96 protein-coding genes, 1 tRNA gene, 1 other RNA gene and 1 pseudogene (1 of these 99 running past the window's edge) are annotated in these 90,861 nt (G+C 66.7%); 45 read left to right on the forward strand and 54 right to left on the reverse strand.

Annotation, left to right across the window (positions count from 1 at the left end; all coding sequences use genetic code 11):
* Positions 1-28, reverse strand: partial view of a trypsin-like serine peptidase gene (locus tag AC5Y4C_RS12510; RefSeq protein ID WP_499961437.1) — the beginning only. It extends 950 nt beyond the left edge of the window; the window shows 28 of its 978 coding nt (coding positions 1-28); it begins with the start codon at positions 26-28; the stop codon falls past the left edge of the window.
* 251 nt (positions 29-279) lie between these two features.
* Here AC5Y4C_RS12510 and AC5Y4C_RS12515 point away from each other — a divergent pair, with 251 nt between their 5' ends.
* Positions 280-876, forward strand: a complete 597-nt coding sequence (locus AC5Y4C_RS12515) for a DUF305 domain-containing protein (RefSeq protein WP_499907349.1) — start codon at positions 280-282, stop codon at positions 874-876.
* Positions 877-1,016: 140 nt separating this feature from the next.
* The gene (locus tag AC5Y4C_RS12520) at positions 1,017-2,021 is read left to right on the forward strand and encodes an iron-containing redox enzyme family protein (protein ID WP_499961435.1); all 1,005 of its coding nucleotides are present in this window, start codon (positions 1,017-1,019) and stop codon (positions 2,019-2,021) included.
* Here the strand turns inward: AC5Y4C_RS12520 and AC5Y4C_RS12525 are convergent.
* Positions 2,001-2,219 carry a CDGSH iron-sulfur domain-containing protein gene (locus AC5Y4C_RS12525; RefSeq protein ID WP_499907353.1) on the reverse strand — a complete coding sequence of 73 codons (219 nt, stop codon included), beginning with the start codon at positions 2,217-2,219 and terminating at the stop codon, positions 2,001-2,003. The genes AC5Y4C_RS12520 and AC5Y4C_RS12525 overlap by 21 nt on opposite strands.
* Positions 2,216-2,911 carry a HemK2/MTQ2 family protein methyltransferase gene (locus tag AC5Y4C_RS12530; RefSeq protein ID WP_499961433.1) on the reverse strand — a complete coding sequence of 232 codons (696 nt, stop codon included), beginning with the start codon at positions 2,909-2,911 and terminating at the stop codon, positions 2,216-2,218. The genes AC5Y4C_RS12525 and AC5Y4C_RS12530 overlap by 4 nt, the downstream gene beginning before the upstream one ends.
* Before the next feature lie 288 nt (positions 2,912-3,199).
* On the opposite strand from AC5Y4C_RS12530, the gene AC5Y4C_RS12535 reads away from it, so the two are divergent.
* Complete coding sequence (locus AC5Y4C_RS12535; RefSeq protein ID WP_499907357.1) at positions 3,200-3,745, forward strand: phosphodiesterase; 546 nt, start codon at positions 3,200-3,202, stop codon at positions 3,743-3,745.
* Positions 3,746-3,748: 3 nt separating this feature from the next.
* Here AC5Y4C_RS12535 and AC5Y4C_RS12540 read toward each other — a convergent pair whose 3' ends face one another.
* The 5 genes from AC5Y4C_RS12540 to AC5Y4C_RS12560 all read right to left on the reverse strand — a co-directional run bounded on the left by AC5Y4C_RS12540 (position 3,749) and on the right by AC5Y4C_RS12560 (position 7,044).
* Positions 3,749-3,880 carry a hypothetical protein gene (locus AC5Y4C_RS12540; protein WP_499907359.1) on the reverse strand — a complete coding sequence of 44 codons (132 nt, stop codon included), beginning with the start codon at positions 3,878-3,880 and terminating at the stop codon, positions 3,749-3,751.
* 70 nt (positions 3,881-3,950) lie between these two features.
* Positions 3,951-4,535, reverse strand: coding sequence for a hemerythrin domain-containing protein (locus AC5Y4C_RS12545; protein ID WP_499907361.1), 585 nt, complete (start codon positions 4,533-4,535; stop codon positions 3,951-3,953).
* A gap of 5 nt (positions 4,536-4,540) precedes the next feature.
* Positions 4,541-5,434: a manganese catalase family protein gene (locus AC5Y4C_RS12550; protein ID WP_499961431.1), complete on the reverse strand. Its 894-nt coding sequence runs from the start codon at positions 5,432-5,434 to the stop codon at positions 4,541-4,543.
* 118 nt (positions 5,435-5,552) lie between these two features.
* Positions 5,553-6,542, reverse strand: coding sequence for an LLM class F420-dependent oxidoreductase (locus tag AC5Y4C_RS12555; RefSeq protein ID WP_499961429.1), 990 nt, complete (start codon positions 6,540-6,542; stop codon positions 5,553-5,555).
* A 37-nt stretch (positions 6,543-6,579) separates the two neighbouring features.
* Positions 6,580-7,044 (reverse strand): GatB/YqeY domain-containing protein, encoded by a 465-nt coding sequence (locus tag AC5Y4C_RS12560; RefSeq protein WP_499961427.1) that lies wholly within the window; start codon positions 7,042-7,044, stop codon positions 6,580-6,582.
* Between the two features lie 63 nt (positions 7,045-7,107).
* On the opposite strand from AC5Y4C_RS12560, the gene AC5Y4C_RS12565 reads away from it, so the two are divergent.
* From AC5Y4C_RS12565 to AC5Y4C_RS12585, 5 genes are read left to right on the forward strand one after another with little or no spacing between them, the layout of a single operon-like run.
* On the forward strand, positions 7,108-8,280 hold the full coding sequence (locus AC5Y4C_RS12565) for a DUF7847 domain-containing protein (protein ID WP_500008446.1): 1,173 nt from the start codon (positions 7,108-7,110) through the stop codon (positions 8,278-8,280).
* Between the two features lie 2 nt (positions 8,281-8,282).
* Complete coding sequence (locus AC5Y4C_RS12570; protein ID WP_499961743.1) at positions 8,283-8,936, forward strand: DUF4129 domain-containing protein; 654 nt, start codon at positions 8,283-8,285, stop codon at positions 8,934-8,936.
* Positions 8,918-10,078: a DUF4350 domain-containing protein gene (locus AC5Y4C_RS12575; protein WP_499961421.1), complete on the forward strand. Its 1,161-nt coding sequence runs from the start codon at positions 8,918-8,920 to the stop codon at positions 10,076-10,078. The genes AC5Y4C_RS12570 and AC5Y4C_RS12575 overlap by 19 nt, the downstream gene beginning before the upstream one ends.
* Complete coding sequence (locus AC5Y4C_RS12580) at positions 10,075-11,052, forward strand: AAA family ATPase (RefSeq protein ID WP_499907374.1); 978 nt, start codon at positions 10,075-10,077, stop codon at positions 11,050-11,052. Before AC5Y4C_RS12575 ends, AC5Y4C_RS12580 begins: the two co-directional genes overlap by 4 nt.
* Positions 11,052-12,374: a DUF58 domain-containing protein gene (locus tag AC5Y4C_RS12585; protein WP_499961419.1), complete on the forward strand. Its 1,323-nt coding sequence runs from the start codon at positions 11,052-11,054 to the stop codon at positions 12,372-12,374. The genes AC5Y4C_RS12580 and AC5Y4C_RS12585 overlap by 1 nt, the downstream gene beginning before the upstream one ends.
* Positions 12,375-12,404: 30 nt before the next feature.
* Here AC5Y4C_RS12585 and AC5Y4C_RS12590 read toward each other — a convergent pair whose 3' ends face one another.
* A complete protein-coding gene (locus AC5Y4C_RS12590) occupies positions 12,405-13,397 on the reverse strand; it encodes a stage II sporulation protein M (RefSeq protein WP_499961417.1) in 993 nt (330 codons plus the stop codon).
* Positions 13,398-13,443: 46 nt separating this feature from the next.
* Between AC5Y4C_RS12590 and AC5Y4C_RS12595 the strand changes: the two genes are divergently transcribed.
* The gene (locus AC5Y4C_RS12595; protein WP_499961415.1) at positions 13,444-14,304 is read left to right on the forward strand and encodes an RDD family protein; all 861 of its coding nucleotides are present in this window, start codon (positions 13,444-13,446) and stop codon (positions 14,302-14,304) included.
* A 2-nt stretch (positions 14,305-14,306) separates the two neighbouring features.
* Here AC5Y4C_RS12595 and AC5Y4C_RS12600 read toward each other — a convergent pair whose 3' ends face one another.
* On the reverse strand, positions 14,307-15,632 hold the full coding sequence (locus tag AC5Y4C_RS12600) for a carotenoid oxygenase family protein (protein WP_499961413.1): 1,326 nt from the start codon (positions 15,630-15,632) through the stop codon (positions 14,307-14,309).
* Between the two features lie 59 nt (positions 15,633-15,691).
* On the opposite strand from AC5Y4C_RS12600, the gene AC5Y4C_RS12605 reads away from it, so the two are divergent.
* From AC5Y4C_RS12605 to AC5Y4C_RS12615, 3 genes are all read left to right on the forward strand, one after another.
* Positions 15,692-16,210 carry a PadR family transcriptional regulator gene (locus tag AC5Y4C_RS12605; RefSeq protein WP_499961411.1) on the forward strand — a complete coding sequence of 173 codons (519 nt, stop codon included), beginning with the start codon at positions 15,692-15,694 and terminating at the stop codon, positions 16,208-16,210.
* Positions 16,211-16,294: 84 nt separating this feature from the next.
* Positions 16,295-17,080: a PadR family transcriptional regulator gene (locus AC5Y4C_RS12610; protein ID WP_499961409.1), complete on the forward strand. Its 786-nt coding sequence runs from the start codon at positions 16,295-16,297 to the stop codon at positions 17,078-17,080.
* 40 nt (positions 17,081-17,120) lie between these two features.
* A complete protein-coding gene (locus AC5Y4C_RS12615; protein WP_499961408.1) occupies positions 17,121-18,005 on the forward strand; it encodes an oxidoreductase in 885 nt (294 codons plus the stop codon).
* Positions 18,006-18,019: 14 nt separating this feature from the next.
* On the opposite strand, the gene glpK is transcribed toward AC5Y4C_RS12615, so the two are convergent.
* Positions 18,020-19,573, reverse strand: a complete 1,554-nt coding sequence (gene glpK, locus AC5Y4C_RS12620) for a glycerol kinase GlpK (RefSeq protein ID WP_499961741.1) — start codon at positions 19,571-19,573, stop codon at positions 18,020-18,022.
* A gap of 17 nt (positions 19,574-19,590) precedes the next feature.
* On the opposite strand from glpK, the gene AC5Y4C_RS12625 reads away from it, so the two are divergent.
* Positions 19,591-20,349 carry a class I SAM-dependent methyltransferase gene (locus AC5Y4C_RS12625; protein WP_499961406.1) on the forward strand — a complete coding sequence of 253 codons (759 nt, stop codon included), beginning with the start codon at positions 19,591-19,593 and terminating at the stop codon, positions 20,347-20,349.
* A gap of 9 nt (positions 20,350-20,358) precedes the next feature.
* Here the strand turns inward: AC5Y4C_RS12625 and AC5Y4C_RS12630 are convergent, their stop codons facing one another.
* Genes AC5Y4C_RS12630 through AC5Y4C_RS12640 form a run of 3 tightly spaced genes read right to left on the reverse strand, consistent with a single transcriptional unit; the run spans position 20,359 to position 22,898 of the window.
* Positions 20,359-20,853 (reverse strand): YegP family protein, encoded by a 495-nt coding sequence (locus AC5Y4C_RS12630; RefSeq protein ID WP_499961404.1) that lies wholly within the window; start codon positions 20,851-20,853, stop codon positions 20,359-20,361.
* Positions 20,854-20,889: 36 nt separating this feature from the next.
* Positions 20,890-22,062 carry an acyltransferase family protein gene (locus AC5Y4C_RS12635; protein ID WP_499961403.1) on the reverse strand — a complete coding sequence of 391 codons (1,173 nt, stop codon included), beginning with the start codon at positions 22,060-22,062 and terminating at the stop codon, positions 20,890-20,892.
* 32 nt (positions 22,063-22,094) lie between these two features.
* A complete protein-coding gene (locus AC5Y4C_RS12640; protein WP_499961401.1) occupies positions 22,095-22,898 on the reverse strand; it encodes an MBL fold metallo-hydrolase in 804 nt (267 codons plus the stop codon).
* A 96-nt stretch (positions 22,899-22,994) separates the two neighbouring features.
* Here AC5Y4C_RS12640 and AC5Y4C_RS12645 point away from each other — a divergent pair, with 96 nt between their 5' ends.
* The gene (locus tag AC5Y4C_RS12645) at positions 22,995-24,470 is read left to right on the forward strand and encodes a glutamate-cysteine ligase family protein (RefSeq protein ID WP_499961400.1); all 1,476 of its coding nucleotides are present in this window, start codon (positions 22,995-22,997) and stop codon (positions 24,468-24,470) included.
* Between the two features lie 10 nt (positions 24,471-24,480).
* Positions 24,481-25,155, forward strand: a complete 675-nt coding sequence (locus AC5Y4C_RS12650; RefSeq protein WP_499907400.1) for a methyltransferase domain-containing protein — start codon at positions 24,481-24,483, stop codon at positions 25,153-25,155.
* Here AC5Y4C_RS12650 and egtE read toward each other — a convergent pair.
* The 12 genes from egtE to AC5Y4C_RS12710 all read right to left on the reverse strand — a co-directional run bounded on the left by egtE (position 25,133) and on the right by AC5Y4C_RS12710 (position 37,196).
* Positions 25,133-26,257, reverse strand: coding sequence for an ergothioneine biosynthesis PLP-dependent enzyme EgtE (gene egtE / locus AC5Y4C_RS12655; protein ID WP_499961398.1), 1,125 nt, complete (start codon positions 26,255-26,257; stop codon positions 25,133-25,135). The two genes, AC5Y4C_RS12650 and egtE, sit on opposite strands and share 23 nt — an antisense overlap.
* The gene (gene egtD / locus AC5Y4C_RS12660) at positions 26,254-27,219 is read right to left on the reverse strand and encodes an L-histidine N(alpha)-methyltransferase (protein WP_499961397.1); all 966 of its coding nucleotides are present in this window, start codon (positions 27,217-27,219) and stop codon (positions 26,254-26,256) included. The genes egtE and egtD overlap by 4 nt, the downstream gene beginning before the upstream one ends.
* On the reverse strand, positions 27,216-27,911 hold the full coding sequence (gene egtC, locus AC5Y4C_RS12665) for an ergothioneine biosynthesis protein EgtC (protein WP_499961395.1): 696 nt from the start codon (positions 27,909-27,911) through the stop codon (positions 27,216-27,218). The genes egtD and egtC overlap by 4 nt, the downstream gene beginning before the upstream one ends.
* Positions 27,911-29,182 carry an ergothioneine biosynthesis protein EgtB gene (gene egtB / locus AC5Y4C_RS12670; RefSeq protein WP_499961739.1) on the reverse strand — a complete coding sequence of 424 codons (1,272 nt, stop codon included), beginning with the start codon at positions 29,180-29,182 and terminating at the stop codon, positions 27,911-27,913. Before egtB ends, egtC begins: the two co-directional genes overlap by 1 nt.
* Positions 29,182-30,453: an ergothioneine biosynthesis glutamate--cysteine ligase EgtA gene (egtA, locus tag AC5Y4C_RS12675; RefSeq protein WP_499961394.1), complete on the reverse strand. Its 1,272-nt coding sequence runs from the start codon at positions 30,451-30,453 to the stop codon at positions 29,182-29,184. Before egtA ends, egtB begins: the two co-directional genes overlap by 1 nt.
* Before the next feature lie 75 nt (positions 30,454-30,528).
* Positions 30,529-31,194 carry a sensor domain-containing protein gene (locus AC5Y4C_RS12680; RefSeq protein ID WP_499907410.1) on the reverse strand — a complete coding sequence of 222 codons (666 nt, stop codon included), beginning with the start codon at positions 31,192-31,194 and terminating at the stop codon, positions 30,529-30,531.
* Positions 31,172-31,600: an organic hydroperoxide resistance protein gene (locus AC5Y4C_RS12685; RefSeq protein WP_499907412.1), complete on the reverse strand. Its 429-nt coding sequence runs from the start codon at positions 31,598-31,600 to the stop codon at positions 31,172-31,174. The genes AC5Y4C_RS12680 and AC5Y4C_RS12685 overlap by 23 nt, the downstream gene beginning before the upstream one ends.
* A 58-nt stretch (positions 31,601-31,658) precedes the next feature.
* On the reverse strand, positions 31,659-33,119 hold the full coding sequence (locus AC5Y4C_RS12690; protein WP_499961392.1) for a catalase: 1,461 nt from the start codon (positions 33,117-33,119) through the stop codon (positions 31,659-31,661).
* Positions 33,120-33,258: 139 nt separating this feature from the next.
* Positions 33,259-33,627, reverse strand: coding sequence for a hypothetical protein (locus tag AC5Y4C_RS12695; protein WP_499907416.1), 369 nt, complete (start codon positions 33,625-33,627; stop codon positions 33,259-33,261).
* Positions 33,628-33,730: 103 nt separating this feature from the next.
* Positions 33,731-34,834, reverse strand: a complete 1,104-nt coding sequence (locus AC5Y4C_RS12700) for a DUF4185 domain-containing protein (RefSeq protein WP_499961737.1) — start codon at positions 34,832-34,834, stop codon at positions 33,731-33,733.
* A gap of 64 nt (positions 34,835-34,898) precedes the next feature.
* Positions 34,899-35,930: an aspartate-semialdehyde dehydrogenase gene (locus AC5Y4C_RS12705; protein WP_499961390.1), complete on the reverse strand. Its 1,032-nt coding sequence runs from the start codon at positions 35,928-35,930 to the stop codon at positions 34,899-34,901.
* On the reverse strand, positions 35,931-37,196 hold the full coding sequence (locus AC5Y4C_RS12710) for an aspartate kinase (RefSeq protein ID WP_499910667.1): 1,266 nt from the start codon (positions 37,194-37,196) through the stop codon (positions 35,931-35,933). It lies immediately after the preceding gene.
* Between the two features lie 81 nt (positions 37,197-37,277).
* Here AC5Y4C_RS12710 and AC5Y4C_RS12715 point away from each other — a divergent pair, with 81 nt between their 5' ends.
* Positions 37,278-37,868: a nitroreductase family protein gene (locus tag AC5Y4C_RS12715; protein WP_499910669.1), complete on the forward strand. Its 591-nt coding sequence runs from the start codon at positions 37,278-37,280 to the stop codon at positions 37,866-37,868.
* 169 nt (positions 37,869-38,037) lie between these two features.
* Positions 38,038-39,861: a 2-isopropylmalate synthase gene (leuA, locus tag AC5Y4C_RS12720; protein WP_499961388.1), complete on the forward strand. Its 1,824-nt coding sequence runs from the start codon at positions 38,038-38,040 to the stop codon at positions 39,859-39,861.
* Between the two features lie 59 nt (positions 39,862-39,920).
* Here the strand turns inward: leuA and AC5Y4C_RS12725 are convergent, their stop codons facing one another.
* Together AC5Y4C_RS12725 and AC5Y4C_RS12730 are read right to left on the reverse strand one after the other, a co-directional pair.
* Complete coding sequence (locus AC5Y4C_RS12725; protein WP_499951907.1) at positions 39,921-40,256, reverse strand: hypothetical protein; 336 nt, start codon at positions 40,254-40,256, stop codon at positions 39,921-39,923.
* 156 nt (positions 40,257-40,412) lie between these two features.
* Positions 40,413-41,420, reverse strand: a complete 1,008-nt coding sequence (locus AC5Y4C_RS12730) for a DEDDh family exonuclease (protein WP_499951908.1) — start codon at positions 41,418-41,420, stop codon at positions 40,413-40,415.
* A gap of 89 nt (positions 41,421-41,509) precedes the next feature.
* Here AC5Y4C_RS12730 and AC5Y4C_RS12735 point away from each other — a divergent pair, with 89 nt between their 5' ends.
* Together AC5Y4C_RS12735 and AC5Y4C_RS12740 are read left to right on the forward strand one after the other, a co-directional pair.
* Complete coding sequence (locus AC5Y4C_RS12735) at positions 41,510-42,742, forward strand: MurT ligase domain-containing protein (protein WP_499951909.1); 1,233 nt, start codon at positions 41,510-41,512, stop codon at positions 42,740-42,742.
* A complete protein-coding gene (locus AC5Y4C_RS12740) occupies positions 42,735-43,439 on the forward strand; it encodes a type 1 glutamine amidotransferase (protein WP_499951911.1) in 705 nt (234 codons plus the stop codon). Before AC5Y4C_RS12735 ends, AC5Y4C_RS12740 begins: the two co-directional genes overlap by 8 nt.
* Here the strand turns inward: AC5Y4C_RS12740 and AC5Y4C_RS12745 are convergent.
* From AC5Y4C_RS12745 to AC5Y4C_RS12755, 3 genes are all read right to left on the reverse strand, one after another.
* The gene (locus AC5Y4C_RS12745; RefSeq protein WP_499951912.1) at positions 43,425-44,330 is read right to left on the reverse strand and encodes a type IV toxin-antitoxin system AbiEi family antitoxin; all 906 of its coding nucleotides are present in this window, start codon (positions 44,328-44,330) and stop codon (positions 43,425-43,427) included. The genes AC5Y4C_RS12740 and AC5Y4C_RS12745 overlap by 15 nt on opposite strands.
* 140 nt (positions 44,331-44,470) lie before the next feature.
* Positions 44,471-45,070, reverse strand: a complete 600-nt coding sequence (gene recR / locus AC5Y4C_RS12750) for a recombination mediator RecR (protein WP_499951913.1) — start codon at positions 45,068-45,070, stop codon at positions 44,471-44,473.
* Position 45,071: 1 nt separating this feature from the next.
* Entirely contained in the window at positions 45,072-45,386 is a 315-nt protein-coding gene (locus tag AC5Y4C_RS12755) for a YbaB/EbfC family nucleoid-associated protein (protein ID WP_499910686.1), read from the reverse strand.
* Positions 45,387-45,474: 88 nt separating this feature from the next.
* Between AC5Y4C_RS12755 and AC5Y4C_RS12760 the strand changes: the two genes are divergently transcribed.
* Entirely contained in the window at positions 45,475-46,233 is a 759-nt protein-coding gene (locus tag AC5Y4C_RS12760; protein ID WP_499951914.1) for an Rv3717 family N-acetylmuramoyl-L-alanine amidase, read from the forward strand.
* Here AC5Y4C_RS12760 and AC5Y4C_RS12765 read toward each other — a convergent pair.
* Entirely contained in the window at positions 46,230-46,688 is a 459-nt protein-coding gene (locus AC5Y4C_RS12765) for an SRPBCC family protein (RefSeq protein ID WP_499951916.1), read from the reverse strand. The genes AC5Y4C_RS12760 and AC5Y4C_RS12765 overlap by 4 nt on opposite strands.
* Positions 46,689-46,756: 68 nt before the next feature.
* Here AC5Y4C_RS12765 and AC5Y4C_RS12770 point away from each other — a divergent pair, with 68 nt between their 5' ends.
* Complete coding sequence (locus AC5Y4C_RS12770) at positions 46,757-48,112, forward strand: FAD-binding oxidoreductase (protein WP_499951917.1); 1,356 nt, start codon at positions 46,757-46,759, stop codon at positions 48,110-48,112.
* Positions 48,109-49,425, forward strand: a complete 1,317-nt coding sequence (locus tag AC5Y4C_RS12775; RefSeq protein WP_499910695.1) for a class I SAM-dependent methyltransferase — start codon at positions 48,109-48,111, stop codon at positions 49,423-49,425. The genes AC5Y4C_RS12770 and AC5Y4C_RS12775 overlap by 4 nt, the downstream gene beginning before the upstream one ends.
* On the opposite strand, the gene AC5Y4C_RS12780 is transcribed toward AC5Y4C_RS12775, so the two are convergent.
* The 3 genes from AC5Y4C_RS12780 to ffs form a co-directional block, all read right to left on the reverse strand.
* A complete protein-coding gene (locus tag AC5Y4C_RS12780) occupies positions 49,422-51,206 on the reverse strand; it encodes a DNA polymerase III subunits gamma/tau (RefSeq protein WP_499951918.1) in 1,785 nt (594 codons plus the stop codon). The genes AC5Y4C_RS12775 and AC5Y4C_RS12780 overlap by 4 nt on opposite strands.
* A gap of 84 nt (positions 51,207-51,290) precedes the next feature.
* On the reverse strand, positions 51,291-52,535 hold the full coding sequence (locus tag AC5Y4C_RS12785; protein ID WP_499961736.1) for an aspartate aminotransferase type Ic: 1,245 nt from the start codon (positions 52,533-52,535) through the stop codon (positions 51,291-51,293).
* 82 nt (positions 52,536-52,617) lie between these two features.
* Positions 52,618-52,712: signal recognition particle sRNA small type (gene ffs, locus AC5Y4C_RS12790), an RNA gene on the reverse strand.
* 67 nt (positions 52,713-52,779) lie between these two features.
* Here ffs and AC5Y4C_RS12795 point away from each other — a divergent pair.
* From AC5Y4C_RS12795 to AC5Y4C_RS12810, 4 genes are all read left to right on the forward strand, one after another.
* Positions 52,780-52,865: transfer RNA gene (locus tag AC5Y4C_RS12795), tRNA-Ser, on the forward strand.
* Between the two features lie 90 nt (positions 52,866-52,955).
* Positions 52,956-53,816, forward strand: coding sequence for a lipid uptake coordinator LucA (gene lucA / locus AC5Y4C_RS12800; protein WP_499961375.1), 861 nt, complete (start codon positions 52,956-52,958; stop codon positions 53,814-53,816).
* 86 nt (positions 53,817-53,902) lie between these two features.
* Positions 53,903-54,973, forward strand: coding sequence for a S1C family serine protease (locus AC5Y4C_RS12805; RefSeq protein ID WP_499961372.1), 1,071 nt, complete (start codon positions 53,903-53,905; stop codon positions 54,971-54,973).
* A gap of 221 nt (positions 54,974-55,194) precedes the next feature.
* Positions 55,195-55,587, forward strand: a complete 393-nt coding sequence (locus AC5Y4C_RS12810) for a DUF4189 domain-containing protein (protein WP_499910710.1) — start codon at positions 55,195-55,197, stop codon at positions 55,585-55,587.
* 2 nt (positions 55,588-55,589) lie between these two features.
* Here AC5Y4C_RS12810 and AC5Y4C_RS12815 read toward each other — a convergent pair whose 3' ends face one another.
* From AC5Y4C_RS12815 to AC5Y4C_RS12830, 4 genes are all read right to left on the reverse strand, one after another.
* Positions 55,590-56,828: a sensor histidine kinase gene (locus AC5Y4C_RS12815; RefSeq protein ID WP_499910713.1), complete on the reverse strand. Its 1,239-nt coding sequence runs from the start codon at positions 56,826-56,828 to the stop codon at positions 55,590-55,592.
* Positions 56,825-57,859, reverse strand: a complete 1,035-nt coding sequence (gene ligD / locus AC5Y4C_RS12820; protein WP_499951919.1) for a non-homologous end-joining DNA ligase — start codon at positions 57,857-57,859, stop codon at positions 56,825-56,827. Before ligD ends, AC5Y4C_RS12815 begins: the two co-directional genes overlap by 4 nt.
* A complete protein-coding gene (locus tag AC5Y4C_RS12825; RefSeq protein ID WP_499951921.1) occupies positions 57,859-58,896 on the reverse strand; it encodes an ATP-dependent DNA ligase in 1,038 nt (345 codons plus the stop codon). The genes ligD and AC5Y4C_RS12825 overlap by 1 nt, the downstream gene beginning before the upstream one ends.
* 196 nt (positions 58,897-59,092) lie before the next feature.
* On the reverse strand, positions 59,093-60,415 hold the full coding sequence (locus AC5Y4C_RS12830) for an MFS transporter (RefSeq protein ID WP_499951922.1): 1,323 nt from the start codon (positions 60,413-60,415) through the stop codon (positions 59,093-59,095).
* A gap of 181 nt (positions 60,416-60,596) precedes the next feature.
* On the opposite strand from AC5Y4C_RS12830, the gene AC5Y4C_RS12835 reads away from it, so the two are divergent.
* On the forward strand, positions 60,597-61,766 hold the full coding sequence (locus AC5Y4C_RS12835; RefSeq protein ID WP_499951923.1) for an LLM class flavin-dependent oxidoreductase: 1,170 nt from the start codon (positions 60,597-60,599) through the stop codon (positions 61,764-61,766).
* A gap of 30 nt (positions 61,767-61,796) precedes the next feature.
* Positions 61,797-62,873: an ATP-dependent DNA ligase gene (locus tag AC5Y4C_RS12840; protein ID WP_499951925.1), complete on the forward strand. Its 1,077-nt coding sequence runs from the start codon at positions 61,797-61,799 to the stop codon at positions 62,871-62,873.
* A gap of 36 nt (positions 62,874-62,909) precedes the next feature.
* Here AC5Y4C_RS12840 and AC5Y4C_RS12845 read toward each other — a convergent pair whose 3' ends face one another.
* Positions 62,910-63,500 (reverse strand): TetR/AcrR family transcriptional regulator, encoded by a 591-nt coding sequence (locus AC5Y4C_RS12845; RefSeq protein WP_499951926.1) that lies wholly within the window; start codon positions 63,498-63,500, stop codon positions 62,910-62,912.
* A 123-nt stretch (positions 63,501-63,623) separates the two neighbouring features.
* Here AC5Y4C_RS12845 and AC5Y4C_RS12850 point away from each other — a divergent pair, with 123 nt between their 5' ends.
* Both AC5Y4C_RS12850 and gluQRS read left to right on the forward strand, forming a co-directional pair.
* Positions 63,624-64,253, forward strand: coding sequence for a VOC family protein (locus tag AC5Y4C_RS12850; protein WP_499947995.1), 630 nt, complete (start codon positions 63,624-63,626; stop codon positions 64,251-64,253).
* Positions 64,254-64,264: 11 nt separating this feature from the next.
* The gene (gene gluQRS / locus AC5Y4C_RS12855; protein ID WP_499952052.1) at positions 64,265-65,164 is read left to right on the forward strand and encodes a tRNA glutamyl-Q(34) synthetase GluQRS; all 900 of its coding nucleotides are present in this window, start codon (positions 64,265-64,267) and stop codon (positions 65,162-65,164) included.
* On the opposite strand, the gene tgt is transcribed toward gluQRS, so the two are convergent.
* Positions 65,134-66,348: a tRNA guanosine(34) transglycosylase Tgt gene (gene tgt, locus AC5Y4C_RS12860; protein WP_499910730.1), complete on the reverse strand. Its 1,215-nt coding sequence runs from the start codon at positions 66,346-66,348 to the stop codon at positions 65,134-65,136. The genes gluQRS and tgt overlap by 31 nt on opposite strands.
* Positions 66,349-66,453: 105 nt before the next feature.
* Between tgt and AC5Y4C_RS12865 the strand changes: the two genes are divergently transcribed.
* Entirely contained in the window at positions 66,454-66,900 is a 447-nt protein-coding gene (locus AC5Y4C_RS12865; protein WP_499951928.1) for a lipoprotein LpqH, read from the forward strand.
* A gap of 143 nt (positions 66,901-67,043) precedes the next feature.
* Positions 67,044-67,511 carry a lipoprotein LpqH gene (locus tag AC5Y4C_RS12870; RefSeq protein WP_499910734.1) on the forward strand — a complete coding sequence of 156 codons (468 nt, stop codon included), beginning with the start codon at positions 67,044-67,046 and terminating at the stop codon, positions 67,509-67,511.
* Between the two features lie 89 nt (positions 67,512-67,600).
* Here AC5Y4C_RS12870 and AC5Y4C_RS12875 read toward each other — a convergent pair whose 3' ends face one another.
* Positions 67,601-68,083, reverse strand: a complete 483-nt coding sequence (locus tag AC5Y4C_RS12875; RefSeq protein WP_499951929.1) for an NUDIX hydrolase — start codon at positions 68,081-68,083, stop codon at positions 67,601-67,603.
* A 13-nt stretch (positions 68,084-68,096) separates the two neighbouring features.
* Positions 68,097-69,458 carry a WS/DGAT/MGAT family O-acyltransferase gene (locus AC5Y4C_RS12880; protein ID WP_499951930.1) on the reverse strand — a complete coding sequence of 454 codons (1,362 nt, stop codon included), beginning with the start codon at positions 69,456-69,458 and terminating at the stop codon, positions 68,097-68,099.
* Between the two features lie 110 nt (positions 69,459-69,568).
* Here AC5Y4C_RS12880 and AC5Y4C_RS12885 point away from each other — a divergent pair, with 110 nt between their 5' ends.
* Positions 69,569-70,549 (forward strand): NAD-dependent epimerase/dehydratase family protein, encoded by a 981-nt coding sequence (locus AC5Y4C_RS12885; RefSeq protein WP_499951932.1) that lies wholly within the window; start codon positions 69,569-69,571, stop codon positions 70,547-70,549.
* A gap of 3 nt (positions 70,550-70,552) precedes the next feature.
* Here the strand turns inward: AC5Y4C_RS12885 and AC5Y4C_RS12890 are convergent, their stop codons facing one another.
* Positions 70,553-70,780, reverse strand: a complete 228-nt coding sequence (locus AC5Y4C_RS12890) for a hypothetical protein (protein ID WP_499910742.1) — start codon at positions 70,778-70,780, stop codon at positions 70,553-70,555.
* A gap of 143 nt (positions 70,781-70,923) precedes the next feature.
* On the opposite strand from AC5Y4C_RS12890, the gene AC5Y4C_RS12895 reads away from it, so the two are divergent.
* On the forward strand, positions 70,924-71,259 hold the full coding sequence (locus AC5Y4C_RS12895) for a DUF732 domain-containing protein (RefSeq protein WP_499910745.1): 336 nt from the start codon (positions 70,924-70,926) through the stop codon (positions 71,257-71,259).
* A 63-nt stretch (positions 71,260-71,322) separates the two neighbouring features.
* Here AC5Y4C_RS12895 and AC5Y4C_RS12900 read toward each other — a convergent pair whose 3' ends face one another.
* Positions 71,323-71,751, reverse strand: coding sequence for a hypothetical protein (locus tag AC5Y4C_RS12900; protein ID WP_499951934.1), 429 nt, complete (start codon positions 71,749-71,751; stop codon positions 71,323-71,325).
* A gap of 37 nt (positions 71,752-71,788) precedes the next feature.
* Positions 71,789-72,298 (reverse strand): DUF2231 domain-containing protein, encoded by a 510-nt coding sequence (locus AC5Y4C_RS12905; protein WP_499951935.1) that lies wholly within the window; start codon positions 72,296-72,298, stop codon positions 71,789-71,791.
* A 115-nt stretch (positions 72,299-72,413) separates the two neighbouring features.
* On the opposite strand from AC5Y4C_RS12905, the gene AC5Y4C_RS12910 reads away from it, so the two are divergent.
* Positions 72,414-73,115 (forward strand): helix-turn-helix transcriptional regulator, encoded by a 702-nt coding sequence (locus AC5Y4C_RS12910; protein ID WP_499947843.1) that lies wholly within the window; start codon positions 72,414-72,416, stop codon positions 73,113-73,115.
* Position 73,116: 1 nt separating this feature from the next.
* On the opposite strand, the gene AC5Y4C_RS12915 is transcribed toward AC5Y4C_RS12910, so the two are convergent.
* Positions 73,117-73,596, reverse strand: coding sequence for a hemerythrin domain-containing protein (locus AC5Y4C_RS12915; RefSeq protein ID WP_499910759.1), 480 nt, complete (start codon positions 73,594-73,596; stop codon positions 73,117-73,119).
* Positions 73,593-74,522 carry a Rieske (2Fe-2S) protein gene (locus AC5Y4C_RS12920; protein WP_499951937.1) on the reverse strand — a complete coding sequence of 310 codons (930 nt, stop codon included), beginning with the start codon at positions 74,520-74,522 and terminating at the stop codon, positions 73,593-73,595. Before AC5Y4C_RS12920 ends, AC5Y4C_RS12915 begins: the two co-directional genes overlap by 4 nt.
* Positions 74,523-74,716: 194 nt before the next feature.
* Here AC5Y4C_RS12920 and AC5Y4C_RS12925 point away from each other — a divergent pair, with 194 nt between their 5' ends.
* A complete protein-coding gene (locus AC5Y4C_RS12925) occupies positions 74,717-76,606 on the forward strand; it encodes a glycosyltransferase (protein WP_499961360.1) in 1,890 nt (629 codons plus the stop codon).
* Between the two features lie 7 nt (positions 76,607-76,613).
* Here AC5Y4C_RS12925 and AC5Y4C_RS12930 read toward each other — a convergent pair whose 3' ends face one another.
* Complete coding sequence (locus AC5Y4C_RS12930; RefSeq protein ID WP_499952054.1) at positions 76,614-77,480, reverse strand: class I SAM-dependent methyltransferase; 867 nt, start codon at positions 77,478-77,480, stop codon at positions 76,614-76,616.
* A 44-nt stretch (positions 77,481-77,524) separates the two neighbouring features.
* On the opposite strand from AC5Y4C_RS12930, the gene AC5Y4C_RS12935 reads away from it, so the two are divergent.
* The 5 genes from AC5Y4C_RS12935 (at position 77,525) to AC5Y4C_RS12955 (ending at position 84,124) form a co-directional block, all read left to right on the forward strand.
* Positions 77,525-78,598 carry a phosphotransferase family protein gene (locus AC5Y4C_RS12935; protein ID WP_499951939.1) on the forward strand — a complete coding sequence of 358 codons (1,074 nt, stop codon included), beginning with the start codon at positions 77,525-77,527 and terminating at the stop codon, positions 78,596-78,598.
* A gap of 71 nt (positions 78,599-78,669) precedes the next feature.
* Positions 78,670-81,138: a transglycosylase/D,D-transpeptidase PonA2 gene (ponA2, locus tag AC5Y4C_RS12940; protein ID WP_499951941.1), complete on the forward strand. Its 2,469-nt coding sequence runs from the start codon at positions 78,670-78,672 to the stop codon at positions 81,136-81,138.
* A gap of 130 nt (positions 81,139-81,268) precedes the next feature.
* Positions 81,269-81,658, forward strand: a complete 390-nt coding sequence (lpqS, locus tag AC5Y4C_RS12945) for a putative copper homeostasis (lipo)protein LpqS (RefSeq protein WP_499951942.1) — start codon at positions 81,269-81,271, stop codon at positions 81,656-81,658.
* Positions 81,659-81,761: 103 nt separating this feature from the next.
* On the forward strand, positions 81,762-82,871 hold the full coding sequence (locus AC5Y4C_RS12950; protein ID WP_499951943.1) for a PLP-dependent cysteine synthase family protein: 1,110 nt from the start codon (positions 81,762-81,764) through the stop codon (positions 82,869-82,871).
* Complete coding sequence (locus AC5Y4C_RS12955; protein WP_499952056.1) at positions 82,868-84,124, forward strand: MFS transporter; 1,257 nt, start codon at positions 82,868-82,870, stop codon at positions 84,122-84,124. Before AC5Y4C_RS12950 ends, AC5Y4C_RS12955 begins: the two co-directional genes overlap by 4 nt.
* 303 nt (positions 84,125-84,427) lie before the next feature.
* Here the strand turns inward: AC5Y4C_RS12955 and AC5Y4C_RS12960 are convergent, their stop codons facing one another.
* From AC5Y4C_RS12960 to AC5Y4C_RS12980, 5 genes are read right to left on the reverse strand one after another with little or no spacing between them, the layout of a single operon-like run.
* On the reverse strand, positions 84,428-85,039 hold the full coding sequence (locus AC5Y4C_RS12960) for a maleylpyruvate isomerase family mycothiol-dependent enzyme (protein ID WP_499952057.1): 612 nt from the start codon (positions 85,037-85,039) through the stop codon (positions 84,428-84,430).
* 19 nt (positions 85,040-85,058) lie between these two features.
* Positions 85,059-85,553: an SRPBCC family protein gene (locus AC5Y4C_RS12965; protein WP_499951945.1), complete on the reverse strand. Its 495-nt coding sequence runs from the start codon at positions 85,551-85,553 to the stop codon at positions 85,059-85,061.
* 5 nt (positions 85,554-85,558) lie between these two features.
* Positions 85,559-85,921: an ArsR/SmtB family transcription factor gene (locus AC5Y4C_RS12970; RefSeq protein WP_499952059.1), complete on the reverse strand. Its 363-nt coding sequence runs from the start codon at positions 85,919-85,921 to the stop codon at positions 85,559-85,561.
* A 34-nt stretch (positions 85,922-85,955) separates the two neighbouring features.
* Complete coding sequence (locus AC5Y4C_RS12975) at positions 85,956-86,138, reverse strand: DUF8730 family Cys-rich protein (protein WP_499951947.1); 183 nt, start codon at positions 86,136-86,138, stop codon at positions 85,956-85,958.
* A gap of 24 nt (positions 86,139-86,162) precedes the next feature.
* The gene (locus AC5Y4C_RS12980) at positions 86,163-87,542 is read right to left on the reverse strand and encodes a rhodanese-like domain-containing protein (protein WP_499951949.1); all 1,380 of its coding nucleotides are present in this window, start codon (positions 87,540-87,542) and stop codon (positions 86,163-86,165) included.
* 288 nt (positions 87,543-87,830) lie between these two features.
* Here AC5Y4C_RS12980 and AC5Y4C_RS12985 point away from each other — a divergent pair, with 288 nt between their 5' ends.
* The 4 genes and pseudogenes from AC5Y4C_RS12985 to AC5Y4C_RS13000 all read left to right on the forward strand — a co-directional run bounded on the left by AC5Y4C_RS12985 (position 87,831) and on the right by AC5Y4C_RS13000 (position 90,826).
* Positions 87,831-88,706: a sulfite exporter TauE/SafE family protein gene (locus AC5Y4C_RS12985; protein ID WP_499951953.1), complete on the forward strand. Its 876-nt coding sequence runs from the start codon at positions 87,831-87,833 to the stop codon at positions 88,704-88,706.
* A 54-nt stretch (positions 88,707-88,760) separates the two neighbouring features.
* The gene (locus AC5Y4C_RS12990) at positions 88,761-89,030 is read left to right on the forward strand and encodes a metal-sensitive transcriptional regulator (protein ID WP_499952061.1); all 270 of its coding nucleotides are present in this window, start codon (positions 88,761-88,763) and stop codon (positions 89,028-89,030) included.
* A gap of 77 nt (positions 89,031-89,107) precedes the next feature.
* A complete protein-coding gene (locus AC5Y4C_RS12995) occupies positions 89,108-89,431 on the forward strand; it encodes a rhodanese-like domain-containing protein (protein ID WP_499951955.1) in 324 nt (107 codons plus the stop codon).
* Positions 89,432-89,624: 193 nt separating this feature from the next.
* A pseudogene (locus tag AC5Y4C_RS13000) lies at positions 89,625-90,826 on the forward strand (IS481 family transposase).
* Positions 90,827-90,861 lie beyond the last annotated feature (35 nt).

Below are 90,861 nucleotides of genomic sequence, written 5' to 3' on the forward strand. Positions count from 1 at the left end.
GCTGATTGTGTTTCTGCGGCGCGGTCATAGGTCCCTCATCTCGGTGCTGTGTGACAGCTACGACGCATGAAAGGTAGGTCGTCGACGTCCGGAGGGCATGCGTAGTGGACTACCTGTATTGCAGGCCGTAACGGCGGCTACCGCGAATTGACGTGAATTGCAATGACATTCGCGGACCTTCTCCACTGTGCTTGACACCTGCCGACACCCCGCGGTCGTCTAGCAATACCCCCATGGGGTATACATGACGTAAGGCGGACGAGACGAGAGGATCAGGTGATGAAGCGAGAGTTGCTGGCTGTCACCGCGGCGGTGCTGGCCGCAGTGACCACCTTGACTGCATGTGGCAAGACCGGGACGGACGCCAGCGGCACCAGTAGCCCAGTGTCGACCACCACAACCGCAGCGCCGCAGTCACACAACGAAGCCGACGTGATGTTTGCGCAGCACATGATTCCGCACCACCAGCAGGCCGTCGAGATGAGCGATGTGCTGCTGGCCAAGCAAGACATCGACCCGCGGGTGGTGGCGTTGGCCAAGCAGATCAAGGCCGCGCAAGGACCCGAAATCCAGCAGATGCAGTCGTGGCTGAGCGGTTGGGGCCAACCATCGACGATGCCGATGCCCATGCCCGGTCATGAAATGAGCGGCATGGTCTCCGAACAAGACATGGCCGCACTGAAAAGCGCTCGAGGCGTCGAAGCCAGCAAGCTCTATCTCACGCACATGATCGCGCATCACCAAGGCGCAATTGTTATGGCGCAGAACGAGATCAAGACAGGACAGTATGCACCTGCGGTCGCGATGGCGCGGGCGATCGTCGACACCCAGCAGAAGGAGATCGAGCAGATGCAGGCCATTGCGGCCTCGTTGTAAAACGCAAGGTCGTGATCTACGTGTTGGGTGTGCCGGTGACGTTGCGCAGCTTGGGCTTGAGCGTGACAGATCCTCTGGGCCTTGATCGCTGCCGCCGCCGCATAGTTTGAACGACTCGCCGGTACGGGTAGAAAAGCCTCATGACCCTCGCATCGACCTCGGTCGAGGCTGCGCTGCCCACTGCGGCAGGGCCGTTGTCGGCGGCGATCATCGACATGCTGACCGGCGGCACACCTGCCTCGACCCTCCCGGTTGCCGACGCCGATCCCTACGGCATCGACCTGCAGCTGGCGCTGTACCTCTGCTACGAGCTGCACTACCGCGGGTTCGCGGACGTCGATCCGGAATGGGAGTGGAACCCAGACCTGTTGCGGCTGCGGGCTGCGCTCGAACAGAGCTTCATCGCTGCGGTGCGCGACGAGGTGGGCGAGATCGCGCCCGGCGACACCGCGGCCAGCGAGATGGACGCGTTGACGGAGGAGCCGACGGACGGCAACGGCCCGTCGTACTACCTACGCGACCACGGCACCTGGGAACAGATGCGCGAATACTTCGTGCACCGTTCGCTGTATCACCTCAAGGAGGCGGACCCGCACGCGTTCGCCATACCCCGGCTGACCGGTCAGGCCAAGGCCTCTTTCGTGGCGGTGGAGTTCGACGAGTACGGCGCCGGCCACGGGCAGCGGCTCCACCAGCAGCTGTTCGCCGATCTCATGGCGGCCGCAGGGCTGGACAACCGCTACCTCGCCTACCTCGAGCACGTGCCCGCTCAGGCGCTGGCCGTGGTGAACCTGATGTCGTATTTCGGCCTGCACCGGTCCATGCGGGGCGCGGCCATCGGCCACTTCGCGGCCACCGAGATCACGTCGTCGCCGGGGTCTCGCCGCCTGGTCGAAGCACTGGAGCGGGTGGGTGCGCCGGAGCCGTGCGCCGCGTTCTACCGCGAACACGTGGAAGCCGACGCGGTGCACGAGCAAGTGGTGCGCACCGATGTGGTGGGGAAACTCATCGCCGACGATCCGCGGCTGGAGCGCGACGTGATCTTCGGCATGCGGGCACTGGACGCGGTGGAGAACCGGCTGGCCGATCACGTGATGGCCAGCTGGACGGCGGGCCGCAGTTCGCTAAGCCGGCCGCTGAGCTGACGCCGCTGCGCGCCGGCGCTTGCGATGGCTGGTGTCGCACAGCGGATACGTCTTGCTGCGCCGGCACATACATATCGCGACCATGAACCGATCGGAATCCACGACGCTGCCGTCGGGCATCTCGATGTGCACCGGGCCTTCCACCAGCATCGGTCCTGCGGGCACTATCCGGACAAGCCGCCGCTGCGGGCAGCTCATGTCTTGTCCGCCCGGATGACCGCCAGCAGTTCCTCGCGACGTCCCGCGCGCAACCGCCCGGTGTTCTCCAGCCACTCCGCCCGTGCCGACAACACCGGACCGAACGGAATCCATTGCCACAGAACCACTTCCGCGTCCAAGCCGCTGGACCGCAGCGCCGACAACGATTCTTCGACACCCGCGAACTCCGACTGCACCAGCAGCATCGAGCCACCGTCGGCCAGCAGCTCGGGCGCTGCCGCGCACAACGGATCGAGCACCAGCCGGCCGTCATCGCCGGCGTCCCAGGCCCAGGCCGGTCCGACTACCGGCGAGATCATCTCGTCGTCGCTGTCCGGTGTCACCGGAACATACGGGGGATTCGACACGACGACGTCAAAAGGGCCGTGCCGCAACGCATCCGGCAACGAGCCCTGCTTCACGTCGACCGCGACGCCGGCGGCTACCGCGTTCGCGCGCGAACACTGCACTGCGCGCGGGCAGATGTCGAACGCGGTGACCTCAGCGGCACCCAGCCGTGCCGCCGCGACCGCCAGCACACCGCTGCCCGTGCAGAAGTCCAGCACCCGCCGGCCCGGCGCCAGGGAGGCGCGCTGCAGCGCATCGACGAGCAACCGCGAATCGTGTTGGGGCGCGTACACACCGACGTCTGTGACGATCGTCTCGCACGGGTCGGGAAATGTGATCGTCACCGGATGCCCTCATCCCACGCTCGGAAATACACGGTCATGCTGGCCTTTCGACGGAGCTGTCGCGATACGCGAACGATCGAGTTACTAATGCCCTGGACAATCCGTACTCAAACCCGGGTTTGCCTGTCCCGGGCTTCGGGCATCCCGCGAGGCGTGAAGGCTTCAGACATCGTTGCGTTGCCATTGCAGCTCGGTTCTGCCATCCGGCGTCGTCGGGTGTTCCATCCGGTCGGAGTGATGGCGAACGGCTCGTTGGAGCGGCTTTCGCCACCGGGGCAAGGATTGCCTGTGGACGCAGGCGACGTGGTGGGCCGGATTTCCAAGGGCATCGGGCTGCCTGGCGCGCTGCCCGATGTCATCGGCCTTGCGATCCGCATTCCCCCGCAGCCGTTCGCCGCCACGCCGTGGGACATCCTGCTGGCATCCGCGGGTTCAGGTCGTCTCACCCGGTTCGCGTTGCGTCCGGCGGCGTCGTGGACGGCGTCGATGTCGAGCCTGATGCCGTTGCGCTTCGAGGGCCGTTACTGGTGGATTCGGGCGAAGATGACCTCGCAGTTCGACGCCAGCGGGGTGTCGCTTGACGACGTCGCCGACCACATCGACCGCGGCGGCGGCATCGAGTACGAACTCGACCAGGCCGCCGGCACCGGCGACTTCGAGCCGCTGGCGCGGGTGCGGTTCCACGAAGTGATTTCGGCCGGCCCGTCGAACGAGATCGCCTTCGACCCGACCATCCACAGCGCACCCGGGGTCAAGCTGGCACCGGAATGGCTGACCGACATCCGCCAGCGCGCCTACGAGCGCAGCCGCGAAGGCCGGCCCGACGCTGGCTGACCGTCATTTGTCAGACGAGCCGTCCTCGGTGAGTTCGGGCGCGTTCTCCCGCGTCGCCATGCCGCCCTCGCGGCCATGATCGGCCGGCCCCGGCGGGGTGGTGTCCTTCTTCTCGCCGCTTCGCTCTTCGCCCATGATCCCTCCCGTCGCATACTTGCACGCTTCGGCCGCCGCCCCACACTGGGCGGCGGCCGTCGCGCGGTCCTCACGGCTTCGGCGGCTCCGGCGGATACTTCTCGGTGCGCCCGGTAGCCGCGTCGACGACGCGGTCGACAACCGCAGCCGCGGTACCCATCGTCTTCTGCACCATCGAATCCGACGGCGTGTTGGGATGCGGGCGGGTTGGCGCAATCTTGTAGGCCTGCTCCAACTTGTCGCCCAGCGACTGCCGTTCCTGTTCGCTCATCGTGCTCTCGAACCGCGGCCACACCGCGGTCTGCTCGTAGTCGATGTGCTCGCGCGCCGCGGCGACGAACGCGTCCAGCGCGTCGTGGTAGTCAGCTTCACCGGGCTTGCCGTCGACCAGGCGTTGCAACAGCTTCTTGCCGTCCTCCTCCTGGCCGATCGCCTTGTCGGCGAGCTCGTCGCCGTCGTCGAGTGCCTTTCGGACAGCGGGCCAGAAGAACTGCTCTTCGATCGCCTCGTGCCGCGACTCGGCGACGATCAGGTTCTCGACCATCTCCTGTAGCCCGCTCTCCCACGCACCCACACCACGCGGCGCGTCGGCGAGCGTCTCCAGCATCCCCAGCACGCTTTCATGCTGCTGGCGCAACAGTGTCAGTGCATCCATGGCGGTCAGCTCGCCGGAGTGTGCTGCTCGTGCGTGAACGGCTTTTGCTCCTGCACCGCGGGTGTGCCCTCCGGATTCTGTTGCGGCCCTTTGTTTTCCCGCTCAGAAGTGCCCAACCACTCCGACTCCGGGTTCTTCACGTAGCGCCATTCCATGCCCTGCGGCCATGGCCCCTGCCCTTCGTTCCACGGGCCGCGAACGTCGCCGTCACCGTTTGACATGTTGAACGCGACGTTCTGGAAGCGGTCGTCACCGGGCAACTGCCCCGGGGGGAAATTCACCGGCAACTCGTTGAGCGCCGCGGTGAACTGCTGATAGTGGGTGACCTCGCGGGTCATCAGGAACGTCAGCGTGTCTTGCACACCCGGGTCGTCGGTGAACTGCTTGAGGTACTCGTAGACGATCTTGGCCCGGGACTCGGCGGCGATGTTGCTGCGCAAGTCGACGGTCGGGTCTCCGTTGGCGTTGACGAAGGTGCCCTGCCACGGCGTGCCGGCGGAGTCTTTGACGTCCGGACCGCCGCCCGTGAGCGCGAAGAACAGCGGCGTCACCGCTACGGAGTGGATGATGTCGTCACGCCCGTCGCGGCTGGCCACGGCCGGCATCCAATCGCAGCGCTCGTTGGCGATTTTCAGGTCGTCGTTGAGGCCGTCCAGAAGCATCGTGATCATCGACCCCACCATTTCCAGGTGGCTGAATTCCTCGGTCGCGATGTCCATGAAGAGGTCGTACATTTTCGGATTTTTCCGGCGCAGCACGAACGCCTGCGTGAAGTACTGCATGGCGGCCTTCAGTTCGCCGTTGGCGCCACCGAACTGCTCCAGCAGCATCGTCGCGAAGCGTGGATCCGGCTTGTCGACGCGTACCTCGAATTGAAGGTCTTTGTTGTGAACGAACATGAATCGGTCTCCTCAGAAATTCGCTGGGGCTGTAAAGGGCCGCATTCCCGAGGTGCCGATCAGCCAAACAGATTGTCGGACAATATTTTTAGATGATCAAGTGCCGCATTACTTCTGGCTATTGCGGCGCGGCTTCTCGTAACCTCGCCAGCAAAGGCTCGGCCGCTTCGGAAAGGAACCGGTCCTGCGTCTCGCCGCCGATCTGAACCAGCGCGATGTCGGTGAAGCCGGCCTCCCAGTACTCGCGCACCGCCTCGACGATCGCGTCGAGATCGGGTCCGCACGGGATGTTCTCCGCGACGTCGTCCGGCCTGACGAATTGCGTGGCAGCGGCAAAGCCCGCTGTCGTCGGCAGATCCGCATTGACGTGCCAACCGCCGGCGAACCAACGGAATTGGTCATGCGCGCGCTTGATGGCGGTGTCGCGGTCGGGGTCCCAGCTCACCGGGATCTGACCGATCACCCGCCCGCCACCCGGCAGCCCTGTCGCGCGCCGCACATCGTGCCACGCCTGAACCAGCTCCTTGCCGGGCTCGACGGCGATCAGGTGGTCGCCCAGGGGCGCGAACGTGTGTACCGACTTGTCGCCGGACACCGCGATCCCGATGGACACCGGTGTCTCCGGCAGGTCCCACAAGCGCGCGGAATCGACGGTGTAGTACTCGCCTTTCCAGCTCACCAGTTCACCGCCGAACAATTCTCGGATGATCTGGACCGCTTCCTTGAGCATTTCCTGGCGACGCTCCACCTCCGGCCAGCCGCGGCCGACGACGTGCTCGTTGAGGTTTTCGCCGCTGCCCAGGCCCAAGATGAACCGGCCGTCGGCGAGGATCTGCAACGTCGCGGCTTTCTGTGCGACGACGGCCGGGTGGTAGCGCATCGTCGGGCATGTCACGTACGTCGCCAATTCGACTCGCTCGGTGGCGTGTGCCACCGCACCGAGGACTGCCCATGCGTAGGGGGCGTGGCCCTGAGAACTCAGCCACGGGAAATAGTGGTCGCTGGCCACCTCGAAGTCGAAGCCGACCCTTTCAGCCGAAATCCCATAGCGCACAAGGTCTTTCGGGCCGCTTTGTTCAGTCATAAGCGTGTAGCCGAAGCGCGTCATACGACGACGGATACCCCGCTGCGATCGGGCGAAACGGCTACAGCCGCTCCTTGACGGCGGCAGCCAGCCGGGCGCCGTCGGCCTTTCCCGCCGCGATCGCGGTCGCCGCTTTCATCACCTGTCCCATCTGCCTGCGCGTCGGTCGCTCGCCGATCTCTTCGGCCACTTGCGCGATAGCGGTGTCGGCGACGTCGGCCAGCTCCGCTTCGGTCAGCGGCGTCGGGAGGTACTCGTCGATCACTCGGGCTTCGGCGTGCTCGTTGGCGGCAAGCTCACCGCGGCCGTTCTGGGTGTAGATCTCCGCGGCCTCTCCGCGTTTGCGCGACTCCCTGGCCAAGATCTTGAGCACCTCGTCGTCGGTCAGCTCGCGCGATTGCTTCCCGGACACCTCCTCGTTGCGGATCGCGGACAGCAGCATCCGCAACGTCGCTGTGCGCAGGTGATCCTGCGCCTTCATCGACGCCGTGAGGTCGGCCTGAAGCCGGGATTTCAATTCCGCCATAGGCGCCGACGCTACGCCAGCGGGCCGGGGCGTTCGTTGCGGATTGTCATCGCTCTGGTCAGGATGGTCCGCATGACCAACGACGACGGAGGTTTTCGTGCGAGCACGACGCCACCGCCGCCGGGATACCGGGGATATCCGGGTTATCCGACCTACCCGCCGCCCGGGTACGGACCGCCGCCCGGGTACGGCCCGGGGTATGCCCCGCCTGGCTATCCGGCATATGGGCCGACGTTCGCGCCGTATGCCGGATATCCCCCACCGGCGTTGAAACCAGGCGTCATCCCGCTGCGGCCACTCGGACTCAGCGACATCTTCAACGCCGCCTTCGCCTACATCCGGGTCAACCCGAAAGCCACACTCGGATTGACGACGGTGGTGGTGGTGGTCACGCAGATCATCGTGTTGATCCTCACGGTGCTGGTTCCCCTGGTCTTCTACGGCCAGACCGACACGTCGCGCCTGGAGGGCGAGTCGCCGTCGGGAATCGTCGGCATGCTGCTCGCCGTGATCGCCGCCGGCGGCGCCAGCGCACTGTCGAGCATCGTGTTGAGCGGCATGCTCACCGTGGTCGTGGGCCGGGCCGTGTTCGGTGCGCACATCACCGTCGCAGAAACCTGGCAGCGGGTGCGCGGCCGGCTGCTGGCGCTGCTCGCTCTGGCCACGCTCGAGGGGCTGGGCGCTGGAGTGCTGGTGGTCGCGGCCGTGCTGCTCGTCGTGGCGGCGGCCGCGATCAGCCCCGTCATAGGAGTCCTTTTCGGGGTCGTCGTCGTGGTCGCGGCGATCGCGCTGATCGCTTACCTCTGGACCATGTTGACCTTCGCACCGGTGCTGATCGTGCTCGAGCGGCTGTCGGTGTTCGCGGCGATCAGCAGGTCCTTCTCGTTGGTGCGCAGGTCGTTTTGGCGAGTGCTGGGGATCCGCGTGCTGGGTGTGGTGGTGGCCGGGCTGGTCTCCACCGCGGTGGCGGTCCCGTTCACGATCGGCGGAGAAATCCTCGCGTTCACTGCCGACTCGGTGGGCGTGGCGCTGATCGCGGCGGTGCTCTCTGCGGTCGGCAGCGCGGTAGGCCAGATCATCACCGCGCCATTCACGGCGGGGATCGTGGTGCTGCTCTACACCGATCGGCGAATTCGCGCAGAGGCATTCGACCTGGTGTTGCAGACCGGCGCGGCCGGCGACGTCGCCGCTTCTCCCGACGCCACCGACAACCTGTGGCTGATCCGGCACACCTGACCATGGCCGCTGTTCTGATCGACCGCGACGCTGCCCATGATGCGGCGCAGCGTGAGCTGTCCAAGCCGATCTACCCGAAAGAGAACTTCACCGAGCGGCTCAACGAGTGGATCAACGACGTCATGTACCGCGTCATGTCCAAAGGGGCCGAGGTTCCGGGCGGCTGGTTCACCATCGCGGTGGTGCTCACCGCTCTGGTGGTTGGCATCGTCGTCGCCGTGCGTATTGGGCGCCGCACCATGCACACCAACCGCAGCCGCGACTTCGCGTTGTTCAACGCTGCCGAGCGCAGTGCCGCGGAGCATCGCGCGACTGCGGAACGCTATGCCGCAGAGGCTGTTTGGGCGCCGGCCATTCGTCATCGCCTGCGCGCGATCGCCCGTCACCTCGAAGAGACGGGAGTCCTCGACGCCGTGCCCGGGCGCACCGCCAACGAGCTGGCTCGTGATGCGGCCCGGATGTTTCCAGAGCTGCAATCCGAATTAGCCGAGGCGGCAGCGTCTTTCAACGACGTCACATACGGCGAGCGCTCCGGAACCGAAACCGCCTACCGCCAGATCGCCACACTGGACGAGCACCTTCTCTCCCGCAGGTTCACGGCATCTCAGGGCAGCACTTCGCCTCGACCCGCTCAGTCATGGACGCCAGTGCAGTGAGCGCATCTCCGCCGTCGTTGCGGCCCGTCCGCTCGCGCGACATGCGCACATTCGCGTGGGTGCTGGTGGCGCTCCTGGTGATCGTCGCCGTCGCGGCTGTCAGCACCTATCTCACCGCGCCTCGGCCCGGCGGCCGGATGGATGCCGGGTCCACCAGCCCCGACGGCGCCCACGCGCTGGTGGCGCTGCTGCGTGCGCAGGGAGTGGACGTCGTCGTGGCCAACGATGTGACCGACGTCGAACGGGCCGCGCGACCCGACTCGCTGCTGCTGGTCGCCGAAACCTACTTCCTGGTCGACGACGATCTCACCGCGCGGCTGGCGAAAACACCCGGGGACCGGCTGCTGGTGGAGCCGGTGTCGAGCATACGCAAGGCGCTGGCGCCGAAGATGCGCACCGCGCGGGGGTCCACCATGGGCGGCCCTCCGAATTGCGCTCTGCCAGAAGCTATTCGGGCCGGAGATGTCCAATTCGGCGTCAGCGACACCTATGCGGCCGTCGGCGGCGCCGATGTGACCAGGTGCTACGACGGCGCCGTGGCGCGCTACCGCGACGGGGGCAGAACTGTCACGGTCGTCGGCAGCGCCGACTTCATGACCAATGCCGGTCTGCTGAAGCAAGGCAACGCCGCGCTCGCAATGAACCTGGCTGGTACCCGGTCACGGCTGATTTGGTATGCGCCGCAACGCCTTCAGGGTGACCGCAGCAGCGGCGGCTCAGACATCGTCGACCTGATTCCCGACAACGTCAGGTGGCTCGTCTGGCAGCTGGCGGTCGTCGTGGCGCTGGCGGCACTGTGGCGGGGCCGGCGCCTGGGTCCCCTTGTGCCGGAGAAACTTCCGGTGGTGGTACGCGCGTCGGAAACCGTCGAAGGCCGCGGGCGGCTGTACCGCTCGCGGCGTGCCCGCGACCGCGCGGCCGAGGCACTGCGCACCGCCACGCTGCAGCGCACGCTGCCCAGGCTCGGGCTGGCCGTCAATGCTTCCGCACCTGCCGTCGTCGCGGCGGTGGCGGCGCGATGTGACAAGCCGCCAGAGGCGCTGCATCACATATTGTTCGGACGTCCACCGGCGTCCGACGACGAGTTGGTGCAGCTCGCTCACCAGCTCGACGACATCGAAAGGCAGGTCGCGCACTCGTGACTCAGCAAGCTCAGGCTCCCGACGACACGTCGCAGGAGGCGCGCGCCAAACTGATCGCGCTGCGCGGCGAGATCGCCAAGGCGGTCGTCGGCCAGGACTCCGTGGTCTCCGGGCTGGTGATCGCGCTGCTGTGCCGCGGCCACGTGTTGCTGGAGGGCGTGCCCGGCGTGGCCAAGACACTGCTGGTACGCGCCACGGCGGCGGCACTGGACCTGGAGTTCAAGCGGGTGCAGTTCACGCCCGACCTGATGCCCGGCGACGTCACCGGTTCGCTGGTGTACGACGCACGCACCGCGGTGTTCGAGTTCCGTCCCGGCCCCGTCTTCACCAACCTGTTGCTGGCCGACGAAATCAACCGCACGCCGCCCAAGACACAGGCGGCACTGCTGGAGGCCATGGAGGAGCGCCAGGTCAGCGTCGAAGGGCAGGCCCGGCCGCTGCCCGACCCGTTCATCGTCGCCGCCACCCAGAACCCGATCGAGTACGAGGGCACCTACCAGCTGCCGGAGGCCCAGCTCGACCGGTTCTTGCTCAAGTTGAACGTGGCGTTGCCGCCGCGCGAGCAGGAGATCCAGATTCTCGACCGGCACGCGCGCGGTTTCGATCCGCGCGACCTGTCGGCCGTGCGGCCGGTCGCGACCGCCGCTGACCTCAAGGCCGGCCGCGACGCCGTGCGCCGGGTGCTGGTGGCCGACGAGGTGCTCGGCTACATCGTCGACGTCGTGCGGGCCACCCGCCAGTCGCCGGCGCTGCAACTGGGGGTGTCACCGCGCGGAGCGACGGCGCTGCTGGCGACCGCCCGGGCGTGGGCATGGCTGTCCGGCCGCAACTATGTCACTCCCGACGACGTCAAGGCGATGGCGCGGCCGGTGCTGCGGCACCGCATCGGGCTGCGGCCCGAAGCCGAGCTCGAGGGCGCCAACGCGGACGGAGTGCTCGACGGCATTCTGTCGTCGGTGCCGGTGCCGCGCTAGTGGTCGTCACCGGCCGTACCGCGCTGCTGGCGCTGCTGTTCGTTCTGCCGGTGGCGTTATCTCCTTGGCCCGCAACGCTTTTCTGGCTCGCGCTGCTGGTGGTGCTCGGGCTTGTTGGTGTCGACGTGTTGTTGGCGGCCAGCACCGGGGCGTTGCGGTTCAGCCGCCACGGCGACGTCACCGCGCGCCTGGGTCAGTCCGCCGACGTGGTGCTGGTTGTGGTCAACGGCGGCCGCCGCCGCTTCAAGGGCCACCTGCGCGACGCGTGGGCGCCCAGTGCCAGAGTTGAGCCGCGCACACATACCGTCGACATCCCTGCGGGACAACAGGAGTCGTTCGTCACCCGGCTGCGGCCCACACGCCGCGGCGACCAGCACGCCGCGGCGGTGACCGCGCGGTCGATCGGGCCGCTCGGGTTGGCGGGGCGGCAGGGCTCGGCGGCGGTGCCGTGGCAGGTGCGGATCCTGCCGCCGTTTCTGTCGCGCAAGCACCTGCCGTCGCGGCTGGCCAAGCTGCGCGAGATCGACGGGCTGCTGCCGGTGCTGATCCGCGGGCATGGCACCGAATTCGATTCGCTGCGCGAATATGTGATCGGCGACGACGTCCGGTCCATCGACTGGCGGGCCACCGCACGCCGCGCCGATGTGGTGGTGCGGACCTGGCGGCCCGAACGCGACCGCCGCGTCGTGCTGGTGCTCGACACCGGGCGCACGTCGGCCGGCCGAGTGGGCGTCGACCCCAGCGCCGGTGACCCCCGCGGCTGGCCCCGCCTCGACTGGTCGATGGACGCCGCGCTGCTGCTGGCCGCGCTGGCGTCGCGCGCCGGCGACCACGTCGACTTCATTGCCCACGACCGGGTGTTGCGGGCCAGCGTGCAGAACGCATCACGCACCGAGGTGCTGGCGCAGCTGGTCAACGCGATGGCTCCGCTGCAGCCCGCGCTCGTCGAATCCGATGCGACCGCGATGGTGGCGGCGGTGCAGCGGCGGGTTCGGCGTCGTGCGCTGGTGGTGCTGCTCACCGACCTCAACGCCTCCGCACTGGACGAGGGCCTGATGCCGGTGCTGCCCCAGTTGTCGGCCAAGCATCAGGTGATCGTCGCCGCAGTCGCCGACCCGCGCGTCGACCTGCTGGCCGCGGGCCGTTCGGACGCTGCCGCGGTGTACGACGCGGCCGCGGCGCAACGGTCGCGCAACGACCGACGCGCGATCGCGTCGCGGCTGCGCCGCAGCGGCGTCGACGTGGTGGACGCACCGCCGGAGGAGCTGGCGCCGGCGTTGGCGGATCGCTATCTGGCGATGAAGGCCGCCGGCAAGCTCTGACCTCACGCCGAGTGTGAGGTTGTGTCACGCCTAGCGCACGAGGTCGACGTCGGGCGCGTCGGCCAGGTCCCCTGACTCCCCTGCGGCGACCGCCTTACGGCCGAAGTGCACGACATAGGCCAGGAATGCGACCTCGGCGAGTGCGCCGATCGCGATCCGCACGAACGTCGGCAGCGGCGACGGCGTCACCATCGCTTCGATCAGACCCGAAACCAGCAGCACCGCGGCCAACCCCACCGCGACGGCCACCACGGCCCGGCCCTGCTCGGCGAGTACCTGGGTGCGCGGCCGGTTTCCCGGCGCGATCACCGACCAGCCCAGCCGCATGCCGACGGCGCCGGCCAAAAACACCGCGGTCAGCTCCAGCAAGCCATGGGGCGTCAGCAGCCCGAGCAGGATGTCGCCCTTGCCGGCGTGGAACATCAAGCCGCCGATCACGCCGACGTTGGCGGCGTTCTGGAACAGCACGTACGGGATCGGCAGGCCCAGCACGATCGAGTAGGCGATGCACTGTGCGGCGACCCACGAGTTGTTCAGCCACACCTGAAGCGCGAACGATGCCGCGGGATGTTCGCTGTAGTACGAGGAGAAGTCGTGGTTGACCAGCTGGTCGATCTCTTCGGGCGTGCCGACGGCCGCCTGGACCTCCGGACTGCCGGCCACCCAGGCGCCCATCACCACCGCGACGACGAAGAACGCAACGGCCGTCGCCAACCACCACCGCCATGCGCGGTACGCCACGACCGGGAAAGAGACCGTCCAGAACCGGACGAACTCACTCCACACCGGCGCATGGGCGCCCGTCACCGCAGAACGCGCCCGCGCCACCAAGCTCGACAACCGGCCCACGAGAACCGAATCCACGGACGCCGAGCGCACCATCGACAAGTGCGTCGACACCCGTTGGTAGAGGTCGACGAGCTCGTCGATCTCGGCGCCGGAAAGCTGGCGGCGGCGCTTGACCAGTTGGTCCAGCCGGTCCCAGGTCGGCCGGTGTGCCAGAACAAACGCGTCGACGTCCACGCCGGCGAGTCTATGGGCCCTCGGGCGGCCGGTAGCCTTCCGCGGTATGGCGCATGTGGTGACCGGGGACGCGGTGGTGGTCGAGGTACAGATCGCGCAACTGCCGGTGCGCGCGGTCAGCGCGCTGATCGACCTGAGCGTGATCGTCGTGCTCTACACCATCGGTTTGACGCTGGCTGCGATGTCGATCAGCCAGTTCGACGACGCGCTGGTGGCCGCGCTGCTGATTTTCTTCATGGTGCTGGCGATGGTCGGCTACCCGGTGATCTTCGAGACGGCCAGCCGGGGCCGGTCACTGGGCAAGATGGCGATGGGGCTGCGTGTGGTGTCCGACGACGGCGGCCCGGAACGCTTCCGGCAGGCGCTGTTTCGCGCACTCGCGGCAGTGGTGGAGATCTGGATGCTGGGTGGCGGTCCTGCGGTGATCTGCAGCCTGCTGTCGTCGAAGGGCAAGCGCATCGGCGACGTGTTCGCGGGCACCGTGGTGATCAGCGAGCGCGGACCCAAGCTCGAGCCGCCGCCGGCGATGCCGCCCGCGCTGGCGTGGTGGGCGGCGTCGTTGCAGTTGTCGGGGCTCCGGCCGCAGACGGCACAGCTGGCTCGCCAATTCCTTTCTCGCGCACCGCAATTGGACCCGCAGATGCGCGACCAGATGGCCTACCGGATCGCCGCCGACGTGGCTGCGCAGGTGTCACCGCCGCCACCACCGGGCGTGCCGCCGCAGTACATGCTCGCCGCCGTGCTGGCCGAACGGCATCGCCGGGAGTTGATGCGAATGCGGCAACCGCCACCCGCCGCTTCCCCGCAGCCGCCCGGTGCCGCAGCGCCTGCATCGCCGCCGGTGACGTCCCCTCCCTCGGCAGCAAACCTCCCATCCGAGCCCGGAGGCTTCGCGCCCCCGAGGTGATTTCAGTCGCTCAGCCAGTTGCCGTGGAAGCCGTGTGGGACCCGCTGCGGAAGCCGCACGCGCGCAACGGGTTCACCGGCGAAATCCGACGCGTCGACGATCACCAGGTCGCTGCCGCCCCGAGCGGGGTCGTATACGTAGGACAGGTACCAACCGTCCAATTCGCCGGCGCCTGACGGCACGTACACCGCTTCCCCCGGCTCGCCGGCGAACCGATGCTCTTCGGCCGCACCGGTTCTCAGGTCGTAGCGAACCAGGTTGCGGTCGCCGACCGTGACCGCGTAGCGCGCGGGCAGACCGGCCAGCCGGTCGTCGATGCGGGGGAATTCCACACCGCGATCGTCGAGCTGACGTTCCTCGACGGTGCCCGCGTCCAGATCGATCCTCCACTGCCACATCACACCGTCGACCTCGAAGCCACCGTTGTGGCGCCACAGCTCGGGATACCGGACCGCTTGCAGCACAACGCAATTGCCGTCGTCGTAGGAATTGGCGACGTGGAAGACGTAGCACGGCGCGATCTCGAACCATCGGATCGGGCCGAACGGGTCGTCGCGGCGCAGCACACCGAGCCGGGCTCCGTAGTCGTCGTCCCAGCGGTAAGGCATGTCGGCCTCGCCCTTGAGTGCGATGTCGAGGTTGAACACGATCGGCAGATCCATGAAGATCACGTGCTCGGCCGTCAGCGCGAAGTCGTGCGTCATCGTCAGCGCGGGTACCTCCACGGGCCGGTTGACAGTCAATTCGCCGTTTGCGTCGGCGCGGTGATACGTGACGTGTGGCGCGAAGATGTTGCCGTAGCCGAAGAAGTGCAACTCACCTGTGGTCGGGCAGATCTTGGGGTGGGCGGTCATCGAGTCGGCGAGCTTGCCGCCGAAGTCGTAGGCGCCCAACGTCTCGAGGTCATTGGTGATCTCATACGGCAGCGACGACTCGACGAGCGCGAGCGTCCTCCCGGCGTGCCTGACGACGTGGGTGTTGGCAACGCTGGAATGCAAGTTGCGGGTGCCGTCGGCGTTGTAGACCGGGAACGGGTTGTCGAAGCTTTCGGTGCGCACCCAACGGTTGCGGTACCAGGCGGCGCAGCCGTTCTCCAATCGCACGCCGTGGATCATGCCGTCGCCGGTGAACCAGTGCTGCGTGGCTTGGCGCGGGTTAGGGCCGTTGCGCAGATACCAGCCGTTGAGCGCCTCGGGGATCGCACCCTCGACGGGCAGGTCGAAAGCGGTCAGTTCGTCGGCCACCGGGGCGTAGTTACCGCGGCGGAAGAACGGGACGACGGTTTCTGCGGCGGACGAGAGGAGCGAAAGGTCATCTGCTTGCGTCATGGTTTCCGACTATGACATTCCACTACTGACATGTCAATAGTGGAATGTAGGATGCTCTTGTGAGTCTGCGACATGCTGCACTCGGGCTACTGGCCCGGGGCCCCGCCAGCGGATACGACCTGCTCAAAGTGTTCGAAGCGTCGATGGCCAACGTGTGGCCGGCCACCCAGAGCCAGCTCTACGGGGAGCTGAACAAGCTCGCTGACGCTGGACTGCTCGAAGTCACCGCGGTCGGGCCGCGCGGACGCAAGGTGTACGCGATCACCGACGCCGGACGCGCCGAATTGCAGCGCTGGCTGGCGTCCCCCCAGGACGACCCGGTCTTCCGCAGCGCGCAACTTCTTCGAATCTTCCTGCTCGACGAACTGCCGCGAGAGCAGGCGCGCAAATATCTGACGGCGGTGCGTGAGCACGCCGACCGTGAGCACCAGCGCTATGAGCAGATCCGCGACACCTACGACTGGTCGGGTAGTGACCAGGCGTTCTTTGCCCGGGCAGCGCTGGAGAACGGCTTGCGCTCCACCCGCATGGAATCGGAGTGGGCCAGCTGGGTGCTCGAGGAACTCGACAAACGCTGAGACGTTGCATCCCGATAGTTTTCGATATATCGTCGAGGCATCGGATGCGCATCCGGCGCGTCCCCCACGAGAAACGAGAGCAAAATGACTCAGCCATTCGAGGGCCACGACGGCCCCCACACCGAAGGATTCGGCTTCGGCCACTTCGACCCGTACGACCGCCGCGCCATGCACCAGGCCCGGCGCGACGCCCGCCGCGAACTCAAGGGCTTTCTGAAAAATCAGGCGTTCGCGCGCGCCGGCGGCTTCGGCTTCGGCCACGGCGGCCCGGCCGGCTTGGGCCACGGCGGCCCGGCCGGCTTGGGCCACGGCGGCCCGGCCGGCTTCGGACAGGGAGGATTCGGGCCCGGCGCATTCGGACCCGGTGCGTTTGGCTTCGGCCCCGGATTCGGCACGGGCGGTCCGCGGGGCAGGCAGCGCGGCCGTGGGCGCGGACGTCGTGGCGACGTCCGTGCCGCGATCTTGGCGCTGCTGGCCGAGCGGCCGATGCACGGCTACGAGATGATCCAGGAGATCGGCGCGCGCAGCAACGGGCTGTGGCGCCCCAGCCCCGGATCCGTCTACCCCACGCTGCAACTGCTCGTCGACGAAGGCCTGATCGTCGCGGCCGAATCAGGCGGCAGCAAGCGGCGTTTCGAGCTGACCGACGAGGGCCGAGAAGCAGCGACCGCCACCCAGACGCCGCCGTGGGAGGAGATCGCCGAAGGCGCCGACCCGAACGTGATGGACCTGCGGGCCGCGTTCGGTCAACTGGGCGCCGCGGTGTTCCAGGGCGCCCACGCCGCCACGGCCGAGCAGCAGAAGCGCATCATCGAAATCGTCAACGCTGCTCGCCGCGACATCTACGGCGTGCTGGGCGAAACCGACTAGCGGCCAACGCGACAGCGCTGCACGGCTCTAGTGTGGAGCCGTGCAGCGCTTCCCACTCGGTTCCTACAATGTCAGCCGCATCGGCTTCGGCGCGATGCAACTACCCGGCCCCGGCGTATTCGGACCGCCCCGCGACCGCGAGCAGGCGCTCGCAGTGTTGCGCCGGGCCGTCGAGCTGGGCGTCGACCACATCGACACCGCGCAGTTCTACGGCCCGAATGTGGCCAATGAATTGATCCGCGAAGCCCTCTACCCGTACCCGGACAACCTGGCGCTGGTCAGCAAGGTCGGCGGCCGGCGCGACGAGCACGGCAACTGGCTACCTGCCCAGCAACCGGACGAGCTTCGGGCCGGCATCGAAGAAAACCTGCGCACCCTCGGTGTCGACCGCCTGGCCGCGGTGAATCTGCGTGTCCATGACGAGGATTCGGATCCGAATCAGCCCGGCCGCCTCGACCGCGAGCTGTTCGACCGACAGCTGACCACGATGATCCAGGCGCGCGACGAGGGGCTGATCGGCGGAATCGGGCTCAGCAGCGTCACCGTCGACCACCTGCGCATCGCATTGGACCGCACCGAGATCGTCTGCGTGCAGAACGCCTACAACCTCGTCGACCGCACGTCACAACCGGTGCTCGACGAATGTGCCGAGCGAGGAATCGCATTCGTGCCGTTCTTCCCGCTCGGCTCGAGCTTCGCCGCGAACAACCCGGTGCTGGGCCATCCCGTCGTTCAGCGCATCGCCGGTGAACTGGGTCGCACCCCGGCACAGGTTGCGCTGGCCTGGACGCTGGCGGTGTCGCCGAATGTGCTTCTGATTCCAGGCACTTCGTCGATCCAGCACCTCGAGGAGAACATGGCGGTAGCCGAAATCGACCTCGAACCCAGCGATTTCGGTGCGCTTACCGGCGCTGGGCGCACGTAAACGCACCGAAATCGCTAGACCTCGACCCAGTCGAGAGTGCGCTCGACGGCCTTGCGCCACCCCGCGTAGGCTGCTTCCCTCTGGTCCTCGCTCCACTGCGGCGTCCATCGCTTGTCCTCGCGCCAATTCGCTTTCAGCTCAGCAGGATTCGACCAGAAGCCAACGGCCAGCCCCGCGGCATACGCGGCGCCCAACGCGGTGGTCTCGGCGACCACCGGCCGCACCACGTCGACACCCAGCACGTCGGCTTGGATCTGCATGCACAGTTCGTTGGCCGTGATGCCGCCGTCCACCTTCAGCTCTTCGAGATGCACGCCGGAATCGGCCTCCATCGCGTCCGCGACATCGCGGCTCTGATAGCAGATCGCTTCCAGCGTGGCGCGAGCCAGATGTGCGTTCGAGTTGTACCGCGACAGCCCGACGATCGCGCCGCGCGCGTCCGAACGCCAGTACGGCGCGAACAACCCGGAGAACGCGGGCACGAAGTACACCCCGCCGTTGTCCTCGACCTGTCGCGCCAACGACTCGCTCTGCGCGGCTCCGCTGATGATGCCGAGCTGGTCGCGCAGCCACTGCACGGCAGAGCCGGTGACGGCGATCGAACCCTCAAGGGCGTAAACGGGTTTCGCGTCACCGAACTGGTAGCACACTGTGGTCAGCAACCCGTTGTTCGAGCGCACGATCGACTCGCCGGTGTTGAGCAGAAGGAAATTGCCGGTGCCGTAGGTGTTTTTCGCGTCACCCTGCTCCAGGCAGACCTGTCCGACCATCGCGGCCTGCTGATCGCCCAGGATGCCGCTGATCGGCACCTCGTTGTCCAGCGGCCCGGACGGATGCGTCATGCCATAGGGGTCGGGCGACGACGACGGGCGGATCTCGGGCAGCATCTCCCGGGAAATTCCGAAGATCGCCAGCAGTTCGTCGTCCCAGTCCAGCGTCTCCAGGTTCATCAGCATCGTGCGGCTGGCGTTGGTGACGTCGGTGACGTGCACGCCGCCGCGCGGACCGCCGGTCAGGTTCCACACCACCCAGCTGTCGGTAGTGCCGAATGCCGCGTCGCCGTTTTCGGCCGCTTCGCGCACTCCATCGACGTTCTCCAGGATCCACTGCAGCTTGCCGCCGGAGAAGTACGTCGCCGGCGGCAAGCCCGCCTTGCGGCGGATGACGTCACCGCGGCCGTCGCGATCCAGCGCCGAGGCGATCTTGTCGGTGCGGGTGTCCTGCCAGACGATCGCGTTGTAGTACGGCCGCCCGGTCCTGCGATTCCACACCACGGTCGTCTCACGCTGGTTGGTCACCCCCAGCGCCGCGAGGTCCGCGTCGGACAGGTTCGTCTTGTTCAGCGCCGACATTAGCACCGACTGCGTGCGCTCCCAGATCTCGACAGGGTTGTGCTCCACCCAGCCGGCCTTCGGCAGAATCTGCTCGTGCTCGAGCTGGTGTCGGCCCACCTCCGAGCCGGACTGGTCGAAGATCATGCAGCGCGTGCTGGTGGTGCCCTGGTCGATCGAGGCGACGAAGTCGGCCAATTCGGATGCTCCTGTCGGGTCGAAGCGAACGCGTCCAATGGTCAATGATGGCAACTATGGGAAGCGTTGAGATCACCGAAGCCGACATCGAAGCGATGCCTCGCGGTGGACCCGACGCGTCGTGGCTGGATCGCCGGTTGGAGACCGGATGCGCCGAGTACCTCGACCGCGACGACGTCGACGAGCGCATCAAGCGCAGCATCGTTCGGTCGTTGGAGTGGGTGGGCGACGTGTTCAAGAACCACGAACGATTCGCCTACCTTGCGCTCGATGAAGTCGCTGATGTGGCTGACCCGAAGATTCTGGAACTCGGCGCAGGGCACGGCGGGTTGTCACGCAAGCTGCTCGAGCAGCATCCCACCGCCCGGGTGACCGTCACCGACCTCGACGCGACGTCGGTTCTCGACATCGCATCGGGCGAACTCGGCAGCCATCCCCGCGCGGTCGTCCGGGTGGAGGACGCCACCGAAATCGACGCCCCCGACGGGTATTTCGACCTTGCGGTGATGGCGTTGACGTTCCATCACCTGCCGCCTGCGCTGGCCGCTCGGGTGATCGCCGAAGGCACGCGGGTCGCCGGCAAGCTGTTGATCATCGACCTGCCACGCCCACCGTCGCTTCTGCACATCGGGAAGCTGGCGACGATGGTGCCGTTCCTCGCGATCCCATTCGCCCACGACGGATTCATCAGCTCGATGCGCGCCTACAGCCCGTCGGCCTTGCGGACGCTGGCACAGTACGCCGACCCGGGGATCACCGTGGAATTGCGCAAGCAGCCGTTCGGCCCGCAAGTGCTGGTCGCCAGCCGCGCCTGACCTCAGCGCCTAATTGGCTTGGGTCAGGTCTTCGACGGTCGCGTAGCGCGCAGTCGTCTTCACCGCCTGAATAGCCCGACCGACCCCTGCCTTGGTTTCATACCCGCGGCTGTCGACGATGACCTCGCCGTCGGGCGCCTTGAGCTGAAACCGGAACCTGCCCGCGTCGTCCCTGCTGATTTCGAACTTGCTCGTGAGGCCGTCGGTGAACGCTGCCACCTGGCGGTGCCGCCCCGCCTCAGCCGGTTGCTCCTCGGCCCGCTTCTTCTGGTCCGTGTACAACTCCATCACGATGACGGCCACCGCCGCGAGCACCAGCACCAGCAGGAACAGCAACGGGTAGGCGACCACGGCGCTGATACCGCCGATCGTCAGCGGCACCGCGATGGCTACCGCGGCCCACGGATGCCGATCACTCCAGTCGATGACCTTCGCGGGCAGCGCGAACGCCGCCGCAGCGCGCGGATGCCGGTCCGGCCAATCGGCGACTCGCGGAGACCACATATCCAACTTCCTTGCGGAGATCTGAGAAGTTCAAGCCTAAGGCACCGCGTTCGCCGCAGTGCGGAAGTGACGCACGTCGACCTTCGGCCGGGTGAGGCGGTGCAGCAGCCAGGCCGGCGGAATCGTCAACGCCAGCGTGACCGCGAACAGCCCCCACACCGAGCCGGTGTAGATGTGCCAGCGCAGTACCGACACCATCGCGATCTCCATCACGATCACATGGAGCAGGAAGATCTCGTAGGAGACTTCGCCGAGCCACACCATCGGCCTGCTGCCGAGCACACGCGCGTACCAGCCCCGTTCCCCGAGCGCCAACGGCGCCACCACAAGCGTGGCGACGATTCCGTACAACACCGTCTTGGCCACGGATTCCGACATGTCCGGCTCAGCCGTCGCGGCCCCCGCAATGGGCGTGGACATGATCAGATAGCTGATTGCCGCCAGTGGCAGCGTGACGGCTGCGTAGCTGCGAATTCCCATGGCACTCAACGCTGTTAGCACCATGCCGCCGACGAACCAGACGAGGTAATGCGGCAACCACAGGCCGGCCGACTTCGGCAACACGTCGGTGGTGCCCATCACCACCAGCCAGGCCGGGCTCAGCGCCGCCAGAACCGCCAGCGCGGCAAGAAGCACGCCGGGCCGCCAGCGCCGCCGGCACAGCACCGTGAACACCACAAAGGCCAGCATCGGTAGCGCGATGTAGAACGCGACCTCCACGGCCAAGCTCCACATCTGCGTCAGCCCCTGGTGCAGATAGCGGGTCAGGTAGTCGTCGCTGTAGATCTGTGTGAGCGTCAGGTGCCGCAATAGGCCCGTCCAGGTGTGCCCGGGATTCGGGCCCGCCGTGCGGAAGTGGTAGACGACGTACGCGACGACGACCGTCACCAGGTAGGGCGGCATGATCCGCCGCACCCGGTTGCGGGCATAGCGGTGCAGCGCCGGGCCGGCCCCTCCTGTCCTAGCGGCTTGCACCCACGGCCCGAACAGCAGATAACCAGACAGCACGAAGAAGATCGCGACGCCGATCTCCAGGCGCGCGGCTACCAGCCCCACGTAGCCGTGGCTGTACTTGCCGGTGGCATAGGCCGCGTGCGTGCCCATGACCAGCAATGCGGCAACCGCGCGCACACCGGTCAGCGAGGCGACCCGGTCGACGGTCGAAACCTGCTCCAGGCCGCCTTGGTCGACTTCGATCGTCGGCGGCATCGCGGCTTCACCCTAGCCGCGCATCTGAACCGTCAAATAGTGATCGACGCACCGCGCTCGAGTTCGACGATCCGCTCGGCCATGCCCCGCTGCCTCATCGCTTCCTTGAAGTCGTCGAGTCCGGACGCGAAGACGCCGTAGTCGTCGAAATGCACCGGGATCACCTTGGGCAGCCCGACGGCCTCGACCGCACCGGCGCCCTGGCGGCCATCCATCGTCACGGTGAGCCCGAACGGCAGCTTGCGCCCGGCGGGCAGACGGGTGCCGCCCAGATGCAGGACACCGGCGTCGATCGCCGAGAACCGCAGCGGAATCTCGCTGAGCTCGTCGATCAGCAGCGTGTCACCCGAGATGTACAGCCGCCGCGTCGCGCCGTCGTTGTCGACGAACTCCAGCATCGACCCCATGACCGGCGGCAGCATCCGGTTCAGCGGCACCGGCGCGTGCCGGCCTGGCAGCGCGGTGACGGTGACGCTCGCATCTCCTTTGGTAAGCGTGTGCGTGTTCCAGGTGGACAGCCCGGTCGCCGCGCGAAACCCCCGGTGCTGCAGCCGTTTTGCGGCGTGGTGGGTGGTCACGACCGGCAGCTGTTTATCCAGACTTCGTTCGGCGACACGGTCCCAGTGGTCGCCGTGCATGTGGGACAGCACCACGGCGTCGAGTGGCGGCAGTTCGTCGACCTTGCGCGCCGGGTCGTGAAGGCGTTTGGACACCAGCCCGTAACCCAGGTAAGCGTGCTGGCCGCGGTGCAGGAAGTTGGGGTCGGTCAACAACGTGATACCACCGAACGTGATCAGCGTGGTGGCGTTGCCGACGAAGGTGACGCTGACGTCCATGACATGCGGGCTACCCGCGCCGCCGCCGATCAACCCTGCGGTCCGGCGGCCGATCGGTCGTTGACACGGCTCGCAGCGTCGCGTTGCATCGGCGATGTGGGCGAGGAAGTCAAGGCCACCACGTTCAGCGGTGCCCAACGCCGGGACTACCGGCGCAAGGTCCAGCTGTCGCTCGACGTGTTCGAGACCATGCTCGCGCAGTCGAGCTTCGAATGCGAACGGCCACTGACCGGCATGGAAATCGAGTGCAATCTCGTCGACGAGCAGTACCGCCCCGCGATGGCGAACCGCGAGGTGTTGCAAGCCATCGCCGATCCGGCGTTCCAGACCGAATTAGGCGCCTACAACATCGAATTCAACGTTCCGCCGCGGCCGCTGCCCGGCACGTCGGCGCTGGAGCTCGAGTCCGACGTGCGCGCCAGCCTCAATGCCGCCGAGACCAAGGCCAATCAGCACGGTGCGCACATCGTGATGATCGGCATCCTGCCCACGCTGATGCCCGAGCATCTGACCGGACAGTGGATGAGCGAGTCGAGGCGGTATCGGGCGCTGCAGGAATCGGTGTTCATGGCCCGCGGTGAAGACATCGTCATCGACATCTCCGGTCCCGAACGCCTGAGCCTCCAAATGACTTCCATCGCACCGGAATCCGCGTGTACCAGCATGCAACTGCATCTGCAGGTGTCACCCGCCGACTTCGCCAACAACTGGAATGCCGCACAGGTGCTGGCGGCGCCGCAGCTGGCGCTCGGAGCCAACTCCCCGTATTTCCTGGGCCATCAACTTTGGGCCGAGACCCGCATCGAGTTGTTCCTGCAAGCCATCGACACCCGGCCCGACGAACTCAAGGCGCAGGGCGTCCGGCCGCGAGTCTGGTTCGGAGAGCGGTGGATAACCTCGATCTTCGACTTGTTCGAGGAGAACGTTCGCTACTTCCCGTCGCTGCTGCCTGAAATCTCCGACGAGGACCCGGTCGCCGAGCTGGCGGCCGGGCGAGCACCGCAGCTGCACGAGCTGACACTGCACAACGGCACGATCTACCGGTGGAATCGGCCGGTGTACGCCGTCGTCGACGGGCGCCCGCATCTGCGGGTGGAGAACCGTGTGCTGCCGGCGGGTCCAACGGTCATCGACATGATGGCCAACGCGGCGTTCTACTACGGCGCGCTGCGAGCTTTGTCGGAGGACGACCGGCCGTTGTGGACGCAGATGAGTTTCGCTGCCGCACAAGAGAATTTCGGCAACGCGGCCCGGTTCGGTATGGCCACGCGACTGTACTGGCCCGGCATGGGCACCGTCAGCGCCGACGAACTCGTGCTGCGGCGGCTGCTGCCGTTGGCCGACGAGGGCCTGCGCCGGTGGGGCGTGGCGGCGACGGTCCGCGATCGCTATCTTGGCGTCATCGAGGGCCGCGCCAAAGCCGGCGTCAACGGCGCCGCGTGGCAGGTGCAGACGGTCAACGCGTTGCAGGAAGAACACGGGCTGACCCGTCCGCGAGCGCTCTGCGAGATGCTGCGGCGCTACACCGAGCGCATGCACAGCAACGAGCCGGTACACACGTGGGAGCTGTAGGTTGAACCTCATGCCGGATCAGCTGATGAATTGGGACGAGATCTATCGGGAGCAGGGCTTCTTCGAAGGACCGCCGCCCTGGAACATCGGTGAGCCACAGCCAGAGATCGCCACACTCATCCGCGAGGGCAGGTTCCGCAGCCCGGTCCTCGACGCCGGCTGCGGTCTGGCCGAAGCGTCACTCGCGCTGGCGGAGCAAGGCCACACCGTCGTCGGCATCGACTTGACACCCACCGCAGTGGCCGCGGCCACCAAGGCAGCGCAGGAGCGCGGGCTGAGAACCGCGACGTTCGTCCAGGACGACATCACGTCGTTCACCGGCTACGACGGCCGATTCAACACCATCCTCGACAGCACGCTGTTCCACTCACTGCCAGTGGAAAGCCGCGACGATTACCTGCGCGCCGTCCACCGCGCGGCTGCGCCCGGTGCGACGTACTTCGTTTTGGTGTTCGCCACCGGTGCATTTCCCCAGGGCACCGATTTGCCGTTGCCGAATGTGGTCACCGAAGACGAACTGCGCGAAGCAATTTCAAGGTACTGGCAGATCGACGAGATCCGCCCGGCGTTCATTCATGCCAATATGCCGCAGCTTCCCGATGCGGCGCCGCCGCAGTTCGACCTCGACGAGAAGGGCCGGCAGAAGATGCCGGCGTTTCTGCTCACCGCTCACAAAGCGAACTGACCGCGTCCGCGAAGGTCGTCAACTCCCGTTCTGTGACGTCGACGTGCGGCGACAGCCGCAAAACCGGAGTGGCCAATTCCAGCGGTGCCCGCTGCGGTCCGGCGACAGTCGTCACGATCCCGTGGCGCGCGATCAACTCGGCACGCACCTGCCCCACGTCGACTCCGTCGGTCGGCGCCAGGGTCGTGATCGCCGTCGGCGCGTCGACCGGTTCGACCACCTGCCAGCCCGCTAGGTCGCCGAGCACGGTGCGGGTCAGATGCCCCGCCGCCGCCAGTCCTTCACGTACCTGGGCAGGACCGTACTGGACGTGTTCGGACACGGCGACCGAAAAGCCCACGCGTGCAGCAATACTGGCCTCGCCCATCTCGAGGCGGCGCAGCGGTGAGATGTCGGTTGCCCACTGCGGCGGCGGTATTCGGGGGCGCAGCGTCGCCGCCCGGTCAGGGTGCACAGCCACGACGCCGACTCCGCGCGGACCGGCCAACCACTTGCGTGACGTCGCGTAGATGACGTCGGCATCCACCGCGCAGTCGACGTGGCCGAGCCCTTGCGCTGCGTCGATCACCAGCGGCACGCCGAATTCCCGGCACGCCTCGGCGATCTTGTGTGCCGGCTGCACGATGCCGCGGTGGCTGGGCACCACGGTCAAATGCATCAGCGACGGCGCATCGGCCGCCAGTCTGCGGGCCAGCTCGTCGACCGCGACGACGCCCAGCGAGTCGACCGGCGCCAGCGTCACCTCGAAGCCGTTCGCGGCCATCACCGCGAGGTTGGGCCCGAATTCTCCTGGGACGCAGGTGATCACCCGGCGCTCGTCGGGCCAGGCGCTGAGCACAAGGTCCAGCGCATGGGCCGCGCCGGTGGTGAACACCACGTCGGCGGCGGTAAAGCCCGTCAAGGCGCCGACGGCCGCGCGCCCGGCCGTCAACGTGTCTTCGGCTTGCTGCGCGGCGACGTACCCGCCGACCTCGGCCTCGCGACGCGCATGCGCCGCCGCCGCGTCGATCGCCGCGAAGCTCTGCCGCGAGCAGGCCGCACTGTCCACATGCACACCGTTGACCGCCGGCCGGGCCTCGCGCCAGCGCTCTGCCAAGCTCATTTCACCGCGAGCGACAAGCCGAAGTCACCCGCCGGATCGGTCCACCAATGGGCCAATTGAAGTCCAGCGGCAGCAAGTTCGGCGCTCACCCCGTCCCGCCGGAACTTGCACGACACCTCGGTCAGCATCTCCTCTGCCGCCGCGAAGCGAACGGTGAGATCCAACGCCCCGACCTTAACGGTCTGCGTCACCGTCGATCTCAGCCACATTTCGATCCGCTCCTGCGCGGAGTTCCAGCGGGCGGCGTGTTCGAACGCGTCCAGGTCGAAGTGCGCGTCGAGCTCCCGGTTCACCACCGCCAGCACGTTGCGGTTGAACGCCGCGGTGACTCCCGCACTGTCGTCGTAAGCCCGCACCAGCCGGTCAGGGTCTTTCACGAGGTCGGTGCCAAGCAGCAGACTGTCACCTGGGTGCATCACCCCGGCCAACGTCGCCAGAAAGTGCGCGCGCGGACCCGGCGTCAGGTTGCCGATGGTGGACCCGAGGAATGCGATCAATCGCGTTCCGCCACAGGGTATTTCGGTAAGGTGCTGTTCGAAGTCGCCGCATACCGCTGCCACCTCGATGCCCGGATATTCGGCCAGGATCGCGGTGCCTGCCGTCTGCAACACGCCCGCGTCGACGTCGAACGGGATGAACCGACGCAGCGTGCCCTGCCGACGCAGGGCGTCGAGCAACATGCGGGTCTTCTCCGACGTCCCACTGCCGAGTTCGACGAGTGTGTCGGCACCGCTGAGTTCTGCGATCGCTGCCGCCCGCGCCCGCAGGATCGTCGCCTCCGTGCGGGTCGGGTAGTACTCCGGCAGCCGGGTGATCTGGTCGAACAACTGGCTTCCGGTGTGGTCGTAGAACCACTTCGGCGGCAACGTCTTCGGCGTCTGCGTCAACCCCTGCAGGACGTCGCGGCGCAACGCCCGGTTGGCGGAGTCTGCCTCGAGGTGGTTGGCCAGCATGACGCTCATTGCGCCCCTCTCAGCGGAGTCAGCGTGACGGCGCGGCCGTCGACAACCACGAGGTGACGGTCGGGCACGTCGTCCCAGGCGGGGTTGTCGTCGAACGGCTCGCTGGCCACCACGACGCCGTCGTCGCCTGCTAGGACCGACAGAGTGTCGCCCCACGTCGTGGCTAACAGCTGGTTGCCGTCGGCGGCAAGAATGTTCAGGCGCGCGTCGGGATCGGCCGCTGCGATGTCGGTGATGGTGTCTTCGAGTGCATCGAGGCCGCGATCGAAGATCAGGGCCGCCAAAAGCGCACTGTCGACCGTTGATTCGGCATGTGGGGCGGGTGGCAACGCCGCACGGTTCACCACGCCGTTGTGGGACAGCAACCACTGACCGTCGCTGAACGGGGCCGATGCCGAGGCTTCCACCGGCATCCCGACCGTCGCCGAGCGGACCGCCGCGACCGCACAGCTGCTTCGCAGCACCGGTGCGATAGACGCGAACGAGGCGTCGCTCCACAGCGGCGACGCACTGCGCCAGCGCCTGGGCACCCCGGCGCCGTCGAAGAACCCGACACCCCAGCCGTCGGCGTTCAGCAGTCCGTGCTTTTGACGGCGCGGCGAATACGATTGCACCACAAGCCCATACGGCGGATCGAGCATCAATGACGCCAGCGAGCGCGGCTCACCCAGCCAGCCCAGGTGCCGGCACATCAGACGTCCCACGCCAATCGGACGCCCGAAAAGATCTGCCGGCGGATCGGGTGGTCCCAGTTGCGGAAGCTGGGCCGCAGGATCTCCCGGCCAACCGCCCACGACCCGCCGCGCAACACGCGGTAGTCGCCGTCGAAGAACGGCTGCGAGTAGCGCTGGTAGATCATCGGTGTGAAACCCGGCCACGGCCGCAGCGGCGACGACGTCCACTCCCACACGTCGCCCAGCATCTGCTCGGCGCCGTATGCGGACGCACCCGCCGGGTAGGCACCTACGGGTGCAGGCCGCAGCGCCGCACCGCCCAGATTTGCCAATTCCGTTGTCGGCTCGGCATTTCCCCACGGGAAGCGACGGCGGCCCTGCATCTGCGGATCCCACGCGCACGCCTTCTCCCACTCGATCTCGGTAGGCAGGCGGGCGCCGGCCCACGCGGCGTACGCCTGCGCTTCGAAGTACGTCACGTGCTGCACGGGCTCGTCGGGCGGGAGGTCTTCGACGTGGCCGAACCGGGTGCGGGTGCCGTCGCCGTTCCAGAACTGCGGCATCACCAAACCAGCCTGGAGACGATGCTGCCAGCCCCGCGTCGACCACCACTGCGGCGTGCGGTAGCCGCCGTCGTCGACGAATGCCTGCCACTCGGCATTGGTGACCGGCACGCGACCGATGCGAAACGACGGCACGTCGACGACGTGGGCCGGGCGTTCGTTGTCGAGCGAGTCCGGTTCAGTGTTCGCGTCGACGCCGAGCACGAACGGCCCGCCGGGCACCAGCACCGACGTGCCGGCCACACCGGGCCGCCCTTGCGGCAGCGGCGCACCCGGCTGCAGAAGCGGTTCACCGACGCGCAAGTTCAGCGCCTGCAGCATCGTTTCGTCGTGCTGATGCTCGTGGCTCAGGACGAGTGCGAAGGGAAACAGTGGCTGGTCGTCTGGCACCCCGTCGAGCGCATCGAGCGCCTTGTCGCGCACCGTGCGGCAGAACGCACGCGCTTCGCTGGGAGACAGCAGCGGCAGATCCACCCGGCTGGCGCGCGAGTGGACGAACGCGTCGTACAGCGATTCCTTCGGGCCGAGCATGCTCGGGCGGTCGGGGTTGCCGCCGCGCAGCAGCCACAGTTCCTCTTGCTGGCCGATGTGGGCCAGATCCCACACCAGCGGACTCATCAGCGGGTCGAATTGGCGGCGCAGCTCGTCGTCGTCGACGTCGACCAGCGCCAAGGTCCGTTCTCGCGCGGCGATCAGATCACGCGCCAGCCGGTCGCGTGTCGAGATCACCCTTCGCTCCTCGCCAGTTCCGTCACCGCTGCTGCCACCCCGCAACAGATCGCCCGCTCGGCGAATTCCTCACCCGGACAGCCTGCCTGCTCGACGATACGGACCAGCCGCTGCATCGAAGAGTGCAGCGACGGCGGAGCGCGATCCGCGGCCGCGGCGATGCAGCGGTTGGCGCTGGCGTGCAGCCGCCGGTCGGCCAGCCCCACCCGGGCGGCGACATCCCACGCCGTGGCAACCGGCTCGGTGGCCTCTGCCGCCAGGTCGGCCGCGGCAGGGTCGTCCAGCAGAGTGACCAGGGTGAAAACCACAGCCGGCCAGAGGGCGTCGGGCACGCTGTCGAGGTAGCGCACCTCCAGCCAGCGCCGCGGCCGCACCGGCGGGAACAACGTGGTCAGGTGGTAGTCCAGGTCGGCTGTGGTGGGGCGGCGTCCGGCCAGACTCGCCCGTCCGTCGACCCAGTCCGCGAAGGCGACATAGCGGGTGACCGGTACCGCGTCTGGGCCGTGCACGAGCATCACCGGCGCGCGCAGGGCGTAGCGGGCCCAATCGCTGGCCGGATCGTCGCCGGTGGCGCCGAGCACCGGACCGCAACGCGCGACGTCGAGTTGGCCCCACACACGCTGCCGGGTGCTGCGCCAGCCAGTGAACGACCCGGCCAGCAGCGGGGAATTGGCCGAGATCGCGATCATCGTCGGGCCGAGGGCGTGCGTCAGGCGAACTCTGTCGGCCCAGCCGTGCGCCGGGCCGGCATCCACGTTGACTTGCACCGACGCCGTCGACGTCATCATCGCTGCGCCCGCCTCGCCGGTGTTCGCGGCGGCGAAGTGCTTCTCCATGGCCTGATAGCGGGCACCGGGATTCACTCGCTGCGGCGGCCGCAGCGGATCCGTGCCGAGCAGCACCAGCCCGAGACCGGCTTGAGCGAATGCCGTCCGCAGCACCGCTCTGTCGGCCGTCAGCGCGTCGATGGCGGCGACGGCACCCCACATCGGCGGGGTGGACAACTCCACAGCGCCGCCCGGCTCGACGGTGACGCGACTGCCCCCGGGAAGTTCGGGCAAGCCGGCGATGACGTCGCACAGTTGGTTCCAGCCCGGTCGACGCTGGGGCGCGGCGATGTCGAAGCAGTGTGCCTCCAACTCCAAGCCGACCAGACCCACCGGTGTCTCGGTGAGGCAGGTGGCGGCGATGTGATCGGCCGCGGCGCTGACCGAGTGGAGGGTCTGATCCTGCACCTCTGACGCAACCGCGATGTCGGCCTGGGCCATTCCTCCATCTTGTTGCAGAGGACCGACAAGTTCTCGCCGATTGGCGTGACGGCTCGGTGACAGGTGAGCGTCGCGCTACTGGCCCAGCGAGTTCTGCATCGCGCCGGCCAACGCGTTCACTGCCGGGCCGCCGTTGCCCGACTGGCACACTTTGGCTTGCAGCAGCACGTTCTCGCGGCGACGGGTTTGCGTGAAGCAACGCCGATCGGTGCCGGCCTCCTGCTTCACCCACTCCTGGTCGGTGGCGTTTTGCAGTCCGCTCGAAAACGACCACACCTGGTTGGTCCCGTCGGCAAAATGCATGGCTGTGGTCTGGCCGGCGCAGCCGACGGTGCGGTCAACCACCCGATGAAAAGCGCGATCGGCGGCGTCGTTGGTGGCGAAGACACCGACCGCCTGTTTCACGAAATGCGTCTCGTCCGTCGGCGATTCCTTGGTTTCGGCACCGTTGAACGAGGCGAGGTCGGGATCGAGGTACACCTCGGGCAGCCCGATGTCGGCCCAGTTGTTGCACGCCGGCACGTCCACCCAGTAGCCCTGGAACGGCTCGGTGAAGAAGTTCTCCCACCGCATCGTCGCACCGACGATGTTGCCGACCGACCCCTTGCCCATCACCGCGTAGTTCACGACGCCGGGCTCGGAGGGCCTGGCGTGCGCGGGCGCCGCGAGGCCGGCTGCAACGCCGACACCGAGCGCTGCAGCGGCCCAGCGAGCTGCGCTAAACCTTCGCCGAGAGCTCAACGTCGACGTTGCCGCGGGTGGCTTTGGAGTACGGGCACACCTGGTGGGCCTTTTCCATCAGCTCATCGGCCTGCGTCTGCTCGAGCCCGGGCAGGTAACCGATGAGCTGCCCCGTCAGGCCGAAGCCGCCCTCCGAGTCCTTGCCGAAGCCGATGCGCGCGGTGATTGCCGTGGCGTCGTCCAGGTCGATCTTCTCGTTGCGAGCGACGAGCCGCAGCGCACCCAGGAAGCACGCCGCATAGCCGGCCGAGAACAGCAGTTCGGGGTTGACGCCCTCTCCGCTGCCACCCATCTCCTTCGGTGGGCGGGTGTCGAGGTCGATCTTGCCGTCGGTCGACTTCACATGGCCGTCGCGGCCTCCGCCGGATGCCGTGGACTCTGCGGTGTAAACGACTTCGATGCTCATGGGCTCGATCATGCCAGCCTCGGTCGAGACGGCAAGACGCCCGTCGCGATTCGCCGAACTACCCGCCGTTGCCGTTCAGCTTCGCCCGCACGCCTTCCTCGACCTTCTTGCCCAGGTCGGCGTCGACGTTGCGCCAATACTCGAACACCCGTGACAGCACCGGCTCCTTCACGCCATCGGACACGTGCCCGATGATGTTGTGCGCCAGGCGTTCTCGGGCCGCGTCGTCGAGCACTTCACGCACCAACGTGCCGGCCTGCCCCCAGTCGTCGTCGTCCGGCCGCAACGTGTACGCCGCACGCACCATGTCGCCGTCCGAAGCCCAGTGCACTTCAGCTGCGCGCCGGGGATCGGCCTCGGGGCCGCCCATCGAGTTCGGTGTGTACACCGGATCGGTGACGTTGCGGATGCGCATCGCCCCGTCCTTGTTGTAGCTGTGCACCTCGACTTTGGGAGTGTTCACCGGAATCTGCTTGTAGTTCACGCCAAGTCGGGCACGGTGGGCGTCAGCGTATGAGAAGCCGCGCGCCAGCAGCATCTTGTCCGGTGACAGCCCGGTGCCCGGCACCATGTTGTTCGGCTCGAACGCCGCCTGCTCCATTTCGGCGTGGTAGTCGGTGACGTTGCGGTTCAGCGTGAGCCGACCGACTTCGTGCAGCGGGTAGTCACCGTGCGGCCACACCTTGGTCAGGTCGAACGGGTTGAATCGATACGTCTTGGCTTCCTCGAACGGCATGATCTGCACGTTGAGCGTCCAGCTCGGATAGTTGCCGTCCTCGATCGCCTCGTAGAGGTCGCGCTGGTGGTAGTCGCCGTCCTCGCCGGCCAGCCGGTCACCTTCCTCCTGGGTGAGGAATTCGATGCCCTGGTCGGTCTTGAAGTGGTACTTGACCCAGAACAATTCGCCGTCGGCGTTGATCCAGCTGTACGTGTGGCTGGAGTAGCCGTTCATGTGCCGCCAGGTCTTGGGGATGCCGCGGTCACCCATCAGCCAGGTCACCTGATGCGCCGATTCCGGCGACAGGGTCCAAAAGTCCCACTGCATGTGGTGGTCGCGCAGATTGCTTGCCTGCAGGCGCTTCTGGCTGCGGATGAAGTTCTGGAATTTCATCGGGTCGCGCACGAAGAACACCGGGGTGTTGTTGCCGACCATGTCGAAGTTGCCTTCGCTGGTGTAGAACTTCACCGCGAAGCCGCGCGGGTCGCGCCATGTGTCTGGGCTGCCGCGCTCGCCGGCGACCGTGGAGAAGCGGACCAGCGTGTCGGTCTTGGTGCCCGGCTGAAACACCGCGGCCTTGGTGAACTTGCTGACGTCCTGGGTGACTTCGAAGTGGCCGAACGCCCCGCCCCCCTTGGCGTGCGGCTGGCGCTCCGGGATGCGCTCCCGGTTGAAGTTCGCCATCTGCTCGATGAGGTAGTGATCATGGAGCAGGATCGGGCCGTCCGGACCGACCGTCAGCGAGTGCTCGAAGCTGGGTACCGGTGCTCCGCCGTCAGTTGTCGCGTACTTCTCCGCCATTTCGTCTCATCTCTCTCGGTGCTGGCTGTCGCACCCCTACAGGTACCCACTACACGTACCCCAATAGACCGACCAGACGGCGCCGAACGTGCGCCAGTGGCGAAAAGTTCGCCGGCGACGCACGTTCGGCGCACGTCGGCTACGGACGCGGTGGCGCGGGAACGCTCGTCGGCGACGGCGGATTACCGGGACCACCCGGCGCACCCGGCGCACCCGGGCCCATCTGACCCGGGCCCATCTGACCCGGGCCCTGCCAGGGTCCCGGGCCCATCGGGGGCGGTCCGCCGCGGTGGAACATGTGCACGCCGCTGTGGCCCCGGAAATGGCCTAATCCGGAGCCGGAATGCTTGCCGATGATGAACCCGGAGAAGAACACCACGGCGACGATGAACACCACGCCGGCCACGATGCCGACCCAGGCCAGCACTTGGTTGAGCCGGCTCGGCCTCGGGCGGGCCGGCTCCTCGGTCCGGACGGGAGTAGTTGGTTGTTCAGCTGTTTCGGTCATGCTTCGATGATGCCGAGCACATTGCAGTGGATGGCCAGATCGGTGCTGTGCATTCGCTATGAAAGACGGCCGGTGGGCACAGGATCATGGCCACGCCGCCCGGCTACGGCTTGACCGGGTTCACCGCGAACTGGATCACCCGATACGGCGCCCGCGAGCGCGGATCGACGTTGTGCCACTGGCTGACGAAGATGCGCAACTCGTCGAGCGTCGATCCTGGCGAAATGTAGCCGCCGTAGGCTTGCGACAGCCGATTGTCGTCTGGCGGCGGCAGCGTCTCCGGCGGGTCGGGCCAGGGCGCCGCCCTAACCACCGTGGTGACCGGCGCGGCGCCCAGACCGGTCGGGTGCTCGGCCACCCGGACCTCGATGTCGCCGGTCGTCAGGTTCAGATATGACAGCACCACCTTGCCGTCGATCTGCTTGATGCTCATTTCGCCGACCTTGTCACCCCACAGCGGTGTCGGCGCCTTGTTCCACCCCCCGTCGGGGCCAGATGACCCCGACCAGCCCTGCCAGCTCGACCGGTCGGTGAACGCCTCCGGTTTGGCCCGATACAACGTGACGGGCTGGGTGCGGTCGAAGTTGTTGGCGACGATGTACACCCATCCGGTCGGCGACTCGCCGGTGGGCACGGGGTCGTAGTACCCGCTGATCTGGGACTGCCGGCCACCCTGGAAGCTCGCGTCACGTGCCGAACCCGGCACTGTGCGCCAACCTGGTTGCGCCGCTTGGGCTTTCACCAGCCGCGAACTCTGCGGCACCAAGTTCCGCACCGTGGTGACCAGGAGGTAATTGTCGCGGTTGATCTGCACCACACCGGCCGGCAACTGCGAATCGCCCGCGGGCGTGGGATCGGCCAGCAGCGGTGTGTCGATGCCCATGACGCGGTCGTAGCGCACGCCGGCCGGGTCGTCGATCGAGTCGGTGTCGACGTGCAGTGCGATCGGCGCGTACCAGCCACCGAAGCCGACGCCCTGGCCGGCGAAGCTGTCGCCGCACACCTGCAGGATTCCGCTCGGAAATTCCATGAACTCGCACAGGTCGGTCGCACCGACGCCATAGTCGCGGGTCGGCGTTCCAGTACCGGCCACCGGACCGATGCGCACCACCTGACCCTCGGCCAGCGGCCCGAGGACAGGTTGCGGCTGCGGCGCCGGCGGATCCGCGAGCGCGGGTGCCGCGGTGAGGACGGCGACCGCGGCCAGCGCCGAAACGGTATTTCGCGTGGCCCTCACTCGCACTTTTCCGCGTGGAATACCGTTTCGGCGGCTAGAGCTGAGCCGTCAGCAGCTCGGCGATCTGGATGGTGTTCAGCGCGGCCCCCTTGCGCAGGTTGTCGCCGGAGACGAACAGCGCGAGCCCGCGGCCGTCGGGAACACCGGGATCCTGGCGAATGCGCCCCACCAGCGACTCGTCGATTCCGGCAGCGGCCAGCGGTGTCGGCACGTCGACCAGTTTCACGCCCGGCGCATCTGACAGCAGCTCTGTCGCGCGCTCGACCGACAGCGGGCGGGCGAACTCCGCGTTGATCGACAGCGAGTGGCCGGTGAAGACCGGCACCCTTACACATGTCCCGCTGACCGCCAGGTCGGGGATGCCGAGGATCTTGCGGCTCTCATGACGCAGCTTCTGGTCTTCGTCGGTCTCGCCGGAGCCGTCGTCCACCAGTGAGCCGGCCAGCGCCACCACGTTGAATGCTATTGGCGCCACGTACTTTTCGGGCTTCGGGAAAGCCAGTGCGCTGCCGTCCTGCACCAGCTGCTCGGCGTCATCGATCACGGCGCGGGCTTGCGCAGCCAGCTCGGACACCCCGGCGACGCCGCTACCCGACACCGCCTGGTACGTCGACGCCACGATCCGCACCAGCTCGGCCTCGTCGTGCAGCACCTTGAGCACCGGCATCGCCACCATCGTGGTGCAGTTCGGGTTGGCGATGATCCCCTTCGGCCGGTGCGCGGCCGCCGCGAAATTCACCTCGGACACCACCAGCGGCACGTCAGGGTCTTTTCGCCATGCCGACGAGTTGTCGATCACCGTGACGCCGGCGTCGGCGAATCGCGGCGCCTGCACCCGCGACGTCGACGCGCCCGCTGAGAACAGCGCGATGTCCAAACCTTTCGGATCGGCGGTCGCGGCGTCTTCGACCTCGATCTCCTGTCCCCGGAACGCCAGCTTGCGTCCGGCCGAGCGCGCCGACGCGAAGAACCGCACCGAGGTGGCGGGAAAGTCGCGTTCGTCGAGCAGCTTGCGCATCACCTCGCCGACTTGGCCGGTGGCGCCGACGATTCCGATCGCGACCATCTAGCGGCCCGTCCCTGCGTACACCGTCGCGACCTCATCGCCGCCGAGTCCGAAAGCCTCGTGCAGCGCGGCCACCGCCTTGTCGAGCTCAGTGTCCTTGACCAGCACCGAGATTCGGATCTCCGAGGTGGATATCAGGTCGATGTTGACGCCCACCTCGGCCAGAGTCTCGCAGAAGGTCGCCGTGACACCGGGATGGCTGCGCATGCCGGCGCCGACGAGTGAGACCTTGCCGACGTGGTCGTCGTAAAGCACTCGGGTGAAACCGATTTCGACCTGCTGCGCCTTCAGCTGCTCGACGGCACGCGGGCCGCTCTCGCGCGAACAGGTGAACGTGATGTCGGTCTTGCCGTCTTCCACCTTCGACGCGTTCTGCAGCACCATGTCGATGTTGATGTCCGCATCGGCGAGGACGCGAAAAACCTTGGCGGCGTAGCCCGGAACGTCGGGGATCCCTACCACGGTGACCCGCGCCTCGCTGCGGTCGTGCGCGACTCCGGTGAGAATGGCGTCTTCCATGGGGATGTCCTCCATCGATCCGGCCACCCAGGTGCCGGGCTTGTCCGAGTATGACGACCGGACGTGTATCGGAACGTTGTAGCGGCGGGCGTACTCCACACAGCGCAGCATCAGCACCTTGGCACCCGACGCAGCCATCTCCAGCATCTCCTCGAAGCTGACCTTGTCGAGCCGTCGCGCGTTGGACACGATGCGCGGGTCGGCGGTGAAAACTCCGTCGACGTCGGTGTAGATCTCGCACACGTCGGCGTTCAGCGCCGCAGCGAGCGCGACGGCGGTGGTGTCGGAGCCGCCACGGCCCAGCGTGGTGACGTCCTTGCTGTCCTGGCTGACGCCCTGAAAACCGGCAACGAGCACGATCAGCCCTTCGTCCAGAGCGTCGCGCAGTCGGCCCGGCGTGACGTCGATGATCTTCGCGTTGCCGTGGGTGCTCGTGGTGATCACACCGGCCTGCGAGCCGGTGAACGAGCGGGCCTTCGCGCCGAGCGAGTCGATCGCCATGGCGACCAGCGCGTTGCTGATCCGCTCACCCGCGGTGAGCAGCATGTCCATCTCGCGGGGTGGCGGCGCCGGGCAGACCTGCCTGGCCAGGTCGAGCAGTTCGTCGGTCGTGTCGCCCATCGCCGAGACCACGACGACGACCTCGTTGCCTTGTTTCTTCGTCTCGACGATGCGCTCGGCGACGCGGCGGATACGGTCGGCGTCGGCGACCGACGATCCGCCGTATTTCTGCACCACGAGCGCCACGGTTGAGACCTTTCAGGAAAGCGGTTTCACCAAGAATAAGGGTTTGGCGCATGTCATTTTGGCTGGCGTAGCGTGATCGAGGTGACTGACCGGAGCGCCGACACGAGCGTTCCGATCCATCCGGTGCTGGCCGCGCGCTGGAGCCCTCGGGCGTTCGACGCGACGGCGGTACTGACCGCCGAGCAGATCACGGCCCTGCTCGAGGCCGCGCGGTGGGCGGCAACGTGGGGCGATCGGCAGCCGGTGCGGTTCATCGTCGGCCTGCGCGGCGACGAGACGTTCACGAAGATCGGCGAGCTGCTCAAACGCGGCAACAGCTACGCAAAGCTTGCCAGCGCGCTGATCATGGTGTGCGTCGACGAGGGTCCGGACGAGAAGACCGCGCGCTACGCCGGGGTCGACGCCGGCGCGGCGATCGCACAGCTGACGGTCGAAGCTGTGTCACGGGGACTGGTCGCACACCCGATGGCCGGCTTCGACGCTGTCAGCGCACACGAAGTGTTCGCGTTGCCCGACGACGTGCGCGCGCTGGCGGTCGTGGCCGTCGGCACGCTGGGCGACTACACGTCCGTCGACCCCACGGTCGTCGAACGCGACGCACGGGGACGGCGGCGTCTGCCGCTGGACAAGATCGCGTTCGCGGGCCGCTGGGGCCAGCCGTTTCGCCCGTAACGCCCGGCTGGATGGCGCGGCGGCCGGTGGAGTACAGTGGCCGTACTGTGTTTTCTGTGCGGGTGCTCCTTCTCGGCAGCCGCGACGGGGTCTGATCCAGACCGGCTTCCCGTCGCGGGTGTTCGCGATGCGCCGGTCGTAGTTCGCAACTCCCGGAAAGCAAAGCAAAATGACCCCCACCGATCCTCGCGTTGAAGTAATCGACAACGCCGACGCGTTCGTGTCAGCCCGCACCATCAAGACACCGTCCGGACCGCCACGCCCCGGCCAACCGGTGTGGAACACGCAGCGCGGTTCCTCGATGCCGGTGCATCGGTATCGCTCGTTCGCCGACGAGGTCGAGCCCATTGCGCTGCCCGACCGCACCTGGCCCGACCGCGTCATCACCCACGCGCCGATGTGGTGTGCGGTGGACCTGCGTGACGGCAATCAGGCGCTGATCGACCCGATGAGCCCGGCCCGCAAGCGGCGGATGTTCGACCTGTTGATTCGCATGGGCTACAAGGAAATCGAGGTCGGGTTCCCGTCTGCCAGCCAGACCGACTTCGACTTCGTGCGCGAAATCATCGAGCAGGGCGTGATTCCCGACGATGTCACCATCCAGGTGCTGACGCAGTGCCGCCCGGAGTTGATCGAGCGGACCTTCGAAGCGTGCGCAGGTGCGCCGCGAGCGATCGTGCATTTCTACAACTCGACGTCGATTCTCCAGCGCCGGGTGGTGTTCCGTGCCGACCGCGAGGCGGTGAAGCAGATCGCCACCGACGGCGCGCACAAGTGCGTCGAGGAAGCCGCGAAATACCCTGGCACACAATGGCGTTTCGAGTACTCACCCGAGTCGTACACCGGGACCGAGTTGGAGTACGCCCTCGACGTGTGCAATGCCGTCGGCGACGTGGTCGAGCCCACGCCGGAGCACCCGATCATCTTCAATCTGCCGGCGACCGTCGAGATGGCCACCCCGAACGTATACGCCGACTCGATCGAATGGATGCACCGCAACCTGGCCCGTCGCGACAGCGTGATCCTGAGTCTGCATCCGCACAACGACCGCGGAACCGCTGTTGCCGCAGCAGAATTGGGCTTCCAGGCCGGCGCTGACCGCATCGAGGGGTGCCTTTTCGGCAACGGCGAGCGCACCGGCAACGTCTGCCTGGTGACGCTGGGCCTGAACCTGTTCAGCCGCGGCATCGACCCGCAGATCGACTTCTCCAACATCGACGAGATCCGTCGCACCGTGGAGTACTGCAATCAGTTGCCGGTCAACGAACGTCATCCCTACGGCGGCGATTTGGTGTATACCGCGTTTTCGGGCAGCCACCAGGACGCGATCAACAAGGGTCTGGACGCGATGAAGTACGCCGCGGACGAAGCCGGCGCCGACGTCGACGACATCTTGTGGCAGGTGCCGTACCTGCCGATCGACCCGAAGGACGTGGGGCGCACCTACGAGGCCGTGATCCGGGTGAACTCGCAGTCCGGCAAGGGCGGCGTCGCCTACATCATGAAGGCCGACCACGGCCTGGTGCTGCCGCGCCGCTTGCAGATCGAGTTCTCGCAGGTGATCCAGAAGATCACCGACGGCGAGGGCGGCGAGGTGTCGTCGAAGGAGATGTGGGACGTCTTCGCCGACGAGTACCTGCGGCCCGTGCGTCCGCTGGAGCGGGTACGCCAGCGGGTGATCGCTGCGGAGACGGACGGCGGCACCGATGCGATCGAGGCGACCGTCCTGGTCGACGGCGTGGAAACCGAGATCCGCGGCGAAGGCAACGGCCCGCTGGCGGCTTTCGTCCATGCGCTGTCGACGGTCGGCATCGACGTGCAGGTGCTCGACTACGCCGAGCATGCGATGTCGTCGGGTGAACAGGCCCAGGCCGCTGCCTATGTGGAGGCGTCGGTGAACGGTCGGACCGTGTGGGGCGTGGGCATCGCGACATCGATCACCACCGCGTCGCTGCGCGCGGTGGTGTCGGCGGTGAACCGGGCCTCGCGCTAGCTGCGTGATTTCGGCGCGCAAAACGACGCTGCGCGTCGTTTTGCGCGCCGAGATCACCTTTACAGCGGGATCCAGATGGAGCCGAGCCAGATGCCCCAGCCCTGGTGATCGATGTCCCAGACCACCGGCGCGTTCGGCGCGTAGCCCGGAGGGGCAGGACGCGGCGGCGCCCAGGCGGGCGGTTCCCCGACGTGCGGCCCGCGGTCGGGACCTTCCGGCCCGCGGTCGGGGCCCTGCGGGCCGGGTCCGGCATCACCCGGCCACGGCTGAGCGGGTCCGGGCTGCCCCGGTCCCGGCGGTGGCTCAGCGCTGGCCAGACCGGCGCCGACACCCAGCGCCGCCGCGCCCAACCCGGCGGCAAGGGTCGCGCCGGCAATCAACTTGGTGATCTTCATCTCATGAACTCCGTTCTGCGGTCCGGCCCAAAACCGCTCTGTCTCAGTGCAATTGGATGCATGCAATCTCTCGAAAGGGCCATGACGGCAGTCTTCACAGACCGGCTAGGTGCCGCGTGGGTCGAGGCTGTGCGCCAGCTTTGACCTTGCCGCGGATCAGAACAGCGCGAACTGGTCGCCGGCGACCGTCGGATCGGTGAACTCCTCGATCGACGTACCGCCGACGACCGAGTCGAGCGCGGCCATGAACTCCGCGTCAGACATCGTGGCCACACCCAGTTCGCGGGCATGAAATCCCTTGCCCTGCTGGGCATGTGGGTCGTTGCAGATGACCAGTGACGTTTCGGCATCGACGACGTCGGCGTAGGCGAGTCCGACGTGCAGGATCCGCTCGATCAGTTCCTCATGGGTGCGCTGCACATCCGCCGACAACGCCACCCGCATGCCTTGCACCAATGGCCGGCCGGCGACGTGACGCCCCGGGTTCAGCCATGGGCACGGAACCCGGGCCGCCACGGCCTTGAGCGGCCGCAGCTCGTCGTGCGTGACACGGCCGTTCGGCCAGCGCCGTCGCGTAGTCGGCCGCAGCGGCAGCCACACGTCGCGCTCGCGGGCGCGGTGCACCGCAGGCGTCAACACCCGTGACAACACGAGCGCGTCGTCAAGGGCGTCGTGCGGGCGAAGCTGTGGGACGCCCCAGTGCGCCGCCAGCGTCTCCAGCCGCAGGTTCTCGGTGCCCAGCGCCAGCCGCCGGGTCAGTTCCACCGTGCACATCACGGTGTCGACCGGCAGTTCGACCCCGGCCAACTCCGCTTCGGCGGCCAAGAACATGTAGTCGAACGCGGCGTTGTGGGCGACCAAGGTGCGGTCCTGCAGTAGATCGGTCAGCTCGGCGGCGATCTGCGCGAACGACGGCTGATCCGCCAGCATCTGGGCCGTGAGGCCGTGCACGTGCGTCGGACCAGGATCGACGCCGGGGTTCAGCAGGCTGACCACCGAGCGCTCGACGCTGCCGTCGGCGTCCAGCGCCAGCGCGGCGATGCTGATGATGCGTGCCTGCCCCGGGCGGAAGCCCGACGTCTCGACGTCCACGACCACCCAGCCGGCCTCGTGCTCGGCCACCGGCCGACCCCACGGCGTCGTGCACGTCGTTGGCGCTGTCACGCCCCCAGAATGGCACGCCGCACCGACAAAACCGCTGATCGCAGCGCTCGTGTCGCAGGTCAGTGGGCCCGTCGTCATAAACTGCCCCGGTGATCACCACCCGCGGACGTCTCGCGCTCGCCGCCGGAGCAGCGGCACGATGGGCGTCGCGAGCGACCGGCCGCGGCGCGGGCGCGATGATCGGCGGCCTCGTCGCGATGACGCTGGATCGTTCGCTGCTGCGGCAGCTCGGCGAGGGACGCCGCACGGTGCTGGTGACCGGCACCAACGGCAAGTCCACGACGACGCGGATGGCGGCGGCGGCCCTGGAGTCGCTGGGACCGGTGGCGACGAATTCCGAGGGCGCGAACATGGACGCCGGGCTGATCGCGGCGCTGGCCGTCGCCCGCGACGCGCCGCTGGCCGCGCTGGAGGTAGACGAGATGCATCTGCCGCACGTCGCCGACGCCGTGGATCCGCGGGTGATCGTGCTGCTCAATTTGTCGCGCGACCAGCTGGACCGGGTCGGCGAGATCAACACGATCGAACGCACATTACGGGCCGGGCTGGCGCGTCATCCCGACGCGGTAGTGGTGGCCAATTGTGACGACGTGCTGATGACGTCGGCAGCCTACGACTGTCCGTACGTGGTGTGGGTGTCCGCCGGCGGGGCGTGGGCCAACGACTCGGTGAGTTGCCCGCGGTCCGGCGAGGTGATCGTCCGCGACCACTCTCACTGGTACAGCACGGGCACCGACTTCAAACGCCCTACTCCGCAGTGGTGGTTCGACGACGAAACTCTCTACGGACCAGACGGGTTGGCGCTGCCGATGACCCTGTCGCTGCCCGGTGCGGTGAACCGGGGTAATGCCGCGCAGGCGGTCGCGGCGGCAGTGTCGCTGGGTGTGGACCCGGTTTCCGCAGTGGCGGCGGTCTCGAGGGTGTCCGAAGTCGCCGGCCGGTACCGGACGGTGACGCTCGGCCGTCACACCGCCCGCATTCTGCTGGCCAAGAACCCTGCGGGCTGGCAGGAGGCGCTGTCGATGATCGACAAGCAGGGCGCGGGTGTCGTCATTGCGGTGAACGGTCAAGTGCCCGACGGCGAGGATTTGTCGTGGCTGTGGGACGTCCGGTTCGAGCACTTCGAAGGGACGTCCGTGGTGGCCGCCGGTGAGCGTGGTACCGATCTGGCGGTGCGGCTGACCTACGCAGGCGTGGAGCACACGCTGGTGCACGACACGATCGCGGCGATCGAGTCGTGTCCGCCCGGGCACGTCGAAGTGATCGCCAACTACACCGCATTCCTGCAGCTGCAACGCGCGCTGGGCAGGCGCCGTGCCTGAGGCGGTTCGGATCGGGCTGGTGCTGCCCGACGTGATGGGTACGTACGGCGACAGCGGCAACGCGGTGGTGCTGCGGCAGCGACTGCTCCTGCGCGGGATACCCGCCGAGATCGTCGAGATCACCCTGGCCGACCCGGTGCCGTCGTCGTTGGATCTTTACACCTTGGGCGGGGCCGAGGATTACGCACAGCGCTTGGCCACCAAGCACCTGCAGCGGTATCCCGGCCTGCAGCAAGCGGTTTCGCGCGGTGCGCCGGTGCTGGCCATCTGCGCGGCGATCCAGGTGCTCGGCCACTGGTATGAAACCTCAGCGGGTGAGCGCGTCGACGGTGTGGGTCTGCTCGATCTCGTGACCGCCCCACAGCCGGTGCGCACGATCGGCGAGGTGGTGAGCCACCCTCTGCTCGACGGGCTCAGCCAGCCGTTGACCGGTTTCGAAAACCACAGGGGCGGAACAACTTTGGGTTCGTCCGCTCAACCGCTGGCGGCGGTGACCCGCGGTGCGGGCAATCGCGCCGGTGACGGCTTCGACGGCGCGGTGCAGGGCAGCGTCGTCGCCACCTACATGCACGGTCCCTGTCTGGCGCGCAACCCCGAGCTGGCGGACCTACTGCTGGCGCGGGTTGTCGGTTCGTTGCCGCCGCTGGAGCTCGACGAGGTGGCGCTGCTGCGCCGCGAGCGGTTATCGGCCCGGTAACCGGGCTGCCTGCAGCCAGGCTATGGCCTCAGCGCACGCGAAGTCCGGCTTCCAACCGCGCGAGACCATCGCTTCATACGACCGGGTGATGATCTCCGCCTCGCAATGCTCCTTGATGACGCGGTTCACGATCCAGCCCAAGCGGTGCAATGTCGGGAAGACCTTCATGTCCTTGACGTATTGGGCGCGACTCGTGAGGTGCTGTTGCCCGTCGTATTCAGCGGCAACCATGAACTCCTTCCAGCCCATGTCGAGCCAGCGCACGAGCCGCCCCCTCTCGTCGACGACAGGAATTTGCGTGGTGGGCTTCGGGAAGCCGGCGTCGATGAACAGCAGCCGCAGCCACGTCTCCCTTGGCGACGCCGCTCCGCCGTCGACAAGCGGCAGCAGCGTGCGGAGTTGACGCGTGCCGCGTGCGCCTTGATAGCGCTTGCTCAGCAGTTGGACGTCCTCGATGGAAAACGGGGTGGCTCGCATCAAGGCGTCGAGTCGCTCGAGCGCCTCACCTCGACGCAGATGACGACCGAGGTCGAAGGCGGTCCGCGCCGGCGTGGTCACAGGTATCCGCGCAACGCGGGTGATCTCGTCGTCGGCAATGGCTTCTTGCCTGACTACAAGCCCGGGTTGGGGACGAGAACGCCGCCAGATCAACTCGATTGGCGTCGCGTCGTCGACCCAATTCGCGCCATGGAGAGCGGATGCTGCAACTCCAGCGATGACCCCGCGCCGGCGCGACCACAGCCACGCTCCCACGGTTCGGTCCCGCAGGGTGGGTACATGCCCCTTTGGCATACATACATCGCGGAACACCGGCCGATGCCAGCGCCGTAGGTCGTGTCTGGAAAGCTCGCCGCGCAATACCGATTCACTGCCGATCAGTACCTCCCCCATGCGCGCATCGTGGCACCGGCACCCGACAGCTCACCGAATTCAACGCGAAGCAGCGAAAGTTCGAGTAGCCGGCGCCATAGCGTTGAATTCGGCGCGGGGGCGCGGCACGGGGGACGCGGGCGCTAGGGACGCAGAAGCGGCTAGGCCATTGCGCGGCGGCCCGACAGCGCCCGGCCCAGCGTGAGCTCGTCAGCGAACTCGAGGTCACCACCCATCGGCAAGCCCGACGCGATACGCGTGACCGTCAGACCCGGGATGTCGCGCAGCATCCGCACTAGGTACGTCGCGGTGGCCTCGCCCTCGGTGTTCGGGTCGGTCGCGATGATCACCTCGGCGATGTCCGACTCGCCGAGTCGATGCAGCAGCTCGCGGATTCGCAATTGGTCCGGCCCGATGCCCGACAGCGGGTCCAGGGCACCGCCGAGCACGTGGTACAGCCCGCGGAACTCCCGCGTGCGCTCGACGGCCTGGATGTCCTTGGGCTCCTCGACGACGCACACCACCGAGGCGTCGCGGCGTGGATCGCTGCAAATTCGGCAGCGCTCGCCCTCCGACACGTTGCCGCACACCGCGCAGTGCCGCACGCCGTCGCGCACCCTCGTCAACACCGCGGTCAGCCGGTCGATGTCAGGTGGCTCGACGGACAACAGGTAGAACGCGATCCGCTGAGCGCTCTTGGGCCCGATTCCCGGCAGCTTGCCCAGCTCGTCGATCAGGTCCTGAACCGGGCCCTCGAACAAATCAGAGCCCCAACCCGCCGGCCAGCGGGCCGAGCCTGCTCTGCGCCATCTCCGCCACCTGCTGCGAGGCGTCCGCGAACGCGCCGACGATCAGATCCTGAAGCGTCTCCACGTCGGACGGATCGACCACCTTGGGGTCGATCGACACCCCGACCACTTCGCCGCTGCCCTTCATGGTGATCTGCACCAGCCCGCCGCCGGCCTCTCCGCGCACCTCGCTGGCCGCGAGCTGTTCTTGGGCTTCCATCAGTTGCTGTTGCACCTGCTGCGCCTGCGCCAGCAGCGCAGACATGTCCGGCGTGCCTCCGGGTTGCATCACAGTCCTCTTGCCTATTGGTCTCGAGTTCGTTTCGGCTCGGGATCGACCCTCCCAAGGGTAGCCGCGGGCGGGCTACTTTGACGCAGTGCCAGACCTGCTCTGCCTGCGTGTCGGTGCCGTCACGGCGGCCGCGGCGCTCGCTGTTTCGCTGGTCGCGGCCCCGCCGGCGAGCGCTCAGCCGACGAGTATCGCCGGGATGATCGTGTTCCTGGACCCGGGGCACAACGGCGCCAACGACGGGTCGATCAACCGCCAGGTGAGCAACGGGCGCGGCGGCACCAAGGAATGCCAGACGTCGGGCACCAACGCCGACAACGGTTACCCCGAGCATTCGTTCACGTGGGAGGTGGTGCTGCGGATCCGCTCGATGCTCAACCAGCTGGGTGTGCGGTCGGCGATGTCGCGGGGCAACGACAACGCGCTGGGGCCGTGCGTCGACGAGCGCGCCGCAATGGCCAATGCAGTACACCCGAACGCGATCGTGTCGATCCACGCCGACGGCGGGCCGCCGTCCGGGCGCGGCTTCCACGTCAACTACTCGTCGCCGCCGCTGAACCAGGCCCAGGCCGGACCGTCAGTGCAGTTGGCCAGGATCATGCGTGACCAGCTGCAGGCGTCCGGGATACCGCCGGCCAACTACATCGGCCAGGACGGCCTCTACGGCCGCGCCGACCTCGCGGGACTGAACCTCGCGCAGTATCCGGCCGTGCTCGTCGAGCTGGGCAACATGAAGAACCCGGCCGACGAGGCGCTGATCACCACCGTCGAAGGCCGGCAGAAATACGCGGCCGCGGTGGTCAACGGCATCGCCGGCTTCCTGGCGCAGAGCCGCCCGACCGCCTAGCTGGAGGCGGACCCGGCGGACGCCTCGAGCTCCTTCTTGAGGTTGCCCAGCACCTCGTCCTGGATCCTGCGCAGACCCAGCGGCGCGAACGTCTTCTCGAAAAACCCCTTGACGCCGCCCGCTCCCTGCCACGAGGTCTTCACGGTGACGGTTGATCCGGCACCGGCGGGGGCGACGGTCCAGTTGGTCACCATCGATGAGTTCGCGTCCTTCTCGATGACCGTGTGACCGGCGACGTCGACGGTGGCCTGCACGTCACGCACCCGCGACTTGGTCGCCTGCAGCTTCCATTTGACGACGGTGCCCTGGCCGTGGCCGCCCTGCAGCACCTGGTAGTCGCTGTATTGCGGTGACAGGATCTTCGGGCGGACGGTCTGGTAGTCGGCAACCGCGGCGAGCACCTTATCCGGCGCTGCGTTGATCGAAACGCTGCTGACTGCACTGACCTGTCCCATCAGGCGAAACTCCTCTAGTGGTCGGTGGTTCGGTCGCATCGGTGGTAGCCGCGGATTAGCGTATACGTGTGTCAACTCATGACGAGGGCGTGCGCCGGTTGATCGCAAGCTATCGCGCGATCCCGCCGACAGCCACCGTCCGGCTCGCCAAACCCACGTCGAACTTATTTCGCGCGCGCGCCAAGAGTGACGCTCCCGGCCTGGATACCTCTGGACTCACTGGCGTTCTGGCGGTCGACCCGCAGGCCCGCACCGCCGATGTCGCCGGGATGTGCACGTACGAGGATCTGGTGGCCGCCACGCTGCCCTACGGCCTGTCGCCGCTGGTGGTGCCGCAGCTCAAGACCATCACGCTGGGTGGGGCTGTCACCGGGCTCGGGATCGAGTCCGCGTCGTTCCGCAACGGGCTGCCGCACGAGTCGGTGCTGGAGATGGACATCTTCACCGGCACCGGTGAGGTGATCACCGCGTCGCCCGACGAGCACTCCGACTTGTACCGCGGATTCCCGAATTCCTATGGCACGCTTGGCTATTCGGTGCGCCTGAGAATCGAGCTAGAGCCCGTCAAACCGTTCGTTGCGTTGCGGCACTTGCGCTTTCACTCGCTGGCCGATTTGGTCGCCGAGATGGACCGGATAGTCGACACCGGAGGCTACGACGGCGAGCGCGTCGACTACCTGGACGGCGTCGTCTTCAGCGGCGACGAGTCTTACCTATGCATCGGCACCCAGACCGGCACACCGGGACCGGTCAGCGACTACACCGGCCAGCAGATCTACTACCGCTCCATTCAGCACGATGACGGCGAGAAGCACGACCGGCTCACCATCCACGACTACCTGTGGCGCTGGGACACCGACTGGTTCTGGTGCTCGCGGGCTTTCGGAGCGCAGAACCCACGCATCCGGCGGTTCTGGCCGCGGCGACTGCGGCGCAGCAGCTTCTACTGGAAACTCATCTCCTACGACCGGCGCTTCAACATCGCCGACCGGATCGAGAAGCGGCACGGCCGGCCGCCGCGCGAGCGCGTGGTGCAGGACGTCGAGGTACCGATCGAGCGCTGCGTAGAATTCCTCGACTGGTTCTTGGCCAACGTGCCCATCGAGCCGATCTGGCTGTGCCCCTTGCGCCTTCGCGATCCGGCCGGATGGCCGCTGTACCCGATCCGGCCCGGGCACACCTACGTCAACATCGGGTTCTGGTCCTCGGTGCCGGCCGGGGCGATGGAAGGAGAGACCAATCGGCGTATCGAGGCGAAGGTCAGCGAGCTCGAGGGACACAAGTCGCTGTACTCGGACGCCTATTACTCCCCCGAGGAGTTCGATGAACTCTACGGTGGCGAGACATACAAGACGCTGAAGAAGACCTACGACCCGGACTCGCGTTTCCTCGACCTCTATGCGAAGGCGGTGCAAAGACGATGACGACGTTTCGTGAACGCACGACGAACACTTCCACCACCGGCAAGATGACACTGGCGCAAATCCTCGAAGTGCTCGCCGAAGGCCAACTGCCGCTTCGGTTCACCGCTTACGACGGCAGTAGCGCCGGCCCCGAGGACGCCCCGCTGGGACTTCATCTGCGCACGCCGCGCGGCACCACCTATCTGGCGACCGCGCCCGGCGAGCTCGGCATGGCACGGGCGTACGTCTCCGGAGATCTCGAACCGCGCGGCGTCCATCCCGGCGACCCGTACGAGCTGCTGAAGGCCTTGGCTGTCAAGCTTGAATTCAAACGGCCGCCGGCCCGACTGCTCGCGAACATCGTCCGCTCCATCGGGGTGGAACATCTCAAGCCGATCGCGCCGCCGCCGCAGGAGGCGCTTCCGCGGTGGCGTCGAATCGCAGAAGGCTTGCGGCACAGCAAAACTCGTGATGCAGAAGCGATCCACCACCACTACGACGTGTCGAACGCCTTCTACGAGTGGGTGCTTGGCCCGTCGATGACATACACCTGCGCGTGCTACCCGCACCCCGACGCGAGTCTGGAAGAGGCGCAAGAGAACAAGTACCGGCTGGTGTTCGACAAGCTTCGCCTGCAACCCGGCGACCGGCTGCTCGATGTGGGCTGTGGATGGGGCGGCATGGTGCGATATGCCGCGCGCAACGGGGTCAAGGCGATTGGTGTGACCCTGTCGGCGAAGCAGGCCGAGTGGGCGCAGAAGGCAATCGCGGACGAGGGGTTGACGGAGCTCGCCGAGGTGCGCCACGGCGACTACCGCGACATCGCCGAGACACAGTTCGACGCGGTGTCGTCGATCGGGCTCACCGAACACATCGGGGTGGCGAACTATCCGTCGTATTTCCGCTTCCTGCAGTCGAAGTTGCGCACCGGTGGTCTACTGCTCAACCACTGCATCACCCGCCACGACAACCGGCACCCGGCAACGGCTGGCGGCTTCATAGACCGCTACGTGTTCCCTGACGGCGAGCTCACCGGATCGGGTCGGATCATCACCGAGATCCAGGACATCGGACTGGAGGTCTTGCACGAGGAGAACCTGCGCCACCACTACGCGCTGACGCTGCGCGACTGGTGCCGCAACCTCGTCGAGCATTGGGACGAGGCCGTCGACGAAGTCGGCTTGGGTACCGCGAAAGTGTGGGGCCTGTACATGGCTGGTTCACGAGTTGGCTTCGAGCACAACGCTATTCAGCTGCACCAGGTACTGGCGGTGAAGCTCGACGAACACGGCGGCGACGGCGGACTGCCGTTGCGGCCGTGGTGGACGCCCTAAGGTCCGTCGATCGGACGGGCACCCAGCTCGTTCTGCAGAAGTTCCAGCGCCACTTCCTCCGGGTCACGGCGCGGGACATCTGCGGCGGTGTCTTGCCCCGCCTCGGCGAGCATGTCCTCCTCCGCGCGGCGCAGGTCCTCGGCGGGCGGAGGAGTCGGCGCGGCCGTGGCGACTTCGCACCGGACCTTCCAGTCGACGCCGAGCGCGTCTTTCAACGCCTCCCGGATGACGTCGGCATTGCGTTGCTCGCCAAGGCGTTTCGCCAGGTTGCCCGACTGGTGTGACAGCACCAGTGTGTCGCCGTCGACTGCAGATACCACGGCGTCGGCCAGCATCGCACCCAGCGTTCGGCTGCGGCTGCGGACCTTGTCCATCACAGTGGACCACTGCCGTCTGACGGCGGCGGCGTCGAGCGCGCCGACCGGGGGCGGGGGGCCCGCCTCAGGCGCTGGTTCGGGTGTCGGATCCGGCTCGGCCGGCTTGGGCGCGGGCGGCTTCGGCGCGGGCGGCTTCGGCGAGGGCGGCTTCGGCGGGGGCTTCGGTGCGGCAATGCGCGCAGGCGCCGCTGCGGGCGCCGGCTTGGGCGCGGCCGCTGACGCGGGCTGCGAGACAGCTTCCGGCACCGACATGTCCAGCCGCTTCTCGATGCGCTCGACCCGTTGCAGCAGTGCCGATTCCGTGTCGCCGGCCGAGGGCAGCAGCAGCCGCGCGCACACCACTTCCAGCAGCAGCCGCGGCGCTGTGGCCCCGCGCATCTCCCCCAACCCGGCGTGCACCACCTCGGCGTAGCGGGTGAGCGTCGCAGTACCGATGCGCGCCGCCTGCACACGCATGCGATCCAACACATCGCCGGGCGCATCGACGACGCCCCGGGCGGCAGCATCCGGCACGGCCTGCAGCACGATCAAGTCGCGGAACCGCTCGAGTAGGTCGGTGGCGAACCGCCGCGGATCGTGGCCCGCGTCGACGACGGACTCGACCGCGCCGAACAGCGCCGCCGCGTCGCCTGCCGCGAGTGCGTCGACCGCGTCGTCGATCAGTGCGACGTCGGTGGCACCCAGCAGCGCCAGCGCTCGCGGGTAGGCGATTCGGTTCTCTTCGGCACCCGCCAGCAGCTGGTCCAGCACCGAAAGTGTGTCGCGCGGTGAGCCGCCTCCCGCGCGGATCACCAACGGATAGACGGTGTCGTCGACCTGGACGCCCTCCTGGGCGATGATCCGCTCGATCAGCGCGCGCATGGTCTTCGGCGCCAACAGCCGGAACGGGTAGTGGTGCGTCCGCGAGCGGATGGTGGGCAGCACCTTGTCCGGTTCGGTGGTGGCGAACACGAAGATCAAATGCTCGGGCGGTTCCTCGACGATCTTGAGCAGGGCATTGAAGCCCGCGGTGGTGACCATGTGCGCTTCGTCGACGATGAAAATCCGGTAACGCGACTGCGCCGGCGCGTAGAACGCGCGGTCGCGCAGTTCGCGGGTGTCGTCCACGCCGCCGTGGCTGGCGGCGTCGAGCTCGACGACGTCGATGCTGCCGGGACCGTTGGGCGCCAGCGCCACACACGATTCGCAGACCCCGCACGGGGTGGCCGTCGGCCCTTCGGCGCAGTTGAGCGAGCGGGCGAGGATACGCGCCGACGACGTCTTGCCGCAGCCGCGCGGCCCGGAAAACAAATAGGCGTGGTTGATCCGGCCGGCTGTCAGCGCGGTCGACAGCGGCTCGGTGACGTGCTCTTGCCCCACCACTTCGGCGAAGCTCGCCGGACGGTATTTGCGGTACAGAGCCACGGTCAGCAGGCTACCGAGGCGGTCCGACGCGTGCGATTTCGGTGCGTTAACCGGCGCTCAGCGCACGGAAACACACCGAAATCGCTAGCCACGCAAGAGCAGCGACTCGGTGGCGGCCAGCAATGCGCAGGTGGCCAGCCCGTCGACGGCCTGCGACAGGTCCTGCATCGACGGGAAGGTCGGCGCGAGCCGAATGTTCTTGTCCTCCGGGTCTTTTCGGTACGGGAATGCAGCGCCGGCCTCAGTGACCGCGATCCCGGCATCCTTGGCCAGCCCGATGGTGCGCCGCGCCGTGCCGGGCAGCACGTCGAGGCTGATGAAGTAGCCGCCCTTGGGCTCGGTCCACGACGCGATCTTCGACGCACCGAGCCGGTCTTCGAGGATGTGCAGCGCCAGCGCGAATTTGGGCGCCAACAGCTGCTGGTGGCGCTGCATGTGCAGCCGGACTCCGTCGGCATCGCCGAGGAACCGCAGATGCCGCAGCTGATTCACCTTGTCAGGGCCGATGGTTTTCTTGCCCGCGTACTGCAGATACCACGCGATGTTGGCCAGAGACCCACCGAAGAAGCTGACGCCGGCACCGGCGAACGTGATCTTGGAAGTCGACGCGAACACATAGGGCCGGTTCGGGTTTCCCGCGGCCGCAGCCAGCCCCAGCACGTCGACCTGACGGACGAAGTCGTGGGTGAGCGTGTGCACGCAGTAGGCGTTGTCCCAGAACAACCGGAAGTCCGGCGCCGCGGTGCGCATCTGCACCAGCCGGCGCACCACCTCCCACGAGTACGTCACGCCGGTGGGGTTGGAGTACACCGGCACCGCCCACATGCCCTTGATGGCGGGATCGGCGGCGACGAGTTCCTCGATGAGGTCGACGTCGGGTCCGTCCTCGCGGATGGGGATCGTGATCATCTCCACGCCCAGCGTTTCGGTGATCGCGAAATGGCGGTCGTAGCCGGGCGACGGGCACAGGAACTTCACTTTCGGTTCCCGAATCCACGGCCGCGGTGAGTCGACGCCGCCGTGCAGCATCGAGAACGTCGCGATGTCGTGCATCATTTCGAGGCTGGAGTTGTTGCCGGCGATCAGGTTAGGCACCGGGATGCCGAGCAGCTCACCGAAGATCGCTCGAAGTTCCGGGATGCCGTGCAGGCCGCCGTAGTTGCGAGTGTCGGTGCCTTCGCCGTCGCGGAAATCGTCGCCCGGGAGGCTCAGCAACGCGTTGGACAGGCTCAGCTGGTCCGGCGACGGCTTGCCGCGAGTCAGATCCAGCGTCAGCTTCTTGGCCCGCAGCGCGGCGTAGTTCTCCAGCTGTAGCTCGTGCTGGGCCATCAACTCGTCACGGCCGAGGGAAGCGAACGAGGCCACGCGCGTTGGCACCTCCAGACATGGCCGCGGGAATTGAGCAAAAGTGAGTGGGGGACCCCGCGCACCCGCCAGAGCCCGTTGACCCTTGCTGCCTTCCGGCCCTGGGGGAGTTCACAGGATGGACGCCGCGCGGGGTCCACGCAGAGTCTAGTACCTGCGTCGGCGGTGACGGCCGGCCCGTCCAGACAGGTCGGTTACCATGTCCGACGGAGGATTCGCCTAGTGGCCTATGGCGCTCGCCTGGAACGCGGGTTGGGTTAATAGCCCTCGCGGGTTCAAATCCCGCATCCTCCGCCGTCGGGATGCGGGGCGCATCGGGATCCGGTCGCCCCGCCCCAGACAAGCATCGATCGACGCCAGCAGACGTGGCGTTTGAGGAGGGGCATGAGCCGCATTGTCGCGGTGGTCTGGCACGCGTTGTTTTCGATCGCTGCCGGGGTCCTGTACTTCTTGTTCGTCCTTCCTCGCTGGTGGGAGTTGTCGGGCGACACGTCGCACACACTCGGGACGGTGCTGCGCATCGTCGCCGGTGCGTTGATCGCGCTGGCTGCCCTGCCGGTGGTGTTCACATGGCTGCGCACCCGGCGCCCTGAGTACGCGACCCCCTACCTCGCCCTGCGGTTACGGGTGCTGTCCATCGTGTTGCACGTCCTGGGTGGGGCCTTGATCATCGGCGCGGCGATCAGCGAGATCTGGCTGAGCCTCGACGACGTCGGGCGCTGGCTGTTCGGCATCTACGGCGCCGCCGCCGCGATCAGCTTGCTGGGTATTTTCTCCTTCTACCTGTCGTTCATCGCCGAGCTTCCGCCCCCTCCGCCGAGACCGGTCAAGAAGAAACCGCCGAAGCAACGCAAGAGCCGCTGGCGGCGCCGCAAGGGTGAGCAGGCCGACGAGGCAGGAACCGAAACTGAGGCGCCGACGGAAGACGCCGCCGAAGGCGACGCCGGCAAAACCGCCGACGAAGCAGACGACGCGGACGACGCGGACAAAGCGGACAAAGAGGGCCAGAAGGTCTCTCTGTCCCAGGAGCCGACGACGGAGTCCGAGACCGCTGAGCTTTCCGAGGCGGACGCTGAGGCTGGGAAGGCCAAGGACGGTGGCGTCGGGGACGACGAGCCGCCGTCGGCCGAAGACACGGTGGCCGTGGAGGCCCCGCGGGGCGGCGTCCGCAACCAGCGTCCGTCGGGCAAGCTGCGCAGGCCGCGCCTGCGGCGCAAGTCCAGCGGGGTAGCCGTCGAGGACTGAGCCCTTACCTGCGGTTTTCCGCCCGTGTCAGTGTGTGCGGGCAAAATGGAGTCAACGCTGTGTTCCGCCCGCGCGAAAGGCAACAGATGGCCGAACGACCTTCTCATCCACCCGCCAGGGTGTGGTGGCTTTCGATCGTCGCCGCTTTGGCGACGATTCTCGCGCTGGTGACTCCGGCGCACTTGTCCTCGCTGCCGACCGCAGCGGCGGTCCCCGCCGATCCGGTGCAGGCCGCGCCGGCCATCGCGGAGCAAAGCATGGTGCAGATCAACACGATCGTGAACTACCAGGGCGTCGTGGGCTTCGGTGCCGGCATCGTGATCAGCCCCGACGGCGTCGTCTTGACCAACAACCACGTCGTCGCCGGAGCCGACAGCATCAACGTGCTCAGCGTCGGCACCGGCCAGAACTTCAGGGCCAAACTGCTGGGCTACGACCGCACCCAGGACATCGCGCTGATCCAACTGCTCGGCGCCAACGGTCTGCCGACGGCGCCGATCGGCGACTCGAACCAGGTCAGGATCGGCGAGCCGATCGTCAGCCTCGGCAACGCCAACGGCAGCGGCAAGCCGATCAGCCGCGAGGAAGGCCGCGTCATCACCGTCGGTGCGGACATCGAGGCCGAGGACGATTTGACCGGCAGCTCCGAAGAGCTGAACGATCTCATCGGCATCGCGGCGCCGGTGCGGCCCGGTGACTCGGGCGGTCCGCTGGTCAACGCCTCCGGGCAGGTGATCGGCGTCAACGTGGCGGCGTCGGTGAACTACCGGCTGGGCAGCCCGGGCGGCAAAGGGTTCGCCATTCCGATCAACCGGGCGATGGCGATCGCAGGACAGATTCAATCGCGCACGCCGGCTGGCACCGTTCACATCGGGCCGCCGGCCATGCTGGGCATCGGAGTCGGTACTACTCAGCAACGCGGATCGGGCGGCGTCGCCGTGCGCGACGTGCTCCCCGGCACCCCGGCAGAGCAGGCCGGGTTGCAGCGCGGCGACGTGCTCGTCTCGCTGGACGGCGCACCGCTGAACAACGCGACCTCGTTGACCGGCGTTTTGGACCGGCACTATCCCGGTGACGTGGTGGACCTGGTGTGGCAGGACCGCACGGGCCAGCAACGTGCCGCCAAGGTGACGCTGGCGCCCGGGCCTGACGGCTAGCGACGGCTAGCCTCGACAGGTCCTGCGGCCTCGCGGATTCTGTGCGGCCGTTCATCGTGGCGCGTTCGCCTGACCAGCTGACGAAAAGCCGGTACAGAGTCCGAGGATCGGGTTCACACTTGATTCGTTAAGTCGATAGTTGGTGTCCCGAGTGGCGGTCGTTGAGGCGGCGGGGCGCTCCTGACGAGGCGACACGGGCACCGTCGCCTCAGGAGAACGCCATGATCATTTCCCGACGCAAGCCTTTCCGATTCGCAACTCTGCTCGCCGGTGGTGCGGCAGCAGCGGCCGCCGTGAGCCTGGCGGGTGCGCCGCCCGCGCTGGCCGACGACACGTACGTCGCGATCTCGTATTCACCGGAGAGCCACGTCTACGGGTGGGGCAACAACTACAACAACCTCGACTCGGCGCGGATCCGATCACTGAGTGAATGCCAAAACCACGGCGGCAACCACTGCGTGTTCATCGCCTGGGCGAAGAATGGCTGTGCCGCACTCGCCGTGAATGGCGACAACTACTACGGCTGGTACGGCCCGACAATTGCCGATGCCGAGCGAGAAGCGTTGGCGCGCAACGGCGGTGGTCACATTGCCATCTCGCAATGCTCGACCTGAGCTCAGCTGGCCGCCAACACGACGTTTTGCCGCAGTGGGACAGAGATGTTGATCGCGGTCCCCGGCGAACCTGGGCGGATTTCGAACTGACCGCCTGAGGCGAGAACCTTGGTACGGATGGACGCGAGACCGATGTGCCCGTCACGAAGGCTCTGTGCGAGCGCGGCGTCGGAAATGCCGACACCGTCGTCGGCGATCTGCAACACAGCATGGTCGCCGTCACGGCGCAGGCTGATGTTGATCGTGTCCGCATGAGCGTGCTTGACGGCGTTGGTCAGGATTTCACGGGCTGCGTTGTAGATGACGTAATCCGTGTCGGTGGTCGGTTGGTCGTCCGGCCAGGCCGTCGTGTCGAGTTTCACCGTGAGATCGGCACGGCTGCCCACACTCGCGGCCAGATCGGAGATCGCCGCCTTCAGCCCCCGCCGCGCGAGCACCTGCGGATGCAAATCCCTGGCCACATGTCGAAGGAGCTGGGAGGCCTCGAGGAGCGCGGTCTCCACCCGGTCGACAGCAATTCCGGAACCCGTCCGGACCTCTTCGAGGTCTTGCCGGGCCACGAGAACGTACTGCAGAGCCCCGTCGTGCACTCGCTCTGCGAGCGTCTCACGCTCGCGCTTCTCCAGACCGACCAACTCGTCGAGCAACCGGGTGCGCTGCTCCGCCAATTGACGGATGGTCGACACTTTGGACTGCTGAATACGGGACAGTGCAACAGAACCGGCGGCTAACGCCGACATCACCGTGGTGCTCAACAGGATCGACGACCACGGCTCCTCGTTGGCTTCCTGAGTAATCCACGAGGTGGCGAACAAACCGAGCACCGTCGGAACGGCGATCGCGGCGCTGATGTCCGGGTTCAGCTGTGCCGCCGCAATCAACGGGACGAGGAACAGCCCGTTGCGCAAAACGTCGGACGTCCAGTCCTCCGCGGACGTGAAACCAGTGAGTACCGCCAGTGCAGAGATGGCAAGGATGTCGGCGCCCAGAACAAGCAGCGTCACAAGCTTTTCGACGTCGGGCCTGGTGCGAGCGTGCGGCCGCAGCGTCCAGACCGCCCAGCCTGCGACGGTCACGACGTAAGCAGCCCAAATGACGACGCACGACACCTGATGGTTGTGTGGCGGCTCCAAAAGCAAAGTCGCCGTGAGGAAGACGATCAACAGCGCACGCAGACCGGCCTGTAGCACAGCGCCGAGGAAGGCGTGGTTCTCGGAGCCGTCAGCACGCCGGAGGCTCATGTCTCGGTCCTTTTTCGGTCAGTATCGCGGCTCGGCTGAACGCGTTTCGGCTCGCCCGGCATCTTCGGGTAATTAGGCGGGTACGGCAGGTCGCCAAGACCGCGTTCCTCGTCGGCCTTGACCATCTCCAGTAGAGGTTCCAGCGACTGGCTGTTCGCGTCGATGTCGGCCCACGGGTCATCCCGTGCCGCAACAAAATCGGCGACGGTGGCCATGGTGTAGTCGTCGGGGTCGGCATCGGCCAACTCGTCCCAGGTCAACGGCGTCGACACGGTGGCGATCTGAGTACGCCGCACAGAGTAGGCGGACGCGAAGGTGCGGTCGCGAGCGTTCTGGTTGAAGTCCACGAAGACCCGCTTGCCCCGCTCTTCCTTCCACCACGACGTCGTCACCAAATCAGGTGCGCGCCTTTCGATTTCACGCGCCAGCGCAATGCCGGCCCGGCGTACCTCGATGAAGTCCCAGTCGGTCTTGATCCGCAGGAACACATGCACCCCGCGACCGCCGGAGGTCTTCGGATAGCCGACCAGGCCCAGTTCGTCGAGCAACGGCTTCAACACGTCCACCGCGATGGTGCGGGCTTCGGTGAACCCGGTCCCCGGCTGAGGGTCCAGGTCCACGCGCAGTTCGTCGGGGTGCTCGGTGTCGGGGCAGCGCACCTGCCACGGATGCAGCGTGATGGTGCCCATCTGCGCGGCCCACACGATCGACGACGGGTGCGTGACCTTCAGCGCGTCGGCCGTTCTTCCGGACGGGAACGTCACTCGGCAGGTCTGCAGGTAGTCGGGATGGTGCTGCGGCACTCGCTTCTGATAGATCTCCTCGCCGTCGATGCCGTCGGGAAACCGCTGCAGATGCGTGGGCCGGTCCCGTAGCGCCGTGAACATCGGGCCCTTCGACACCGCGAGGTAGTACTCGACCAGCGCGCGCTTGGTTCCGTTCGATCCCAGCTTGGGAAAGTACACTTTGTCCGGATTGGTCAGCCGCACCTTGATGCCGTCGACGTCGAGTTCTTCTGCGCGCGTTGCCATCACGATTCCAGGACTTCGTAGAGGTCGTAGTTCAGCGGCACCTCGAGCTGCTCGAACGTGCAGCTTCGCGGGTCACGGTCAGGGCGCCATCGCACGAAACGCACTGCGTGGCGGAATCTTTCGCCTTCCATTTGGTCGTAGGCCACCTCGGCGACCTTCTCGGGCCGCACCGGAATCCACCGTTTGTCGGCAGCGGAGTTCCAGCGGCTGGGATCACCTTCACGGACCTCGTCCCCTATTCGCAGCGGCTCGAGTTCGGCCAGCAGCTTGCGCCGGTCCGTGGTCGTGAAAGATGCTGCACCGCCGACCATTTGGAGCTCGCCGTCGTCACGGTAGAGTCCGAGCAGGATGGAGCCGATTCCTTCTCCGCTCTTGTGAATGCGGTAGCCGATCGCCACGCAGTCCGCATCGCGGGCGTGCTTGACCTTCACCATCTCCCGCTTGCCCGGCACATACGGGCCGTCGAGTCGTTTGGCGATCACACCGTCCAGCCCGGCGCCCTCGAAGGTGTCGAGCCACTGCGCGCCTTGTTCGGGGTCTTCTGTCGTGCGGGTGACGTGACACCACTGCTTTTCGGTGATCAGGTCGGTCAACGCTTGACGACGGACGCGAAACGGTTCGCCCATCAGCGACCGATCAGCCGTGGCCAAGGCGTCGAAACCGATGAAGTGCGCGGGTGTCTGCTCGGCGAGCATCGTGATGCGACTCTGCGCGGGGTGGATGCGCTGGCTCAGCGACTCCCAATCCAGCCGGATCCGCCCACCGATGTCCCGCGGCACGACGACTTCGCCGTCGAGTACGCATTTCGGCGCGGTTTCGTCACGCAGTGCGTCGACCAGTTCGGGAAAGTACCGGCCCAACTCCTTACCGTTACGCGACTGCAGCACCACCTCGTCGCCGTCGCGGAACACCAGCGCCCGGAACCCGTCCCACTTCGGCTCGTAGGACCAGACACCGCGGTCGTCGGGAACCCTTGCCTGCGCCTTGGCCAGCATCGGCTCCAGCGGCGGCTGCACAGGTAAGTCCACAGCGTCCATCCTCATCCATCGGGTCGACGTTGATCTAGACCGCCGCGCCGCCGGAGAGTCGTACCCGGCTGGTACCTCGATTGATTGTGCGACGATGGCGACAAAGTGCGAGTAGGCCGCGCCGCTAGTGCACACTCAACTGGGTCGTGCGTCCCACGCCGTTGCTGGCCACCGAGGAGCGGAGATCAGCCGCCGCGCGAACCGCTCAGCCGTGGGTGGTGAAGAACCGCGGTCGCAGCGCGGCGGTGGCGGCGACGCTGATGACCGCGGTGAGCATCAGATAGCCGCACGCCAGCCACGGGGTGTTCCCGGCCGCCGCGATCAGTGCGGTCAGGATCAGCGGGGTCAGCCCCGAGGAGTAGACACCCGAGAGTTGGTACACCGTCGACAGTCCGGTGTAGCGGATGCGGGTGGGAAAGAGCGAGGCGTACAGCGTGCCCTGCGCGCCGTAGAACCATGCGTGGATGACGCCGAACACCACGACCATGCCCAGCGTGAAAGCGGTCAGGCTCTTGGCTGAGAACAGCGCGAAGACTGGAAACACCGCAAGCCCGTACGCGGCGATGCCGGTCGAATACACCGCCTTGGGGCCGAATCGGTCGGTGAGCACACCCGAGATCGGCAGCAGCGCAGCCATCACCAACGCGGCCACGGTCACCGCGGTCAGTACAGAGACCTTCGGCAAGTGCAGGGTTGCGGTGGCATAGGAGATCGCGAACACTCCCCACGTGTTGAACGCCGCACCCTCGCCCCAGCGTGAAAGCATGCCCAGCACAGTCGCGCGGAGCGCCGGAGGCCTGAAGACTTCGCGGACTGGAACGGCGGCGCGGGATTCCTCGTCGCGGATCTTCTCGAAAGCCGGTGTCTCAGCAGCTTTGAGCCGCACCACAATGCCGAAGGCAACCAGCACCACGCTGAACAAGAACGCGATGCGCCAGCCGTAGGAGATGAAGGCATCGTCAGGAAGGGCGACCTGCAGAAGCGCGAAAGCCCCTGTGCCGAGCGCTAGTCCAAGCGCCAAGCCCACTTGCGGCACACTTCCGAACAGGCCGCGCCGCCGTACCGGACTGTGTTCGACGGCCAGCAGGATGGCCCCGGCCCACTCTCCACCGAGTGCGAAACCCTGTACCACCCGCAGCAACAGCAGCAATATCGGAGCAGCCGCGCCGATCTGCGCCGCAGTCGGCAGCAGCCCCATCAACGCCGTGGCGGCACCCATCAAGAACATCGTCAGCGCCAATGTCTTCTTGCGTCCGATGCGGTCTCCGATGTGACCGAACACCACGCCGCCGATCGGGCGCACGACGAAGCCGACCGCGAACGTCGCGAACGACAGCAGCGTTCCGATGAGCGAGCTCTGGTCGGGGAAGAACGCGTGGTTGAACACCAGGCTGGCCGCGGTGGCGTACAGGAAGAAGTCGTACCACTCGATGGTGGTGCCCACCAGGCTGGACACCAGCACCGTACGCAGCGCGGCCGGTGAGACGGCGCCGTGCCGGTCGGGCACCGCGGCAGCGGTGACGGTCATCAGAGATTCACTCCCATGCTTCACAGCGGCGGACAGTGTGCCGCCCCGCTGATTGCACATCGACGCCGCGCGGATTGGCTCGCATTTCGATCCGGCTGAATGCAACACCTGACCGGCGGAACTGCCGCGGGCATCATTCTGGGGTGACTTTGGTGCCCGGAATTTCGTTGAGGCGATGCGAATGTCGTTGACGCTGCACTGGTTTCTGCCCACATACGGCGACAGCCGGTTGATCATCGGCGGGGGCCACGGGTCACCGGTGGGTTTTGCGCACGGTGACCGCGACGCGTCGATCGACTATCTGGCGTCGATCGTCCGCGCCGCCGAGACCTTCGGATTCACCGGGGCGCTGATACCCACCGGCGCATGGTGCGAGGACGCATTCGTCACTGCCGCCCTTCTGGCACGCGAGACCACGTCGCTGGCGTTTCTGGTGGCGTTCCGGCCAGGGCTGGTCAGCCCGACCCTGTCAGCGCAGATGGCCGCGACGTTCGCGCGCCACGCGCCGGGGCGGATCCTGCTCAACGTGGTGGTGGGCGGTGAAGCGCACGAACAGCGCGCCTTCGGCGACCATATCGACAAGGACGGCCGCTACCGGCGCGCCGACGAATTCCTCGAGGTGGTCCGCCGGTTGTGGACCGGCGACACGGTCTCCTTCGACGGCGACTACATCCGTGTCGAGGATGCCACGTTGCCGACACTGCCGGATCCCGTGCCGCGCTTGTACTTTGGGGGAAGTTCGCCGGCTGCCGGCACGGTCGCCGCACGGCACGCCGACGTGTATCTGACATGGGGCGAACCGCCCGCCGCAGTACGGGACAAGATCAATTGGATCCGCCGGCTTGCGGGCCAGCAGGGACGCCGGGTGCGATTCGGCATTCGGCTGCATACGATTTCGCGCGACACCGCGCAGGAGGCCTGGTCGCAGGCCGACAAGCTGCTGGCGGCGCTGGACGAAGGCACCGTGCGCGCAGCCCAGGAAGGCCTGGCGCGCAGCGAATCCGAGGGGCAGCGACGGATGCTGGCACTGCACGAAGCAAGCCGGGCCAACGGCAGCTGGCACGACGCCCGGACGCTGGAGGTCGCGCCGAATCTGTGGGCGGGGGTGGGACTGGTGCGCGGCGGGGCGGGCACCGCGCTCGTGGGCAGCCACGCCGACGTCGCCGATCGGATCGCCGAGTACGCCGAGATCGGTATCGACGAGTTCATCTTCTCCGGTTATCCGCATCTGGAGGAACTGTTCTGGTTCGGTGAAGGGGTTGTTCCGATTCTGCGCCAGCGCGGACTGTTCGACGCCGGCGCGAACGCCGCACCGTCGGCCCCGGTTCCGTTCCTGGGCGCGGCGCGGTAGCGCGGTCATCGCGTCGCCGACAATAGGGCGGTGCAGCTGCCCGTCATGCCGCCGATCTCGCCGATGCTGGCCAAACCGGTGCCGTCGATCCCCGCAGGCGCTTCGTATGAGCCGAAATGGGATGGTTTCCGGTCGATCTGTTTCCGCGACGGCGACGAGGTGGAATTGGGCAGCCGCAACGAGCGGCCGATGACGCGGTACTTCCCCGAGCTTGTCGCAGCGGCTCGGACCGAGCTGCCGCAGCGCTGCGTGATCGACGGCGAGATCGTGATCGCGGCAGCCCACGGGCTGGATTTCGAGGCGCTGCAGCTGCGGTTGCATCCCGCCGCGTCGCGGGTCCGCGTGCTCGCCGAGCGCACTCCGGCTGCCTTCATCGCGTTCGACCTGCTGGCCCTCGGCGATCAGGACTACACCGAGCGACCGTTCAGCGAGCGCCGGGCGGCACTGGTCGCCGCACTTGCGACAGCCGGCTCGTCGTTTCACGTCACCCCGGCAACCACCGACCTACCCACCGCCCAGCGATGGTTCGCCGAGTTCGAGGGCGCCGGCCTCGACGGCATCATCGCCAAGCCGCTGACGATCACCTACCAACCCGACAAGCGGGTGATGTTCAAGGTGAAGCACCAGCGGACCGCGGACTGTGTGGTCGCCGGGTACCGGCCGCACAAGTCCAGTGCCGACGCTATCGGTTCACTGCTGCTGGGGCTGTACAAAGACGACGGCACATTGGCGTCCGTCGGCGTGATCGGCGCGTTCCCGATGGCCGAACGCCGACGGCTGTTCGCCGAATTGCAGTCACTGGTCACGGATTTCGACGATCACCCGTGGAACTGGGCCGCGCATATGGCCGGGGACCGAACCCCGCGCCGCAACGAGGGCTCCCGCTGGAATGCCGGCAAAGACTTGTCCTTCGTGCCGCTGCGCCCCGAACGCGTCGTCGAGGTGCGCTATGACTACATGGAAGGTGAGAGATTCAGGCACACGGCACAATTCAGCCGGTGGCGGCCCGACCGGGACCCCCGCTCGTGCACCTATGCACAGCTGGAGCGGCCGGTCACATACAGACTCGGTGACATCGTTCCCGGGCTCCACAGAGCGTCGGACTAATCCGGCGGACCTGCTCAGCGCATGCGGGCCTCGGGCTCAGCCCGGTACGAGTAAACCGTCGACCAGAGTCTGTGTGAGCCACCGCTCGTACCGCTCCCGGGACCACCCCCGGTCGACGACGATCAGCCGGTACACCTCGGGAGACACGAGGGCATAGACGATGTCGACGGCGTCGCGCTCCCGCATGCCTGGCCGCAACGCGCCGGTTTGAGCGAGCGACCGGGCGATGCGCCCTTGGCCGGCGCGCCGCTGCCGATTGAGCTGCTCGAGCAGGGCCGCGGCTTCCGGATCCGCGCTCGCGGCGCCCACGAGGATGCGGTAGATCGGCGCGATCCTCGAGTTGATGTCGGAAGTGACCTGAACCAAGCCCGCTAGCCGGCTCTTCGGATCCGGATCGGAAAGCAGTGCTCGCACCGAGGGGCGTTCGGGCAATGACACCGGCTCGTCGTCGCCGGCGATCGACACGTCGAGAAGCTCCTTGAGTATTCCGAGCTTGGAGGAGAACAGCCGGTACACGGTGGCCTGCGGCACATCCGAGAGAGCGCTGATGGCCTCGACCGTCGTTGCACCGTAGCCACGTTCCGCGAACAAGGTTCGCGCAGCCTCGATCACGGCGGCTCGCGCCAACCTGGTCCTCGCCTGTCCGCGCTGACCACGCGATGGTTCTCGTCGCTCCGAGCGTGCCACAACTTGAGACTACCGCTCTCGAATTGAGAGTTATACTCTCAATATCAACAACGTGGACAGCGAATACGACGTTACGGAGAGGAGCCCGGGATGACCGGCATCGAATTCGTCACTCTCGAGACGCCCGACCCCGCCGCCGCCGAGACCTTCGTGAAGGCCGCATTCGGACCAGAACTGCCGGTGCGTGCCCGCGAATCGCAGGCGCCCACAAGCGGTTTCCGTGGGTTCACCCTGTCGCTCGTCGTGCCTCAACCATCGACCGTCGACGCGCTGATCGATGCCGCCGTCAAAGCCGGCGCGTCCGAGGTGAAGCCGCCCAAGAGAAGTCTGTGGGGCTACGGCGGCGCGGTGTGCGGACCGGACGGCACGATCTGGACCGTGGCGTCGTCGTCGAAGAAGGACCGCGGTGCCGAAACCGGGCAGATCGACGATTTCGTCCTGCAGTTGGGCGTCGACGACGTCGCCGCGAGCAAGCGGTTCTACGTCGAGCACGGGCTCGACGTAGCGAAGAGCTTCGGCCGCAAGTACGTCCAGTTCGCGACCGGACCCATCACGCTGGCGCTCTACAGCCGCCGCAATCTGGCCAAGACCGCCGGTGTGCCGGCCGACGGCGCGGGATCGCACCGCATCGCCATCGCCAGCGGCGTGGGCCCGTTCACCGACCCGGACGGGTTCACGTGGGAAGCACCCTGAGTAGTCGCTAGATTCGCAATGTGAGCGGTGCAGGTCGGTTCGCGCCCAGCCCGTCGGCCGACCTGCACATCGGCAATCTGCGCACCGCCGTGCTGGCGTGGCTGTTCGCGCGGTCGACGGGCCGGCGGTTTCTGATCCGAATCGACGACCTCGACGACCGCACCCGCGCCGACATCGGCCGGCGCCACGTTGCCGACCTCGCCGCGATCGGGCTGACGTGGGACGAGCCGCCGCAGTGGCAGACCCAGCACCCGCAGCGCTACGACGATGCGATCGCCTGGCTGGCCCAGCGTGGCTTGCTCTACGAATGCTATTGCAGCAGAAGGGACATCCAGCAAGCTCCCCGCGCACCGCATGCACCGCAGGGCGCCTACCCGGGAACATGCCGTGAGTTGACCGAGGCCCAACGCGCCTTAAGGCGCGACGCCACCGGCCGGCCACCGGCGTTGCGGTTGCGTGCCGGGGTCGGCCAGTACACCGTGGTGGACCTGCTGCACGGCGAATATCGCGGTGTGGTCGACGATTTCGTGGTGCGGCGCGGCGACGGGGTGCCGGCTTACAACCTCGCGGTGGTCGTGGACGACGCTGCACAAGAGGTCGATCAGGTGGTGCGCGGCGACGACCTGCTCCCGTCGTCGCCGCGGCAGGCCTACCTCGCGTCGGTGCTGAACTACCCGAAACCCGCCTATGCGCATGTACCGCTGGTGCTCAACCATGAGGGCAAGCGGCTGGCCAAGCGTGACGGTGCTGTCACGCTCGCCGAAATCGGCGTCGATCGCGCGATCGCCCAGATGTCCGCATCGCTCGGCTGGCCGTCGAAAACCCTGGAACAGCTTCTGGCGCAGTTCAATCCGGCGCAACTGCCTCGCGAGCCGTGGATCTACCCGCCGGAATCAGATCTGGACGAGTAGTAGCGGCCGAGGACGTGCTCGCGCAGGTCGTCGAACCGGCCGTCATAGATCGCATTGCGCATCTGGTCGACGAGCCGGATCACGAACCGCTCGTTGTGGATGGTGCTGAGCGTCGCGGCGAGGATCTCCTTGCTCTTGTGCAGATGGTGCAGATATGCCCGCGTGTAGTGCGCGCAGGTGTAGCAATCGCATTCGGGGTCGATCGGTGTGAAATCCCGGCGGTAGCGCGCGTTGGTGATGTTGAATCGCCCGGTAACCGAGTACACCGCCGCGTTGCGGGCCACCCGGGACGGCGACACACAGTCGAAGGTGTCCGCGCCGGCGGCCACGGCCGCGAACAAGTCGTCGGGCTCGCTGATGCCCAGCAGATGCCGCGGCTTGTGCTCGGGCAGTTCGTCGATCACCCACCCGATGATCGTCGCCAAGTTCTGCTTCTCCAGCGCCCCGCCGATCCCGTAGCCGTCGAAACCGATTTCGCTGAGCCCGCGTGCGGCGGCTCGTCGCAGATCTTCGTACTGCGCGCCCTGCACCACCCCGAACAACGCCTGGCGGCCACCGAGCCGCCGATGCTCGGCCAGGCACCGCACCGCCCAATCGTGGGTGCGACGCACCGACCGCTCCTGGTAGCCGCGGGTGTTGACCAGCGTGGTGAGCTCGTCGAACGCGAAGATGATGTCGGCGCCGAGCTGGTGCTGGATCCGCATCGACAGCTCGGGGGTGAACCGGTGCGTCGACCCGTCGAGGTGCGAGCGGAACGTCACGCCGTCGTCGTCGACGACCGCGAGCCGCTCCTTGCCCTCGGCGATCACGTCGTCGGCCTGCACGCGCTCGGCGTCCATCGCCAACACCTTGCGAAAACCCGCTCCCAACGAAAGCACCTGGAATCCACCGCTATCGGTGAACGTGGGCCCCGGCCAGTTCATGAATGCGCCCAGGCCGCCGGCCTCTTCGACCACGTCCGCGCCGGGCTGCAGGTACAGGTGATAGGCATTCGCCAGAATGGCTTGTGCGCCAAGCTCTTTCATCGTTTCCGGCAGCACACCCTTGACCGTCGCCTGCGTGCCGACCGCGATGAACGCCGGGGTGTGGATGTCGCCGTGCGGGGTGTGGATCACCCCGCAGCGGCCCCGACGGCCGGGCAGCGACGCGGTGACCGTGAAAAGGCCACTTCCCTGCTCGGTCACGCTGGTATTGAATCAATCCCGGGGTTTTGCCCGCTGCCGGGCATGGCCGCCGGATACATTTGCCCGAGTCCGACGTTCGTAAGTCCACCGGAATTGAGGTGAGCGGTGAAGAACCGAATCGTCGTCGCAGCCGGAGCCGCGTTCTGCGCTGTCGCCGGCGTCGCTGGCTGTTCGTCGGCCCCGGCCAACTCCCCTCAGCCGCCCGGTTCGCTGCCGCCGTCGACCGCCCAGATCACCATCAACGGCAAATCCGCCGGCACCACCCATGCGGTGAAGTGCACGCAGGACGGCTGGACGCACACCATCCAGACGGGCGACGAGAAATCAGGCGTGCGCGTGGTGATCGACACCGGTGACGACGTCAGCGCACGGTCCGTCACGATCAACAACGTCGGCGACTTCAACGGCAGCGTGTGGGAGAACAACATCGGCAAGGCGCAGGCCTCGGTGATCGGCACCACGTTCCGGGTCAACGGCACCGCTCAGGGCGCCACCGTCGCCGACCCGAACAAACGCGCCACCGCCGCCTTCGACTTCAAAGCCAACTGCTGAACGCGCGGTCAGGCGCACGTCGTTTTGATGACGGCGTGCGGCTTATTTTCCCAATCTCATGACCGGCGGAAGGTCGAACACCATACTGCTTGACTGATGGTCCGCCGCCCTTGACGGGCCACGACGACAAAAGGAGAACGAGCGTGAAGCGTGGGTTCGTGGTCGCAGTCGGCGGTGCGGCCGTCGTGGTGGCAGGGCTGGCAGGCTGTTCGGACAACAAGTCGAGCAACGCGACCCAGACGGCATCGTCCGGCACGGGTAAGGCGAAGATCACCATCGACGGCAAGGACCAGAACGTCGAAGGCTCGATCGTGTGCGCCGACGTCCCCGGCAGCAACAACTATTCGATCAGCGTCGGCAACACGGCTCAAGGCGGCTCCAGCGCAATCGTCTCCAAGGGTGACAAGCCCGACGTGCAGCAGGTCGGGCTCGTCCTCAACGGTCAGCCACTCGCATACAACAAGGGCACGCCGGGTGGCGGCGAAGCCAGCGCGTCCAAGGACGGCAAGACCTACAAGATCTCCGGCAAGCTCGTCGGCATGCCTGACATGTCCAATCCGATGGCCGGCCCGTCCAACCACGACTTCTCCATGGAAGTGACCTGCCCGTAGCGGACCAACATTGCAGCGGCGGCGCTCCGGTCAGGGGCGCCGCCGTTTTTCGTCGGCGTTTGCGTCGACGTCTTCGACGGCCCGTCGCCTCACGCCTCTCGACAACCGGCGAGGTCCGGCTGCGCAATCAACCGATCGAGGATCGGGCGGTGGCCCTTCAGCAGCTTGGCTCGCGCCTGGGCTACCGAAAACCATTGCACCCGATCGATTTCCGGGAACTCACGCATCCGGCCGGACCCCTTCGGCCATTCGATTTCGAAGGTATTGCTGCGCGCGTCGGTGACATCGACATCACCCTCGATTGCGAACGCGGTCAACACTTTTCCGCTGGGTTGACGGATCGGCTCGAAGTCGATGCGCGGGCCCGTCGGGGGTGCCAGACCGGTCTCCTCGGTGAACTCGCGCTGCGCCACTTCCCACGGGTCTTCGCCGTCGACGTACTCACCCTTGAGGATCGACCACGCCCCGTCGTCCTTGTTGGCCCAGAACGGCCCGCCGGGATGGCCGATCAGTACCTCGACGACGCCGTCACGGATCCGGTACGGCAGCAATCCGGCACTGGTCTTGGGCATCTGATGCCGGGGCCTAGACGCCGGCGGCGACTTCGAGGTCCTTCAACGCGGCCTCCAGATGGCCGAGTAGACGCTGCAGGTGCGGCACGCTGCGGCGGCAGCCCACCAAACCGAAGTCCAAGTTGTCGGCGTTGTTGGTGAGCGTGATGTTGAGCGCCTGCCCGTCCAACGCGATCGACAGCGGGTAATTGCCGTCAAGCCGCGCGCCCCTCCAGTACAACGGCTCTCGCGGGCCCGGCACGTTGGAGATCACGATGTTGAACGGCGGCGGTGCCGTGCTGACGAAGCCCGGCAGAATCGCCAGCGCCACACCACCGCTCATGAACGCCGACAGCGCCAGCTGCTCGAGCTTGGGCAGCTGGGTGAACACCTTCTTGTTCTCGGCCATCGACGAGTGGATGGCTTCCAAGCGCTTCGCCGGATCGTCGAGGTGCGTGGCGAGGTTGCACAAGATCGTGCCGACCATGTTGCCGCCGCCGCTGTCGTCGTTCTCGCTGCGCAGGCTGACCGGAACCATCGCGACAAGCGGCGTCTCCGGCAGCGCGTTCTGGTCGAGGAGGTAGGCACGCAGCGCCCCTGCGCACATGGCCAGCACCACGTCGTTGACGGTCACCCCGCCGGCGGCAGCCTTGACGCGCTTGAAGCGATCCAGTGACCACGACTGCGCGGCGACGCGGCGCGCACCGCCGATCCGCACGTTGAACATGGTCTTGGGCGCTTGGAACGGCAGCGTGAGCTGCTGCTCCAGCAACGCTGCACGAGCCAGCTTCAACGTCGAAGGAGCAAGGGCCGCAACAGATCCCACAGTCTTGGCGAGCGTCTGCAACGGGTTCGCAGGACCGCCGGAGTCCTTGCGGCGACGCGGCTTGAGCTCCCACGACACCCGCAGCTCGTCGTCGTTGGGGTCCGGAGTCATCGTGCGCTGCATCAGCCGCTGCGCGGACACCCCGTCGATGAGCGAGTGATGGACTTTGACGTAGAGCGCGTAGCGGCCGTCGTTGAGGCCCTCGACAAGGTGCGCCTCCCACAGCGGCCGGTGCCGGTCCAGCAAGGTGCCATGCAGCCGCGACGTCAGCTCCAGAAGATCACGGACGCGACCGGGCGGGGGCAGCGCCGAGCGGCGCAGGTGGTAGTCCAGCTCGACGTCGTCGTCGAAGGACCATGCGACGTTGGTGATGCCGCCCAGAAAGGCCGGATGCTTACGGAAGGTCGGCTGCACGTCGGTGCACGTCAGCATCGCCTCGTAGGCCTTGCGCACGAAGTCCGGCCCGGCGTCGGGCGGCGGCTCGAACAGCTGCAAACCGCCCACATGCATGGGATGCTCGCGCGACTCGCCCAGCAGGAAGATGTTGTCGGTTGGTGAAATCAGCTGCATCACACTCTCCACGGTCGGTCTCTCCACCCTTTGTAGCCGGGTCAAGCCTGGCGATGTGACGTTTGACTCGTCAATGTTTCGGCGCGCTGACTCGCGGGCAGCTTTGTCGGGTGGGACTGACCGTGGCCGTCACCGGCCCTACCGGCGAGATCGGCATCTCCGCTGTCACCGCGCTGGAACGCGAACCTGCGGTCGAAAAGATCGTCGGCATGGCGCGGCGGCCGTTCGACCCCGGCGCTCAGGGCTGGACCAAGACCGCCTACCAGCAGGGCGACATTCTGGATCGCGACGCCGTCGATCGGTTGGTGGCCGACGCCGACGTGGTGATCCATCTGGCGTTCATCATCATGGGTTCGCGCGAAGAGAGTGCCCGCATTAATCTGACGGGCACCCGCAACGTCTTCGAGGCCACCGTGGCCGCGCAGAGGCCGCGGCGGCTGGTCTACACGTCGTCGGTTGCGGCCTACGGCTATCACGTCGACAATCCCGTGCCGCTCACCGAGGATGTGCCGCCGCGCGGATCCCCGGAGCACTACTACTCGCAACAGAAGGCCGCGTGTGAAGCGGCGCTGGCCGAGATCACCGCCGGCTCGTCGCTGGAGGTGTTCATCCTGCGGCCGTGCATCGTCGCCGGCCCGAAGGCGCCCGCGCTGGCCGACGCGATGCCGTTGCGGCGCCTGCCCGGACCGTTGCGTGCGCTGGCGAAAGCGGTGCCGGTGCTCAAGCCGGTGATCCCCGACCCCGGATATCCGCTGCAACTCGTCCACCACGACGACGTGGCCGCCGCTATTGCGCTGGCCGCTACAGTTCCCGCGCCACCGGGGGCCTACAACATCGCCGGGGACGGGCTGATCACCGTGTCAGATGTCGCAAAAGCCTTGGGCGGCAGGCCAGTTCGCGTTCCCGCAGCCGCGGCTTCAGCTGCGTCGGCCGCGATCTCGCGGTTGCCGTTCATTCCGTCGGCGCTCGAGTGGCTGCACGTCGCCCGCACATCGGTGGTGATGGACACCACGAAAGCGAAGAAAGACCTCGGTTGGCAGCCGACGTACACCTCCGCGGAGACACTCGCCGCGCTGGCCGCCGCGGTCTGAGCCCTAATGGGCGCGTGTCAGCCAGCCTTCGACGGTGGCGCGGTCGCGGGTGTGCGTCAGCATGTGCAGGTCTTCGTACAGTGAGGCGCCGTTGAGGTTGTCTTCGGTGAACAAGATCTCCACCTCGCGGACGCCGCGCCGGTAGAAGTCGGTGCGTTCCACGGTCCTGCGCTGCCATCCCGACTGCTCGGCGATCTCCGCCAGCGCCTGACGGTCGTTCGTCGCGCTCATGGGTGTGTGTTCCTCCTCCAATGTGCCAGTGCGCAGGGTACTTGGTGCGGCGTCAAGAATTCGTTGAGGATCCGCCAAGGGCCGGTGCCGATTCTGAAGTTGCCCGCAAGAGCAACCCACATCAGCACAAAGGAGTCCCTGCAATGTTTTCTCGCCTGATCACCAAGTCGGTCACTGCCGCCACTATGGGCGCCGCCGCCCTGGGCATGACCGCGCTTGTCGCCGCCGGCACCGCCAACGCCGGGTCGGTGGACACCCAGTTCGTCAACGCCGTCGATCAGGCCGGTATCGCCGTCGACAATCCGGCGCAGGTCATCAAGGTTGCGCACAACGTCTGCGCCGCGCTCGACGAGGGCAGCTCACCGGAGCAGATCGCCAAGTCCCTGGCGGCCAACAGCGACCTCACGGCCAAGCAGATCAAGACGTTCATGGTCTACTCGGCGCAGGCATACTGCCCCGAGTACCTCGAAGAGAGCTGACCAGCCGCTGCCCTGCGATTTCGGCGCGCAACGTTCGCTCAAGCGAAGGTTTGCGCGCCGAAATCAGCTGTTGGACAGGGCCAGCAGCGCCAAGATCACCGTCACCACGGCAAGGACGCCGTGGCCCACGACGACGGGAACCGGGAACGACCGCTCGGCCGGCCCCGCGTCGGCCGAACGGTCGCCGGCGCCCACGGCTGTGCGCTGGCCGCGGTAAACGGGCACCCACCGCGCGAGCATCACGAACCCGAGCAGCGCGGCCACCGCGACGACCACCACCGCCGCCCAGCCGATCCGATCGTTGTCCACCGCGAGATAGATGATCCAGAGCACTAGGCCCGCTGCGGCCAGCAGGAAATGCCCGAAGATCAGCGCGGGCGGAAAACGAGAATTGCCTTGCTGACGATGGCCCCCGCCGCCGATCCATTTGTCCAGCATGAAGAAGCCGCCCCCGGCGGTCAGGATCCAGGCAATCAGTGCAGCGATGCCCATCGTGGTCGTCCTTCCTGTGACTCCTCCTGTGGCGAGTTCATGACGCGAACCCCTCGGCTTGGTCGGCCTCGCGCACCACTCGCACGCCGTAGTGGTAGGCGAGCTTGCCGCCGAGGAAGCCGGATACACCCAGGACCGCGAAGGTGACCGCCGACAACGCCACCAACCCGACCGCAACCCGCCCGCCGGCCTCATGGCCGTAGCGCCACGCGAAGTTCACGACGTAGGCCGCGACGACCAGCAGGTTCAGCGTCATGTGCAGCAGTGCGGTGCGAAACGCGCGCGTGCCGGACGGGATCGCAAACAGATCGAGGAAGCCGACGGCCGCCGCGGCAAGGGCACCGATCACGCCGATCCCGATCAGCCATTCGGAGCCCTGCGCCAAAAACCCCGGCTCGTCGACGATCCGCGACGCGACGTCGAACACCAGGCTGCACAGCCATGCGCCGATCGGGACGGTGACGAGGATGGGGTGGAAGGGATGTCCGTACGGTCCGGCCAGAGCCGCGCTGACGGGCCGTTTGGCGTCTTCCACGTGACTGCCCATGGCCGCCTCCACGTCTGGTCCAGACAGTGGTCATCGAATCTTTTCCCAAGATATCGAGCTTGCACTGGGTTGGGAAGGCGTTTGACTAATGATTCTTAGCGATATTGTTGGCCGGGTGACCGGCACGTCGGGCACCCCGGACCAGGCGGCGATCCGCGCCGTCGCCGCGTTGGACGACGGTCAACGCCGGCGGCTCTACGAGTTCATCCGCGCCGCCCGTAGGCCGGTCACGCGGGAAGAGGCGGCCGCGGCCGTCGGGATTTCCCGCAAGCTCGCCGCATTCCACTTGGACAAGTTGGTACACGCAGGGCTGCTCACCTCCCGGTTCCTAGCCGACGGCTCCCGGGTCGGACGGCGGCCGAAAGCGTATGAGCCCACCGGCGAAGCCTTACAAGTCAGCCTTCCCGCCCGACGCCACGAGGTGCTGGCCGAGATCTTGGTCCAGGCGGTGCTGACCGAGGGATCACACGGATCAGCGCGGGACGCCGCTTACATCGCCGCGCACACGCGCGGCAAGGAGGCCGGCGCCGCGATACGTGAGCAGCTGCGGCCCGGCCGGCTCGGGGTCGAGCGGGCACTGAGCATCGCCGAAAAAGCTATGGCGGCTTACGGATTCGAGCCCGGACGAGACGACGCGCGCCGTGTCCGGTTGCGCAACTGCCCGTTCCATCCGCTGGCTGCGGACGCGCCCGACTTGGTGTGTGGGCTCAACCACGCGTTCGTCGGCGGCTTGCTCGACGGGCTGCTGGCGGACACCGTCGAGGCCGTGCTGGCGCCCAGTGCCGGGGAATGCTGCGTGGAACTGCGGGCCAGGTAGGTCACAACGCGCGCAACAGCGCCGAGCGCCCTTTCACGCGCAACTTCTCGATGCGCGACTCGCGCAATTGGCCGATGCGCGCGGCCATCTGGTCACCGAGCCGGTCCAAGAAAGCCTGTTCCAGCTCCACGGGCGGCGGGCAGAGGTCACGCTCCTCTTCGTTGGCGTGGGCGTCGAGCACCGTGACGAATGCCTGCCATTCGTCTTCGTATTCCGGCGCCGAGGGAGCGGTACGCAACAGCACCACGAGCTGGTCCCAGACTTGGCGATGCTCGGCGTGCGCGATCGCGACGAGCTTGCTGGCCGCCGACACTGCCGGATAGAACAGGTCGTCTTCGATGCGCATGTGGATGTCGAGTTCCATGAGCAGTTCATCCAGGGCGGCCTCCCGGTCAGCGGAGCCCGGCGACGCCGCGGAGATCGTCTTGCACAGTGCGCGCAACACGTCGTGGTGTTCGAAGAGCACGTCGTAGGCGTTCACGGTGTCTCCTGGCGACCCGTGCCGCGCACTTCCACCAGGCCGTCACGGACGCGGGTCGGGTAACGGGGCAGCGCCGCCGTCGCCGGTCCTCGCAACACCTCCCCGGACTGGCATGCGAATCGCGAGCCGTGCCAGGGGCACACGATCTCGCCGCGGTCGATCCAGCCGTCGGCCATCGGCGCCCCGAGGTGCGGACAGCTTTCGCCGACGGCCAGGACCCGGTCGTCGTCGCGGTACAGCACCACCCCGATCCCGTCCACCAGTACGCGGCGCGGCTGCCCGTCGAGCGCCGCCAACGGCAACGCGGGCCGCCATTCGTCCACGGTCAATCGGGCGCCGGAGCGGTCCACTCCCATACCCTCGCCGTACACCAGCGCGGCGCCGAGGTAAGCGCTGGCAATCGTGAGCCCGTAGCCCACCCCCGTGCCGAGGATGCCCCTGACATGCCGGCCGCGTCGGCGGTCGCGCCACGACTGCACGTACAGGCCGGTGGCTACAACGTTCACGGCGCCGTGCGCCAGGCCGACGCGGCGTAACTGCTCGTGGGTGTGCTGCCAGTCGGTCAGCCCGGTTGCCGCCGCGCCGACGCTGCCGAGAATTCCGACGCCCATCGCAAACTTCGACGCGTCACGCAAAGCGGCCCTGCGGGCGGGCAACACACCGGCCGCGTCCATTGCGACCGTGGTAGCGATCGCACCCGTGGGCAGCGACGTCAGGGCCGGATGCAGCGGATGCCCGAGCCAGGTTCCGTGCAACGCATTGCTGACCCGCTCGCGGTATCTGCCCAACGCCGCAAACGCAAAAGTCAGCACATGTTCGAGCCGGTAGCTCGGCCGGTCCAGCCACTCCTGGCGGCCGACCCGGTCGACTAAGTACGTGCCGGCGTCTCGGCAGCGGTTCTCTGGATCACTCGACGCGGTGTTCATGACCGTCCCCTCCCGACCCCGACTCCCTACCGGTGCCACGAAGCGGAGAACGGTTTGGTTCAGGGTCGCGACGGTTCAGGCCCCCACCGGGCCGTTTCGCGAAGGGTGACGACGCCGCCGACTTGTTAGTCTCCTTGCGGGTCCATGTGGATCTTCCGCGTGAGAACAGGCCCTCGTCACGACGTAGGAGCAGCATGAGCGAGCGCGAACGGGGCGCGCCGGGTCATGGCGGCACCGACGCGCTCAAACAGGCGCTGACCGAACACGCCGCACCCGAGCGGCTGGTGGTGGCCCGCGGCCTGTTCGCCGGCCCGAGCCCAAAGGTGCCCGACGAACTGTACGCGCAGGTGGTGAAGGGTAAGGCCCGTCGCGAACGTCACGCGCTGCACCTCGAGCACGGCGCGACCGTCGACACCAACACCTACTTCGGGCGGCTGCCCGCCGCCTACTTCCAGCGCTGGACCACCGTCACCGAGGTCCAGCTGAAGCTGCTGTTCGACACGTCCAGCCCGGCGCGGCTGCTGCTGCGTGCCTCGGATGCGCACGGCAACCCTCGGACGGTCGCGAGCACCGAGGTGGCCGGCACCGGCACTGCGGTGCTGTCGGCTCGCCTCAACGAGTACCTCGACGGCGGTGCGCTGTGGATGGAATGCACGGCCGTCGGTGGGCCGCTGACGATCACCGACCTGGAGTGGACCGTGCCCGCTCCGCCGTCGATCCGACCGACCGCGATCGCGATCTGCACGTTCAACCGGGCCGACGAATGCGCGGCCACGGTCGCGGCGATCGCCGGGGACAAGACGCTGCTGGCCGAGATCGACGCGGTGTATGTGACCGACCAGGGCACCGACGCCGTCGCGAGCCGGCCGCTGTTCAACGACGCCGCCGCGCAGCTCGGCGACAAGCTGGTGTATCTTCGTCAGCCGAATCTTGGTGGGGCAGGCGGATTTACCCGCGGCCTCTACGAGGTGTCCAGCATCGCCGACCACGCCAACGTCATCCTGATGGACGACGACATCCTGTGTGAACCCGAATCGGTGTTGCGGCTCAACGCTTTTGCGAACCTGACCCCGACGCCCACCTGCGTGGGTGCGCAGATGCTGTTGCTGAAGGATCCGCGAAAGCTGCTCACCAGTGCCGAAGAGACGGACCTGGTGAAGATCCGCTCGGGCCGCTGGGTGCCGAACTCGCTGCACTTTTCCGACATGGTCAAACATCAGCAGGAAAAGCGGGTGGACGCCGAGTACAACGCCTGGTGGTCGTGTCTGATCCCGTCGGAGGTGATCACGGCGATCGGCCTTCCGATCCCGTCCTTCTTCCAATGGGACGACATCGAATACGGCTTGCGCGCTCTGGCTAACGGCTTCCCCACCGTGACACTGCCCAACGCCGGCGTGTGGCACGCGGACTTCCACTGGAAGGACCGCGACGACTTCACCCGCTACTTCCAGGTGCGCAACGCGTTGATCACTTATGCGCTGCACAGCAACATCGACGCGCCGACCACCGCGCGATGGCTGGCGCGGGAGATCACCGAACATCTGGTCTCCATGCAATATGGGTTGGCGCACACGGTGATTCGAGGGATCGAAGACTTCCTCGCCGGACCGGAGATCCTGCGCGACGGTGGGGCGGCCGCGTTGGCGCGAATCCGTCAGGAGCGTTCGGCGTACCCCGAGACCGTGATGCATCCGGCGGCCGAGATCACCGAACTCACCGGCGCTGTGCCTCGGGTGCGCCCGCGCGGCTACCTGCCACGCAAGGACAGGCTGAACCTGGTGCTGGCCAAGCGTGCGGTGTACCAGTGGCTGGGGCGCACCATCCCCGGGCCCGTCGCTGTCACGTCCGACGACAACACGTGGTGGCACACATCGCTGTTCGACCACGTCGTGGTCACCGACGCCTCCCAGGCCGGGGTGCGAATTCGTCGGCGCGACAAGCGAAAACTGGTGAAGCTCACCCGGCGGGCAGCCAAGGCGCTGCGGCGATTCCGCACACAAGCACCGACGGTGCAGGAGCAGTACCGGGCAGCGCTGCCGGAGTTGATCAGTCGCGAGAACTGGTCGCGTCTGTTCAACAGCTGACCGCTCGCTAATGCAGGCGGACGACCACCTGCTCGTTGTTGCCGGTGTAGGCGAGGTATTCGAAAGTGCGCCCGGTGCGGGCGATGAACTCGTCGAATGCCCGGTATTCGTGGTGTTGCCAGCCCGGGTAGTTGAAGTACTCGTCGAACAGCAGCACTGCGTCGGGGGCAAGCCGATCACCGACGAGGTCGAGCACGGTCTTGGTCGACGAGTACAGGTCGGCGTCCAGATGCAGGAATGCGACGGGTTCGTCGTGCTCGGCGAGAAACGGCGGCAGCGACTCTTCGAACAGCCCGGTCACCAGCGTGGCGCCCCGGATCTGTTTAGGCGGCTCTTGCGCGAATTCGCCTGCGGTGAAACCGGTTCGCCACGTCTCGGGCAGCCCTTCGAAGCTGTCGAAGCCGAACACCGCACGGTCCCGGCTCACCGTGTCGGCGATGATGGTGAGCGTGGTGCCGGTAGCCACGCCGAACTCGAGCGCCAAGCCGGGGCCCTTGATCTCGTTGAGCGCGAACCGCAGTGTGTCGTGGGGATGCCAGAACACCGCGGCCTTAGGCATGTGCTCGAACACGAACGCGGCGGTCTCGTCGGTCACCCGTAGATCCTCGGCGTACCAGATGTCGCGCCGGGCACGGAATTCCAGTTCGTTCTGGCGGCGGATCACCTCGTCGATGCGGTCCGCGACGGCACCGAGGCGGGCATCGACGTCGTCGAGATGACGGTCGACGCGCTCGATCGCGGCGAGGACGTCGGCAGTCAGATCTTGTGCAGACCGCTGCGTGTGCGCACGTTCGTCGCCGAGCTTCTCGCTGACGACCTCGGCCACCGCTCGTTGCAGCTTCTCCCGAGCCGCGGTCTTGAGCCGGTCGAGCATGCCCATGCCTTTGACCTTAACGGTGCGACTACGGTCTTCTGTCAATGGAAGGTGCCGCCGAACTCGTTCCTGTGCTGCCGGCTCACCGTTTCGACGAGGCCGCGCTGTCACGCTACCTGCGTTCCCGGTTGCCGGGTTTCGACGGTGAGGTGCAAGTTCGGCAGTTCCAGGGCGGCCAGAGCAACCCCACGTATCACCTGCACACCTCTGCGGGCGATTTCGTGCTGCGCAAGAAGCCGCCGGGCAAGCTGCTGCCACGGGCCCATGAGGTGGAGCGCGAATACCGCGTCATGTCGGCGCTGGCCGACACCGAGGTGCCGGTGCCGCGCATGCGGTTGCTGTGCGAGGACGAAAGCGTCATTGGCACAACGTTTTTCGTGATGGACTACGTCGCAGGGCGGATCTTCCCCGATCGGGTGTTGCGTGAAGGCACACCCGAACATCGCGCGGCGGTGTACGACGATCTGGCGCGGGTGCTCGCGGCACTGCACCGGGTCGACTGGCGCGCCGTCGGATTGGACGGTTTCGGCAAGCCGCAGGGCTACATGCAACGCCAAGTGGCGCTGTGGACCAGACAGTGGGAGGCCGCCCGGGTCGAAGAGATGCCGGCGATGGACAACTTGGCGCGATGGCTGCCGCAGCATCTGCCTTCCGACGACGGACCCGCGTGCATTGCCCACGGCGACTACCGGCTGGGCAACGTGCTGCTTCATCCGACGCAGCCGCGGGTGGTCGCGGTGCTGGACTGGGAGCTCGCCACGATCGGCCATCCGCTGGCGGACCTCGGTTACACATGCCTGACCTATCACCTGCCCGCCGAACAGGGCGGCCGCAACGGCGTGGCCGGTGAGGATCTGTCCGGCACCGGCATTCCGACTCAGCAGGAGTTTGTCGAAAGCTACTGCCGGTATGCCGGCCGCGAGGTGCCGCCCTCGCTCGACGTGTTCATCGTGTTCTCGCTGTTCCGGCTCGCGTCGATCGTGGCGGGCGTGTGGCGGCGCGGTTTGGACGGCAACGCCGCCGACGCGCGCGCCGGCACGTCGGAGTTTCGTGACCGCTACCGCGCGCTCGCGCAGAAGGGTTGGGAGCTGGCCCGGCAGCTGCCGTCGTCGGGCTAGCCGCTGGCTCGTGGCCACGCCAAACGCGGCGTGCATCGAATCCTGTCCTACGGCGCGGATAATGTCTGGGTATGGGGGAGCGCCCGACGATCTCCGCGACGGTCGTCAAGTTGATGTGGTGCTGTCTGCTGGCCGGCGTGCTGGCAGCAGGCGTGATGTTTCCGTTGGCCGGCAGTATCGGGCTGCTGTCCAACCGGGCGTCCGACGTGGTGGCCGGCGGGTCGGCGCAGCTGATCGAGGGCGAGATTCCGCAGGTGTCGACGATGGTCGACACGTCCGGCAACACGATCGCGTGGATCTACAGCCAGCGCCGCTTCGAGGTGCCGACCGAGCAGATCGCCGACACGATGAAGCTGGCCATCGTCTCGATCGAAGACAAGCGGTTCCCCGAGCACAGCGGCGTGGACTGGCAGGGCACGCTGACCGGTCTGCACGGGTACCTGTCGGGCGACATCGACGCCCGCGGCGGATCGACAATCGAGCAGCAGTTGGTGAAGAACTATCAGCTGCTGGTGACTGCCCAGACCGACGCCGAGCGCCGAGCGGCAGTGGAGATCACCCCGGCCCGGAAGCTGCGCGAGATCAGGATGGCGCTGACGCTCGACAAGACGCTGTCCAAGCCTGAGATCCTCACCCGCTACCTAAATTTGGTGTCGTTCGGCAACGGCGCGTACGGCGTGCAGGACGCGGCGCAGACGTACTTCGGGGTCAACGCTTCGCAGCTGAACTGGCAGCAAGCCGCGCTGCTGGCCGGCATGGTGAAGTCGACGAGCACGCTTGATCCCTACCTCAACCCCGACGGGGCGCTGCAACGCCGAAACCTGGTGCTGGACACCATGATTCAGAACTTCCCGGCCCACGCGGACGCGTTGCGCGCGGCGAAGGCCCAGCCACTGGGTGTGCTGCCACGGCCGAAGCAGCTGCCGGGTGGCTGCATCGCGGCCGGCGACCGCGCGTTCTTCTGTGACTATGTCTTGGAGTACCTGGCCAGGGCCGGTATCAGCCGCGAGCAGGTGGCGCGCGGCGGTTATCTGATCCGCACCTCGCTCGATCCCAAAGTGCAGGCGTCGGTGAAACAGGCGGTCGACAACGTCGCACGCCCGACGCTCGACGGGGTGGCGAACGTGATGAGCGTGATCCGGCCCGGCAAGAATTCGCATCAGGTCATGGCGATGGCCAGCAACCGGACGTACGGGCTGAACGTCGACGCGGACGAGACCATGCAGCCGCAGCCGTTCTCGCTCGTCGGCGACGGCGCTGGGTCGATCTACAAGATCTTCACCACTGCGGCCGCGATGGAAATGGGCATGGGGATCAACACCCAGCTGGACGTGCCGAGCTTCTTCCAGGCCAAGGGGCTCGGCAGCAGCGATACGCCGGGATGTCCGCGGGAGACCTGGTGTGTCCGCAACGCCGGGCGCTACCGCGGTTCGATGAACGTGACCGAGGCGTTGGCCACCTCACCGAACACCGCGTTCGCCAAGTTGATCCAGCAGGTGGGAGTGCCGCGGGCCGTCGACATGGCGGTCCGGCTCGGGATGCGGTCATACGCCACTCCGGGAACAGCGCGGGCCTATGACCCGCAGAGCAACCAGAGCCTGGCCGACTTCATCAAGGAACGCAACATGGGCTCGTTCACACTGGGTCCGTTCCAGCTCAACGCGCTGGAGCTGTCCAATGTGGCGGCGACGCTGGCGTCGGGTGGGGTGTGGTGTCCGCCCAGCCCGATCGACAAGATCGTCGACCGCCACGGCAAAGAGGTGCCGTTGACCGCTCAGCCGTGCGAGCAGGTGGTGCCCGAGGGATTGGCCAACACGCTCGCCAATGCGCTGAGCCGCGACGACCAGCCCGGCGGCACCGCGGCGGGGTCGGCCGGGTCCGTCGGCTGGACGCTGCCGATGTCGGGCAAGACCGGCACCACCGAGTCGCACCGGTCGTCGGGATTCGTCGGCTTCACCAACCACTACGCGGCGGCCGTGTACATCTTCGACGACTCCAACGTGCCGTCGGGCATCTGTTCCTTTCCGCTGCGCAAGTGCTATGGCGGCGACCTGTACGGGGGCAGCGAGCCGGCGCGGACATGGTTCGAGGCGATGAAGCCGATCGCCAACGATTTCGGCGAGGTGAAGCTGCCGCCGACCGACCCCCGCTACGTCGACGGCGCGCCGGGCGGCCGAGTGCCGCCGGTGTCGGGATTGAATCTGGATGCGGCACGCCAGCGGCTGAAGGATGCGGGTTTCCAGGTGGCCGACCAGCCGACGCAGGTGAACAGCTATGCCGCGTACGGTGCGGTCGTCGGCACCACACCGAGCGGTCAGACGATCCCGGGGTCCGTCGTCACGATCAACATCAGCAACGGGGTCGCGCCGGCTCCGCCGCCTGTGGAGCGGGCGCCCGAACGCCCACCGGTGGAGGCGCCGGAAGGGCCGCCGCCTCCATCGCCGGATCAGGCGGTCGTCGAGATCCCGGGCCTGCCGCCGATCAATCTTCCCGTGCTCGAGCCGCCCGCCCCGCCGCCTGCCGAGCCGCCACCGCAATAAGTTCTCCTCCGCAATAAAGTTCTGGGGCTACGCGCATGCCGCCGTTCGCTATTGCCGCTGTGTCACAACACGGACTCAACTTGTCGACGCCTCAGAGTGCGGTCGTGGCGATGCTACGATCGGCACCATTGTGAGCCATGCCGATGCCTGTGCCGCCAGGCTGCGTTCGGCGGTTGCGTTGGTGGCGACTGTCGCGCTGCTTGCCATCGCCACATTCCTTGCGCTGCCTCGATCTGAAGTGCAGGCACACCATTCACACGACGGCACGGCGGCCATCCTTCTCGACCATCCCCATCTCGGCACAGAGAGTGCACCGGCACCGCCTCAGACACTCTCCGCTGCGCTGGCGCCTCGCTCGGCCCCGACCCTGATCGCGTTGGGCACCGTGGCCGGGCTCGGCGCAGCGGCCCTCCTCGTTGTTCACGCGGTCGGGCTCGCAACGCGCGGGCCACCACGCGGCCGCGCCGCTTTGCCGTCGGGTCGAGAAGTCTTGACCCGGCTCTGCATCGCTCGTCGCTGACAAGTCATCCTCAGACCGTCGTGCACTCAGCATGACGGTCGGTGACTGTTATCCACGTCAGCAGCTGTGAGTCATGCAGCTCCGATGCAGAGGCAACCATCACATGAAGAACCTGTTGTCCAATGACGTCATCGACCAATGCGCTTGTCAGCCAAAAGCGTTGGGCCGCTACCACCGCCCGGCCACCATGGTCGGTCACACACCAGTGCTTCGGATCTCGGAGCCCTTTGCACCACCGGGCCAGGGCTTCTGGGCCAAACTCGAAGGATTCAGTCCGGGTGGAATGAAAGACCGTCCCGCCATGCACATGGTCGAGCGCGGTCGAAGCCGCGGTGATCTGCGTCCGGGGGCACGCATCATCGAGTCAACCAGCGGCACACTGGGATTGGGACTAGCCCTCGCCGGCACCGTGTATCGGCACCCCGTCACGCTGGTCACCGACCCCGGGATGGAACCGATCATTCAGCGCATGTTGACTGCATACGGCGCCGAAGTCGAACTGGTGTCCGAGCCGCACCCCACCGGCGGGTGGCAGCAGGCGCGAAGGGATCGGGTAGCAGAACTGCTCAGCGAAGACCCATATGCCTGGTATCCCGACCAATACAACAACCCAGACAACGTCGACGCCTATCGGTCGCTGGGCCTGGAACTCATAGCACAACTGGAGCACATCGACGTGCTGGTCTGCTCGGTCGGAACCGGCGGACATTCCGCTGGAGTGGCTCGGGTGCTGCGACAGTTCAACACTGAGCTGCAGTTGATCGGCGTGGACACGGTGGGTTCGACGATCTTCGGACAGCCAGCCGCCGCCCGGCTGATGCGCGGCCTCGGTTCGAGCATCTACCCCGGGAATGTCGACTATGACGCGTTCACCGAGGTGCACTGGGTCGCTCCCGCAGAGGCGGTGTGGGCCTGCCGCACGCTGGCGGCGACTCACTACGCGAGCGGGGGTTGGAGCGTCGGTGCGGTCGCACTCGTCGCCGGGTGGGCGGCACGGAAGTACCCGCGAGACACCACAATCGCCGCGGTATTTCCTGACGGGCCACAACGCTATTTCGACACCGTCTACAACGACGACTACTGCCGTCACCATGGCCTATTCGACCAGATACCGCCCGACGAGCCCGACGTCATCTCAACTCCGTTCGACAAGGTTGTGCGGTCGTGGACCAGGTGCACCACGGTGGTCGATCCGGTGAAGGCGGCGCGATGATCGGATTCCTGTCTATGTTCCGCACCTTCGACAGGCCCAGCCAGGTCCTGATGATCAACCAGTTCGGCATCAACCTCGGCTTCTACATGCTGATGCCGTATCTGGCCAACTACCTGGCCGGGCCTCTGGGATTAGCGGCGTGGGCTGTCGGGCTGGTGCTCGGCGTGCGCAACTTCTCACAGCAGGGAATGTTCATCGTCGGTGGCACACTTGCCGATCGGCTCGGCTTCAAGCCGCTCATTGTCGCCGGCTGCCTGCTGCGCACAGCAGGATTCGGCATGCTGGTGTTCGCTCACTCACTCCCGATGGTGCTCATCGCCTCCGCCGCAACGGGTTTCGCGGGCGCGTTGTTCAATCCGGCAGTACGCGCCTACCTGGCCGCTGACGCCCGGGAGCGTCGGGTGGACGCGTTCGCCATGTTCAACATCTTCTACCAGGCTGGGATCCTGATCGGCCCATTGGTGGGATTGGCGTTGGTGGCGTTCGATTTCCGGATGACGGCCCTGGCCGCGGCAGCCGTCTTCGCGGTGCTCACAGTGGCACAACTATGCGCCCTGCCCCAACACAGTGCCGATGCACCCGCTGAGAAAGGCTCCGTCCTCGATGACTGGCGCACGGTGGTGGCCAACCGATCATTCCTGTGGTTCGCGGCGGCGATGATCGGTTCCTATGTGCTGTCGTTTCAGGTCTATCTCGCTTTGCCGCTGCAGGCCGCGAATCTATCCCGGGGATCCGAATCGGTGCTGGTGGCTTCAGTCTTCGTGGTATCGGGTGTGATTGCCGTAGCCGGGCAGTTGCGCATCACCCGCTGGTTCGCTGGACGGTGGGGGCCCGGCCGCAGCTTGATGATCGGGATCGTGATCTTGGCGGTAGCCTATGTTCCGCTCATTATGGTTCCGAATACGGCCCGCTTCGGGTTCGTGATTGCGGTCGCCGCGCTTCTGCTCTGCGCCGCGTTGCTCGCCGTCGGTTCGGCAGCGATCTTTCCGTTCGAGATGGACACCGTCGTCACATTGTCCGCCGAGCGGCTCGTGGCTACCCACTATGGCTTCTACAACACGATTGTGGGCGTCGGAATCCTCGTCGGCAATCTGGCGACCGGTTCCATGATGGGCGCCGCCCGCCGCGCTGACGTCGAGTACCTCTTCTGGGCTGGGCTGGCCCTGGTGGGAGTGTTGGCCGCGTTGGCACTGCGTCGCCTGGACCGTCGCGGCCAACTGCAAGGCGCCGGAGCGAAACAGAGCGCGATCTAACCGCTGGCTCAACATTTTTGGCGTCGAATCGATCGACGACATCCCCGCAGGGGATTGATGTCCGTGCTGGTGGAATCGGTGCTTGTCCGATCCGCCTACACCCAGTGTAGGTGCAGCGCCGTCCCCGCAGACGAGGTTTCGCAGCGACTACGGCTGCTGCGGGCGATTCGTAGGGAGCATGACAGCGCACGTGCGAATCGCAGGAACCGGCGGCCGAATCAGCCACTGCGATCGCAGAACATCCGTGTCTTCGACGGACATGGCCGGCCGGACCGGCTGAACCAGGGCTGTAGCTGAGTGCAGCTAGGTAATTCGTTGAGCCAGAAGCGTTTTGCCCGGCCCGCTGACTTGATCCAACGCGTCAGCGCGCGCAGCCATGCACATCAGCAGCGCCTCTCCCGGCCCGTGCACGTCTGGTCCGCTGCCGTGGCTCCAGTCGACGTCGGTGGCGACGAGCCGCACTCCACGCGTGCGCCTCGCCCCGCGAACAGCGGGAACTGTGAGCGCGAAATTGAGCACGGCCGTCAAGCGGTCGGAAGGAATGTCACGCTGAATTCCCAGCGGTCGCCGGACGTCTTGCTGATGGATCATGCCGTCGACCAGAGCGATCATTCCGCCGAACCCAGCCGGGAGCCCCCGCGGCCGAATGCATGCACGCATCAACTCAGTGAGTTCCTCGGGTGAGCGCCTCGCATATTCAATGACACCGAGCTGGTTGACGCGGTCAGGCACGAACCAGCCCTTAGTGAAACGACGGACTAGTTCCCAGCGAGTCAATTCGTCGTAGCTGAGAACATGGGCCACAACATCACGCACCCGCCACCGTTCACACAAGCTGGGTTCTTCCCATTGCTCGGGTGTCAGTTGCCCGAGTAATTCCGCGAAGTCCTTCCGTTCGTCGCAAGCCATCTCCATTGTGGACACCGTCCGATTGTCACCCTCCACGGTGAGTTTCGGCCAGGGCCGCGAAGCGAGTGAGGGTGCCTGTCCACCCGTCGGGGTGATCGAACGCTGCGCGCATCCGCTCTGTGGCATCTCCGTAGCGCTGCAGATTACGGTGGCGCAGGTCCACCCGCGTTCGTCCAGAGTCTTCCGGCGTGAACGTCACCTCCACCTCGGTCTGGAAATCGGCGTCGAATTTCCAGTCGGCGTCAATTTGCCACAGCAACACGACCTTTCGCGGCGGATCCCATACCCCGACGCGGCCCCACTGACACTCACTGCCGTCCGTGCCGCGCTCGAACCAGCGGCCGCCGTCGTGTGGTTCCAGCACAACCTCGGCGATCTCTGACGTCCCGATTGAGTGCTCTTTGGGCCAGTAGTCGGTCATCCGAGCTGTAAACAACTCGAAGGCCTGTTCTGGCGATAGCGGCACACTCACCGATCGGGAAACCTCGACGGCGGCTGCTGATTCAGTACTCATTGACATACTCCTCAGTTCTTAGCGCGACGGCGCGGCGCTTTGTTGATGGTTTTTTCCGCTTCAGCAGCGGCGAGAATGGCGAAGTTGTCCAGCGCGGACTCCCAGAACCGGTCGAAGTAGTCCCGCACGGCACTCAGGCCCGCTTGGTTGATGCGGTACAGCCGCCGAGTCCCTGCTGCTGACTCGGTGACCAGTTCAGCCTCCTTGAGAACCCGCAGATGCTGGGACACCGCCGGGCGTGACACCGGGAGCTGGTCGGCCAAGACACCGACCGGCATGGGACCGTCGGCCAGCTTTTCTAGAATCGCCCGTCGGGTTCGGTCCCCGAGAGCGTCCAACACGGTATGAGGGGAGGCCGCCACATTGGTAAGCATGAACGAACGGTAAGTGTCTGTCAACCGTTCGTTGTTACTTACTATTGGGGGTGAGCGGCCGCACGATGAGTCTATTGGAGCGATCGAACGATTCAGAAGCTTGGGCGCACTGGCACCGGTCTGAGTCCGGCACGGTACTCATGACTGCATCGACGTGGTGGCCACAGCCGGCCCAGCCGGTCTTGCCGCACACCGCACACCGCACGGGGTAGCACATGTGAATCTCCCTCGAGTACAAGTCTTACGCGGCCGCATGGGCCGCGGCCCACTCGTTGTAGCCACCGGCCAGGTCAGAGACATTGCGGAAGCCAAGCGCCCGCAATAGTGAGGCGGCGACGCTCGAGCGCCACCCTCCGGCGCAGTGCACGACGATCGGCTTGTCGGTAGGCACCTCGTCGATCCGAGCGCGTAACTGGGCCAGCGGGATGTGGATTGCGCCGGGGATGGTGCCGTTCGCCAACTCTCCGGCATTGCGAATGTCGATGACCGTGACCTCGTCGTCGGACAGCCTGCGGTCCAGTTCGCTGACCGTGACCCGTGCTGCCTGCTGGATGAGGTCGGACAACTCGGCCGGGAAAACCCTGTCACGATCGACGTTCAGGTACCCGATGACGTTGTCCGAACCGATGCGCGACAGCCGCACGGCGGCGAACTGCTCGTCACCGGGATAGGTGATCAGCGCGATCTTGTCGCCGACCTCGGCAACCATGCCTCCGGTCTCGGCGAACCGCCCGTCGAATCCGACGTTGACCGAGCCTCGCAGATGACCGGCAGCGAAGTCGTCGACCGAACGCGCGTCGACGACGCGGATCCCGCTGTCGAGGGCGGAACGGATCTGCGCCGCTGTCAGTAAAGGAACCCTTCGCGACTGATCCAGCAGCGGATGCACCCGCTTGTTCATCGCGGCGTCGACGGTGAAGTACGACGGCGCGGCGGGCTGGCCCTTGGTGATCATGTCGACGAACTCGTCCTCGCTCATCGGCTGCGCTGACGGGTTGGTGCGACGCTGCTCACCGATCGTCGACGTTAGCTCGGTCGACAGGTTCTTGCCGCACGACGAGCCGGCGCCATGTGCGGGCATGACTGTGACGGAGTCCGGCAATGCGAAAAGCTTGTCGTGGATGCTGTGGTACATCGCGCGAGCCAAGTCGGTCGTCGAGCTGTCGCCGATGTTGACCAGATCGGGGCGCCCGACATCGCCGATGAACAACGAGTCACCGGTGAGCACTGCCGTTGGGTGCGCCTCGCGATGGGCTCGCACCACCACGCTGATCGACTCCCAGGTGTGCCCCGGAGTCCAGAGGATCTCCAAGTCGACCTCGCCGAGTGAGATGTGCTCGCCGTCAGCCAATCGGCGGATCGGATAGTCCGTATCGGCCGCCTCACCGAAGCCGATCCAGGCGCCGGTGGCGTCGACCAGTTCAAGGTGCCCGGACACGAAGTCCGCATGGAAGTGGGTGTTGATCACGCCCTCGATGGTCAAGCCGTATCGCTCGGCATCCGCTAGGTAGTCACCGATGTCGCGGCGTGGATCGACGACGACCGCGCGGCCGGAGGTCTCGTCTCCGACCAGGTACGACGCCTGCGACAGACATTCGATGTAGTACTGCTCGAGGATCATCGCTATCCCTACTCTCTCTGCGGGTCACGCCATCATGCATATACCCCTACGGGTATGTCAAGTACCTCCCGGGGTATCCGTATTCCCCTCTTGCATATACCCCGGCCTGTATGCGTATGATCAGCGTAGATACCCCTATGGGTATATACGAAAATCGAAAGCGGGCCCCATGGATAAGCCGCATGCCGTCCCCACCACCGCTGCCGAGCGTGGACGCTGCGATCTGGCAGGGAATCTCGTCAGAGTGTCCAGTTGCCCGGCTCAGCACTCCGAGGCGCGGTGAGGAACATGCTCGCGTTGACCGTCGTGCTGGCCGTTTTCGTCGGCATCTCGCTGGGCCTCCTGGGCGGCGGCGGCTCGATCCTGATGGTGCCGCTGCTGGTATACGTCGCCGGGATGGAGGCCGAAGCCGCCATCGCGATGTCATTGCTGGTGGTGGGCGTGACCAGTGCATTCGCAACGATGGCCCCCGCCCGAGCTGGACAGGTGCAGTGGCGCGTCGCCGCCTTCTTCGGCGTCGCCGCCATGGCGGGCGCGTACGGCGGTGGCCGGCTCGCGCGGTTCGTGCCCGGCACGGTCCTCATGGTCGTGTTCGCCGTCATCATGGTGGCGGCGGCCGTCGCGATGCTGCGTGGCCGGAAGGAGACGGCGGCCACTTGCGGCCGACCGAGGCTGCCCTTACTCAAGGTCGCCGCGCTGGGCATTGGGGTCGGCGCGATCAGTGGCCTCGTCGGGGCAGGCGGGGGATTTCTGCTGGTTCCTGCGCTCGCGCTGTTAGGCGGCCTGGCCATGCGGGCAGCTATCGGGACCTCGCTGGTGGTGATTGCTATGCAGTCGTTCGCAGGACTGGCCGGTCACCTGGCCACCGAACACGTCGAATGGCGGATAGCTGCGATGGTGACAACCGCAGCGGTGGTGGGCGCCGTCGTCGGCGGCCGGCTGGTGACGCTGATCAATCCGATGGTGTTGCGGCAGGTTTTCGGCTGGTTCGTCCTGGTAATGGCGTCGGTGATTCTGGCTGAAGAAACCAGTCTCGTCATCGGCGGGTTAGCCGCAGGCCTGACCTTCGTCGGCGCAGGCGTCTACCTCAGCTGCAGTCGCACCACTCACTGTCCCGTGCGGTGGGTCGGGGCACACTGGCACCTTGGTGCCGCCTCTAGCTGAGCGACCAATACCCCCGAGGGTACGATGAGCCTCAGGTGACGGAAGGCACGAATGATGATTGGCGACGAAGAGGCCATCGCCGCGGTACTGAACCGGCTGCGCCGCGCCCAGGGGCAATTGGCCGGGGTGATCTCGATGATCGAGCAGGGACGCGACTGCAAAGACGTCGTCACTCAGCTCGCTGCAGTGTCGCGGGCGCTGGACCGCGCCGGCTTCAAGATCGTGGCCACGGGCCTGCGGGAGTGCGTGTCCGGCTCCGACGCCAACGGTGAACGGCCGATGACCGAGGCCGAACTGGAGAAGTTGTTCCTGGCGCTGGCATGAGAGTCAGGTGGCTTGCTGTTGTGATCGCTGCGGCCGCAGTCGGCTCAGTGTCGTGCGGCGCCGAGCACAGTGCGAGCGTGGCCTCCAGCCGACTCGTGGGTGCGAGCGAATTCGCCGATGCGGTGGCCGAACCCGGCCGGGTGACGATCAATGTGCATGTCCCCTACGAAGGCGACATCCCAGGCACCGATCTGTCGGTCCCGTTCGACCGCATCGGCGAGGAGTCCGCTCGATTGCCGGCGGACCGGGGCACTCCGCTAGCGATCTATTGTCGTCGCGGGCCGATGAGCGCGGCGGCGGCCACCGAGCTCGGCAGGCTCGGATATACCGACGTGGTGGAACTCGACGGCGGGATGCTGGCGTGGCAGGCCAGCGGGCGCCCGTTGACGTTCGGACGCTGAGACTCTGCGCCGTTTCACACTGCGTACAGATCGCGATCACAGCGAAGATTGCGATCTGCACCCAGAATCAGGCAGAAAAATTGGCTCTGGCGGAGGTGTGTGAGTTCACGACATAGGTGACAGGTGAGTCGCGTCATGGGTTACACCTGTGTCGATGGCCGATGAGTCGCGTCATAGGTGACAGTCATGGCACATGTCGAAAGCGCGTGTGGTTGTCCTCGAAGTCATCAGTGGTCGGTTATCGGTCAGCGCCGCATCCCGCAGCTATGGTCTGTCTCGCCAGCACATACACCGATTGCTCAAGCGCTATCACCAGGGCGGCCTGCAAGCGGTCGATCCGCGCTCGCGTCGCCCTGCCAGCAACCCCCGCGCGGTGTCAGACGAAGTCATCGCCGCGGTAGTACTCACCCGAGAGAAGCTGACCGGCGAGGGTCTGGACGCCGGCCCGCTGACCTTGCAAGGGCATTTGGCCGATCAGGGCCTGCCGGTGCCGTCCACGTCGACCATCCGGCGCATCCTGCACCACCACGGCAAGATCACCCCTCAACCACGTAAACGGCCCCGCAGCTCCTACCACCGCTTTCAAGCCGAGCAACCCAACGAATGCTGGCAATCGGATTTCACCCACTGGAGCCTGGCCGACGGCACCGACGTCGAGATCCTCAACTGGCTCGACGACCACTCCCGATACCTGCTCGCCTGCACCGCCCACCGCCGCGTAACCGGCACCGACGTCGTGGCCAGCTTCACCGCCACCGCCGAACAATTCGGCCTGCCCGCCTCCACGTTGACCGACAACGGAGCGGTCTACACCTCGCGATTCACCCACGGCCACAACGACTTCGAACGCCTCCTGGCCAGTTTGGGCATCACCCAAAAAAACGGCAAACCCGGACACCCCCAGACCCAAGGCAAAATCGAACGCTTCCACCAAACCCTCAAACGCTGGCTCGCCGCACGACCCCGACCCGCCACACTGACCGAACTGCAAAACCTGCTCGACACCTTCGCCAGCATCGACAACACCCAACGCGCCCACCGCGCCCACCCCAAACACACCACCCCCCAACAGGCCTACAACGCCAGACCCAAAGACCACCCCCGCAGACAACCCAGCGCACACTTTCGCATCCGCCACGACACCGTCGACCAATTCGGCAAACTCACCCTGCGCCACGCCAGCCGCCTGCACCACCTCGGCGTCGGCCGCGCCCACGCCCATACGCCCGTACTGATCCTCGTGGCCGACCACACCGTCACCGTCATCAGCAAAACCGGCTACCACCTCCTCAGCAGCCACACCATCGACCCCCACCGCAACTACTGGCGCAACCAACAAAAAACCCCGGCCGATGGCCAGGGCAACCTGTAACCGATGACCCGACTCAGGTGTAACCCATGACCCGACTCATCACATTGGCGGTGGCGGA

The sequence above is a fragment of the Mycobacterium sp. NGS35 genome, assembly GCF_059812855.1.

Bases quoted from the DNA above. Each gene is read 5' to 3' on its own strand.
- AC5Y4C_RS12960 (WP_499952057.1), bottom strand. From the start codon at position 85,039: ATGGAGATGGCTTGCGACGAACGGAAGGACTTCGCGGAATTACTCGGG.
- AC5Y4C_RS12925 (WP_499961360.1), top strand. From the start codon at position 74,717: ATGAGCGAGCGCGAACGGGGCGCGCCGGGTCATGGCGGCACCGACGCG.
- AC5Y4C_RS12650 (WP_499907400.1), top strand. From the start codon at position 24,481: ATGCCGGATCAGCTGATGAATTGGGACGAGATCTATCGGGAGCAGGGC.
- AC5Y4C_RS12985 (WP_499951953.1), top strand. From the start codon at position 87,831: ATGCTCGCGTTGACCGTCGTGCTGGCCGTTTTCGTCGGCATCTCGCTG.
- AC5Y4C_RS12920 (WP_499951937.1), bottom strand. From the start codon at position 74,522: ATGAACACCGCGTCGAGTGATCCAGAGAACCGCTGCCGAGACGCCGGC.
- AC5Y4C_RS12905 (WP_499951935.1), bottom strand. From the start codon at position 72,298: ATGGGCAGTCACGTGGAAGACGCCAAACGGCCCGTCAGCGCGGCTCTG.
- egtD (WP_499961397.1), bottom strand. From the start codon at position 27,219: ATGAGCGTCATGCTGGCCAACCACCTCGAGGCAGACTCCGCCAACCGG.
- AC5Y4C_RS12635 (WP_499961403.1), bottom strand. From the start codon at position 22,062: ATGCCGCCGACGATCGAAGTCGACCAAGGCGGCCTGGAGCAGGTTTCG.
- AC5Y4C_RS12695 (WP_499907416.1), bottom strand. From the start codon at position 33,627: ATGACCGAAACAGCTGAACAACCAACTACTCCCGTCCGGACCGAGGAG.
- AC5Y4C_RS12980 (WP_499951949.1), bottom strand. From the start codon at position 87,542: ATGATCCTCGAGCAGTACTACATCGAATGTCTGTCGCAGGCGTCGTAC.
- AC5Y4C_RS12575 (WP_499961421.1), top strand. From the start codon at position 8,918: ATGGACGCCAGTGCAGTGAGCGCATCTCCGCCGTCGTTGCGGCCCGTC.
- AC5Y4C_RS12830 (WP_499951922.1), bottom strand. From the start codon at position 60,415: ATGACCGTCACCGCTGCCGCGGTGCCCGACCGGCACGGCGCCGTCTCA.
- AC5Y4C_RS12640 (WP_499961401.1), bottom strand. From the start codon at position 22,898: ATGGACGTCAGCGTCACCTTCGTCGGCAACGCCACCACGCTGATCACG.
- egtE (WP_499961398.1), bottom strand. From the start codon at position 26,257: ATGAGCTTGGCAGAGCGCTGGCGCGAGGCCCGGCCGGCGGTCAACGGT.
- AC5Y4C_RS12725 (WP_499951907.1), bottom strand. From the start codon at position 40,256: ATGAAGATCACCAAGTTGATTGCCGGCGCGACCCTTGCCGCCGGGTTG.
- AC5Y4C_RS12970 (WP_499952059.1), bottom strand. From the start codon at position 85,921: ATGCTTACCAATGTGGCGGCCTCCCCTCATACCGTGTTGGACGCTCTC.
- AC5Y4C_RS12630 (WP_499961404.1), bottom strand. From the start codon at position 20,853: ATGTGGTCTCCGCGAGTCGCCGATTGGCCGGACCGGCATCCGCGCGCT.
- AC5Y4C_RS12950 (WP_499951943.1), top strand. From the start codon at position 81,762: ATGAAGAACCTGTTGTCCAATGACGTCATCGACCAATGCGCTTGTCAG.
- AC5Y4C_RS12825 (WP_499951921.1), bottom strand. From the start codon at position 58,896: ATGGACGCTGTGGACTTACCTGTGCAGCCGCCGCTGGAGCCGATGCTG.
- AC5Y4C_RS12810 (WP_499910710.1), top strand. From the start codon at position 55,195: ATGATCATTTCCCGACGCAAGCCTTTCCGATTCGCAACTCTGCTCGCC.
- AC5Y4C_RS12775 (WP_499910695.1), top strand. From the start codon at position 48,109: ATGACGACGTTTCGTGAACGCACGACGAACACTTCCACCACCGGCAAG.
- AC5Y4C_RS12785 (WP_499961736.1), bottom strand. From the start codon at position 52,535: ATGGCCCAGCACGAGCTACAGCTGGAGAACTACGCCGCGCTGCGGGCC.
- AC5Y4C_RS12525 (WP_499907353.1), bottom strand. From the start codon at position 2,219: ATGAGCTGCCCGCAGCGGCGGCTTGTCCGGATAGTGCCCGCAGGACCG.
- AC5Y4C_RS12685 (WP_499907412.1), bottom strand. From the start codon at position 31,600: ATGAGCATCGAAGTCGTTTACACCGCAGAGTCCACGGCATCCGGCGGA.
- egtC (WP_499961395.1), bottom strand. From the start codon at position 27,911: ATGTGCCGGCACCTGGGCTGGCTGGGTGAGCCGCGCTCGCTGGCGTCA.
- AC5Y4C_RS12610 (WP_499961409.1), top strand. From the start codon at position 16,295: ATGACTCAGCCATTCGAGGGCCACGACGGCCCCCACACCGAAGGATTC.
- AC5Y4C_RS12560 (WP_499961427.1), bottom strand. From the start codon at position 7,044: ATGGCGGAATTGAAATCCCGGCTTCAGGCCGACCTCACGGCGTCGATG.
- AC5Y4C_RS12705 (WP_499961390.1), bottom strand. From the start codon at position 35,930: ATGGTCGCGATCGGAATCGTCGGCGCCACCGGCCAAGTCGGCGAGGTG.
- AC5Y4C_RS12565 (WP_500008446.1), top strand. From the start codon at position 7,108: ATGGTCCGCATGACCAACGACGACGGAGGTTTTCGTGCGAGCACGACG.
- AC5Y4C_RS12875 (WP_499951929.1), bottom strand. From the start codon at position 68,083: ATGCCCAAGACCAGTGCCGGATTGCTGCCGTACCGGATCCGTGACGGC.
- AC5Y4C_RS12965 (WP_499951945.1), bottom strand. From the start codon at position 85,553: ATGTCAATGAGTACTGAATCAGCAGCCGCCGTCGAGGTTTCCCGATCG.
- egtA (WP_499961394.1), bottom strand. From the start codon at position 30,453: ATGGCCCAGGCCGACATCGCGGTTGCGTCAGAGGTGCAGGATCAGACC.
- AC5Y4C_RS12625 (WP_499961406.1), top strand. From the start codon at position 19,591: ATGGGAAGCGTTGAGATCACCGAAGCCGACATCGAAGCGATGCCTCGC.
- AC5Y4C_RS12900 (WP_499951934.1), bottom strand. From the start codon at position 71,751: ATGGGCATCGCTGCACTGATTGCCTGGATCCTGACCGCCGGGGGCGGC.
- AC5Y4C_RS12990 (WP_499952061.1), top strand. From the start codon at position 88,761: ATGATTGGCGACGAAGAGGCCATCGCCGCGGTACTGAACCGGCTGCGC.
- ligD (WP_499951919.1), bottom strand. From the start codon at position 57,859: ATGGCAACGCGCGCAGAAGAACTCGACGTCGACGGCATCAAGGTGCGG.
- AC5Y4C_RS12555 (WP_499961429.1), bottom strand. From the start codon at position 6,542: ATGACGCGCTTCGGCTACACGCTTATGACTGAACAAAGCGGCCCGAAA.
- AC5Y4C_RS12540 (WP_499907359.1), bottom strand. From the start codon at position 3,880: ATGGGCGAAGAGCGAAGCGGCGAGAAGAAGGACACCACCCCGCCGGGG.
- lucA (WP_499961375.1), top strand. From the start codon at position 52,956: ATGAGCCGCATTGTCGCGGTGGTCTGGCACGCGTTGTTTTCGATCGCT.
- AC5Y4C_RS12805 (WP_499961372.1), top strand. From the start codon at position 53,903: ATGGCCGAACGACCTTCTCATCCACCCGCCAGGGTGTGGTGGCTTTCG.
- AC5Y4C_RS12935 (WP_499951939.1), top strand. From the start codon at position 77,525: ATGGAAGGTGCCGCCGAACTCGTTCCTGTGCTGCCGGCTCACCGTTTC.
- AC5Y4C_RS12815 (WP_499910713.1), bottom strand. From the start codon at position 56,828: ATGAGCCTCCGGCGTGCTGACGGCTCCGAGAACCACGCCTTCCTCGGC.
- AC5Y4C_RS12765 (WP_499951916.1), bottom strand. From the start codon at position 46,688: ATGGGACAGGTCAGTGCAGTCAGCAGCGTTTCGATCAACGCAGCGCCG.
- AC5Y4C_RS12520 (WP_499961435.1), top strand. From the start codon at position 1,017: ATGACCCTCGCATCGACCTCGGTCGAGGCTGCGCTGCCCACTGCGGCA.
- AC5Y4C_RS12755 (WP_499910686.1), bottom strand. From the start codon at position 45,386: ATGCAACCCGGAGGCACGCCGGACATGTCTGCGCTGCTGGCGCAGGCG.
- AC5Y4C_RS12930 (WP_499952054.1), bottom strand. From the start codon at position 77,480: ATGCTCGACCGGCTCAAGACCGCGGCTCGGGAGAAGCTGCAACGAGCG.
- AC5Y4C_RS12835 (WP_499951923.1), top strand. From the start codon at position 60,597: ATGTCGTTGACGCTGCACTGGTTTCTGCCCACATACGGCGACAGCCGG.
- AC5Y4C_RS12975 (WP_499951947.1), bottom strand. From the start codon at position 86,138: ATGTGCTACCCCGTGCGGTGTGCGGTGTGCGGCAAGACCGGCTGGGCC.
- AC5Y4C_RS12895 (WP_499910745.1), top strand. From the start codon at position 70,924: ATGTTTTCTCGCCTGATCACCAAGTCGGTCACTGCCGCCACTATGGGC.
- AC5Y4C_RS12890 (WP_499910742.1), bottom strand. From the start codon at position 70,780: ATGAGCGCGACGAACGACCGTCAGGCGCTGGCGGAGATCGCCGAGCAG.
- AC5Y4C_RS12690 (WP_499961392.1), bottom strand. From the start codon at position 33,119: ATGGCGGAGAAGTACGCGACAACTGACGGCGGAGCACCGGTACCCAGC.
- AC5Y4C_RS12515 (WP_499907349.1), top strand. From the start codon at position 280: ATGAAGCGAGAGTTGCTGGCTGTCACCGCGGCGGTGCTGGCCGCAGTG.
- ponA2 (WP_499951941.1), top strand. From the start codon at position 78,670: ATGGGGGAGCGCCCGACGATCTCCGCGACGGTCGTCAAGTTGATGTGG.
- leuA (WP_499961388.1), top strand. From the start codon at position 38,038: ATGACCCCCACCGATCCTCGCGTTGAAGTAATCGACAACGCCGACGCG.
- AC5Y4C_RS12570 (WP_499961743.1), top strand. From the start codon at position 8,283: ATGGCCGCTGTTCTGATCGACCGCGACGCTGCCCATGATGCGGCGCAG.
- AC5Y4C_RS12600 (WP_499961413.1), bottom strand. From the start codon at position 15,632: ATGACGCAAGCAGATGACCTTTCGCTCCTCTCGTCCGCCGCAGAAACC.
- AC5Y4C_RS12745 (WP_499951912.1), bottom strand. From the start codon at position 44,330: ATGGGGGAGGTACTGATCGGCAGTGAATCGGTATTGCGCGGCGAGCTT.
- AC5Y4C_RS12545 (WP_499907361.1), bottom strand. From the start codon at position 4,535: ATGGATGCACTGACACTGTTGCGCCAGCAGCATGAAAGCGTGCTGGGG.
- AC5Y4C_RS12595 (WP_499961415.1), top strand. From the start codon at position 13,444: ATGGCGCATGTGGTGACCGGGGACGCGGTGGTGGTCGAGGTACAGATC.
- AC5Y4C_RS12880 (WP_499951930.1), bottom strand. From the start codon at position 69,458: ATGCAGCTGATTTCACCAACCGACAACATCTTCCTGCTGGGCGAGTCG.
- AC5Y4C_RS12550 (WP_499961431.1), bottom strand. From the start codon at position 5,434: ATGTTCGTTCACAACAAAGACCTTCAATTCGAGGTACGCGTCGACAAG.
- AC5Y4C_RS12955 (WP_499952056.1), top strand. From the start codon at position 82,868: ATGATCGGATTCCTGTCTATGTTCCGCACCTTCGACAGGCCCAGCCAG.